The organism is Burkholderia sp. LS-044 (assembly GCF_004803625.1).
In the GTDB taxonomy this organism is placed as follows: Bacteria; Pseudomonadota; Gammaproteobacteria; order Burkholderiales; family Burkholderiaceae; genus Burkholderia; species Burkholderia cepacia.
The window spans coordinates 113,823-227,624 of record NZ_SSWO01000001.1; the positions used below are offsets into that span (position 1 = coordinate 113,823).

Consider the following 113,802-nt stretch of genomic DNA (forward strand, 5'->3'; position numbering starts at 1 on the left):
CAGGAACGCGGCACACAGAACGGCAAACAGAACGGGGATCGGCACGATGCGTACTCGCTGACGGTCGGCCACGCGAAATCGTCGCCGCAGGGCGTTCATCGTATGAATACGTCATCCGGTTGTCAAAAAACCTGCGCTGCGCAGCGTCCTGCGCCCCCGCGCCGCCACGCCGTTTCGCCTGTCCCGCCCGCCCCGTGCGGCATCCGCGGCAATCGTCCCGCCCGCCGCGGAATGTGACGCAAAGGTTGCAGCCGGTCCGCCCCTTTCCGTTCTCTTTCGGTTCGCGCCCCGGCGTAATGAAATCGATACCGCAGCGCAATCGGCGCGAAACCACTCCGTCCCCATATCTTCATACGGGACTGTTCCAATGCGCGTGCTCTCTCACGAGCTCCGCGCCGAACTGACACGGCGACGGGGCCGCTCTCCACCATCGAAGACCTTACCTGGAGTTTCCCGATGTTCCGTCAAGCCTTGCTCGTCACCGCCTGCGCAGCCGCGGCGCTGGCGCTGTTCGCCTGCGGCGGCAGCGACGATCCCACGTCGACGCCTGCCGTGTCGTCGCAGGATGCGCTGCAGACCGCCACGCCGATCAAGCATGTCGTCGTGATCTATGGCGAAAACATCTCGTTCGACCACTACTTCGGCACCTACCCGAACGCGACGAACCCGTCGGGCGAACCGGCGTTCACCGCGAAGGCCGGCACGCCGACGCCGAACGGGCTGACGGGCACGCTGCTCACCGCGAACCCGAACTTCACGAACACGGCCAACGGCACCGACGCGGCGAACCCGTTCCGTCTCGACCGCACGCAGGCCGCAACCGCCGACCAGAACCACGCGTACACGGCCGAACAGCAGGCCGAGGACAACGGCCTCGCCGACCTGTTCCCGAAGTACACCGGCAAGGGCTCGTCCGGCGGCGCCGGCGCGTTCGGCACGAAGGGCCAGGTGATGGGCTACTTCGACGGCAACACCGTGACCGCGCTGTGGAATTACGCCCAGCGCTTCGCGATGAGCGACAACACGTTCACGACGGTCTACGGCCCGTCGACGCCCGGCGCGCTGAACGTGGTGTCCGGCCAGACCAACGGGATGCAGATCGTCAAGACGTCGAAGCAGCCGTCGACGCTCGCGTCCAGCTCGTACTACATCAATGACGGCGCGGGCGGCCTCACGATGATCAACGACGTCGACCCGGGCTTCGACGTGTGCTCGAGCACGACCGACCAGGCGATGATGACGGGCAAGAACATCGGCGACCTGCTGAACGGCGCGAAGATCACGTGGGGCGGCTTCATGGGCGGCTTCAACCTGTCGACGACGAACGGCAACGGCACGACGGGCTGCGCGCGCAGCACGGTCGCGACCGCCGTGAACGCCGCGACGGCCGACTACATCCCGCACCACAACTGGTTCCAGTACTACGCGTCGACCGCGAACCCGCAGCACACGCGCCCGAGCTCGGTCGCGGCGATCGGCTCGAGCTTCCAGACCGACGGCAAGACCGCCGAACCCGCGAACCACCAGTACGACACGGACGACTTCTTCGCCGCCGTGAAGGCCGGCAACTTCCCGTCGGTCAGCTACCTGAAGGCCCCGGCCGCACAGGATGCGCACGCAGGCTATTCGGATCCGCTCGACGAGCAGGCGTTCGTGACGAAGGTCGTCAACTTCCTGCAGCAGCAGCCGGACTGGCAGAACACGGCCGTGATCGTCACCTATGACGACTCGGACGGCTGGTACGACCACGTGTATACGGCGCCGACGCACGCGTCGTCCGATCCGGTCGACCAGGTCAACGGCAACGGCAAGTGCGGCACGGGCGGCACCACCGGCGTGAACGGCGCGACCGTGAACGGCCGCTGCGGCCCGGGCGTGCGCATTCCGCTGATCGTGATCTCGCCGTACGCAAAGCAGAACTACGTCGACCACACGATGCTCGACCAGTCGTCCGTCGTGCGCTTCATCGAGGACAACTGGCTGGGCGGCCAGCGCATCGGCGGCGGTTCGTTCGATGCGACGGCGGGCGACCTGCGCGCGCTGTTCGACTTCACGTCGAAGCCGAACACGACGCCGCTGTACCTCGACCCGACGCTCGGCACCGCATTGAGCGCGGCACCGGCGATCTGACCGGTATTGCATGACCGCATGGCCGGCGCCTCACGCGCCGGCCGTTTCCGTTTGTTCCGTTCAACGCGCCGCTTCGTGCGGCGCCCGATTTCCGACCGACAGCATGACAGCTCGCCCCGCGTTCCCGTCTCCCGACGCCTCCGGCACCGCCGCGCCGCGCGCCCCTTCCCGCCTTCTGCGCCGCGCGGCATTCGCGATCGGCGCCGCCGTGCTCGGCTACGGCGCGTTCGCGATCGCGTTTCCCGCGCAGGTACCGGCGGCGATCGGCACCGTCGTCGCCGACTGGACGGGTGCGAACCCGCATCCGGTCGTGCTGCAGCGGCCCGCCGCGCAGCCGCTGTCGGCGGTCGCGCAGCTCGGGCGCGCGTTGTTCGCCGACCCGTCGCTGTCCGCGTCGGGCAAGCAGTCGTGCGCGTCGTGCCACAGCCCCGATCACGCGTACGGCCCGCCGAACGCGCTCGACGTGCAGCCGGGCGGCCTCGCGATGACGCAGCAGGGTTATCGCCCGCCGCCGTCATTGATGTACCTGTACCGCCAGCCGAACTTCAGCATCGGCCCCGACGCCGGTGAAAACGACGCCGCTCCGAGCGTCGCGCAGCAGGCCGCTTCGGCCGCCGGCGTGGTGAAGGCGCAGAAGGTGGCCGGCACGTCGGCCGCGCCGCAACTCGTGCCGCAGGGCGGGATGTTCTGGGATGGCCGCGCCGATACGCTGCAGCAGCAGGCGTTCGGCCCGCTGCTGAATCCGGTCGAGATGGCGAACGCGAGCGTCGACGACGTCGCGCGCAAGCTCGCGCAGTCGTCGCACCGCGCGCAGTTCGAGAAACTGTTCGGCGCGCGCGTGTTCGACAGCCCGCAGCTCGCGGTGTCGGAAGCGATGTTCGCGATCGCGCGCTACCAGGTGGAGGATCCGTCGTTCCACCCGTACAGCAGCAAGTACGATCGCTGGCTCGAAGGCCGCGCGCGTCTCTCGCAGGCCGAACTGCGCGGGCTGCGGCTGTTCAACAACCCGGACAAGGCGAATTGCGCGGGCTGCCACCTGTCGAAGCCCGGCAAGGACGGATTGCCGCCGATGTTTACCGACTACCAGTACGAGGCGCTCGGTGTGCCGCGCAACCAGCAGCTCGCGCAGAACCGCAACCCGGCGTTCCACGATCTCGGCGTGTGCGGGCCGTTCCGCGACGACCTGAAGGACCAGACGCAGTATTGCGGGATGTTCCTCACGCCGACGCTGCGCAACTCGGCGACACGCCATGTGTTCTTCCACAACGGCGTGTTCCACACGCTCGACCAGGTGATGGCGTTCTACAACGAGCGCAGCATCTCGCCGCAGAAGTTCTATTCGCGCGGCGCGGACGGCAAGGTCGACGAGTACGACGACATTCCGCCGAAATACCGCGCGAACGTCGACGTGACCGATGCGCCGTTCGATCGCAAGCCGGGCGACAAGCCCGCGATGACGGCGCAGGACATCAGGGATATCGAAGCGTTTCTGGGAACGTTGAACGACGCGCCGGCGCGCTGAGCGGCCGGCTATCGGTTGCCGTGCGCGCCGTGTTCGTCAGCGGCGCGCACGGATGCACAGGAAGGCCGGCGCCAGCGACAGCTCCGCATGGAGCCGCTCCGATACGGCCTTCATCTCGGGTAGCGGTGTCGGTTCGACGAAACGGTCGAGATGCCAGCCGGCGTCGGCGAGCGCATTCAGGATGTCGGCGAGCGGCCGGCGCCAGGCCTCGACGTAGGGTTTCGGTTCGCCGAAGCCCGACCAATGGAAGCCGAAACGGCTCGTATCGAAGTACGTGCCATCCCCGCGCGTGCGCTCGTCCATCCAGTCGCGCATCGGATGCGCCATCGAGAACACCAGCGTCGCGCCCGGCCGCGCGACACGTCTGAATTCGCGCAGCGTCGGCGTCAGATCGCGCACGTAGTCGAACGCGAGCGAGCACAGGATCTTGTCGAAAGCATGATCGGGCAGCCAGTCGAGCGGCGCCGCGAGATCGCCTTCCGCGACGTCGACCGCGAGCCCCGCGCAACGCGCCTTCGCGAGCGCGACCATCTCGGGCGTGATGTCGAACGCGTGGACGGTCGCACCGTGGCGCGCGAGGTGCTCGCTGCAGATGCCGGGCCCGCAGCCGGCGTCGAGCACTGTCAGGCCGTCGACGTCGCCGAGCAGCGCCATCGTAGCCGGCCGCTCGTAAAGCGCGTTGTGTGCCTTGGTCGGCGCGATGTCCGCGTAGCGTTGCGCGAAGCTCGCGTAAACGCGGCGGGCGGACGGTTCGTTCGGGTCGGTCATGCGGCATCCGTCGGTGGAGACTGGGCAGGCCGATTCTGCCCGATCCGACGGCGGCTGGCGACCTGTCCTCGCGCCGGCGTCAGGACAGGCTGTCGAGCAGCCGATACCACGCGATCCCGGCCGCGATATAGAAGCGCTGCAACCCGTGCAACGGGATCGGGCGGATCGGCGTGACCCGGAACGGCAGCGGCAGTTGCGCATCGCCCGACAGATGCGCGGCCAGGTGCTTGCCGAGCGTCGTCGCCATCGCGATGCCGCGGCCGTTGTAGCCGAGCGCGATCGTCACGCCCGGCGCGGGCTCGTGCACGTGCGGCAGGAAATCCGCGGTGATCGCGACGCGCCCCGCCCAGCGGTATTCGAACCGGACGCCCTTCAGTTGCGGATACAGCAGCGTCGTCGCGCGTTCGAGGTGGCGCCAGTCGCTCGGCGCGCGCGGGTCGGCGAACGGGCCGCGGCCGCCCATCAGCAGGCGCCCGGCCGCGTCACGGCGGAAGTACAGCAGCAGACGCCGCGCATCCGACGCAACCTCGCCGCCGGCGAGGATGTCGCGGCCAAGCGCCGGCGCGAGCGGTTCCGTCGCGACGATGAAACTGTTCGCGGCGATCACCGACTGGCGCAAGCCGGGCCACAGCCCGTCCGTGTAGCCGTTGGTCGCGATCACGACGCGTTCGGCCGACAGCGTCGCGCCGCCGGACGTCGCGATCCGCCAGCGGCCGTCGGCGCGCGTCAGCCCGACGGCGCGGGTCGACCCATGCACGACCGCCCCGCTCGCCTGCGCGGCGCGCACGAGGCCGCGCGTATAACCGAGCGGCTGCACGCTGCCGGCGCGGCGATCGATCCAGCCGCCCGCATACGCCGGCGTGCCGAGCCGACGCGCGACTTCGTCGCGGCCAAGCACGTCGACCGGCGCGCCGCGCGCGGCCCATTGCTGCGCCCGACGTGCGACCGTGTCGAGCATCGCGGCGGTCGGCGCCGGCTGGATCCAGCCGGCGCGACGCGCATCGCAGTCGATTCCGTACCGCGCGATCAGGTCGAACACCGTGTCGGCCGCGCCGCCGACGATGCCGACAAGCTGTTCGCCGGCCTCGTCGCCGAACCGGCGTACCAGTTCGTCGGGGTCGTATTTCAGCCCGGGAATCACCTGCCCGCCGTTGCGGCCCGATGCGCCCCAGCCCGGCTGCGCGCCGTCGATCACGCGGACGTCGACACCGCGTTCGGCCAGATGAAGTGCGGTCGACAGGCCCGTGAAGCCCGCGCCGACGATCGCCACGTCGCACGACACGGACGCGTCGAGCGCGGGCGTATCGGGCGCCGGCGCGGCGGTTGCCGCCCACAGCGAATCCGGCCACTGCGCGTCGGGCCGTCCGGGTGCCGCGTTCGTTGCGCTCATGTTCGATCCGGGTGGTCGGCGCCGTCCGACGCCAGCAGGCGGCGCAGGAATTCCTGCGTGCGGGGATGGGTCGGCTGCGTGAGCACGTCGCGCGCCGGTCCGCTTTCGCAGATCGTGCCGTCGTGCAGGAAGCACACGCGATCGGCCACCTCGCGTGCGAATGCCATTTCGTGCGTGACGACCACCATGGTCATCCCGTCGCGGGCGAGCCCGCGCATCACGCCGAGCACTTCGCCGACGAGCTCGGGGTCGAGCGCCGACGTCGGCTCGTCGAACAGGATCGCCTGCGGCGCCATCGCGAGCGCGCGTGCGATCGCGACGCGCTGCTGCTGGCCGCCCGACAGTTCCGACGGATACGCGTTCATCCGGTGCGAAAGCCCGACCTTGTCGAGCAGCGCACGCGCCTGCTCGCGTGCCTGCGCGGCCGGCATGCGCCGCACGTGCACGGGCCCTTCCATCACGTTCTCGAGCGCCGTGCGGTGCGCGAACAGGTTGAAGCGCTGGAACACCATGCCGACCCGCATCCGCAGTTCGTGGATCCGCTTCGAATGCGCGTCGACCTTCACGCCGTCGATCGTGATCGACCCTTCGTCGTAGGTCTCGAAGCCGTTGATACAGCGCAGCACGGTCGACTTGCCGGAACCGGACGGCCCGATCAGGCACACGACTTCACCCGCCTGCACGTCGAGGCTCACGCCCTTCAGCACCGCGTGCTGCTGAAACCGTTTATGGATGGAATCGATCCGGATCATGCGCCTCTCCTCAGTGCGAGCCGCTTGCCGAGCCGGTTCACGCCGAACATCAGCGGCAGGCCGAGCGCGAGATACAGCAGCGCGACGAGCGTGTAGACGCTCATGTTCTGGAACGTCGACGACGCGATCAGCTGGCCGGCGCGCGTGATCTCGGCGACCGTGATCGTCGACGCGACCGACGAATCCTTCAGCAACATCACCAGCGTGTTGCCGTACGGCGGCAGCGCGATGCGGAACGCCTGCGGCAGCACCACGCGCCGCATGATCATCGGCCCGCGCATGCCGATCGCGTGCGCGGCCTCGATCTGGCCGCGGTCGATCGCCTCGATGCCCGCGCGGAAGTTCTCGGCCTGATACGCCGAATACGCGATGCCGAGACCGAGCACGCCAGCCTGGAATGCCGACAGCTGCACGCCGAGATCAGGCAGCACGAAGTACATGTAAAACAGCTGCACGATGATCGGCAGCCCGCGGATCACGTTGACGATCGTGCTGCCGGCCGTCGAGACGGCACGATTGCGCGACACCTTCAGCAGCGCAAGGATCAGCCCGAGCACCGAGCTGAGCACGAACGCGCATGCGGTGATCTCGATCGTGACCACTGCGCCCTTCAGCAGGATCGGCAGGAAATCGATCGCATTCTGGAAAAACATGAGGCCTCCTATGCGACGGCCGGACGGCCCGCCGCCGGGAATGCCCGCGACGCGCGGGCGATGCCGGTCGGGAATCGAATGCCGACGCTCAGCTCATGTGCCACTTCTGCAGGATCTGCTGCAGCGTGCCGTCGCTCTTCATCTTGCGGATCGCGCCGTTGAGCTGTTCGAGCGTCGCAGTGTCACCCTTGCGCACGATGAAGCACACCTGCCCCTTCACGACGCTCTGGTATTCCGGCACGAGCCGCACCTGGCGATTGACGCCGTGTTCGATCTGGTACGCGACGATCGGCTGGTCGGCGAAGCCGGCCTTGATGCGCCCGAGCGCGACGTCGCGCATGATGTCGGCGATCGAATCGTAGGTCCGGACTTCCTTGAAGATGCCCTTCTTGTTGAGCGCATCGACGAACGCCGTGCCGACCTGCGCGCCGACCACCTGGTCCTTGAAATCGTCCATCGACGTATAGCGGCCCGGGTCGTCGGCCTTCACGATCAGGCCTTCGCCGAATGAGTAGACGGTGTCGGAAAAATCGACGACCTGCTGGCGCGCCGGCGTCTTCAGCATCGCGGCCGAGATGATGTCGATCTTCTGCGTGGTGAGCGACGGGATCAGCGCCGAGAACACGGTCTGCTGCACGTCGACGCGAAACCCGGCCGACTTCCCGGCTGCCGTGATCGCATCGACCATCATCCCCTGGATCGAATTGCTCTTGACGTCGAGAAACGTGAACGGCACGCCGGTGGCCGTCGCGCCGACCTTCAGCGTCGGCTCGGCCGCAACGGCACCCGCCGATGCCGTGGAGAGGGCGATACAGGTGGCAAAACCGGCGGCCAGTGCGCCGAACCGCTTGATGAACGGAACCATGGTGACTCCTTCTCGAATAATCCGGGCGCCGGCCGGTCGCTGATCGACACTGCGACGATGGTCCGATCTTAAAACGAATCAAAAACATCGCAAATAGATTTTTGCGTATCGATATTCGATACGCTATGATGCGATATCGAATCGATTCCGCTCCTCGCCATGGAAACGTCGCCCGACCAAGCAAACGATCTGCTGTTCAACCAGTCGCTGGAAAAAGGGCTGAACGTGCTGCGCGCGTTCAGCGCGAAACGGCGCACGATGACGCTGGCGGAGGTGGCCGACGCGGCGGGGATGACGAAAAGCTCCGCACAGCGGATGGTCTATACGCTCGAGAAGCTCGGCTACATCCGCAAGCATCCGGTCACGCGGCGTTACCAGCTCACGCCGCACGTGATGCGGATCGGCTTCAACTATCTCGCCGCCGATACGTTGATCGACGTCGCGAATCCGTTCCTGTCCGAGCTCACGAACCTGACCGGCGAAACCACCAACCTCACCGAGCCAGACGAGGACGAAATGGTGTACGTCGCGCGTTTCGTGTCGACCAAGTTCGTGCCGATTCACATGCCGATCGGCAGCCGCATCCCGATGTATTGCACCGGCAGCGGCCGCGCGTTCCTGAGCGCGCTGCCGCCGGACGACGCACGCGCGCGGCTCGACGGCATGGCGCGCACGCCGCATACGCCGCGCACGGTCACGGCACTCGACGATCTCGTCGCGCTGCTCGACAGCGCGCGGCGGGAAGGCTACGCGACCAACCAGGAAGAACTATTCATCGGGGACATGTCGATCGCGGCGCCCGTGCTCGGCAGCCAGGGGCAGCCGGTCGCGGCCGTGCACGTGGTCGCGCCGACGAGCCGCTGGACGTTCGACGACGCGCGCCGCAAGCTCGCGCCGGCGGTAATCGACTGCGCGCGCGGGATCAGCAATTCGATCCGGACGCTCGAGTAGGGTTCGTGAGGCGGGAGACCGTGCGCCCCGGCGGTGCGCAACGGCGTTTGATCGCTACTGCGGCTTCGGCGAAGCCTCGCTCCGATAAGTCCGGTTCGGATGCAACACGAGCTGCTTCGCGACAGCGTCCAGTTCCTTGCCGTGATACAGATCGAGGCACTTCAGGAAGTCGAACTTCACGTCCCCGACTTCCGATTCGACAACCGGATTCCGATAGTCTCGCGCCAGATACTTCGCGACCAGCGCGTGAATGACATCCGGCGCACGTTCCATGTCGTCGTAGGTCCAGTCGCGCAACGCGCTGATGCTGCTGCCGATGTCCTTGCTCACGCCGGCCTCCTGCTTGTAAGCGGTAGCCAGGCACTCCGCGAGCATCCTGTCCTTGAAGTTCTGGAGGTAAGTCCGTGAGCCGGCCTCGGGCGATGTTTGTGCGCCGTCCTTCGCCACGACCATCGCGGGTTGAAACGCGATGCACGCCAACACGGCAGCGATCCGGACTCCCCTCATGACAGGCTCCAAAAGTTTGCGCGATCGGAACGATACCGCGCGCCCGGTTCGTTGAAGTAACCATGGTCGCGCCCCGGATGCTCGCGTCCGTCGCCCTCCGCGGCCGGACCTCGAGGATCGGATCAAACCCCGACGGGGAAAAGTATTGCCGACAGTCGCCGACAGCCTCTTCGTCCCCCCCCCCTCGTTTTCCCCGATCCCGTTCATCTTGACTCCGCCGCACCGATCGACAAAACTTCGCACATCGCAAGTGTGATCACAGATCGCAGATCAAACCCAGGAGAACCCCGCCTTGCCGCCTCGTATCGTCCCGCCCGCACTGAAAGCCATCGAACAGGAAACGATGGCCGACAAGGTCTACCAGCAACTGCGCGAAGCGCTGATGAGCGGCCGCTTCGCGCCCGGCCAGGCGCTGAGCCTGCGCAGCGTCGCCGAGGCAGTCGGCTCGTCGACGATGCCGGTGCGTGCCGCGCTCACGCGGTTGCGCGCCGAGCGCGCGCTGGTCGACGGCCCGAACCGGGCGCTCGTCGTTCCGCCGATGACGCTCGACATGCTCGACGAACTGCGCGACGTGCGGATCGCCCTCGAAGGCTGTATCGCCGAGCGCGCGTGCGCCCGGATGACCGACGCGCAGATCGCGGTCGTGCGCAAGACCTGCGAAACGATGCAGGCACACGTCGAGGCCGGCCGCTCGCGCGCCTACCTGCAAAGCAATTTCGCGTTCCACAGCGCGATCTACGCGCACGGCGCCAGCGAAAACACGCTCGCGATCGTCGAGAACCTGTGGATGCGCGTCGGCCCGTTCCTCAACATGGTCGCGCTCGACATTCCGCACATGCGGCGCTCGATGGATGCGCACCGTGCAATCGTCGATGCACTCGAGCGACGCGACGGCGCGGGCGTGCGGGCCGGCATCGCGCTCGACATCGGCGGCGCCGCGCACGATCTCGCCGAGACGCTGCGGGCCGAACAGACGCCGCGGACCGTGAACGCGAAACCGTAGCCGCCGCCCGCCTCGACCCGCCGAATCGCGAGCGGCCGCAATCCGACTACACCAACGATGGAGACAACCCGGCATGACAGCTTCCGACCTGCTGAAACCCTATGACGGCCTGCGCGTCCTCGTGACGGGCGGCGCGTCGGGCATCGGTCTCGAAATCGCCGACGCGTTCGCCGAATGCGGCGCGCGCGTGCACGTGTGCGACGCCTCGCAAGCCGCGATCGCGGCGCTCGCCGACCGGCCGCCGCGCGCCGCGGCCGGCGCGATCAGCGCGACGCTGGCCGATGTATCCGACCCGGCCGCCGTCGAGCGCGTGTTCGCCGACGTGTCGACCGGGCTCGGCGGCCTCGACGTGCTGGTCAACAACGCGGGTATCGCCGGCCCGACCGGCGGCATCGACGAAATCGACCCCATGCAGTGGGAACAAACCGTCGCGATCAACCTGAACGCGCAATTCCAGTTCGCGCGCCGCGCGGTGCCGCTGCTGCGCGAGTCGAAACACGGCGGCGCGATCATTGCACTGTCGTCGGTCGCCGGCCGGCTCGGCTATGCGTTCCGCACGCCGTATGCGGCCACCAAATGGGCGGTGGTCGGCCTCGTGAAGAGCCTCGCGATCGAACTCGGGCCGCTCGGCATCCGCGTGAACGCGATCCAGCCCGGCATCGTGCGCGGCCCGCGGATGCGCCGCGTGATCGAGGCGCGCGCGCAGCAGCTCGGCATCGGCTACGACGACATGGAGAAGCGCTATCTCGAGAAGATCTCGCTGCGGCGCATGACCGATCCGGCCGAGATCGCCGCGACCGCGCTGTTCCTGTGCTCGCCGGGCGGGCATGGCATCACCGGCCAGGCGATCTCCGTCTGCGGCAACGTCGAAGTGCTCTGACGCGTCCTGCATCGTTCATCGAAAGGAATCCATCCGTGGCAAACGCTCGCAAAGTCATCATCACCTGTGCGCCGACCGGCGCGATCCATACGCCGTCGATGTCGCCGTACCTGCCTGTCACGCCGCACGAAATCGAAACGGCCGCGGTCGCGGCCGCACGGGCCGGCGCGGCGATCCTGCACCTGCACGCACGCAACCCGTCCGACGGCAAGCCGACACAGGATCCAGCCGTGTTCGCCGAATTCCTGCCGCGCATCAAGGCGCAGACCGACGCGGTGATCAACCTCACGTCGGGCGGCAGCCCGCACATGACGGTCGACGAACGGCTGCAGCCCGCGCTGCATTTCCAGCCCGAGGTCGCGTCGTTGAACATGGGCTCGATGAACTTCGGGCTGTACCCGATGCTCGAGCGCTTCCGCGAGCTGAAGCATCCGTGGGAGCGCGAACATCTCGAGAAAAGCCGCGATCTCGTGTTCAAGAATACGTTCGCGGACATCGAGACGATCCTCACGCGCTGCGGCGCGAACGGCACGCGGTTCGAATTCGAGTGCTACGACATCTCGCATCTGTACAACCTCGCGCACTTCGTCGATCGCGGGCTCGCGAAACCGCCGTTCTTCGTGCAAAGCGTGTTCGGCCTGCTCGGCGGGATCGGCGCGCACCCGGAAGACCTGATGCACATGCGCCGGACGGCCGACCGCCTGTTCGGCAGCGATTACGTGTGGTCGATCCTCGGCGCGGGACGCAACCAGATTCCGCTCGCGACGATCGGCGCCGCGCAAGGCGCGAACGTGCGCGTCGGGCTCGAGGATTCGCTGTGGATCGCGCCCGGCAAGCTCGCGGAATCGAGCGCCGCGCAAGTCCTGAAAATGCGTCAGGTGCTCGAAGGCCTGTCGCTCGAGATCGCAACGCCGGCCGAGGCGCGCGCGATGCTCGCGCTCAAGGGCGGCGACGCCGTGAATTTCTGATCGCCGGGTCGCCCCCCAACACCCGCATCCGCAAGCGCAGTGACAAGGCGCCGGCCCGAACCGGCCGGCGCCAGGACGCCCTTCATCGCCCCGCTCCGTTCGAGCGCCGCCGGCGCGGCTCCGTCGACTGCCCATCCGCTGCCTGCCGCGCAGCGGCATTTGCCGAACGCGGCGCGCCGTGCTTGCCGTGCGCGCCGGTTCGCCCTTACCGGAGTCGTCCGCATGTCCACTCATCCCGCTCAGGCCCTGTCGTCCACCGCGACCGACGCGAACGCGTCGCTGAACCGGCTGCTGTTCCGCAAACTCATGCCGCTGCTGATCGCCGCGTATGTGATCAGCTTTCTCGACCGCACCAACATCGCGTTCGCCAAACATTCGATGGGCGTCGATCTCGGCATCTCATCGGCCGCGTACGGGCTCGGCGCGGGGCTGTTCTTTCTCACCTACGCGCTCTTCGAGATCCCGAGCAACCTGATCATGCATCGCGTCGGCGCGCGCTTCTGGATCACGCGGATCATGATCACGTGGGGCGCGCTGTCGATCGCGATGGCGTTCGTCCGCGGCGAGACATCTTTCTACGTGATGCGCCTGCTGCTCGGCGTGGCCGAAGCCGGCCTGTTTCCCGGCGTGATGCTGTATCTGACGTACTGGTTCGGCCGGGAGGAACGTGCGCGCGCCACCGGCTATTTCCTGCTCGGCGTGTGCATTGCGAATATCGTCGGCGGGCCGCTGGCCGGTGCGCTGATCGAACTCGACGGCACGCTCGGTTTCCACGGCTGGCAATGGTTGTTCGTCGTCGAAGGCATTCCGGCGATCCTGCTCGCGTTCGTCGTGTGGACACGCTTGCCGGACCGTCCGAGCGCCGCGCCGTGGCTCGCCCCGGAAACCGGCCGCGCGCTCGAGCGCAAGCTGGCCGCCGAACAGGACGCGGGCGTCGTCGCGCACGGCGGCCACGCGTTCGGCGCCGCATTGCGCGACCCGCAGATCTGGCTCGCGATCTTCGTGTACTTCTGCCACCAGTTGACCATCTACACGGTGATCTTCTTCCTGCCGGGGATCATCGGCGCGTCGGGACGTCTGTCGCCGGTCGCGGTCGGGTTGCTGACGTCGCTGCCCTGGCTCGCCGCCGCGCTCGGGGCCGGGACGCTGCCGCGCTTCGCACGCGAGTCGCGTCATTCGCGGCGGATGCTGTGCGCAGGGCTCGCAATCATGGCGGCCGGGATGGTCGGCGCCGCGCATGCGTCACCGTTGGCGGGCCTGCTCTGCGTGTGCGTGTCCGCGTCGATGTTCTTCGTCGTGCAGTCGATCGTGTTCACGTTTCCGGCGTCGCGGCTCGCCGGCAGTGCGCTGGCCGGCGGGCTCGGGCTCGTGAATACGTGCGGGTTGCTCGGCGGCTTCGTCGGGCCCACCGTCGTCGGCGCGATCGAACAGGCGACCGGCAATGCAAAGAACGGGCTGACGCTGCTGGCGGCCGCGCTCGTCGTCGCGGCATTCGCGAGCCTCGCGTTGCGTCACGGGCACGAGCGCGCCGACGTGCGATCGCGCGGCTGAAAGGCAGGCTGGAACCAGACCGGCGTGAGACGGGCTGCGCCCCGCCCGCCTCACGCGGTCAGAACAGATACATCCCCGCGACGAACACGACGCCCGAGAACAGCAGCGTCGTCACGCAGTACCCCATGATGTCGCGCACCCCGAGCCCGGCAATCGCCAGCGCGGGCAGCGCCCAGAACGGCTGCGCCATGTTGGTCCAGGCCTCGCCGTACGCGATCGCCATCGCCGCCTTGCCGAGATCGGCCCCGAGCGCCTGAGCCGCCGGCATCACGAACGGGCCCTGCACGACCCAGTGGCCGCCGCCCGACGGCACCGCGAAATTGATCACGGCGGAACTCAGGAACGCGAGCAGCGGGAACGTATGCACGTTCGCGATATCGACGAACCACTTCGTGATCACGCCCGCGAGCCCCGAATGATCCATCAGTGCCTGGATGCCCGCGTAGAACGGGAACTGGATCATGATCCCCGACGCGCCGCGCGCCGCGCCGGCCACCGCGCGCGCATAGGCCATCGGCGTACGGTGCAGCAGGATGCCGGCCGCGAGGAACGCGAGGTTCACGGTGTCGATGTCGAGTGCGAAGCCCTTCTGCATGAACTTCAGCACGAGGAACGCCGCACACAGCGCCGCGACGAACACCGACAACGCACGGCTCTCCTCCATCCGCTCCGCGAACGTCGCGTCGGGCCCGAGCTGGCGCTCGACGCTCGGCGGTTCGGCCAGCAACGCCGGATCGACGCTGACCACGTCGCCCGGCTTCGGCATCATCAGGCGCGCGAGGAACGGCAGCATCACGATCAGGCCGATCGTGATGAACGCGTTGTAGCCAGTGAAGATCGTCTGCGAAACGGGAATCAGCCCGATGGTCTTTTCCATCGGGTTGCCCTTCGTGGCCGCGACGAGCGGGACCGAACCCGACAATCCGCCGTGCCAGCTCAGGAAGCCCATGTACGCGGACGCGACGAGCAGCCGGTAATCGCTGCCGGCCACGCGACGCGCCACTTCGCGCGCGAGCATCGCGCCGAGCACGAGGCCGAAGCCCCAGTTGATCGCGCACGCGAGCGCGCCGACGAACGCGACGAGCATCACGCCCTGCCCCGGCGTGCGCGCGGTGCTCGCGAGCGCGACGAGCATGCGCTTCACGGGCGGCGAACTCGCGAGTGCGTGACCGGTGACGAGAATCATCACCATCTGCATCGAGAACGCGAGCAGGTTCCAGAAACCCGAACCCCACATCGTCGTGAGTTGCGCGGGCGTATTCGGTGTGAGGCCGAACGCGAGCGCGAACGTGACGATCGTCAGCAGGATCGCGAAAATCAACGGGTCGGGCAACACGCGGTGAACCACCTGCGTGAAAAAGCGGGAAATGCGCTGGATCAACTTGAGCTCCTCGTTTCCTGATAGGGACGTCCGCGCGTGTCGTTGTGGGTGGATGCGCGGAAACGCGCGGATTCTTGCATAGAACCGGCGGGCGCGCTTTGGAATGCGGGGGGGCCGCGATCGCGCGGTCGTATCGACAGGAAAACGGGGATAAATGACAGGCAGCCCTTACGTTGCTTCGCAGCCTCGATCAACGCACCGCGTTCGTCACGCCTCCCAGCGCCCGCGCTCCATCGCCTCGACCATCATGCCGAGTGTGAGCGACCGGCCGCCCAGGATTTCGCGCGCCTTGTTGCTGAACGGCGATCTGACGACCGTGGCAAGGAACGAACCGATGCCGAGCTTCGCCGACGGGTAGTAATCGTGGATGTCGAACATGGACAAGTCGACGTCAAACGTCACGGCCCATCGCCGGACGAACGCATCGATGTGCTCCGGCTCCATGTCGAGATCGTGATAGAGGTCAGTGTCCCGCATCAGTTCGATCCGATCGACTGGAAGCTTGCCGATATCGGTCGCAATGAACGCTTCGAGGTTTTTCCAGGCGTCAGCCATACAAACGATCCTCGGGCTTCACGATGCTGTTGTACGTGCCGATCGTGCGATAAGTGATCAGCGATATATCCGTTGCCAGGAGTACCCAACCTGCTCCTGGAATGGCGCGCCCGACAAAAGCGCCGATATTCCGCGTGAACTTGATCCGCAACATGACAAGACTCGTGAACGACGTAACGGTTGGCAAAATCCGATGCTTCAGTTCGTACGGCAGCAAGCGACGAGAAACCACCGACGCGATCGAGGTGCCCTTGACGGCGTTTGCGAACTTGCCGCGCGTGCGGATAAAGCGCTGGCCCAGCAACACCATCGCGATACCGATCGCGTCATCTACACCCGCCGCCTTGCCAGTCTCTTCGATGAAGATCAGGAAAAGCAACGCTTCGCGCCTCAAGCCGTCATGAACGCCGTACTTGTACGAATTCGACATTTTCCCTCAGATCGTTTGAATTTGAATGAGCGGAAAACGCTATCGTGAATGACTCGGGAAGGACAACGGACCCAGGGAAGCAATGACTGTTGCACGCGTGCATCCGGGCGCAGGTGATCGACGGGATGCCGTTCCTCTAAAGCGGCCCCACGCTTGGCGCCTCCGATCGTATCGGCTTCATCGTCCTGCGTGGATCACCGCGACAACAGCTTGCTTTGGAACGGATACAAATCGTCAACTTTCGGTGATTTGTTGGCGACAAAAAAGGCAAACGTCGTTCGCCTCCTGGCTGCGTGGACGCATTAACGCATCGCCACCGCACGCTCCTTGACCACCTCCATCGCCTTCGCCCGCCCCTCACTCCACCGTTGCGCCACCCGATACGCGACGAGCGACCCGGTCACGGCAAGCAGCATCGGCACGAGACTGTCGTGATCCGCGCGCGTGAACTCGAGCAGCAGCACGACCGCCGTGATCGGCATCTGCATCGACGCGGCGAGAAACGCGGTCGCGCCGACGAGCGCGCAAGCGCCGATCGACGCACCCGGCCACACGAGGCTCCACAGCCCGCCGAGCACGACGCCGAGCAGCGCACCGTTCGCAAGGCCCGGTGTCAGCAGGCCGCCTTCCGCGCCGGCCCGCAGGCTGCCGGCCTCGATCAGCACCTTCAGCACGAGCAGCGCGGCGGCGAGGCCGATCGTCAGCGTGCCGTCGAAACCCAGCGACGCCGGGCCCTTGCCGTTGCCGAGCAGTTGCGGAAACCGGATCGCGAGCACGCCGATCACCGCGAAGTTGATCAGCGCAAGCACGGGCAGCCGCCCGTCTTTCGGCGCGTTCGCCCGGGCGCGCGTCGTGAGCCGCACGAAGCCGTATGCGGCGAAGCCGAACAGCGGCCCGCAGACGATCGACCATGCCACCAGCGGCGTGGTCAGCACGAACGGCGGCACCGTGTACTGGTGTTCGTTGCCGAGGCCGATCCACGCGACGGCCGCCGCGATCGCCGACGTCGCGACCGCCACGACCAGCGCACGCAGTTCGAACGTGCCGAGCAGCACTTCGAGCACGAAGATCGCGCCGCCGAGCGGCACGTTATAGACGGCCGCGAGGCCCGCGCCCGCACCGCACGCGACCATCAGCCGGCAATCGTCGGGGGTGAGCCCCGAACGATGCGCAAGCTGCCCCGCCAGCAGCGATCCGATCTCGCGCGGGGCGACTTCGCGGCCGAGCGGCGATCCGAGCGCGACGGTGACGATCTGCAGCAGCGCGTGAATCGTCGTGCTGACGACCGGCATCCGCGGATCGGCCGCGCGCACCGCGCGGCGGATGCTGACGAGCGGCCGGCCATACCGGTACAGCGCCCACCAGCCGCCGCCGGCGACGATCCCGCAGACGATCAGCACCGCGAGCCGGCGCAGCGGATCGGCGCCGGTCACGCCGGTGAGGAAGCTCTCGGTGCCGATCACGTGCGCGATGCTGTAGCCGAACGCAACGTGCTGGATCGCATGCAGCAGCAGCGCGAGCAGCATGCCGCCGAGGCCCGCGCCGACGCCGGTCAGGATCGTGACGACGGCCATGCGCGCGAACGGGCTGGCGGCCGGCGAAGGGAATGCGGGAGCGGACGGGAGATCGGGGCGCATGGGGTTCGCGAATGGGATCGAAAAAGACGGCGCGCCACTCGCGCCGTCGTCAGGACCGCATCGTAGGCCGGCGACAATCATGAGACAAACGTATTTTTCGAATCGACTCATGCATTCGATGAATACACGAAGACCAGCGGGTCAAGGCAGCCCGAAGTTCACCGCCCGCTTCAATCCGGATACCGGATACGTGATGCGTTCCGGTTCACGCCGCAGGATCGCCTTCCCGTTGCGGCGTATTCGTGAAAACGGCCGCGTGCTTCGAGTCGGCAGGTCGCGCGATCCCGTTGACGAGCCTGGAATGCGTGCACACGCCCGCCTTTGAACGCGAGTGATGCCGGTCGCGGGCGCAGACGCAGGCGAGCCGTTCTCCGCGCGCCAGTCGCACCGACCCACCGCCGTGCCACGCCCCGCTCATGTTGCACCGACGCGACAGCACGCCCGCGACGGAGGGATACCGCCCGCGTGCGACCGTGCAAAAACCACCACCGTCACGCGCGCACCGCGCGTCGTGTCAGTTTTGTGAACGACTCTTGCCTGATCCGGAAAGGTGCGCTCGCGGCCCCCGGCGGCCTTGCGCGCGGGTTGCGTTCCTATACTTGCGCCGAACTTTCGTTCCCCTTCCACACGCAGGAGCCTCACTTGAAAAAAACCCTCGTCGCCGGCGCATGCACCGCCACGCTGTTCGCCCCGCTCGCTCACGCACAGAGCTCGGTCACGCTGTACGGCCTGATCGATGCCGGCATCGTCTATACCAACAACGCCAACGGTGCGTCGCTGTGGCGCCTGAACAGCGGCACCGTCAACGGCAGCCGCCTCGGGTTTCGCGGCACCGAGGATCTCGGCGGCGGCCTGAAGGCGCTGTTCGTGCTCGAGAACGGCTTCAACGTGAACAACGGCGGGCTCGGGCAGGACGGCAAGCTGTTCGGCCGCCACGCGTACGTCGGCCTGAGCCAGAGCGGCTATGGCACGCTGACGCTCGGCCGCCAGTACGACACGATGGTCGATTTCGTCGCACCGCTGTCCGCCACGGCCGGCGACCTCGGCGACACGAGCTTCGCGCATCCGTTCGACAACGACAACCTGAACCACTCGCTGCGCATCAACAACGCGGTCAAGTACACGAGCGAGACGTATGCGGGCTTCAAGGTCGGCGCGATGTACGCGTTCTCGAACGCGACCAGCTTCGGCGCGAACCGCGCATACAGCGTCGCGGCGAGCTACACGAACGGCCCGCTGAAGCTGGCCGGCGCGTACCTGCAGATGAACGGCACGAAGGGCTCGACGAGCGCGAGCCCGGGCGCGACCGACGCGGCCGAAGCGAAGAGCCTGAACCAAGGCGGCTGGTCGATCGGCTCGGACCGCATGCGTTCGTACGGCGGCGGCATCAGCTACGGGTTCGGCCCGGCCACCGTCGGCTTCGTCTATACGCGCTCGCAGTACGACAACACGGGCTCGTTCGGCTCGACCGGCCAGGTCGCGTTCAACAACTACGACGTGAACGTGCGCTATGCGGTAACGCCGGCCGTCAGCCTCGGCGCGGCCTACGTGTACACGGACGCCAGCGTGTCGAACCCCGACAGCAGGCACGGCACCGATCCGAAGTGGCACCAGGTCGACCTGCAGGCCGTCTACAAGCTGTCGCGCCGCACGGACGTCTACGCCGAAGCGATGTATCAGCACGCATCGGGCCGCGGCTACCGGGCGTTCATCGACGGCTCGGGCGGCGCATCGAGCACCGCGAACCAGATCGTCGGCACGATCGGCATGCGCACGCGCTTCTGATCGACGCGATGCATCGCCGCCCGTCGGTCACGCACCTGCGTTCGCATGCGGGTTCGTTCGCGGCGGGCGGCGCATCAATGTTGTTCCATCTGGAAGGCAGCCTGCCTGGAATCGGGGTTTTTACGCGCGCGGGCGCTGCGTAGACTGCCAGCGAAGGTCGGGGGCGCGCATCGCGCGTCGCGCCGGCCGCCCACCCCGTACCCAGGAGAACCTCGTGAAATCGCTCGTCGTTACCGCCGCCGCTGCCGTCCTGCTCGCTGCACCGGCCCTGTCGTTCGCCCAGTCGGCAAAGTCGCCCGTCACGCGCGCGCAAGTGCTGCAGGAGCTGAGCGACCTCGAATCGGTCGGCTACAACCCGGCGCGCGGCGAATCCATCAACTATCCGGACGACATCCTGGCGGCACAGGAGCGGCTCCACGAAAAGCGCCTCGCGCAACAGAAGGCCGCGCGCGCCGCATACGGCCCGGCCGGCGAGCCGGCAACGGAATCGGGCACGGCGGCAAAGCCCGCGCTGTAACGTCATGACGATGCGCCGCGCCCACGGGGACGATGTACCGTGGGCGCGGCGAGTCGCGTTGACGAGGTTGGCGAAATTCGCGTGAAGAGAAAGAAGCCGGCTGAAGAGAAGAAGCCGGCGATACGCCGATACGCGTCGGCCGCTCAGGCGGCCTGCGGTTCGCGGTCGATCGCGTTCAGCATCTCGACGTCGCGCGCGATCATCCCCGGCACCTGGGCACGCAGCATCTCGACCCACGTCCGCACCTTCGCATCGACGAAGCGGCGCGACGGATACAGCGCGTACACGTTCATCTTCTGCAGGATGTGCGCGGGCAGCACGCGCACGAGCGTGCCGTCGCGCAGCGCGTCGATCGCCGAGTAAAGCGGCAGCATGCCGATCCCGATGCCGTCGCGAATCGCGAGCGCGAGCGATTCGGCCGTATTGGTCTGCACCGGCCCCGCGACGTGGATCTGCTCGACGCCTTCGGGCCCTTCGAGCACCCATTCGTGCGTCGGGAACGCCGGCGTGCACAGCGTCAGGCACGCGTGCGCGGCGAGATCCTGCGGACGGGCCGGCGCGCCGTGGCGCTTCACGTAGTCGGGCGACGCGCACAGGATGCTGAAGGTCGAGCCGAGCAGGTGCGACACGAGTTCCGAATCGGGAAGCGACGATGCAGTCACGACAGCCATGTCGCTCGTCCCGTCGAACAGGTCGGGCATGCGCTGCGACAGCGACAGCTCGATCGACACGTCCGGAAACTGCGCGTGATAGCGCGTCAGCGCGGGCAATACATAGTGATGGCCGACGCTCGCGAAGCTGTGCATGCGCAGCACGCCGGCCGGCCGTTCGTGCGCGCAGCTCGCCTCTTCTTCCGCGCGGTCGACGTCGGCGAGGATCTGGCGGCAGCGCCGCAGATAGCTTTCGCCGGCCGACGTGAGCGCGAGACGGCGCGTCGAACGATTCATCAGACGAGTACGCAGGCGCGCCTCGAGCTCCGACACCGCGCGCGACATCGCGCCCGTCGTCGAATTCAGCGATTGCGCGGCGGCAGTGAAACTGCCCGTCTCGACGACACGCGAAAACACCCGCATGTTTTGTAGGGTATCCATTCCTGTGAGCAACCTGTAGCGGAGCCGCTATTTTCCTCTACTGGATGCGACAGATTGTTGCTCCGGCTGCAACTATCGTTTCCCCGCAGCTGCGTTAATGCACGGGCGCCGCGCTCCTACAATCGGCGCCTCACCAGTCGAACGGACCCGTTCGGACGTGCCGTGGCACCGTGCCCGGCCCCGTACCGGCCCCCTCTTTTCATGAAGCCACAACCTGCGATCGAGCGACCTTCCATCGAACCGGCACGATGGAGGACATGGCTTGATCCACTCGGCGACGCGGCACGCGACTGGGCCGCGAGCGACGGGCTGATCTGGCTGCACCTCGCGAAAACCGTGTTCGCGGCGCTGCTCGCGATGGGCATCGCGATGCGCCTGGAGATGTCGCAGCCGCGCACCGCGATGACGACCGTGTTCGTGCTGATGCAGCCGCTGTCGGGAATGGTGTTCGCGAAGAGTTTCTACCGCGTGCTCGGCACGGCGGCCGGTCTCGTCGCCGCGCTCGCGCTCGGCGGGCTGTTCGCGCAGCAGCCCGAGCTGTACATGGCCGGCATCACGCTGTGGATCGGCAGCTGCATCGCGCTCGCGGTGCGCAACCGCCACTTCCGCTGGTACGGCTTCGTACTCGCCGGCTATACGGCCGCGCTGATCGGCCTGCCGGCCGTGATGACGCCGCAGACGCTGTTCCAGTCCGCGCTCACGCGTGCCGCGGAAGTCGCGCTCGGCATCGCCTGCTCGGGCGCGGTCAGCGCGCTGATCCTGCCGCTCAGCTCCGCGAAGGCGCTGATGCGCTCGCTGGGCACCCGCCATGCGACGTTCGCGGCGTTCACGGCCGGCGCACTCGCGGGCGACGTCGCGCGCGCCGATTTCGAGCGGCGCTTCGCGGATTTCGTCGACGACATCGTCGGCTTCGAGGCCAATCGCGCGTTCGCGTCGTTCGAGGATCCGCACATTCGCGCGCGCAGCCGCCGGCTCGCGCGGCTGAACAGCGAGTTCATGAACGCGTGCACGCGGCTGCATGCGCTGCACCAGCTCGTCAAGCGGCTGCGCGCGAACGGCTCGGACGCGGTGCTCGATGCGCTCGCGCCGCATGTCGATGCGCTCGCGCAGCGTTTCGCCGCGCTGCGCGACGAGCGGCAGCGCGGCATCGCGCCGGCCGCCGGTGCGCTGGTCGATCTGCGCCGCTTCCACAGCGCGTTGCCGAAAGCCGCGCGCGCCTCGCGGCGAAACATCGAGGAACATGCGCCCGGCGGCCTGCTCGACTTCGATACCGCGATCGAGCTGCTGTACCGCTTCATCGGCGAATACCTCGGCTACGCCGACACCTATGCATCGCTCGACCAGGACGACCATGCGTTCGAGCGCTCGGTCACGCATTACGCGGTGAAGACCAATACGTTCTTCGTCGGCTTCGCGTTCCTGCGCACGGTCGTCGCCGTCGGTGCGATGAGCGTGTTCTGGATCGCCTCAGAATGGCCGAGCGGCCCGCTTGCCGTGACCGCCACCGCGATCGCGTGCGCGCTCAGCTCGACGTCGCCGCGCGCGCCGAAATTCGTGGCGCAGATGAGCGTCGGCGCGACATTCGCGACCGCCGTCGGCTACCTGTTCCTGTGCTACGTGTATCCGAACATCGAAGGCTTTCCGCTGCTGTGCGCGGCGCTCGCGCCGGTGCTCGGCGTCGGCGCGTTTCTCGCGATGCGGCCGGGATTGTCCGGTTACGGGATCGGCTTCGCGGTGTTCTTCTGCCTGCTCGCGGGGCCGGACAACGTGATCGCGTATACGCCCGAGGTGCTGATCAACAACGGCCTGGCCGTCGTCATCGCGATGCTCGTGTGCTCGCTCGTGTTCGCGGTCGTGTTCCCGACTCACATGCCGTGGCTCACGGGCCGCATCGCACACGACCTGCGCCGCCAGGTCACGCTGGCGTGCGAAGGCGCGCCGGACGGCCTCGCGCAGCGCTTCCAGTCGAGTACCCACGACCTGATGGCGCAACTGCGCACGCTGCTCGTGCGGCGCACGCGGCAGCATCGCGACGCGCTGCGCTGGATGCTGTCGACGCTCGAAGTCGGCCACGCGGTGATCGACCTGCGCGACGAAATGAACGCGTTCCGCGCGTCGAAACCGCCGCAGACGCTGCGCTGGACCGGCTCGATCGACGCGGTGCTGCACGAACTGCCGCGCTTCTTCGACGATCCGACGCCCGGCCATCACGCACGCACGCTGAAATCGGTGAATCTTGCGATCCGCGCCGCGCAGCACACGCTGCAGGCGTGGTATGCGGTGCCCGACGAGCGGCACCGCATGCAGCGCATCGTCGGCTGCCTGCACTTCATGCGCAGCGCGCTGCTGGACAAGGATGCGCCGTTCAACCGGCATCGCCATTGATCCCATCGATGCCATCGACGCCCTTGACGATCGGTGCGTGCGCAACGGGATCCTTGTTCCGGATGGAAATATGCTCTACAGGCGCGGTGATTAATCTTTAAGCAGTGCGAGCCTATAGTTTCCTCACTGCCAGCGAGACTGGCACTCACCCAGGAGAAACCGAAATGAAGCCGCTGCACCTCGCCCTCGTTGCCCTGTCGCTCACCGCTGCTGTCGCTCACGCACAGCCGGCACCGGCAGACGACGCACAGCAACAGGCGAACCGCGTCGAAGCCGTGAAGGCCGCCGGCCGCGTCGATCGTGCGCAATCGAAGCAGGACGACCCGAACGCCTGCGTCGGCCCCGTCAGCTTCTGCAACATCTACTTCGGCAGTTGAGCATGACGCCGCGTCGTCACGGCCAGGCCCGCACCGCCCGCATGAACTGCGCGGGCGAGCGGCGGCCCGGCCGATCGCGGCCCGGCCGATCGCCGCATCGCCGCTCCATCCCACGCCGCTTCGATTGAAGCGGCGCATGCCGTTTCAGGCGCCGCGCCCCGGCCGCCAGCCCACCTCGCGCAACGCATCCAGCAAGCGCGCCTGCCCCAGCCCTTCGACCCGCGCACCGCGCGACTCGACGTCGCCGCCCGCGACGAGCGCGTTCACGATCGCTTCCTCCACAGCTTCCGCCGCCGCGACGAACAGCGCGGAAATATGGTCGTTGTTGACCATCTTCACGCCGGTGGTCGGCGTCCCCTTGCTGCCGTAGTTCGCCGCCGGCAGGCCGTCGTTGCCCGTTGCGAACGCAAGGAAGATGTCGCCGCTCGAATCCTCCGTGCCGCCGCCGACCCGCGCGAGCCCGACACTGGCACGTTGCGCGAGCCGCGTGCATTGATGAGGCAGCAACGGCGCGTCGGTCGCGATCGTCACGACGATCGAGCCCATCCCGGCCTCGCCTTGCGCGTCCGGCGCGCGGAACGGCGAAGGCACGTGCCGCAGCACTTCGCCGACCGGGTAGCCGGCCACGCGCAGCATCTCGCGCACGCCGTAGTTCGCCTGGACGAGCGCGCCGACGGTCCAGCCGCCCGCGTCGGCCGCGAGCACGCGCGACGCGGTGCCGATGCCGCCCTTGAACTCGTGGCAGATCATGCCCGTGCCGCCGCCCACGCCGCCTTCGGCAACCGGGCCCGTCTGCGCGGCGGCCAGCGCGCGCTGCACGTGCGCGGCGCTCACGTGCTGCCCCCAGATGTCGTTCAGCAGGCCGTCGTAGGTTTCCATCACGACCGGCATGCACCAGTACACGCGGCCCGCCGCCGCTTCGCGTTCGTTCGCGACGAGTGCATCGCGCACCGCGCCGACGCTGTGCGTGTTCGTATAGGCGATCGGCGTGGTGAGCAGGCCGGCTTCGCGGATCCATTCGAGCCCCGTTGCATCGCCGTTGCCGTTCAGCACGTGCACGCCCGCGAAACAGGGCGAATCGTGCACGGCGCCCGCGCGCGGCTCGATGACGGTGACGCCGGTGCGGATCGATGCGTCGCCGTTCTCCTCGTTCAGCGTGCAATGTCCGACCCGCACGCCCGGAACGTCCGTGATCGCGTTGAAGCGGCCCGGCGTGCCGAGTCCGATGCGGATGCCGAGATCCCTCGTGCGCATGATGCAATTCCTCCCGTCTTTCAATGGTTCGGTGTTTCGGTGTTTCGGTGTTTCGGTGTTTCGGTGTTTCGGTGTTTCGGTACGGCAAGGCTTCGATCCGTCGCTCAGAGCGCGCGGAACGCTTCGCTGTGGCGTGCCCAGACCGCGTACATCGCGAGCGCGGCAATCAGCAGCCCGGCGATGATGATGAGGTCGGTCGGTTTCGTGGCTGTGGCCAGCGTCGTGTAGAGCGTGTACGCGGCGCCCGCCACCGCGACGAGCGGCGTCACGGGCCACAACGGCATCCGGTAATGATGCTCGACGTCGCGGCGCACGAACCGGCTCGCGAGCGCGGCCAGCCCGACGACCAGGTAGATCAGCAGCAGCAGGTCGACCGTGAACGCGGTCAGCTCGTCGAGGCTCGACACGAACACGAGCCCCGCCGACGGCACCGCGAGCGCGAGGGTCGCGAGCCACGGCGATTCGAGACGCGGGTGGATCGTCGAGAAGGCGCGGTTGCAGGTGCGCGACCAGAGCGCGTGCCGGCCGCTGCTGTACAGCAGCCGGCCCATCGTGATCACGATCGCGATGATCGCGTTGAACACCGACAGGAAGATCCCGCCGCTGACCACGCGTGACACGGCCGGGTTGCTGAGCGAACGTACGACATAGCCGATCGGGTCGGCACTCTTCGTCAGCTCGGTCAGCGACGGCGCGCCGAGCACGATCGCGGTGAGCGGAATCAGTTCGACGACGAGGATCACGAGCAGCGAGTAGATCACTGCCTTCGCGACATTGCGGTTGCCGCCGCGCAGGTCTTCCGCGAGATACGCGGCCGATCCGAAGCCGTTGTAGCAGAAGATCGCCGTGCCGATCGCCGGAACGATCGCGGCCAGCGTCGCGGGCACGAGCGCGTTGCCGCTCGCGACGACCGGCGCGACCAGCGCGTCGGCGCCGCGATGCGGGGAACCGAAGCCGAGGCCCGCGATCAGCATCAGCACGCCGATCTCGACCACCAGGAACGCGCCCGTGATCCACGCGTTCGTCTTGATGTTCAGCATGCCGAGCAGGTAGCTGAGCAGCACGATCGTCAACGCGACCGACTGGTTGCTGAAGTGCGTGCCGAGTGCACTGTTCAGGTAAGGCGCGGCGCCGCTCGCGAGCACGGCCGGGATGAACACGCTGACGGACAGCACCGTGATGAAGGTCAGGTAGCCGGGCAGCGTGCCGAACACGCGCTTGGCCATCACGTACTCGCCGCCCGCGCTGCGGTGCGCGGCGCTGAGTTCCGCGTAGCAGAGCGCGAACGCGAGCGCGAGCACGCCGCCGAGCAGGAACGACAGCACGGCGCCGCTGCCGGCCTGCTGGATCGCGAACGGCGCGATCACGAAGATCGAGCTCGCGGGCGTCACGCCCGATACGGTGATCATCACCGCGTCGCGCACACTGAGCGTCTGCGACAGCGCGCGCGGCGCGTCCTCCGTTGCAGGCGCCGCTTGCAGCGTGCCCGTCGATTCCGACATCATCGCCATCTCGTTCTCCTGTGCTGCACTTTTTTGAACGCCCATACTCGGGCCCGACTGATTGCGTGGCAGTCTAGGAAGCCAATTTCAGGACCGCTATTCCCCCTTCGTGTTACGCCCTTCCGGTGGTGGTATGGATCGTCTCTTTTCCGAAATCGCGATGCACCAGGCGCTCGGCCGCGCAATCGATCACCTCGGCCAGCCGCGCTTCTGGCGCTTCCTGGTGCTGCTGCTCAATGAAATGGCGCCGTTCGACAATGCGCTCGCGACCGCGATCGGCCCCGACGGGGTGCCGCTCGTGCTCGAGGAATACGACACGGGCGGCACCGATGCCGCGTCGCCCGTGCCGCTCTACCTGAACGGCGTGTATCTGCTCGACCCGTTCCTGCAGGCCGCGCACGACGGGCTCGCCGACGGCTGTTACCGGCTCGAGGAAGTCGCACCCGACCTGTTCCGGCAGAGCGAGTATTTCCTCAGCTATTTCCGCGATGCGGTGGGCGACGACGAGATCCAGATCCTCGTGCGGCCGAGCGCCGACATGCTGCTGTCGCTGTCGCTCGGCGCGGGCACGCGTTTCGACGTCGAGCCGCTCGGCAAGCTGACGGCCGCGATGCCGTGGGTGCTCGCGGCGATCCGGCAGCACTGGCGGCTGGTGGGCGACGCCGCACGCGCGACGCCCGACGCCGATCTCGGCGCGCGGGTCGAGCAGGCACTCGCCCGCTTCGGCGCGGGCGTGCTGACCGATCGCGAGATGTCGATCGCGAGAATGGTGCTGCGCGGCAACTCGTCGAAGGCGATCGCCGAGCGGCTCGCGATTTCGCCGGAAACGGTGAAGGTGCACCGGCGGCACCTGTACGCGAAGCTCGGGATTTCATCGCAGCCCGAGCTGTTCTCGCGCTTCATCCAGGCGCTGGGGGAAGACGCGGCCGGATGACCTTCCCGATCCGGACGGATGGCAACCGGCGGTCTTCACGTTCCTGCCGGAACTCGGCGCCACGGCCGGGAATGCCGACGGCACAGCATCCGACATGCGAGATTCAATGGAACGAACGGTTCTTATTCGTATGCGTTGCCGCGGCGGCGCTGAGTTGCCTGCTGTTGCTGTTGCGACCGAAGGACAGGCAGGCGGCGAACGTCGAGCCGCCACCGGCTGCGCGATAGCCGGCACGCGAACGCCGCGCGATGCCGCTCACCCGGCTTTCGGGCAGCGGCATGCGCATGCGCGGCTCACCGCTACCGCCACTTCGCGCCGAGTTGCGCGAGCCCGGCGTTCCGGAGATCGTCCGGCAACATCACCACGCGGAACTCGCAGTCGGCATTCAACATCAGGAACCACGGCTCCGCGAGCGCGGGGATCTGCGACGGGTCATCCACGTTGACGATCGCGACCGCCCCGCGACCGCCGCCCTGCTCCGTGAAATACACGGCCTCCGGCTTGACCGCTTCGAGTATTCGCGAGATCACGTCGCCGACGCTGCCGTCCCGCACCAGCGTGTTGAACGGCTCGTGAGGGATTCGTATGTTGAGAAGCATGCGCATGACCATCCTCCTTGGGCGTCACCCGGCCTGGGCTCTTCAAGCATAGGTGCTGCGTGATGCCGCGCCAGTGGCGCCGAAAACGGTTGCCGGCACGCCTTCACATTCCGACGATTCGACGACACCGCATCGCGCGAACGGCATGCGCTCGCGCGATGCAGGCCCCGTCGAATCGGCCGCTCATGCCCCCGTCATTCGGAGACCGTATCGGCCGCCAGCTCCGTCGGCGCGATCGCCAGATGCAACGCCCGCTGCGGTCGCAGCGTCACGTTCAGCACCGCGCGCGGCGGCGCCATGCCGGGCGGCACCGACAGCACATAGCGCTGCAGGACCATGGCGGCCACGACTGTCATCTCCGTCATCGCCAGATGCTGCCCGAGGCACACGCGCGGGCCCGTGCCGAACGGCATCCAGGCACCGCGCGGCAGCGCCGGCGCATCGGCGCCGAAGCGTTCGGGGCGGAACGTATCGGGCTCGGGGAACCATCGAGGATCGCGCTGCATCAGTTGCAGCGGCAGCATGAACAGCGTGCGCGCGGGAAACTGCCACGCGCCCAGCGCGATCGGCCGCGCTGCGCGACGGCTGATCAGGATCGGCGCGGACGGGTACAGGCGCAGCGTTTCGTCGAGCGTCTGCGACAGGTAACGCAACGACGCGCGCGTCTCGGCCGACGGCGCACGACCGCCCAGCACGCGGGACACCTCGTCGCGCGCGGCGGCTTGCGCGGCCGGATTCGCGGCCATGCACCATGCCCACCAGGTCAGCGCCCCGGCGGTCGTCTCGTGGCCGGCCAGGAACGCCGTCACACATTCGTCGTGCACGGCCCGCAGCGGCCATTTCCGCGCATCGGCCCGATGCAGCCGCAACAGGCGTGACAGCAGATCGTCGGGCCAGGTACGCTCGGGCCGGTCGAGGCGCGCATGCAGCTGCCGGTCGATCAGCCCTTTCAGCACCGCCATCGCGCGTGCCGTGCGGCGCTTCCACGGCACCCAGCTCGGCGTGTTCACCGGCTGGTAAAACGCCGCGTTCGCCGCGGCGCTCACCACGCGCACCGCCTCTTCGGCCGCGCGCGCATCGTCGCCGATCGTATCGGAGAACATCGTGCGCATGATCACGTCCATCGCCAGCGACGTCAGCGCGCTTTCGATCGGCCACTCCGGATCATGCGCGGGCCATTGCGCGAGGGCATGACCGGCCGTCGCCGCGATCGCCGGAACGAACGCCTGAACCGGCTTCGGCATGAAGCCGGGCTGCAGCGCCTGCCGCTTGTCGCGCCATGCATCGCCCTCGGCGACCAGCACGCTTTGGCCGTGGACCTCCGCGAAGACGCGGATGGCGCGCTCCCAGCGCCCGAGCGCATCGTGGTGCGTGACCAGCAGCTCGCGCACGAGCGCCGGATCGGTCACGACCACGGCATGCTCGGGCCACACGCGCAAGTGCACGACATCGCCGTAGGTGCGCTGCCAGTCGCCAAGCGCGCCGATCAGGTCGCGCGACATCGTGCGCAGCAACCCCCAACCCGTCAGGCCGGCGGGCGGCCCCGGCGGCCATACGCCGGGCGGGTGAAGCACGGGCGCCGGCGCAGCAGTGCCCGCGTGGAATGGACATGGGGAAGAGGATCGTGTGTTCATGTGCCGGATTCTCCGCATCGGCGCGCCGGCGGTCTTGAACGCAAACGACATCGACACGCGTTGACCCCGTCCCTATACTGCGGCGTCATGTTCTCCGGCCCGCCATCGATTCCGCCGTCATGCCCCGATCCGCTTGCCCGCGCCCCTCGCGTCGCAGGCGGCGGGCGGCTGCCGCATACGCGGCTGCATCCCGCGCCTGCCGCGCTGCAGGGCGCGGTGGTCGCGATCGTTCTGTGCGACACGCGCGGCGTCGCGTCGAGCGACGCGCAACGGCTTTCGCATTTTCCGGCCACGCCGCTCGTCTGCGTGTCGTGGTACAGGGATCTCGACGTGGGCTTCATCGAACCCGCCCCCGACGGTCCGCGATGGCGCCCCTTCGGCGCGGCGGCGACGCTGTCGGGCAGCCATTCGGCCCCCACCGTCGCGTGGGCGCCGACGGGCGGGCTGATCGGCATGATCTGTTTCACCGCCGATGCCGCGCGGACGTTGTTCGGCATCGCGCTGCCCGACGTCCACGACCGCGTGCTCGACGCACACGCGTGCCTCGGCCGCGACTGGCACCCGCTGCTCGATGCACTGCTCGGCGCGGATGGCGACGCGGACGTGCTGGCGGCGATCGATCGCCATCTCGCGCCTCGCTGGCAGGCGCTGCGGCCCGCGACGCCGCTGGCTTCGCTTCGCAACGCGGGGCGCAGCTGGGTCGAGCGTCTCGCGCTACAAGCGCGCGAGTGGCGCGGCACGCACAGCCCGCGCCAGGTCGAACGGCGCATCAAGACCTACAGCGGCCGATCGCTGCGCGAATGGCAGGCACTCGTCAGGACGGAAAGCGCGTTCTTCGCGGCGCGCGACCGGTTCGAAGCCGGCGCCGCGTTCAACTGGGCGACGCTCGCGCTCGACGAAGGATTCGCCGACCAGGCGCACCTGAGCCGCGAGGTCAAGCGCATCACGGGATTCTCGCCGAGCGAATTCACGCAGCGCTTCATCGACGACGAATCGTTCTGGATGTACCGGCTGTGGGTGTGACGCACGGCGGCTTCACGGCCCCGGCCGCGCGAATGAGCCATACATTCCAAGAGTAGAATGTTGGGCATTAACGGGCGCCATGCCTGCCACGCCCGGTCAACCCGCCACCCGCATCATTCCAGGAGCCCGTGATTGAACCCGTCGCCGCCCGCCGAACGCAAAGGGGTCGCCCTTTATGCGCGGATTGCCAGCCTGCTTCGCGGACGAATCCATCAAGGCGAATGGAAGCGCGGCGACCAGTTGCCGCCGATTCCCGAGCTGTGCGCGTTCTATCAGGCGGGCACGATCACGGTGCGCCAGGCGCTGGCCGAACTGAGCGCCGAAGGGCTCGTGAGCAGTGCCCGCGGGCGCGGCACGTTCGTCACGGCCGACGTCGTCTCTCCCCCGGATAACCCGGCGCTGCGCGCCGCGATCAACGATCCGCTGCAACTCGCACCCGGCCAGACCCTGCGCGTGCTGCTGCGCGAAGCCGTGACCGCGCTGCCCGCCGCGTTGCAGACGGGCCAACCCATGCGCGCCGCCTACATGCGGATCCGCACGCTTCAGCTGCACGACGGCGCGCCTTACGGTGTGATGGACAGCTATGTCGCGCGGGAAACCTACGACCGGTTTCCGAAGGGCAGCGACGCGCGGCGCAAGGTCGGTTATCTCGTCCGTCAATACAACCGTCTTCCGCTCGCGAAGGCCCGCCAGGAAATCACGGCCGCCTATGCGGACCAGGAGACGGCCGACCTGCTCGCGTCGGACGGTGCCGACTTCAGCATGGCCGACATGCTGATTCGCATGCGCCGCTGGTGGACCGACGGCGACGGCTGCATCGTCCATGCGGGGCTCTACCTGTATCGCGCCGACCGTTTCGTGCTCGACATCACGCACGATCTCGACGGCAACGACCGGAGCGCCGACTTGATCCCGTCACCGCGCGCCGGTACCCGGAAAGGCGCGCGCAAGCCGGCGGCCTGACCCGCCGGCCCCGACTGCCCTTCAAGCCGCCGCGTCGCCCTCGCCGTCGCACATCGCCCCGTAGACCCAATGCCGCAGATCGCGGCGAATCCGGTATGTCGTCGACGGCAGAAGCTGCGTCATGAATACCACGATCAGGTCCTCGGCCGGATCGATCCAGAAAGCCGTGCTGGCGCCACCGCCCCAGAAATAATCGCCGACGCTGCCTGGCTGCATCGTCGCGGCAAGGTCCTGCGTCACGGCGAAGCCGAGCCCGAACCCGAGCCCCGGATACACGGCCTCGCTGAACGTGGAGCGCGACATCCGGTCGAGCGTCCGGCCGCCCGGCAGATGGTTGATCGTCATCAGTTCGACGGTCTTCGGGCTCAGGATCCGGTGCCCGTCGATCGAACCGCGGTTCAGCAGCATCCGGCAGAAGCGCAGGTAATCGCCGGCCGTCGACACGAGCCCGCTGCCGCCCGAAGCCAGCGCCGGCGGCCGGCGAAACGCGCTGGATGCCGGGTCGTCCTGCAGCACGAGAGCGCCATCCGGGCCCGGGCAATAACACGCGCACAGGCGCTCGGCCTGCGCGTCCGGCACGAAGAAACCGGTGTCGGGCATGCCGATGGGATCGAACAGCGCATGCTTCAGGTAGTCGGCAAACGGCTGCCCGGAGATCTTCTCGACGAGATAGCCGAGCACGTGCGTCGCGACCGAATAATTCCACGCTTCGCCCGGCGAGTAGTCGAGCGGCAGCCCGGCCAGATCCGCGATCATGCCGTCGAGACCGCCCGGGTTGCCCGGTTCGCCGATCGCGAGTTCGCGGTACGCGGCATCGACGTTCGTCCTGGCCTGGAAGAAATACGACAACCCCGCCGTGTGGCGCAGCAGATCCACCATCAGCATCTCGCGCGCGACCGGCCGGGTCTGGAACCCGCCGAGGCTCCGTGCGCCGGCCACGGCGACGCCCAGGTCCTTCCACGCCGGGATCACGCTCGACACGGGATCGTCGAGCGCCACCCGCCCCTGCTCGACCAGCGTCATGAACGCGACGCTCGTGATCGGCTTGGTCATCGAATAGATGCGGAAAATCGCGTCCTCGCGCATCGGCTTCGCGCGCTCGACGTCCATGGAACCGACGACGTTCACGTGCGCCAGCTCGCCACGGCGATGGATCATCGTCACCGCCCCCGGCAAGCGCCCGGACGCCACGTACCGTTCGTTCAGCTGCATGTCGAGCGCCTTCAGCCGCTGCGACGACAAACCCGGATATGCCACCTTGGTCATGCCCCTGCTCCTCTTTCCACTTCGGTCTCGACGCGCCGGAACCCGCGCCCGCCTCGCTTCAGGCAGCGCGCTTGCCCGATCCAAACATTCTAAAAATAGAACTATATCATTTTAAAGAATGTCCGAACCGGCGTGACGCGTCGGCAACATGCGGCGCTCGTCGTATGGGCCGGTTGCCCGATTCGGGACGCGCGGGCATGATGTCGCGAACCCTGGCGGCTGCCTTGCGAACCGTTCCCCCCGTCGCATCGCCAATGCGCCGGCCGGGCTGCGTTTCGCACACGGCTGCCTCTTCCCACCTCAGCCCGCTTATGTCACTCCGCGCCTTCAGAACGCTGGTCGCCATCGCCCGATACCGGACTTTCGCGCGCGCCGGCGAAGCCATCGGCCTCACGCAATCGGCGGTGAGCCTGCAGATCAAGACGCTCGAAAGCGAATACAACGTGCAGTTGTTCGATCGCTCGCGCCGGCAGCCGGTGCTCACCGAGGCCGGCAACATCCTGCTCGCGCAGGCCGAGCAGGTGCTCGCGATGGTCGACCGGATTCCCGATGCGCTCAGCGACGAGAAGAAGCTCGTCGGCCGCCTGCGGATCGGCGCGATCCAGACCGCGCTGTCGGGCCCGCTGCCCGACGCGCTGCTCGCGCTGCGCGCAGCGCACCCGGGGCTGCGCGTACACGTGTCGGCCGGCATGTCGGCCGAACTGGCGAACCGTGTCGCGGCCGGCGAACTCGATGCGGCGATCACGACACGCCCCGTGCGCCCGCATCCGGCGGAACTCACGTGGACCACGCTGTACGAGGATCGCTTCTGGCTGCTCGCGCCGCCGGACCAGGCGGAACGCGACGAGGGCACGCTGCTCGGCGCGCTGCCGTTCATCCGCTTCGATGCGCAGGCGTGGGCCGGCCGCATGATCGCCGCCGAACTGCGCCGCATCGGCGTGCGGGTGCGCGAGGAGATGGTGCTGGACAGCGCGGAAACGATCGCGCGCATGGTCGCGCGAGGGCTCGGCGCGGCGATCGTCGCACTCCCCGATTCGACGCTCGCGCGCCTGCCGCCCGTCACGCGCTTGCCGTTCGGTCAGCCGCAGATGGGGCGCGCGGTCGTCCTGCTCGAACACCTGTCGCGTCCGGCCGAACGTTTCGCACGTGCGCTGGCGGCCGAAGTCACCGCGTCATCGATGAGAATTTCTCATTGAACACCCGATAATTAACCATTATTCCTGTTGTTTGCGCGTGTTAACTTGGCGGCATCGTCACTCTTTCGCTTGCGTGTCGCCATGTTGCCCGCCGGATGGATGCCCGCCTCGTTCCGCCGTTTTGCGCGCCTGCCGCTCACGGCGGCCTGCACGGTCATCCCGCCTCGCGTAAAGGCGCCCCGATGATCGGCCCGATCCTGCTCGCGCTGGCGCCGGTCGCGCTGCTGGTCGCGTGCGGCCACGGCCTGCGGCGCACGGGCTTCATCGCCGACGCCTTCTGGCCGCAGGCCGAGCGGCTGTGCTACTACGTGCTGCTGCCCGCGCTGTTCGCGGACGGCCTCGCGAACGCGCGGCTGCAGTCACTGTCCGTATTACCGCTCGCGGCGGCGCTGGTCGGTTCGACCGCACTCGCCGCGGCGCTTCTCCTGCTGGTTCGCCCGTTCGTGCGGGTCGACGGCGCCGGCTTCACGTCGGTGTTCCAGGGGGCCGTGCGCTTCAACAACTATGTCGGCACAGCACTCGCGGCCGGGTTGTTCGGCGCAAAAGGCATTGCGCTCGCGGCCGTGTGCGTCGCGGCAATCGTCCCGACCGTCAACCTGATGTGCGTGCTCGTATTCGCGCGCTACGGCGACACGCGGCTCGGCGCGGCGGCCCTCGTGCGCCAGATCCTGTCGAATCCGCTCGTCGTCGCGTGCGCGCTCGGGATCGCGATGCAGGCCGGCGGCGTCACGTTCCCGGCGGCCGTCGAGCCGGCCGTGCGCGCGCTCGGCGTCGCGTCGATGCCGCTCGGCCTGCTGTGCGTGGGCGCGGCACTGAAATTCGATGCGGCGCGTGCGTGGCTGCAGCCGGTCTGCGTCGCGTCGGCGTTCAAGTTCATGGCGATGCCGCTCATCACGCTCGCCGCCGGCCGCCTGTTCGGGCTCGGCGATGCGGCGCTGACGGTCGCGCTGCTGTTCCAGGCGCTGCCGACGTCGTCGGCGTCGTACATCATGGCGCGCCAGCTCGGCGGCGACGCGCCGCTGATGGCCGGCATCACCGCGTTCCAGACGATCGCGGCGGCGCTCGCGATGCCCGTCGTGCTGACCGCGCTCGCGTCGGCACCCGCGTTTCGCTGACGACGCAACGACCGCCCATTTCCCCCTGAATCCAGCCTGCACGCGGGCCATCGCGCGATTCGGCATAACCGGCCGCGCGTGCTCGTTCGCGCGTTGCCGCAGGCGCTCACCGAGAAACCCCGTCACATGAATGCTCCCGCCCCGCCCGCCGCCATCGCCGCCACCCGGCCGCACGCGGCCGTCTACGTAAAGCTCACGCTCGTCGCGCTGTTCTGGGGCGGGACGTTCATCGCGGGCCGGATCCTCGCCGCGACGATGTCCGCGACCTCGGCGGCCACCGGCCGCTTCGCGATCGCCGCGCTGATGCTGGTCGCGCTGACGTGGAAGATCGAAGGCGGGCTGCCGAAGCTGAGCGGCCGCCAGGTCGTGACGACCTTCGGCCTCGGCGCGACCGGCATCTTCCTGTACAACGTGTGTTTTTTCGCGGCGCTCGCGCGGATGCCGGCGGGCCGCACCGCGCTGTTCGTCGCGTTGAACCCGGTCGCCACCGCCGTGCTGCTGTCGATCGTCGTGCGCGGGGAACGCCTGTCGCTGTCGCGCTGGGCCGGCATCGCCGTCGCGCTGTTCGGCGCGCTGGTCGTGATCAGCCGCGGCGAATTGCTGCGGGTGCTGACCGACCTCGGCAACACGTTCGGTGCCGGCGAACGCTTCATGCTGTGCGCGGTGCTGAGCTGGGCCGCCTACACCGTGATCGGCCGGCGCGCGCTCGACGGGCTGTCGCCGCTGGCGGCGACGACGTATGCGGCGCTGTGGGGCCTCGCGCTGCTGGTCGTCGCGCACCTGTTCGGCTCGCCCGCTGGCAGCGGCACGGCGCTGACGTGGCAGGCCATCGCGTCGATGCTCTATCTCGGCGCGATCGGCACGGTGGTCGCGTTCGTCTGGTATTCGCAGGGCATCCGCGAACTCGGGCCGGCCCGCGCGGCCGTGTTCACCAACCTGGTGCCCGTGTTCGGCGTGCTGCTGTCGGTCGCGCTGCTCGGCGAGCCGTTGTCGCCGTCGATGCTGGCGGGCGGTGCGCTCGTGATCGCGGGCGTCGCGCTGACCAATCGCGCGAAACGCTGATCCATGGGCGTGCGCGACGCGCACTCGGGGACGGATGCCGAATACCGGAGCGGCGCGCGGCGGCGATCACGCCCCGGTTCCGTGACGCAGACGGGCGGCCGCTACCGATATGCCCCCCGATACGCCCCCGATGTTCTCGCAGCCCCGCCAAAAACCGCCTATCGTGAATGGAGCGCTCCGTTTGCCGCCATTCGACCCTGCGTCGCTCGCACCGGCGGCGACGGCCCCGCGCTCCGGCACCATTCACCGCGATCCGGCGCACGCTCGCCCGTGCACGATCGCGGCCGCCCACCGGATTACAGGAGGCCCTCATGAAAGCCGCGCTGCTCGTCAGCTCCGCCCTGCTCGCCATTGCATCCGCATCGGCGTCGGCTCAAGGCTCTATCACGAAAGTCGAAAACGGTTCGCTCGTCGCCGCGAACGGGATGACCGTCTACACGTTCGACAAGGACAAGGCCAACGCCGGCACCAGCGCGTGCACGGGCCAGTGCGAATCCTTCTGGCCGCCCTACAAGGCCAGCGCGACCGACGTTCCGGTCGGGCCCTACACGATCGTCAAGCGCGACGACGGAAGCCCGCAATGGGCATACAAGGGCAAGCCGCTGTACTTCTTCTCGAAGGACATGAAACAGGGCGACCGCAACGGCGACAACTTCAAGGACATGTGGCACGTGGTCGCGCCGTAAGCGTCGTCCCGCCGTCTTCCGCGCCCGCCTCGAGGACGTAAAAAAGCCCGCCCGGATTGTCGATCCGGGCGGGCCTGCTCGCGATCGCGCCGGCCGCGTTGCATCGTCCGCCCGCAGGCGGGCGATTCATGCGGCCGGGTAGCGCATCAGCGGTTCGACGGGAAGCTGAACACCGTCCCTTCGCGCACGCCGGCCGACGGCCAGCGCTGCGTGATCGTCTTGCGCTTCGTGTAAAAGCGCACGGCGTCCGGGCCATACGCATGCAGGTCGCCGAACAGCGAGCGCTTCCAGCCGCCGAACGAGTGATAGGCAACCGGCACCGGCAGCGGCACGTTGATGCCGACCATGCCGATCTGGATGTTGTCGCTGAAGTAGCGCGCGGCCTCGCCGTCGCGCGTGAACAGGCACGTGCCGTTGCCGTACTCGTGCGCGTCGATCAGCGCCATCGCCTCGTCGAGCGACTTCAGGCGGATCACGCCGAGCACGGGCCCGAAGATCTCGTGCTGGTAGATCGGCATGCCGGGCTTCACGTTGTCGAACAGGCACGGGCCGAGGTAGTAACCGCCGTCGTGGCCGTCGACCTTCACGCCGCGGCCGTCGACGACGAGCGTCGCGCCCGCCGCCACGCCCGCGTCGACGAAGCCCGTCACCTTCTCGAAATGCTGCTGCGTGACGAGCGGGCCCATGTCGACGCCCGCGCCGTTGCCCGGGCCGACCTTCATCTTCTCGATCTCGGCCTTCAGGCCCGCCACCACCTTGTCGCCCGTCTCGTCGCCGATCGCGACGACCAGCGGAATCGCCATGCAGCGTTCGCCGCACGAACCGTACGCGGCGCCCATCAGCGCGTTCACCGCGTTGCCGATGTCGGCGTCCGGCATCACGACCGCGAAGTTCTTCGCGCCGCCGAGCGCCTGCACGCGCTTGCCGTGCGCGCAGCCGGTCGAATAGATGTATTCGGCGATCGGCGTCGAGCCGACGAAGCTCACGGCCTTCACGCGCGGGTCGGTCAGCAGCGTGTCGACCGCTTCCTTGTCGCCGTTCACGACGTTCAGCACGCCCGGCGGCAGGCCCGCTTCGAGCGCGAGCTCGGCCATGCGCAGCGTCGACGACGGCGTGCGCTCGGACGGCTTCAGCACGAACGTGTTGCCGCACGCGACGGCCATCGGCCACATCCACAGCGGCACCATCACCGGGAAGTTGAACGGCGTGATGCCGGCCGCGACGCCGAGCGCCTGGAACTCGCTCCACGAATCGATCGCGGGGCCGACGTTCTTGCTGTGCTCGCCCTTCAGCAGCTCGGGCACGTAGGTCGCGTATTCGACGTTCTCGATCCCGCGCTGCAGTTCGCCCATCGCATCGGCGAGCACCTTGCCGTGCTCGGCCGTGATCAGCGCGCACAGCTCGTCGGCGTGTTCCTCGAGCAGCGTCTTGAAGCGGCTCATCACGCGTGCGCGCTTCAGCGGCGGCGTGTTGCGCCAGGCCGGGAACGCGGCCTGCGCGGACGCGATCGCGGCTTCGACGGTCAGCTTGTCGGCGAGCGCGACGCTCTTGTGCGATTCGCCGGTCGCCGGGTCGAACACCGGCTGGACGCGGCTGCCGCCGTCGACGCGCTTGCCGTCGATCAGGTGGCCGACGGTGGAGGTCACATTGCTGTCGTGTTTCATCGTTGAGGCTCTTTCGTGAATTCGGTTCTCGGTCGGTGCGCGCCGCGGCTCAGTCCACTTCGTTCAGTGCATCGGACAGCGCGTTGACCAGGTTGTCGATCTCGCGCTTCTCCGAGATGAACGGGGGCGCCAGCTGGATCGTGTCGCCGCCGTAGCGCACGTAGAAGCCCTTCGCCCAGCAGCGCATCGCGATCTCGTACGGGCGCCGTGCCGGCTCGCCCGGCAGGGCCGCGATCGTCAGGCCGGCAGCCAGCCCGTAGTTGCGGATGTCCGCGATATGGCGCTGGCCCTTCAGCCCGTGCACGGCCGCCTCGAAATGCGGCGCGAGATCGCGCACGCGGGCCACCGCGTCTTCCTTCACCAGCAGGTCGAGCGCCGCGACACCGGCCGCGCACGCGACCGGATGCGCCGAATACGTGTAGCCGTGCGGGAACTCGAGCATGTACTCGGGGCCGCCCGCGGCCATGAACGTGTCGTAGATTTCCTTCGTCGCGACCACGCCGCCGAGCGGCTGCGCGCCGTTCGTCACCTGCTTCGCGAAGTTCAGGATGTCCGGCACCACGCCGAATGCGTCGGCGCCCGTCATCGCGCCGGCACGGCCGAAGCCCGTGATGACTTCGTCGAAAATCAGCAGGATGTCGTGCGCGGTACAGATGTCGCGCAGGCGCTTCAAATAGCCCTTCGGCGGCACGACCACGCCCGCCGAACCGGAGAACGGCTCGACGATCACGGCCGCGATGTTCGACGCGTCGTGCAGCGCGATCAGGTCGAGCAGGCGGTCGGCCAGCTCGGCGCCGTGCTCGGGCATCCCGCGCGAGAACTTGTTTTCGGCGAGTTGCGTGTGCGGCAGGAAGTCGGCGTCGAGGCCTTGGCCGAACAGCTTGCGGTTCGGCCCGATCCCGCCGACCGAGATACCGCCGAAGTTCACGCCGTGATAACCCTTCTCGCGGCCGATCAGGCGCGTCTTCGTGCCCTTGCCCTTCGCGCGCCAGTACGCGCGGGCCAGCTTCAGCGAGGTGTCGGCCGCTTCCGAGCCCGACCCCGTGAAGAACACGTAGTCGAGGCCGGCCGGCGTCAGTTCCTTGATCTTGTTGGCGAGCTCGAACGATTTCGGATGGCCGAACTGGAACGCCGGCGCGTAGTCGAGCTGCGCGACCTGGCGGCTCACGGCTTCGACGATTTCCGTGCGGCCGTGGCCGAGGCCCGTGCACCAGAGGCCCGACAGGCCGTCGAAGATCTTGCGGCCTTCGGCGTCCGTGTAATACGCGCCCTTGCCCGACACGATCATGCGCGGGTCGGCCTTGAACTGGCGGTTGGCCGTGAACGGCATCCAGTGCGCGTCGAGCCACGCGGCGTCGGTGCGGATGGTCGTGTCGTCCTGCTGCGCGGCGGTGGTGATGTCGGTCATGTCGGTCGGCGCGGCGCGCCCCTCCTTCTTGTGATGATGTTGCGCATTGTCGGGAGGCCAATTAGTCTCTTCAATATCGCAATATCAATGTTCACTTGCGCAACTATGCAAGCAAAGAAACCGAAGAGCCGCGCGCTGCTCGGGCAGCTCAGCGACATGGATCTCCGCCTGCTGCGGGTCTTCAAGGGCGTCGTGCAGTGCGGCGGGATGGCGGCGGCCGAACTGGAACTGAATATCGGCATCTCGACGATCAGCCGGCACGTGAAGGACCTGGAAACGCGCGTCGGCCTCGTGCTGTGCCGGCGCGGCCGCGCGGGCTTCACGCTGACGCCCGAGGGACAGACCGTATACGAGGAGACGCTGCGGCTGCTCGCGTCGATGGAGGCATTTAGAAGCAGGATAGACGGCATTCACGACCGGATGGGCGGCGAATTGCACGTCGCGGTGTTCGACAAGACGGCCACCAACGCGAACGCTCGCCTCGGCGACGCAATCCGCCAGTTCGCCGACGAAGCGCCCGACGTCGCGCTGAACCTGCATGTCGCGTCGATCAACGAGGTCGAGCGCGGGATCATCGACGGCAGCTACCAGGTCGGGATCATTCCCGCGCACCGCAACTCCGGCAGCCTCGTGTATACGGAGCTGTTCGACGAACGGATGCTGCTGTACTGCGGCCGCCAGCATCCGCTTTACGACGCGCCGCACGGCAAGCTCACGTGGACGACGATCCGCAACCACGCATTCGCGGGGCTCGGCTTCCATTCGCCGAACATGGAACTGAGCCACCGCGCGAAGCTCACGCGCAGCGCGACCGCGTCGGATCAGGAGTCGATCGCGACGCTGATCCTGTCCGGTCGTTATCTCGGCTTCCTGCCCGACCATTACGCGGAAAGCTTCGAAAACAAGGGGCTGATGCAGCCGATCGCGCCGCACCGGTTCAATTACCGGTGCCGGTTCGTGAGCCTGCTGCGGCGCTCGCCGCGGCCGTCGCGGGCCGCGCTGCTGTTCCAGTCGTGTCTGGAAGCCGCGCACGCGGCAACGGCACGGCCGGCGGCGTAGGCGACTCACGCAAAGGATCGGGCTCCCGGCCGCCCGTCGTGCGGCGGCGTGCCGGCAATGAAGGGACCGACAAGCGCGGCGGCGGCACCAGCGCCCCGCCCGGTCGCCCCGGTCACACGCCGTCGAACCGGTCGCGCGCGCGGTCGGCTTGCGCTTGCGCGCGGCTGCGCTTCACGAAATGCGTCGCGACGAGCGCCGCGCCAAAACCGGACATCGCGCCGACGCCGAGCGCCCAGCGCGGGCCGAGATGGTTCGCGACCCAGCCGGCCACCGGCGCGCCGATCGGCGTGCCGCCGAGCGCGACCGCGAGGCGCAGCGCCATCACGCGGCCGCGCATCGCCGGCTCGGTGGACAACTGCATCAGGCTGTTGGTCGAGTTCATGAAGGTGATCGCGGCGATCCCGGTCAGCACCAGCGCGGCGGCGAACAGCCAATAGCCCGGCGCCAGCGCGGCGAGCGTGCAGCCGAGCCCGAACAGCGCCGCGCCGAACCACAGATGCCGGAAGCGCGGCTGCTCGCGGCGCGCGGCGAGCAGCGCACCCGACACCGTGCCGACCGCCATCATCGACGACAGCACGCCGAACCCGCGCGCATCGACGTGGAACACGCTGGCCGCCATCGTCGAGATGAACAGCTGGAAATTGAGCCCGAACGTGCCGATCAGGAACAGCATCACGAGGATCGCCTTCAGGTCGTCGCGCCGCCACACGTAGCGGAACCCGTCGAGCAGGCCGCCGCGCGAGCGGCCCGCCCGCAGGTTCGCGCGCAGTTCGTCCTCGCGGAGCAGCAACAACGACACCAGCACCGCGAAGAAGCTGAGCCCGTTGGCGACAAACGCCCAGCCCGTGCCGACCGACGCGATCATGAAACCCGCCGCCGCCGGGCCGATCATCCGCGCGGCGTTGAACGACGTCGAATTGAGCGCGACCGCGTTCGCGAGTTCGCGATCGCCGACCAGTTCCGCGACGAAGGTCTGCCGCACGGGCGCGTCGAACGCCGCCGCGCAGCCGAACAGGAACGCGAACACGTAGACATGCTCGAGCCGCGCGACACCCGTGACCGTCAGCGCGCCGAGCACCAGCGCCAGCACGCCCATCAGCGCCTGCGTCACCATCAGCAGCTTGCGCTGGTCGAAGCGGTCGGCCGCGTAGCCGGTCCACGGCAACAGCAGCAACTGCGGCCCGAACTGCAACGCCATCACCGTGCCGACGGCCGATGCGTCGTGATGCGTGAGCTGCGTGAGAACCAGCCAGTCCTGCGCGGTGCGCTGGACCCACGTACCGATGTTCGACACCAGCGAACCGATCGCCCACACACGATAGTTGAAACTGCGAAGCGAACGGAACACGCCCGCCGCCGGCACGCTCATGGCCGCTCCCGGTCGGGCTCGTTGCCGCCGTGCAGCTCGCCGAAGTGCCACGCGAGAAACAGGCCGAGCGCGAGGATGCCGAGACCGAACGCCGCTGCATCGGCCGTGACCCGGAGGTCGAAATCACCCACTCGGCACACCAGCACATAAGCCATCACGAGGTTCGCGACGCCCCACACGACATTCACGGTGGACGACGACAACCCGCGCCCGGGCGGATTCGCGAACGGGGTCTGGAACGGCTCGCCGCGCAACCCGCTGACGAGATGCGGCACGACGTTCGCGAGAAACGCGCCGCCGAAGAAATACGCGACGAGATGCGGGAGGTTCATGTTCGGGTTGTCCTTTCGGCAAGCGGGTCGATGCGGTTCAAGGGCGCGGCGTTTCCTGGAATTCGGCGAGCCGCTGCAGCAGCTTCACGGCGGACGCGAGCTCGGCCTGCTCGGCCGCCGACAGTTGCGCATGCAGCGCGCGGAACAGCCAGTCATCCTTGGCCGCGCGGTTCGCCTGCAGCACCTTGCGGAAACCGGGCGTGACCGCGATCAGCGTCTGCCGGCCGTCGGACGGATCGGGCTCGCCGCTGACGGCGCCCAGCGTCTCGAGCGTCGCGACCGTCACGCGCATCGACTGCGGGCGCACGCTTTCGGCGCGCGCCAGGGCCGATACGGTCGCGGGGCCGTCGCGGTCGAGCCGCAACAGCACCGACTTCTGCGATGACGTGAGGTCGTTCGGGTGGATCTGCTCCCGCATCCGCCGCATCAGCTTGCCGACCGAGATGCGGAGTTCGCCGGCGAGACCGGCCAGTGGGAGCGCGCCGGAGGGAGGTAATGGCGGGTTCATGAATTCAAGATAGCAGGTATACAGTCAAACTGTACAGTTTAGCTGCATATTTCACCTTGTAAGGATCGTCCCTTCGCGTGCGCTCGAGCCGATGCGAAACGTCGCATTCGGCCGCGCAAGCCGGCTCTGCGATAATGCGGGCTCCCCATTTCCGCTCCGCTTCCCGCCATGACGCAGCCGTCCGCTCCGCTCTCCACCGACCTGCCGCCGATCTCGTGCCTGCCCGGCGACGCGCTGCCGTGGCTGCCGATGAGCGCCGACCTGCCCGGGCTCGCAATCAAGTACCTGCACATCAACGCGGCCGAGGACACGCTCACCGCGCTGCTGAAGATGCCGGCCGGCGGCACGCTGCCGCGCCATCGCCACGACGGCGAGGTATTCGTCCATACGCTGCAGGGTGCGTGGCGCTACCTCGAATACGACTGGATTGCGCGCGCCGGCTCGACGGTGCTCGAACCGGCCGGCTCGGTGCATACGCCGGAAACGCTCGGCGCGCCGGGCGAGGACGTGATCACGCTGAACGTGATGCGCGGCGATCTGGTGCTGCTCGACGACGAAGGCCGCGAAACCGCGCGCGAGAACTGCCGCGTCGCGCTGCTGCGCCAGCGCAAGCATGCGCGCACGGCGCCGGACGACGCCGCGCCGTTCGTCACACGGTAAGACAGGCGGCATCGCCGGGTCGCGATCCGTGCGGTGCGGGCTCGCGCTGATGTGCGGATGGCAGCCGGCGCCCTTCGCCAACGTCCCCGGCCTGCCCGCGCGTTACCGAAACCGCCGGAAAAACCGCCGGACATCGTCGGCCAGCAGATCCGGCTCCTCCATCGCGGCAAAATGGCCGCCACTCGGCATGTCGGTCCACTGCACGACGTCGAACACCCGTTCGAGCCAGCTGCGCGGCGGGCGGCCGATTTCCTTCGGAAAACGCGCAAACCCGACGGGCACCGCCACGCGCTGCCCGGCCGCGAAGCGCATGGGCTGCAGCCGGTTTTCCCAATACATCTGCATCGACGAGCCGATGCAGCCGGTGAACCAGTACAACGAGATGCCGGTCAGCAGCGTGTCGTGCGAAAACCGCCGCGCCAGGTCGCCGTCGCAATCGCTCCACGCGCGGAATTTCTCGGCGATCCACGCGGCCAGCCCGGCCGGCGAATCGTTGAGCGCGACGGCGAGCGTCTGCGGCTTCGTCATGTGGACGTGCGCGTATCCGCCTTCCAGCGCGGCCCACTCGCCGCGCTGCGTCACGAACGCCCGTTCCTCGTCGGTCAGCGGCAAGGCCGCGTCGGTCGGCGGCTCGTAGCTGCCGGGCAGGAAGTTCAGATGAATGCCGTCCACCACGTCGGCATGCCGCGCGCCGAGCGCAATCGACACGCCTGCGCCGAGATCGCCGCCTTGCGCGCCGAAGCGGCGATATCCGAGACCGGACATCAGTGCCGCCCAGCGGTCCGCGACCTGAAACGCCGACATGCCGGGTGCCGCGGGCGCCGGCGAGAACAGGAAGCCGGGCAGCGACGGCACGACGACGTCGAACGCGTCGTCCGGATCGCCGCCGAACGCCGCCGGGTCGCAGAGGCGATCGATCAGCGCGTCGAATTCGAAGACGGAGCCGGGCCAGCCGTGCGTGATGACGAGCGGATAAGGCTTCGGCCCGACGCCGCGTCGATGGATGAAATGCACGCGCTGCCCGCCTGCGTCTGCGACGAACTGCGGCAGCCGGTTCAGCGCACGCTCCGCCGCACGCCAGTCGAAACGTTCGGCCCAGTACGCGGTCAGTTCGCGCAACCAGGCGCCGTCGACGCCCTGCTGCCACGGCTCCGCGGGTGTCAGCGTCGGTGCGCGCGTGGCGCGCAGGCGCCGGCGCAGGTCATCGAGCGCGTGATCGGGAATCGCAATGTCGAACGGGGCGGTGTGCATCGGGTCTCCTCGCGAAGCGGGTCGACGAGATTCTGCGCGATTTTTCCGGCGCGCGCAGAGCAGCTCGGGCACACGCGTCAGCCCGCCTCCCGCCCATCCGACCGCGCGTCGCGCCGCACCGCCTGCGGCGGCACGCCGAACCCGCGCACGAACGCCTCGCGCATGTGCCGCCGGTCGCGAAAGCCGTTTTCCTTCGCAATCACGTCGAGCGAATGGCGGCTCTGCTCGATCATCAGCCGCGCGGACTCCAGCCGCAGCCGCTCGATCGCCTTCGCGGGCGACTGCCCCGTCTCGAGCGTGAACACGCGGCTGAACTGGCGCGGGCTCAGGTGCACCGCTTCGGCGAGATCCTCGACGGTCAGCGCGCGGCCGAGATGCTGCCGCGCGTAGTTCAGCGCGTTCTGGATCCGGTCGGATTTCGGCGCGAGATCCAGCATTTCCGAATGCTGCGACTGGCCGCCGGCCCGCCGCTGGTGCATCACGAGCTTGTGCGCGACCGACCGGGCGACATCCGCGCCCAGGTCCTTTTCCACCATCGCGAGCGCGAGGTCGAGGCCGGCCGTCATCCCGGCCGACGTCCAGATCGGGCCGTCGACGATGTAGATCCGGTCTTCCTCGACGCGAATCTGCGGGTAGTCCCGCTGCAGGTCGCGGCCGAACGCCCAGTGCGTCGTCGCGCGGCGCTGCGCGAGCAGCCCGGCCTCGGCCAGCACGAACGCGCCCGTGCAGATGCCGGCGATCCGCCGCGCGCGCGCGTTGGCGCGGCGCAGGAACGCGACGACGCCGGGCGGCGCCGGCGACGCGACCGGATCGTTGACGCCCGCGACGATCCACGTATCGACGGCAAGCTGCCCGCGCAGTGCGTGCGTGGCGACCGGCAACCCGAGCGACGAGCGCACGTCGCCACCGTCGACCGAATAGTTGCCCATCACGTAGAACGGCTCGCTCATGCCCATGTTCGCGTACTCGAACACCGATTGCGCGGCGAGCGCCATGATCTGGAAGCCGTCGCTGATCAGAAAGCCGATGCGGTGCATGTGCGTTCTCCCTTCCCCGGCCAGTGAGTTGGCCCGATGTCCTGAATCATACCCATCTACGTCATTTGTGTCACAGCGATTCACGGCCAGAATGGCTTCACGCCATCCGGCCAATCCCATCGAAACGGAGCACATCATGACGCAAGCACATCGCGGTACCGCCCTCATTACCGGCGCCTCGTCGGGCATCGGCGCCGTCTACGCGGACCGCCTCGCGCGCCGCGGTTACGACCTGATCCTGGTCGCGCGCAACCGCGACCGGCTGGCCGCCCTCGCCGATCGCATCACGAACGACACGCAGCGCAGCGTCGAGATCGTCGACGCCGACCTCAACGACCGCGCGGCCCTCGCCGCCGTCGAGGCGAAGCTGAAGCAGGATGCGAGCATCACGCTGCTCGTGAACAATGCGGGCGTCGGCACGCACGCGCCGCTGCTCGACAGCGACGTCGACGCGATGACCCGGATGATCGACCTGAACGTGACGTCGCTCACGCGCCTCACCTATGCGGCGGTGCCCGGCTTCGTCGCCCGCGGCCGCGGTGCGGTGATCAATATTTCGTCGATCGTCGCGATCTCGCCGGAAACGCTGAACGGCGTGTACGGCGGCACGAAGGCGTTCGTGCTCGCGTTCAGCCAGTCGCTGCATCACGAACTCGCCGACAAGGGCGTGCAGGTGCAGGCCGTGCTGCCCGGCGCGACCGCCACCGATTTCTGGCAGACGGGCGGCCTGCCGCTCGAGCATCTGCCGAAGGAAATCGTGATGTCGGCGTCCGACCTCGTCGACGCGGCGCTGATCGGCTTCGAGCGCGGCGAACTCGTGACGATTCCGTCGCTGCATGCGGGTGACGAATGGGCCGCCTACGAGGCCGCGCGCCGCACGATGGCCCCGCACCTGTCGGCCGATACGCCCGCGCCGCGCTACGCGACGGCACGCTGACCGTCCGACGTCCCGCAGGTCGAAGGCAGCAAGCGCGTCGCCCTCCGGGACGCGCCGCGGAACCCGGTGACATGCAGCGCATCGCCGACGATCATCCCGGGTTCCGCGGCACGTTTCCCGGCGCGTGCCGATCGGTGGATTCGTCTGCCGAAACATGCACCGGATTCTTTCCCGATCGACGCAAATCGCGCATACCGACAGACAATTCCGGTTCGCTTGCCACGCATTCCACGCAACAGTAAGCTCTGCGATTGCAGTCCCCAAGCGGCCTCGTCCGACCGGCATTCGTCCGATCACGAGGGCAATCGTCCGTTGCAAACTCGACCATGCGGGTCCGTATGTTCATCACCGAGACCGGCGACGCGCCGGCCTCCGCGCGCGGTTCGGCCGACCTTCAGCCCGCGCTCCCGCCCGTGCCGGAACTGGCCACCGTCTGTCGTGTCGCGCGGGCGCATTTCGGTGCCGCCGGCGCGTTCATTGCGCACGCGGATGCCGATGCGCCACGCGTGCTCGCCGTCGACGGCGCGCTGCCCGATCCCCTTTTCGCCGATGGCTTGCCACCCCGGGTCGAGCCGGATCCGGCCGCCGATGCGCGGCTCGTGCCGGACGACACGAACGCGAATGCGAACGGGCAATGCGGCGGCGGCCCGCCTCACGCGCCGCGGATCGTCGCGGCCTGCGAACTGGCCGCGCCCGATGGCGCGACACTGGGCATGCTGTGCGTCGTCGACGATGCGCAACGCACGCTCGACGCCACGCAACGCACGCTGCTCCGCGACCTCGCCATGCTGGCGGCAAGCGCGCTTTGCCGCGCGATCGAAGCCGCCGCGTTGCGCGAACGGCTCGGCGTCGTCGAGGAACACAGCACGCTGACCACGCTCGCGCTCACCGAAAGCGGCACCGGTGTGTGGGATCGCAACGTGGAAACCGGCGAGATCCATTACTCGCCGGCCTGGAAGGCGTTGCTCGGCTACGCGCCGCACGAGCTCGGCACCCGGATCGAGGATGCATACGAACGGCTGCATCCGGACGATGTCGACGACGTGAAAGCCGCGATGCTCGCGCACTTCGAGCGCCGCACCGACCGCTACGCGGTCGAGCACCGCATCCGTTGCAAGGACGGCACCTACAAATGGATCTGCAGCCGCGGCAAGGTGATCACCCGCGACGCCTACGGCCGCGCGCTCCGGATGGTCGGCACGACCACCGACATCACCGCGCTGCGCGAGCTCGCCACGCGGTTGCGCGACTCGGCCGCGCTCGTCACGGATCTCACCGACCAGGTTCCCGGGCTCGTGTTCCAGCTGCGGCAAACGGCCGACGGGCACCGCTTCTTTACCTACGCGAGCGCGGGTGTCAGCGACATCTATGAACTGACGCCCGAGCAGGTCGCCCACAGTGCGGAGGCGGTCGAGACGCGGATTCATCCGGCCGACCTGGTCGCCTATCGGCTGTCGCTGCACGACTCGTCGGTGCGGCTGACCCCGTGGCGCCTCGAATATCGCGTGCTGCTGCCCGGCCAGGGCCTGCGCTGGCGCGAAGGCGATGCACGCCCGCAGCGCACGGCCGACGGCGGCACCGTGTGGCACGGCTTCATCACCGACGCGACCGACCGCAAGCACATCGAGGCCGAGCTGCATCGGATGGCCACGACCGATCACCTGACGCAACTGTCGAACCGCCACGCGTTCATGCGGCAAAGCGAAGCCGCGCTGCGCAACGTGCGCACGACCGGCCTGGCCGCCGCGGTGCTGATGCTCGATCTCGATCACTTCAAGGCGCTGAACGACCGCTGGGGCCACCCGGTCGGCGATCGCGCACTCCGGCATTTCGCGCGGCTGCTGCTCGCGGAAACCGGGCCCGACGGGATCGTCGGCCGGGTCGGCGGCGAGGAATTCGCGGTCGTGCTGCCGAAGGCGGATCTCGACACCGCGCTGGCATTCGCGCAGCGCGTGCAGCAACGCGCGATAGAGGCGCGGCTGATGCACGAGGACCAGCAGGTCACGCTGACCGTCAGCATCGGCATCGACGCGATGCGGGCGTCGGACTTCGGCGCGTACCAGCCGCTGTCACGCGCCGACAAGGCGCTCTATCTCGCGAAGGAGCGCGGCCGCAACCGGATCGAGGTGTATCGGGCGTAGCCGGGGCGACGGCGCAACGTCGCGCCGGGCGACATCCGCGCCGCGTCCGCCGCCCGGTTTCCCGGCCCCCGTTGCGCGATCGGTTCGAAACCGATCGTGTAGACTTGCGCCCCTTGCTCTCCTCACCACGACTTGCCATGGACAATGCCAAACGAACCGCGCGAATCGCGACAGGTCTGCTCGTCGTCGCGCTCGTCGAGTTGCTGGCGCTTCTGATCGGCTACGTGTTCGCCAGTTCGATGGACGATCCGTACGCCGGCGTTCGCGTGCTGATTACCGCACTGTTCTGGGCGGCGGGCCTCTCGGCCATCGGCGTCATCGCGGCGATCGCCTGCCTGTCGATCGACCTGCGGGCACGCGGTGGCGTGATCTACGGGGCGCTGGTGCTGCACGGCCTGCTCGTCCTACCCGGGCTGTTTCTGTCCTTCCACTGAATCGCACCGCAGCCGCCGGCGTCACGCCGCCTCCGCACGCGGCACCGCCCGCACCCCCAGCAGCATCGCGACCGCGCACGCGGCCAACAGCGCGGCGATCATCAGCATCGCCGGATCCATGCTGCCGGTTCGCGTGCGGATCAGCCCGACGAGCCAGGGGGTGATCATGCCGCTCGACACGCCGATGCTGCTGATCAGCGCGATCCCGCCGGCCGCGCCCGCGCCGGAGAAATACGCGGACGGCACGGCCCAGAACACCGGATGCGCGGCGAAGATCAGCATCGCCGCGACCGACAGCAGCGCCATCATCGCGACGATGCTCGGCAGGTGCAGCGTCAGCAGCGCAAGCGCCACCGCGCCGCCGAACGCGCATGCCGCGAAGTGCCTGCGCCGCTCGCGCTTGCGGTCGGAACGCCGCGCGATCGCGATCAGGCCGGCCGCGCCGATCGCATTCGGCACGACCGACAGCAGGCTGATCTGCACGACGTCGTGGATGCCGAATTCGCGGATCATCAGCGGCATCCAGAACAGCAGCATCAGAAGCGCGGTGGTCAGCGAGAAATAGATGAACGCGAACAGGTACGTGCGCGGTTCGGCCAGCACCTGCCGCAGCGAATGCGGCGCCGGCGTATCGACACCGGCGGCACCGACAGCACCGGCGCGGTCGGCGGCCAGGTCGGCCGCAAGCCGCTGGCGATCGGCGTCGGACAGCCAGCGCGCCTGCTCGGGGCGATCGCACAGCCAGAACCACGCGATCACGCCGAGCAGGATCGCGGGCGCGCCCTCGATCGCGAACATCCATTGCCAGCCGTGCAGCCCGAGCACGCCCGACATCCCGCGCATCAGCCAGCCCGACAGCAGCCCGCCGACCATCCCCGCCACCGCGACGCCCGCGTAGAAGATCGACAGCACCGACGCACGCCGCCGCGCCGGATACCAGTACGTCAGGTAGAACACCACGCCCGGGAAGAACCCGGCCTCGAACAGCCCGAGCAGGAAGCGCAGCACGTAGAAATGCTTCGCGCTGTCGACGGTGATCATCGCGACCGACACCGCGCCCCACAGGCACATGATCCGCGCGAACGTGCGGCGCGCACCGAAGCGGCGCAGCAAGGCGTTGCTCGGCACCTCGAACAGCACGTAACCGACGAAGAACAGCACGGCGCCGAGGCTGTACATCGCGTCGGTCAGGCCGAGATCCTGCCGCATCTGCAACTGCGCGAAGCCGATGTTGCTGCGATCGAGGATCGACACGATGTAGCAGATGAACAGGAACGGCACGATCCGCATGCCGATGCGCCGGTACAGCGCGTCGTCGTCCGGTGCAGCGGCGCCGGACGCGACGGCACGCGCGGCATCGGCTTGAAGAGGGGCTGACATCGATCGTCTCCTCGATGGATTCGGGTGCGGGGCGAACAGGGGGCGCCGGTCGCCGCCGCCCGCGCGCGGCGACCGGCCGTTGCGCGTTCAGTCGCGCGGCGCGGCTTCGCCCTTCACGCCGAGCATCAGCGCGACGCCGCTCGCCACCAGCAACGCGGCCAGCAGATACACGGCGAGATCCATGCTGCCGGTGCGCGTGCGGATCATCCCGATCACCCACGGGCTGACGATGCCGCTCGTGATCCCGATGCTGCTGATCAGCGCGATCCCGGCCGCGGCCGCGTTGCCCGACAGGTAGCGGGTCGGCACGGCCCAGAAGATCGGCAGCGCGGCGAAGATCAGCGTCGCCGCGATCGACAGGCACGCGAGCATCGCCGCGAAGCTGTGCAGGTGCAGCGTCAACGCGGCGAGCGCGATCCCGCCGCCGATCGTGCAGCACGCGAAGTGCTTGCGGCGCTCGCCGGTCCGGTCCGAACGGCGCGCGATCAGGACCAGCCCCACTGCGCCGACCGCGTTCGGCACGACCGTGTACAGGCTCACGGCCACGACGTCGGTCACGCCGAAATCGCGGATCATCAGCGGCATCCAGAAGTTGAGCGTCAGCGACGCGCAGGTCAGCGAGAAATAGATGAACGCGAACAGGTACACGCGCGGATTGGCGAGCGCGGCCACGAGGCTGCGCCCGTCGTGCGCGTGGCCGTGGCCGCGGCCGTCGGCGCACAGCGCGGCGACCCGCGCCTTTTCATCGGCCGTGAGCCACGCGGCATCCTGCGGCCGGTCGACCAGGAACGTGAACGCGGCGAACGCGAGCAGGATCGCCGGCGCGCCTTCGATCGCGAACATCCACTGCCAGCCGTGCAGGCCGAGCACGCCGCCCATGTCGCGCATGATCCAGCCCGACATCAGGCCGCCGAGCACCCCCGCCACCGCGACGCCCGCGAAGAACACCGAGATCGCGGCCGCGCGCCGGTTCGCGGGGAACCAGTAAGTGAGGTACAGCACGATGCCGGGAAAGAAGCCGGCTTCGAACACGCCGAGCAGGAACCGCAGCACATAGAAATGCGACGGCTGCGACACGAACATCATCCCGGTCGACGCGATGCCCCACAGCAGCATGATCCGCGTGAAGGTGCGGCGCGCGCCGAAACGCGCGAGCAGCATGTTGCTCGGCACTTCGCAGAACACGTAGCCGACGTAGAACACCGCGGCGCCGAGGCCATACATCGCGTCGCTGAAGCCGAGATCGTGCTTCATCTGCAACTGCGCGAAGCCGATGTTGATGCGGTCGAGGAACGATACGACGTAACAGAGGAACAGGAACGGCACGATCCGCCATGCGATCTTGCGGAACAGCAGCGCGTCGTCCGTGGCGGCGGATGCGGAAGCCGAAGCGCTCGCGTGCGCGAGCGTCGCTTCGGCATGAAGCGATTGGGGCATGTCTCTCTCCAAACAGGCTGCGCGATTCGGGCGCGCAGCCGTCTCCCAGGGCGTACGTGCGCCCTGCTTTCTAGTGAGCTCGGATCACGGCGGACGGCAAGACGGCGGAATGCCGCGGCCGGTCGCCGCTTCAGAAAAAAGGCGGAGCGCCCTGTCGGACACCCCGCCTGTGCAAGCCGCTCAGTCCTGCAGCGCGGCCCACATTTCCTTGTCGCGCTGCGCGGTCCAGATGCGCGGATGCGTGATGCCGCTCGCTTCGTCGAACGCACGCGACACGTCGAACGGCAGGCAGTGCTCGTAGATGAACACGTGGCCGAACTTCGGGTCCATCGCTTCGCGCGTGAGCGCCATCGACGCCTTCAGGTCGAGCTTCTGCTCGACGGCCTTGCGGCCCTGCGCGAGCAGCGTCGTGACGAAATCCTTCGTGTAGTCGAGGCCCTTGTTCACTTCGGCCGGGTTCAGCAGCGCGGGGCCACGGCCCGGCACCAGCTTCTCGGCGTTCAGCGCGCGCAGCGCCTCGAGCGTGGCCGGCCACTGTTCGAGCTGCGCATCGCCGCAGTAGCACGCGGCGTCGTATTCGACGAGGTCGCCCGAGAACAGCACTTTCTGCGACGGGATCCAGACGATCGTGTCGCCCTTCGTGTGGCCCGAGCCGACATGCATGATCTTCACCTCGAGCTTGCCGAGGAACAGCGTGATCTCGCGTTCGAACACGAGCGTCGGCCAGGTCAGGCCGGGCACCGTCTCGACACCGGCGAACAGGCGCGGGAAGCGCTCGATCTCCGACTTCATGTCGGCCTCGCCGCGCTCGACGATCATCTCGTACGTGCCGCGGCTCGCGATCACGTGCTGCGCGCCTTCGTCGAAATACGCGGACGCGCCGAGCACGCGCACCGCGTGGTAGTGCGACAGCACGACGTGCTTGATCGGCTTGTCGGTCACGCTGCGGATCTTCGCGATCAGGTCCTGCGCCATTGCGGGCGTCGCGGTCGTGTCGACGATCAGCACGCTGTCGTCGCCGATGATCACGCCCGAGTTCGGATCGCCTTCGGCGGTGTACGCGTACGCGTTCTCGGACAGCTTCGTCCAGGTGACTTTCTTCTCTTCCAGATCGGCTTGGGAGGCGAATGCTTTGGCCATGTTGCGTTCCGTGGCTGCGAGCCATGTGTTGAGGGGAGTGAGCGGATCATCTTCTCGCGCCGAATATTTGTCAATGACAAAGTCGCTTGCTATTGTCTAATACGGGTAAACCTGCGGGCTGGCGCGATAAATGGCGTCGGATACCATGCGGGGTTTCGTCAACGGAAGAATCATCGCGTGCAGAACCACGAAGTCAGCGCAGACGATGCGCCGCCCAAGGCGCAGCGCGGGATCCAGAGTGTCGAGGTCGGCGGCCGGCTGCTCGACGCGCTCGCGCGCCGGCGCAAGCCGCTCGGACTGTCCGAGCTGGCCGCGGCGGCCGACCTGTCGACCGCGCAGGCGCACACCTATCTCGTCAGCCTGACCCGGCTCGCGCTCGTGAAGCGCGACGCGCTCACCGGCAACTACGAGCCGGGCCCGTTGTCGCTGCGGCTCGGGCTGATGTCGATCGAGCGCCAGCCGGCCTATCGCGCGACGCTGCCGCACGCGGCGCGACTCGCGGAAGCGGTCGGCCTGAGCGTCGCGCTGTCGGTGCCGGGCGCGCTCGGGCCGACGATCGTGCGCATCGAGCACGGCGGTTATCCGCTGCACGTGAACCTGCATGTCGGTTCGGTGATGTCGCTCGACACGACGGCCACCGGCCGCGTGTTCCGCGCGTTCGGCGACCCCGCGCAACTCCGCGCGATGGCCGCCAGCCAGGCCGGCGCGGCCGACACGCTTGCGGGCGGCGAGCAGCCCGTGCCGGACACCGGCGTGCCGCAGGCCGAGCTCGACGCGATCCGCGTACGCGGGATCGAGCGCGGCGTCGACCTGCCGAGCCCCGGCGTCAGCGCGATGTGCGTGCCGGTGTTCGACGCGGCGGGTGCGCTGCAGCTCGCGTTGACGGTGATCGGTTCGACAGGCTCGATCGACGTCGCGTGGGATGGCCCGATCGCGGCGGCACTGCGCGACGCGGCACGGCAGGCGAGCGCATCGCTCGGCGCGGCGCACGATGCCCCGTCGCCCGCACCCGGCGCAGCCCCGGCCGCTCCGCGCGTGCCGCCCGCGCTGGCCGACGATGCGAAGGCGCAGCGCGGGATCAACGCGCTCGACAGCACCGGCGAGCTGCTGCTCGCGCTGGTGTCGGCGGGCCGCGCGCTGCCGCTGCGCGATCTCGCGGCGGCGGCCGGCATGCCGGCCGCGAAGGCTTTTCCGCATCTCGTCAGCCTGCAGAAGATCGGCCTGCTGAGCCGCGACGACGCCGGCTGCTTCGGCGGCGGCCCGCTCGGGCAGGCGCTCGGCCTGATCGCGATGCAGCGCGTGTCGCCGACGCGCGACGCGGAAGCCGAGATCGTCGCGCTGGCCGGCGCGACCGACATGAGCGTGGCGGCCGCGACGCTCGGGCCGCTCGGCCCGACGGTGATCCGCCTCGAGGAATCGGCGCGGCCGCAGCACGTGAGCCTTCAGGTCGGCACCGTGATGTCGCTCGTCAATACGGCGATCGGCCGGATCTTCGCGGCCGGCATGTCCGACGACGTGCTGGCCGACCTGCTCGCCGACGAGCCCGTGCGCCTCGCGGGCCGCATCGCCCCGCCGACCGACGACGCATTCCGGGCGCGGCTCGCGACGATCCGCGCGGACGCGCTCGATTTCGCGTTCGACGCACCGGTGCCGGGCATCGGGACGGTCGCCGCGCCCGTGTTCGATCACACCGGCAGCATCCGGCTCGTGATCGCGATCATCGGTTCGTCGCGCGGCTTCCCGCGCGGGCCGGACAGCGATCTCGCGCAGGCGTTGCTCGCCGCGACGCGGCGGCTGTCGTGGCGGTTCGGGTGGATCGGCCCGTAAGCCGACGCCCGCTCCCGCTATCCTCCGCAGCGCCCGAATCCCCCTCTCTTGTTCGATGCGAGGCCGTGCCGGCACGGCCTCGTCGCGCCGGCACGGCCGCGCCAAGGCACCCGATATTCATGTTGCGAAGCAGCAACACAAATTGTCAGTAATTCTCATATAACGAAATCGCCTTTCACAAGGCGGAGGCGTTTCGCTATGATTAGGGTTATCCCTAACTCGCCACCTATATGGGGCTTCGTCATGCAAACGTCTAATGTCTCCGACCGTTCCACCGAATCCGCTGGCTGGCTCGCACGTGTGGGCGAGCTGATTGCAGAAGCTTGGGCACTCCACCTCGAGACCTGCGAAGTCATCGCTGAAGCACACGCACGCCTGCCGCGCTGAGCGATACGACCGGCCAACAGCCGGCCGCACGATGCCGTCCTGATCCGCTTGCCCGGATGCGCGCCACAAGGCTGCGGCACCCGGCAACGCCTGGGGGCGGCAAACAATGTGGAAACCGGCACTAGTTGCCCCGGTTGAATGCGCTCCCGGTGCCGGGAGCGTGTCGAGGTCGCTTTGAAGCCGATGCCGGCGGCAATCCGCGTCGACGCGGTATCGAATCGGCTTCGGCGCGGTTCTGTCTGACGGTTGCCCGGGCGGGCAGCCGTTATCCAGCCAGCACGTGGGTAGTCCGGACCATCGCGGACGGAAGATTCATCCGCGTTGCCGGCCGCGGTACCGAACCGCGCCGCGCGCCTTGTCCTCCGCCCGATCGCCGGCTTTCTCCGCGCATACGCGCAGCCACAAGCGCCGTCGTTTCAACGACGGCCGCATCTCACCCCTGCCTTCCTCACACCTGAATCGACGGCACGTCCTTCATGCAGCGCAGTGCAAACATCGAGCGGCTGTGACGGATGCTCGAAATCTTGTACAGCTTTTCGCGCAGGAAGCGCTCGTAGCCGGCCGTGCCGTCCACCGCGACCTTGATCCAGTAGTCGTACTCGCCCGACACCAGATACGCCTCGAGCACCTCGGGCAGCGCGGCGAGCTCCTCGCCGAAGCGGGCGAGCGCGTCGTCCTCGTGGCGATCGAGCGTGACTTCGAGGATCACGATGTCCGCATAACCCAGCTTCCGCTGGTTGACGAGCGCGACATAACCGTCGATGTAGCCGTCCACCTCGAGTTGCCGTGTGCGGTTCCAGCACGCGGTGGTCGACATGCCGATCTGTTCGGCCAGTTCGGCGTTCGACAGGCGCGCATTTTTCTGCAGTGCACCCAGGATCTTGCGGTCCTGGCTGTCGAGCGTTTTCGGCGAGCGTTCACGTGTGGCCATGGCAGGAAGAATCTTCTACTGAAAAGCGCGATTCTATCTGAACGACATTCCGGATTTGTGTCGGTTTGTGTGGAAATGCGGAAGCCTTTTAATCCGGCCCCTTGATATATTTTCCCCATGCCTGTTGTCCGGCACGCTCCCCGCGACAACCCCTTCGCAGCGGGACGCACGGCCGCAATCACGAGTTGCGGTGCCGGCCAGCAGGCATGCGATTCCCCGCCGCCCGCGCGCCTATCCGGCCGCGCGGCTTCGGCGCCCGTGTTCCTGTTCCTGCCCTACCCGTCATGTCGTTCAGGCTTTACCTCTCGTTTCTCGCTGCTTCCGCCGTTCTCGTCTACGCTCCCGGCCCCGTCAACCTCCTCACCATGAACCACGCACTGCGCGCCGGCTGGCGCCGCGCGCTGCCGTGCGTCTGGGGCGGCACGCTCGCCGTGCTGCTGCAACTCGCGCTGACCGCGCTGTGCCTGAATTCGCTCGTGCATCTCGACGAGCGCGCGCTGACCGTGCTGCGCTGGGCCGGCGCAGCCTACCTCGTCTGGCTCGGCTGCAAGCAATGGCTCAGCCGCACGCCGGCCGGCGCGTCCGCTACGGCCGGGCCCGCCGGGACGGCAACGCCGGAGGCCGACTCGCACCGCGCGCTGTTCTGGCGCGGCCTCGCGACCTCGGGGCTGAATCCGAAAACGCTGCTGTTCTTCCCGTCGTTCTTCCCGCAGTTCATCGTCCCGGACGCCGACTGGAGCCTGAACCAGCAGTTCCTGCTGCTCTCGGCGACCTTCGCGGTGCTGTTCGCGGGCGGCGTCGCGTCGATGGCGCTGTTCTCGCACCGGCTGAGCCGCGCACTGCAGCGGCCCGCGCGGATGCGCGCGATGAACCGCGTCACGGGCGGGCTGCTCGTCGGGATGGGCGCGATCATGGCCGGCTGGAACTGAACGGCCGCCGCTGCGCGGGTTGTCGCCACCGCCGCCGGGCCCCGCGAAAAAGCAGCCGATCGCGGAATGCTTTAGGGTAGCGCCTGGTTCGTTGGACATGCCCGGCCTGCCGGGCGACTGAATGAAGCACGTCACTACCCGCCTGCGGCGCCTGTTCGCGCCGATCGGCCTGCATTGGTATCTCGCCCTTCTCCTCGCGCTCGATGCACTGATGGTGCTGCGCCCGGTCGTCGACAACGCGAAGCTCGGCCGCCACGGTGCGTGGCTCGCCGATGCGCTGAACCTCGTCGACAACGCGGGGCTCGTCGTGCTGCCGCAGGTCGTGATCGCGGCCGGCCTCGCGACCATGGCCATCGGCATCTTGCTGCGCGCGCGCGTCGCGTGGGTGCTGTCGATCCTGCTGCTGGTCGCGGCCGCCGCGCTCAGCGCGCTCGGCGGCTATCCGAGCCACGGCGTGTTCGCCTACACGGCCGTGCTGGTCGTCGCGCTGCTTTATTACTGGCGGCATTTCGACCGCGCGAGCATCGCCGCGAGCAGCCTGTTCGCGTTGCTGAGCATCGTGTCGCTGCTGATCTACGCCACCTTCGGCGTGCTGTACCTCGGCGACGAATTCACGCCGCCCGTCCACGACCTCGCCACCGCCGTCTATTTCTCGATCGTGTCGATGTCGACGGTCGGCTACGGCGACATCGTTCCGCACGCGCCGACCGCGCGCCTGTTCACCGCCTCGGTGATCGTGCTCGGCATCACGGTGTTCGCGACGTCGATCAGCGCGGTCGTCGGCCCCGTGATCGGCGGCAATCTGAAACGGATCGTCAAGGGAGGCATTTCGAACGTGATCCGCAAGCATCATTTCCTGATCGTCGGCGCGACGCCCGTCGCGCATGCGGTACACGACGGACTGCGCAAGCGCGGTTACGCGGTGACCGTCGTCGTGCCGGCCGGCGTCGAGCACAACTACGCGGCGGCGACCGACCTGATCGTCGGCGACGCGACCGACCATGCGGTGCTCGAAAGCGCCGGCGCGGCGACCGCGCGCGCGGTGCTCGCGCTGCGCTCCGACGACGCCGAGAACGCGTTCATCATCCTCGCGATCCGCGAGATCGCGCCGTCGGTGCGCACGGTCGCGCTCGTGAACCAGCAGCGCAATCTCGAACGGCTGCGCCTCTTGAAGCCCGACATGGTGTTTTCGCCGCAGCAGCTCGCGGGCGAACTGCTCGCGAGCACGCTCAACGACGAACCGGTCGACAAGTCGATGATCTCGCACCTGCTGTTCGGCACGGCCGATGCCGCATGACCTGTCGGGCCCGTGACCGCATGGCCTCGTGACCGCGTGACCGCATGACCCGCGGCGGCCGGCATGCGCCCGGTACAATCGCGCGATGTCCGAATTGCTCACTTACGGCGGCCTGTTCGCCGTGTCGATGGTCGCCGCGACCCTGTTCCCGCTCCAGTCCGAAGCCGTGCTCGCCGGCCTGCTGCTTGCCGGGCGCGAACCCGTATGGGCGCTGGTGCTCGTCGCGAGCGTCGGCAACGTCGCCGGCTCCGCGATCAACTGGGCGCTCGGGCGCGGCATCGAGCACTTCCGCGCGCGCCGCTGGTTTCCCGTCAAGCCCGCCGCGCTCGCACGCGCCGAGCGCTGGTATGCGCGTTATGGCCGCTGGTCGCTGCTGCTCAGCTGGGCGCCCGTGATTGGCGATCCGCTGACGATGATCGCCGGCGTGCTGCGCGAGCCGCTGCCGAGCTTTCTCGCGATCGTGACGATCGCGAAGGTCGGCCGTTACCTGGCCGTCGCGTGGCTCGTCACGCACTGACACCCGCGCTCCCGCCGCACCTGCCGGCGTCGCCATCGACGACGCGCCGCTAAAGAATTCGCCGCTGCTGCCGTATTAAGGTCGATCAGCGGTGACGCGTGCGTTCCGCCCCTCTCCCTCCCCACTCAGGACGTTTCATGAGATTGACCCAATTGGGCCGGGTGAGCGTCGGCGCGCGTCTTGCCGCGCTGGCGTGCGCGCTCGTCGCCCTGCTGTTTACCGTGTTCGCATGGACGCTCGCCCATTTCGCCGGCCGGCAACTCGCCGAAGAGGCGCACCTGCGGATCGCCGACAACGAGCAGTCGATCCGCGCGATGGTCGACCTGTTCGACAAGGCGCTGACCGCCGAAGCCGATCGCTCGATGTCGCTGTTCTCGAGCTTTCTGCCGGCCGAGTTCTCGATCGACCCGGCGCGCACCGTCGACATCGGCGGCGTCGCCGCGCCAACGCTCCTCGCGGGCGGCCAGCCGCTCGACCTCGACTATTCGATTCCCGACCAGTTCCTGAAGAAAAGCGGCGCGATCGCGACGATCTTCGCGCGCGACGGCGACGATTTCGTGCGCATCACGACATCGCTGAAGAAGCAGGACGGCGCGCGCGCCGTCGGCACGAAGCTCGACCGTGCGGGCCCCGCGTACGCCCCGCTCGTCGCCGGACGCGTGTACACCGGCCTCGCGAAGCTGTTCGGGCGGCCGTACATCACGCAATACAAGCCGGTGACCGATGCGACCGGCCGCGTGATCGGCGCGCTGTTCGTCGGCCTCGACATCGGCGCCGAACTCAAGCTCGTCGAGGACGGCATCCGCTCGCTGAAGATCGGCAGCAACGGCTACTACTTCGTGCTCGACGCATCGCAGGGCCCGTCGCGCGGCACCTTCGTCGTGCATCCCGATGCGGCCGGCGCGCCTGCCGACGATACGCGCGCGCCCTACGCGCAGATGCTCGCGGCCGGCGCGGGACAGCTCGCGTACACGTCGATCGACCCGGCCGCGCACGACAGCGGGCCCACCGCGAAATTCGTGTCGTTCACGACGATTCCGCAGTGGCAGTGGCTCGTCGGTGGCATTGCGCTCGACGACGAACTGCTCGCCGGCATGCGCGCCACCCGCAACCGCTTCCTGATGATCGGCGCGTTGCTCGTCGCGGCGTTCGCGACGCTGTTCGTCATCGTGGTCCGCCGTGTCGTGAGCCGGCCGCTCGATGCGGCGGCACGGGCTTCCGAGCGTTATGCGGCGGGCGATCTCAGCGTGCGCATCCGCGATGACGCAGCCATGCGCGGCCACGCGGGCCACGCCGGCAATGACGAGATCGGCCGGCTCGTACAGGCCGTCGACGGGATCGGCGACGGCCTCGCCCGGATCGTCGAGCAGGTGCGCAACAGCTCGGCCGACATCGCGCGCGGCACGGTCGACATCGCGGCCGGCAGCGGCGACATGGCCGCGCGGATCGCGACGCAGGCGAGCAGCGTCGAACAGACAGCCGCCAGCATGGAGCAGATCACCGCCGCCGTGCAGCAGAGCGCCGAGCACGCGGCGCAGGCCAACGCGCTGGTCGCCCACGCGTCGGCCGCCGCGACGAACGGCGACGCCGCGGTGCAGCGCGTGGTCGCGACGATGGACGACATCGGCCGCGCAACACGCCGGATCGCCGAGATCACGGGCACGATCGAGGGCATCGCGTTCCAGACCAACATCCTGGCGCTGAACGCGGCCGTCGAGGCCGCGCGCGCGGGCGAACACGGCAAGGGCTTCGCGGTGGTCGCGGCCGAGGTGCGCACGCTCGCGCAGCGCAGCGCGGCTGCCGTGAAGGAGATCGACGCGCTGAGCGCCGAATCGTCGACGACCGTCGAACAGGGTTACCGGATCGCGGACGCCGCGCGCGGCACGATGCGCGACATCGTCGCGCGCGTCGACCAGGTCAGCACGCTGATCGGCGAGATCAGCGCCGCGTCGCGCGAACAATCGACCGGCATCGAACAGGTGAACCTGGCCGTCACGCAGATCGGCGACGCGACGCAGCGGAATGCCTCGCTGATCTCGGACGCCGAACGCGCGGCCGTCGCGCTGCGCGACCAGGCCGCGCAGTTGGCGGACGCGGTCAGCGTGTTCCGCCTCGAGCGGGACGCGTGACCGGAGACGGACGATCGGCCAGGGCCGGGCGGCTCGCCTACTTCTTGTCGCCCGCCAGGTCGATCGCCTTGTCCGAGCCGACCGCGTTGCGCAGCTGGAATTTCTGGATCTTGCCGGTCGACGTCTTCGGCAGCTCGCCGAAGCGCACGACCTTCGGCACCTTGAAGCCCGCGAGCAACTGCCGGCAATGCGCGACGATCTCCGCTTCGGTCGCGCTCGCGCCTTCGCGCAGCTCGACGAACGCGCACGGCACCTCGCCCCATTTCGGGTCGGGCATCGCGACGACGGCGGCGACCGCCACGGCCGGATGCCGGTACAGCGCATCCTCGACCTCGATGCTCGAGATGTTCTCGCCGCCCGAGATGATGATGTCCTTCTTGCGATCCTTGATCCGGATATAGCCGTCCGGCGTCAGCACCGCAAGATCGCCGGTATGGAACCAGCCGCCGTGGAACGCGTCGTCGGTCGCCTTCGGGTTCTTCAGGTAGCCCTTCATGCAGATGTTGCCGCGGAACATGATCTCGCCGAGCGTCTCGCCGTCGGCCGGCACCGGCGCCATCGTGTCGGGATCGAGCACCGTCGCGCCCGCTTCCAGGTGGTAGCGCACGCCCTGGCGCGCATTGAGCCGCGCACGCTCCTCATCGGGCAGTTCCTCCCAATGCGCCTGCTTCGCGCACACGGTCGCCGGGCCGTAGACCTCGGTCAGCCCGTACACGTGCAGCAGGTCGAAGCCGATCTCCTTCATCTTCGCGATCACGGCCGGCGCGGGCGCCGCGCCCGCCACCATCGCGTGCACCGTGTGGTCGATGCCGGCGCGGAATTCGGCCGGCGCGTTCGCGATCGCGCTCTGCACGATCGGCGCGCCGCAGTAGTGCGTGATGCGTTCGCGGCGAATCAGGTCGAACACCGTCTTCGCGTCGAACTTGCGCAGGCAGACGTTCACGCCCGCGCGCGCCGCGACGGCCCACGGGAAGCACCAGCCGTTGCAGTGGAACATCGGCAGCGTCCACAGGTAGACGGCATGCTTCGGCATGTCCCATTCGAGGATGTTGCTGATCGCCGCGAGATACGCGCCGCGATGGTGGTAGACGACGCCCTTCGGGTCGCCGGTCGTGCCGGACGTGTAGTTCAGCGCGATCGCGTCCCATTCGTCGGCGGGCGGGGTCCACGCGTAGTCGGCGTCGCCGCTTGCCACGAGCGCCTCGTAGTCGGTCGCGCCCGCGAAGCGGGCGGGGTCCGCCGGCATCGCATCGGCCACGCTGACGATCTTCAGGCCCGGCACCTCGAGCGCCGCGCGATGCGCGAATTCCGCATACTCGGTGTCGACGATCAGCACCTTCGCCTCGCCATGGCGCAGCATGAACAGCACCGACGACACGTCGAGCCGCGTGTTGATCGTGTTCAGCACGGCGCCGGCCATCGGCACGCCGAAGTGCGCCTCGACCATCGCCGGGATGTTCGGCAGCATCGCCGCGACCGTGTCGCCGCGGCCGACGCCGAGCCGCGCGAGCGCGCTCGCCAGCTGCTTCGCGCGCGTGTAGGTCTCGCCCCAGGTGCGCCGCACGTCGCCGTGCACGATCGCGAGGCGCTCGCCGTAGACTTCGGCCGTCCTGACCAGGAAGTCGATCGGGGTGAGCGGCACGTAATTGGCGTCGCGGCGGCCGAGTCCGGCCTCGAACATCTGCGTCATGATCCTGTCTCCCGTGTTCTGTCGACCGGGGCGCTTCCACCCCGGATCGTTTTGATGTGGTTCAATTGCCGACAGCCTAACGGGCGCTATTGTGAGCCGTCTGTCATCGAAACGACAGAGTGCCTTTCCCGCGCTGCGCGTTATCCCTATCCTCGCAAACCCGCACCCATGCACGACCCTCTCGCCGCACCGCCCGACGCGCCCGCCCACCCGGCCGACGCCCTTTCCGCACCGGGCCCGCTGCCGGCGCTGTCCACGCTGTTCGGCCAGTGCGCGTGGTTCCGCACGCTCGCGCCCGAACACCAGGCGCTCGTGCTCGCGCAATCGCGCGTCGAGCAGTGCGAGGCCGGCGACGTGATCGCCCATCGGCTCGCGCCGTCCGAATACTGGATCGGCGTGCATCGCGGGCTGCTGAAGCTCGCGATCTTCAACGCGTCCGGGCGCGGCTGCACGTTCTCCGGCGTGCCGTCGGGCGGCTGGTTCGGCGAAGGCAGCGTGATCAAGCGCGAGCTGCGCAAGTACGAGGTCGTCGCGATCCAGCGCTCGACCGTGCTGTTCGTGCCGGTCGACACGTTCCACGCGCTGCTCGACACGAGCCTGCCGTTCACGCGCTTCGTGATTCATCAGTTGAACAACCGGATGGGCGAATTCATCGCGTCGATCCAGAACAGCCGGCTGCTGGACGTCGACGCACGCGTCGCGCAGTCGCTCGCGCAGCTGTTCAATCCCGACCTGTACCCGGACACCGGCCCGTCGCTGTCGATCTCGCAGGAGGAACTGGGGATGCTCGTCGGCGTGTCGCGGCAGCGGATCAACCAGGCGCTGCAGCAGCTCGAGAAACTCGGCGTGCTGCGGCTCGCGTACAACCAGATCGACGTCGTCGACCTCGGTGCGCTCGCGCGTGTCGGGATGGAGCAGATTTGAGCACGGGCCCATGAGCGGAACCGCCGCAGGCGCAGCCGGCCCGTCCGGTATCGCGACCGTTTTGCGGCCGGCGCGCCGCGCGGCGTTTCCTCTGCCGAATCGGCGCCGGGCCGCCCCGCCGCAACCTGACAATTCCGCCAGTTTCGTGACAGTAACCCGTTCCACGCCGACGCCTATCATGCGGGTTCCCTTCACCGATGCCTGATCACCGCCTGTCCCGCTGCCTCCATGTGGATCGTCAATCTTGCGCTCAGGCGCCCCTACACGTTCATCGTCATGGCCATCATGATCGTGCTGGCCACCCCGCTTGCGCTGATGCGCACGCCGGTCGACGTGCTGCCCGCGATCAACATCCCCGTGATCAGCGTCATCTGGAATTACAGCGGCTTCTCCGCGACGGAGATGACGAACCGCATCACGTCCGTGCATGAACGGATCCTGACGACGACCGTCAACAACATCCAGCACGTCGAATCGACGTCGCTGCCCGGCATCGCGGTCGTGAAGGTGTTCCTGCAACCGGGCGCGAACGTGCAGACGGCGATCGCGCAGACGGTCTCGTCCGCGCAGGCGATCGTGCGGCAGATGCCGCAGGGCGCGACACCGCCGCTCGTGATCACCTATTCGGCCTCGAGCATTCCGGTGATCCAGCTCGGGCTGTCGAGCAAGACGCTCAGCGAACAGTCGCTCGCCGACATCGCGCTCAACTTCCTGCGCCCGCAGCTGATCACGGTGCCGGGCGTGCAGATCCCGTTCCCGTACGGCGGCCGCACGCGCGTGGTCGCGATCGACCTCGATCCGCAGGCGCTGCTCGCGAAGGGGCTCACCCCCGCCGACATCGTCAACGCGGTCAACGCGCAGAACCTCGTGCTGCCGACCGGCACCGCGAAGATGGGCCAGACCGAATACCGGATCGACACCAACGCATCGGCCGATACGGTCGCCGACATCAACAACCTGCCGGTCCAGACCGTCAACGGCGCGACGACCTATCTGCGCGAGGTCGCATCGGTACGCGACGGTTTCGCGCCGCAGACCAACGTCGTGCGCCAGAACGGCCAGCGCGGCGTGCTCATCTCGATCCTGAAAAGCGGCGACGCGTCGACGCTCAAGGTCGTGTCGGACCTGAAGGCGCTGCTGCCGAAGGTGATCCCGACACTGCCCGAAGGGCTCACGATCACGCCGCTGTTCGACCAGTCGGTGTTCGTCGACGCGGCCGTCCAGGGCGTGATCCACGAAGCGCTGATCGCCGCCGTGCTGACCGCGATGATGATCCTGCTGTTCCTCGGCAACTGGCGCAGCACGCTGATCATCGCGATCTCGATTCCGCTGTCGATCTTCACGTCGCTGATCGCGCTGTCCGCGCTCGGCGAGACCATCAACATCATGACGCTCGGCGGGCTCGCGCTCGCGGTCGGGATCCTGGTCGACGATGCGACGGTGACGATCGAGAACATCGAGCGGCACCTGCACCTCGGCACGAACCTGCATGACGCGATCCTCGAAGGCGCCGGCGAGATCGCGGTGCCCGCGTTCGTGTCGACGCTGTGCATCTGCATCGTGTTCGTGCCGATGTTCTTCCTCACGGGCGTCGCGCGTTTCCTGTTCGTGCCGCTCGCGGAAGCCGTCGTGTTCGCGATGCTCGCGTCGTACGTGCTGTCGCGCACGCTGGTGCCGACGCTCGCGATGCTGCTGTTCCGCCCGCAGCAGGCGAGCGCCGGCCCGGATCGTTCGACGTCGCGCTTCGCACGCATCCATCACGCGTTCAACGAAGCGTTCGAGCGGCTGCGCGCGTGGTACATCGTGCTGCTCAGCATCCTGCTGGTACGCCGCCGCTTCTACGCGACGTGCTTCCTCGGCTTCTGCGTGCTGTCGACCGGCCTCGTGTTCGTGCTCGGCCGCGACTTCTTCCCGAACGCCGATTCGGGCAACATCCGCCTGCACATGCGCGCGCCGACCGGTTACCGGATCGAGGAAACCGCGCGCCTCGCCGACCAGGTCGAGCGCGTGATCCGCGAAACCGTGCCGCCCGACGAGCTCGGCGCGATCGTCGACAACCTCGGCCTGCCGGTGAGCGGCATCAACCTGTCGTACAGCAACGCCGGCACGATCGGCACGCTCGACGGCGAGCTGCTGATCGCGCTGAAGCCCGGCCACCGCGCGACCCAGCACTACGTGCAGGCACTGCGCACGGTGCTGCCCGAGCGCTTCCCGGGCGTCGAGTTCTTCTTCCAGCCGTCGGACATCATCACGCAGATCCTCAACTTCGGCCAACCGGCCGCGATCGACCTGCAGGTGCTCGGCAACGATCTCGCGAGTAACATGACTATCGCGAGCAGCCTGATGAAAAAGTTCAGGCAAATCCCCGGCGCCGTCGACGTGCACGTGCTGCAACGCAACGACGAGCCGACCCTGCTGGCCGACATGGACCGTACGCGCATGCAGCAGCTCAATCTCTCCGCGCAGAACGTCGCGCAGAACATGCTGATCTCCCTGTCCGGCAGCTCGCAGACGACGCCGTCGTTCTGGATCAACCCGCGCACCGGCGTCCAGTACCCGCTGCAGATCCAGACCCCGCAATACAACATCTCGTCGGTCGACGACCTGCTCGGCACGCCGATCTCGGCGAGCGGCCGCACGGGCATGCCGCTGCAACTGCTCGGCAACCTCGTGCAGGTGCGCAGCACCGCGAACCCGGCCGTGATCACGCACTACAACATCCGCCCGGCGATCGACGTGTACGTGAGCGTCGAGGGCCGCGACCTCGGCGCGGTCGCGGGCGAGATCGACCGCATCGTGTCGGACGCGCGCGCGACGCTGCCGCGCGGCACCGAGCTGACGATGCGCGGCCAGATCGAGACGATGCGCACGTCGTACCTCGGCCTCGGTGCGGGCGTCGCGATGGCGATCGTGCTCGTCTACCTGCTGATCGTCGTCAATTTCCAGTCGTGGCTCGACCCGCTGATCATCATCAGCGCGATGCCGGCCGCGCTCGCCGGCATCGTGTGGATGCTGTTCATCACCGGCACGCACCTGAGCGTGCCCGCGCTGACGGGCGCGATCATGACGGTGGGCGTCGCGACCGCGAACAGCATCCTGGTCGTGTCGTTCGCGCGCCAGCGTCTCGAAGCCGGCGCGCCGCCGCTCACGGCCGCGCTGGAGGCCGGCGCGACGCGGATCCGGCCGGTGCTGATGACGGCGCTCGCGATGATCATCGGGATGGTGCCGATGGCGCTCGGTCTCGGCGAAGGCGCCGAGCAGAACGCGCCGCTGGGCCGCGCGGTGATCGGCGGGCTGCTGTTCGCGACCGTTTCGACGCTGCTGTTCGTGCCGCTCGTGTTCGGCGGCGTGCATGCGCGGCTGGCCCGCCGGCGCGCGCGCCAGGCCGGACACTGACTTTCGTCCCCTTTCGTCCCACTACCCGGTTGAATTGGTTGAATTCATGGAAGAGAAACATCACAGCGCCGTCGGCATCCAGGTGGACGAACACGGCATGCACCTGCCGACACGCACGTCGGTGTCGCGACGCGGACGCATCGTCCTGATCGTGATCGGCGTGCTGCTGGCCGCCGGCGCCGCGCGCACGATCGTCGTCAACGTGCTGAACCGCAACCGGCTCGACACGGTCGCCGAGCAGAACACGCGCCAGTACGTGACCGTCGCGCATCCGGTCGATGCGGCCACCGGCGGCAAGCTGTCGCTGCCCGGCACGCTGCGCGGCTTCGTCGAGGCGCCGATCTATGCACGCGCGAGCGGCTACGTGCTGCGCTGGCAGGCCGACATCGGCGCGCACGTGAAGCAGGGCCAGGTGCTCGCCGAACTCGACACGCCCGAGCTGAACCAGGAACTCGCGCAGGCCACCGCGCAGCGCCAGCAGGCGCAAGCCGCGCTCGCGCTCGCGAAGACGTCGTTCGACCGCGCGCAGCAGTTGCGCCAGCGCGATGCCGTCTCGCAGCAGGAACTCGACGACCGGCAAGGCGCGTTCAACCAGGGCACCGCGAACCTCGCCGCGGCCGACGCGAACATGCGCCGCCTCACCGAGCTGAAAGGCTTCCAGCGGATCGTCGCGCCGATCGACGGGATCGTCACGCAGCGCAACGTCGACGTCGGCGATCTCGTCAGCTCCGGCAATGCGGGCCGTTCGCTGTTCACGGTCGTGCAGGCCGACCGGCTGCGCCTCTACGTGCAGGTGCCGCAGGCGTACGCGCAGCAGGTGAAGGTCGGCCAGCACGTGAGCGTCGCACAGGCCGAGCTGCCGGGCCGGACGTTCGACGGGACGATCACGCGCACGTCCGAGGCGATCGACGTCGCGACGCGCTCGCTGCAGATCGAGATCACGCTGCCGAACCCGGACGGGCGGCTGCTGCCCGGCGCCTACGTGCAGGCCACGTTGCCGATGACGCCGGTCGGCCGCCTGCAGGTGCCGGCCAATACGTTGCTGTTCCGCGCCGAAGGCCCGACGGTCGCGACGGTCGATGCGAACGGCCAGGTGCGCCTGAAACAGGTGACGGTCGTGCGCACGATCGGGCAGACGCTCGAAGTCGACGGCCCGCTCACGCCGAACGACCGTCTCGTCACGAACCCGAGCGACGCGCTCGCCAACGGCGATCAGGTGATCGTCTCGGCGCCGGCCGCGAAACCGGCATCGAGCGCCGCGGAGGCGAAGTCGTGATCGCGATGCGCATCCGCCGGCGGCCCGCCGCCGTCTCCGCCACCGCCGTTGCGCTCGCCGCCGCCCTCGCCGGCTGCACGGTCGGCCCCGACTACCGGCGGCCCGACGTCGCCACGCCGGCCGCGTGGCGGCTCGATCCGGCCGATGCGTACTGGCACCCGGCCGCGCCGGCCCGCGCGCCGCTCGACCCGGCATGGTGGACCGCGTTCGGCGATCCGCAGCTCGATGCGCTGGAAGCCGAAGCGCTGCGCAACAACCAGAACCTGAAGGCCGTCGCCGCGCGCTACGACCAGGCGAAGGCGACACTCGCGTCGGTCGCCTCGGCGCAGTATCCGGCCGTCGGCCTGAACGCGAGCGGCCAGCGCTTCAAGATCTCGGCAGACCGGCCGCAGACCAACTACGCGACGCAGAGCGCGTCGACCGTGCAGAACGACGTCCAGGTCGGCGCGAGCGTCAGCTACGAGCTCGACCTGTTCGGCCGCGTGCGGCGCAGCGTCGAATCGGCGCAGGCCACCACCGAACAGGCGCGCGACGATTTCGCGAACGCGCGCCTGGTGCTGACCGCCGATCTCGCGTCGAGCTATTTCGCGCTGCGCGAATTCGACACCGAGATCGACGTCGTCAAGCGCTCGATCGACCTGCAGCAGAAGGCGCTCGACTACGTGAGCGCGCGGCACGACCTCGGCGCGGTGTCGGGCCTCGACCTGCTGCAGCAGCGCGCGCAGCTCGACGCGACGCGCACCCAGGCGCAGTTGCTGCTCCAGCAGCGCGTGCAGGTCGAAGCCGCGATCGCGACACTGGTCGGCACGCCGGCCCCCACCTTCTCGATCGCGCCGCGCGTCGTGCCGATCAACGCGCCCGCGCTGCCGACCGGCCTGCCGAGCGACGTGCTGCAGCGGCGCCCCGACGTCGCGTCGGCCGAGCGCGCGATGGTCGCCGCGAATGCGCAGATCGGCGTCGCGCGCGCCGCGTATTTCCCGCGCATCACGCTGTCGCCCGACATCGGCTGGGACGCGACGCGCTTCGCCGGCCTGTTCACCGTCCCGGCGTTGCTGTGGTCGGTCGGCGGGTCGCTCAGCCAGCCGCTGTTCGAAGGCGGCAAGCTGAAAGCCGGCGTCGATTTCGCGCAGGCCGGCTATGTCGCCGCGCAGGCCAATTACCGGCAGACCGTGCTCACCGCGTTCCAGGAGGTGCAGAATGCGGTCACCGGGTTGTCGGTGCTCGCGGAGGCCGCGCAGCAGGCCTCCGCGGCCGTCGACGACGCGCGCAAGCTCGTGTCGCTCGCGCAGGATCGCTACGCGGGCGGCCTGACGCCGTTCATCGACGTGCTGACGGCCGAGCAGCAGTTGCTGACGAGCGAACGGCAGGCCGTGCAGATCCAGGGCCAGCGCGCGGCGCTCGTCGTGTTTCTCGCGAAGGCGCTCGGCGGCGGCTGGGACGGCCAGGCAGCAAGCGGCCCGGCGCCGGCCGAGGTCGCCGCAGCCCCGGCACCGGCGCCCCCGGGCCCTTAACCGGATTACGCGGACAACGGATTCGAACATGAAAGTCCTGATCGTCGAAGACGAACCGAAAGTCGTCGAGTACCTGAAGAGCGGCCTGACCGAGGAAGGCTGGGTCGTCGATACCGCGCTCGACGGCGAGGACGGCGCGTGGAAAGCCGTCGAATTCGACTACGACGTCGTCGTGCTCGACGTGATGCTGCCGAAGCTCGACGGCTTCGGCGTGCTGCGCGCGTTGCGCGCGCAGAAGCAGACGCCCGTCATCATGCTGACCGCGCGCGACCGCGTCGACGACCGCGTGCGGGGCTTGCGCGGCGGCGCCGACGACTACCTGACCAAGCCGTTCTCGTTCCTCGAGCTGATCGAACGGCTGCGCGCGCTGACGCGCCGCGCGCGCGTGCAGGAATCGACGCTGATCTCGATCGGCGACCTGCGGGTCGACCTGATCGGCCGCCGCGCGACCCGCGACGGCACGCGGCTCGACCTGACCGCGCAGGAATTCCAGCTGCTCGGCGTGCTCGCGCGGCGCAGCGGCGAGGTGCTGTCGAAGACGACCATCGCCGAACTCGTGTGGGACGTGAACTTCGACAGCAACGCGAACGTCGTCGAGACGGCGATCAAGCGCCTGCGTGCGAAGCTCGACGGCCCGTTCGCGGACAAGCTGCTGCATACGATCCGCGGGATGGGCTACGTGCTCGAGGCGCGCGAGGACGGCGATACCGAGAGGCCGGCATGAAACGCTCGATCGTCCTGCGGCTATCGGCGATGTTCGGCATCGTGTCGCTGCTCGTGTTCACGCTGGTGGGCTGCGGGCTGTTCGTGATGATGGAGCGCCAGCTGTTCGCCGAGCTGCGCGCGACGCTCGATACGCGCACCAAGGTCGCCGAGATGATCGTGTCGCACGCGCTCACGTCCGAACGCGGGCGCCTCATGCAGGAAAAGCTCGCCGATCTCGAACCGCCCGACGGCTCGACGCGCTACCAGGTCGACAGCACGAATCCGGATTTCCGGTTCGGCAAGCCCGTCGACGGCGTGCCCGTCGGCGCGCCGTTCGGCGCATTCCAGCGCTACGCGCTGAACGACAGCAGCTACGACGTGATGACGAAGACCGTCACGGTGGCCGGCAACGGCGAGCGGCCGACACTGAGGCTGATCGTCGCCAGCTCGTGCGAGCGCACGCAGCGGATGCTGCGCCGCTTCGGCTGGACGCTCGCCGGGCTGATCGCGATCGCGACGATCATCACGCTGCTGCTGAGCCGCGCGGTGGCCCGCTTCGGGCTCGCGCCGCTCGACCGGCTGTCGCAGGATGCATCGGCCATCAGCCTCGCGAACCGCCGCCAGCGGCTGCACACCGACGCGCTGCCGGCCGAGCTGCGCGACCTCGCCACGTCGTTCAACGGCGCGCTCGATCGCATCCAGCAGACCTACGCGCGGCTCGAGGCGTTCAACGCGGACGTCGCGCACGAACTGCGCACGCCGATCAGCATCCTGATCGGCCAGACCCAGGTCGCGCTGACCAGCCGCGACCGCACGGTCGAGCGGATGCGGCAGACGCTGCAGTCGAACCTCGAGGAATTCGAACGGCTGCGCGTGATCATCAACGACATGCTGTTCCTGTCGCGCAGCGACCGCGGCGAACGGGCAACCGACCTGAAGGACGTGTCGCTCGCCGACGAGGTGCGGCGCATGCTCGATTTCCTCGAGATCCCGCTCGACGAGGCGCAGTTGCACGCCGAACTGCACGGCGACGCGCGCGCGGCCGTCGATCCGTCGCTGTTCCGTCGTGCGATGACGAACCTGCTGATCAATGCGATCCAGCATTCGTCGCCCGGCGCGACGTTGCACGTGACGATCACGCGCCGCGACACGCTCGTCGAGATGGCCGTGTCGAACCCCGGCGAGCCGATCGATCCGGTGCAGCGCTCGCATGTGTTCGAACGCTTCTACCGGCTCGAGGAAGCCCGCGCGAACAGCAAGGAGAACCACGGGCTCGGGCTGTCGATCGTCAAGGCCGTCGCCGAGATGCACGGCGGCAGCGTATTCGTCGCGTGTTCGGGCGGCGTCAACACGTTCGGCTTCTCGGTGTCGACGGAACCCTGCGCGGGCGGACCGCTGCGCGCGGGAGATGCAACCGATGCAACCGGCGTGGTCGACTCCACCGATTCGCGGCCGGCGCACGCGCCGCGGGCGCTGCACTGACGGCGGCTGCGCCTGTCGACGTCCGGCCGCCTCCGATCGGCGCTTGCCGGCCACGAACGCGGCGCGGGACGCATTACGCGCGCGGCTTGCCGCCCTGCTCGCGCCACGCCCGCGGCGACATCGCAAACCGCTCGCGAAACACGCGACTGAAATGCGACATGTCGTTGAATCCCCAGCGCAATGCGACGTCCGACACGCGCAGCGACGCGCATTGCGGATTCGCGAGATCCTGCGCGCACCGTTCGAGCCGCAGGTTCCACACGTGACGCATCAGCGACGTCTCCTCGGCCTCGAAGAGCTTGTTGATGTACCGCGACGAAATCCCGATCGAGCGCTCGATCATCATCGGGTTCAGCTCCGGATCGTGCAGGTGCTCGAGCACATGCCGCTTCACACGCGTCAGTGTCAACGCCTTCATCCTCGATTGCGCGAGGTCGTTGCGTTGCATGCCCCCGAGCGTCATCGCGATCAGCGTGATCGCGGTATCCGACAACTGCCGCATCTCGTCCTCGGTCACACTGCGGATCTGCGACGACATCTGCTCGAGAAACGCACGCATGACGCTGCCGACGCCGTCCCCGGTTTGCGTCGGGCACGCCGTGCGGTGCTCCATCCCGACGACGAGCTGGTTCAGCGTCGCACGGGGAATGCTGACGACGATCTCGCGCCACGACTGGCCGAACTGCAGGTGGTGAGGCCGGGTCGCGTCGTAGATCGCGAAATCCCCGGGATGCAGCGTGACGATCTTGCCGTCCTGTTCGACCGACTGGCTGCCCTCGAGCATCAAGACCCCGAAATACTTGTCCTCATACTCGCTGCGCGCCTGGCGATAACGCCGGATCACGGCCTGCTCGCTCGCGTGGATTTCCGAGATTCGCATCTTTTCGCACTTGCGCTGCCGCACCCGGCCGAAGAAATCGGCTTTCTGCACGGCCGCGATCTGCACGTCCGCGAACAGGCGCAGAATCGTCTCGCGCCAGAATTCGATACGCTGGCTGACCGAGCCGTCGATCGGCACCTCGATGGCCGCGTTCGTCCGTTCGTCCAGCGGGCTGCCGGACGCCGGACCGGGTGCGTCGCCGCGTGCGGCGCGCGGGAGAGGACGCATCGTCATGGTCGTGCCCCACATGGGTTAGCAAACACGCAGCCGACAGCGTGCCCGTTCAAAAGCGCATTGTCCAATCGATGACCGCGTACGCCGCATGGCCGGTCGAACCGGCACGCGGCGCGGCGGCGGCATGCTACCGCTCCGGACATGTCATGCGCACGTCGTCCGACGCCAGTCGGACGACTGTTCATACGCATACGCAACGCGGTAGAGCGTCGCCTCGTCGAAACGGCGCCCGACCAGTTGCAGCCCGATCGGCAGATCGTCGGCTACCCCGCACGGCAGCGACATTGCCGGATGCCCGGACACGTCGAACGGCGCGGTATTCGCGAGCATCTCGAACGCCCGCGTCAGCGACTCGGACATCGCGCAACCGGGCTCCGGCAGCTTCGACGCGCGCATCGGTACGGTCGGCATCAGCAATACGTCATACGACTGCAGCGCCGCGTCGTAAGCCGATCGCAAGCGTCGCGCGAGGTTCTGGCACTTCGCGTAGTAACGCCCGCGATACCGGCTCGTGAAATATTCGCCCAGCAGCATCGTCACCTTCACGGTATCCGGCAACTCGTCGGCGCGCTCGCGCCAGCCCGCGTGATGATCGATCATGCCGGTCACGTACAGGCCTCCCCAGTTGAAACCGTGGCTGTTGCCCTTCATCATCTGCTGCGTCGCGCCCTCGGCCGCAATCGGCAGCCAGATCGCGGTGCCGGCCGCATGCAGCGGCACCGACACTTCGTCGACGCGCGCGCCCAGCTTGCGCAACCGGAGCGCGGCGGCCCGCACGGCCTCGTCGACCACCTTCTCCGAATTGGCGAGCCCGAACGCCTCGCGCAGGATGCCGATCCGCAATCCCGCGATGCCGTCGCGGATCACGCCGAGATAGTCGGCGCGCGGCGGCAACGTCCGTTGGCGCGGATCGAGCCCGTCGTCGCCCGCGATCACGTCGAGCAGCAGCGCGTTGTCGAGCACGTTGCCCGTCATCGGCCCCAGATGATCGACGGTTGCCTCGATCGGCATCGCGCCGGTGTACGGCACGAGCCCGTGCGTCGGCTTCATCCCGTAGATGCCGCAATAGGCGGACGGGATCCGCACCGAGCCGCCCTGGTCGCCGCCGAGCGCCATGTCGACCTCGCCGCTCGCGACCAGCGCGCCGCTGCCCGACGACGAGCCGCCGGACGAGTGCCCTGCCTTGCGCGGATTGTGCACCGGCCCCGACGCGCTCGTGTGCGAGCCGCCGGAAAAGCAGTAGTACTCGCAGGTCGACTTGCCGGCGATCGTGCCGCCGGCGTCGAGCACCCGCGTGACGACGGTCGCATCGACATCGGGCACGTAGCCCTCGAACGTGGTCGAGCCATTGCGCATCGGCACGCCGGCGACGCAGATGTTGTCTTTCACGACCACCGTCCTGCCGCGCAGCTTGCCGTCGGCGGCGCCGTGGATCGTGCTCTTGCGCGCCCACGCGCCGTAACGGTTCTCGTCGCCCTCCGGGCGGTAGCCGGGCGTGCGCGGATACGCGACGACGGGCAGATAGTCGGGCAGCGCGTCGATCGCATCGTAGGCGTCGAAGTTCGCCTGCAAGGCATCGTCGTATTCGGCGAGTTGCCGGGAATCGAGATGAAAGCCGAAGCCGGCTGCCATATCGGACAGTTGTTCGCGGGTCGGGCGTTTGATGGCCATCGACGTTCTCCAGTTCGGTAAGCGGCACCGCCGGCCCCGGCGGTGCCGGCAGGATTCAGCGGGCGATGGCGACGGCGTCGCGCATCATCCCGGTGCGCGGATGGCAGTTCACGTATTCGTAGACCTGATGCTTCGCGTCGAAGACGGAAACCTCGTGATACAGCCGCAGTTTCGACAGCCCGGTGACGACGCGGAAGAACGTGACGAAGATCCGCAGGTGCGTCGGATGGGATTCGGCCCATCGCTCGAGGCGGTCGAGCGAGCGCCAGTGGCCGATGTTGTAGCTCTCGTCGAGCACGTTGCCGTCGAGATCGATCGAGCGCACGTAGCGGTTGCTGTAGCAGCCGACCTCCGTGCCGTTGTCGCGCAGGAAGTCCATTCCGCTGCGCAGCGTCGGCTCGATCTCCTCGAGATACAGTCGGCGCTCGTCGTGCTCGGCCGCGCGCCAGTCCTGGCCGGAGCGAATCAGCGCGATGTTGTCGTGCGCCAGCACGACCACGCGGCCACCGCGGGCCGGATCGCCCTCGACGATGCGCAACTCGCCGTCCGCCCGCATCCAGTCCGTCTGCGAGATCGGGAACCGGTCGCGCATCGATCCCCAGTAGCCGTGCTCCTCGATCTCGCCGCTGACGCCGTCCATGATCGCGCCGACGCCGGGGAAATCGTTCGTGAATGCGTAGAGCGTCTCGAACTGCTCGGCGCGCGGCGCGACGATTTCCCGGAAGTAGCCGATGCCGTCCGCGAGGCGTGCGTCGGAGGCCCACCATTCGACGAGTGCGGGCGACGCAATCCAGCGCGCATACGCGGCCGGATCGCGCCAGTAGCCGACGGCGATCAGGTTCTCGTAACCCTGGTCGTCGGTGTGTTGCGTCAGATCGAAGTTGTTCGGGCCGTCCTGCGCACCGAAATCGGCGACGATCCCGCGCAAAGCGGCCAGTGCCGCCGCGCGCTTGTCGGCGCCGCCGTATTGCACGCCGAAATAGCCCATCACGACCTGGCTCAGGTCTTCGGCGGCCCGGGCGACGTACATCGGGAACGGCGGCTGGTAGTCATCGGCGACGCGGCGCGACAGCGTCCGCGGGCAGACCAGGTGTTTGTCGATGGCGGATTCCATGCATGACCTCTCTGGAAAGGGAATCGGGTGTCGGGGTATCGACGTGGGGAAGGAGCGACATGCACCGGCCTTATCCCGGCGCATGCGGGTGGTCAGAAGATGTGCGCGTAACGCAGGCCGGCGAGCACACTGTTCTTCGGACCGTTGCGCACGCTCAGGTCGGTGCCGAGCTGGATTTGCACCTGGTCGGCCTTCGTCACGAACTTCGCCGCGGTGATCCGCAGGCGCGTCGTGCGCAGCGCGTCGTTGTTGTCCGTGCCGTCGACGCTCGTTTCACCGCCCCAGAGCTGCGTGACGCCGATCCCGAGCGACGTGCCCGGATCGGGCATGTAACGCACCATCGCCTGTGCGCTGTAGCTCATCCGCTGATGCAGCGTCGCGCCGCTCGCGCCGTACGACGTGTTGTTGCCGTACCAGATCGCGTCGCCGACGAGATCGAGTGCCCACTGCGGCGAAAAGTGCTTGACGTAGGCTGCCTGGAAATCGAGCGACCAGCGGTTGGCGCCGAGATTGAGACCGCGGTTCTGGTCATAGCTCCCGGTCGGCGCGTAGACGTAGACCGTCGCGGCGGCGACGTCCTTCGCTTCGTTCAGGCGGAATTTCAACGGTGCGGTCAGGATCACGTCGCCGACACCGTTCGTACTGCCAAGCGCGCCGGCGTTGCCGAAGCTGCTGATGTGACCGAACGGCAGCAACACCTGCGGATCGATCGTGAGCCTGTCGGTGAGCTGGAACACATGCAGCAGGCGGGCGATGCCGACATTCGACTGCAGGTCGAAATCCGACGTCCGGTGGCCGTTCGCGTAGTAGGCGTTCGTCGCGGAATAGTTGTAGTACAGCACGCCGATCGTCGCGCCGACCGGATACTGCTCATAGTCGCCGGGATCGACCTCGACCGCGCCCGCGTAATGCGATGCGACGGCGATCAGCGACAAACCGATCCAGCGCGCGATCCGCTTCAGTTTCATTCTGTTGACGTTGTCCATCATGCTCCTCACCTGGTTGCGCAGACACCGCCACGCTCGACGCACGACGAACGGGAACCGTCGCCGGATGGTGGAATCGCGGGATGCTGGCCGACTGTTGTTCCGCCGTTACATCGGGGATGCCGGCGATTCGCGACATCGAACGGCCGTCGCTTGAGGATGAGAATAGGAAGGCAAAATCCGCAGTTCTGTTTTCCGGCGGAACAAGAAATTGGCTGTGGCGGACCTGCGCCTCCGATGTCATGCAGCGGTCGCAAAACGTGCGCCGCTGCCGCTGTTTTCGTGCCGGGCGCTCGCCAATTGCCGCCCATCTCCGCTCATCCGCGCGCATCGGCCCCATGCCGCGCCACGGGGCCGTCTCAGCACAGTTTCCGATCCGTGCCGGCAAAGAACCGCGCTTTTTCTCTTCTTACCCTGCTCGTCGAGCGTGACCGACACCACGCGTCCACGCCCCGCCACGGCAATACCAACGCGATGGCGGCGGTCAACCCGAACCACGACAAGGAACCCCACGATGAGCGCGATCCCTTCCGCGGAAACAGCCTCGACGCCCGGCGAACGTGCCTGGGCGCTGTTTCGCGTGTTGAAAGAGAAGAACCTGATCCCCGACGGCTATATCGAAGGCCTGACCGAGCTGATGTCCACGACCTGGGATCCGGCCAACGGCGCGCGCATCGTCGCGCGTGCGTGGGTCGACCCGGCGTTTCGCGAACTGCTGCTGAAGGACGGCACGGCCGCGTGCGCGCAGTTCGGCTACACCGGCCCGCAGGGCGAGTACATCGTCGCGCTCGAAGACACGCCCACGCTGAAGAACGTGATCGTCTGCAGCCTGTGCTCATGCACGAACTGGCCGGTGCTCGGGCTGCCGCCCGAGTGGTACAAGGGCTTCGAATATCGTGCGCGGCTCGTCCGCGAGGGCCGCACGGTGCTGCGCGAGCTCGGCACCGACCTGCCCGACGACGTCGTCGTGAAGGTCTGGGATACGACCGCCGAAAGCCGCTATCTCGTGCTGCCCGTGCGGCCGGCCGGCAGCGAGCACATGACCGAGGAACAACTGCGCACGCTCGTCACGAAGGATGTGCTGATCGGCGTGGCGCTGCCGCGCGCGCGCTGACTCCCCCCGTTTCGCTCTCGACCTTCATCTCGGAGATCACATATGGACGGCTTTCACGACCTCGGCGGATTCCAGGGTTTCGGCCCGGTGCCGCACACGATCAACAGTCTCGGCTACAAGCCGGTCTTCAAGGAAGACTGGGAACATCTCGCGTACAGCCTGATGTTCGTCGGCGTGGACCAACTGAAAAAATTCAGCGTCGACGAGGTACGTCACGCGGTCGAACGCATCGACGTACGCCAGCATGTCGGCACGCGCTACTACGAGCGCTACGTGATCGCGACGGCGACATTGCTCGTCGAAACCGGCGTGCTCACGCAGGATGAACTCGACCGCGCGCTCGGTTCGCATTTCCGGCTCGCGAACCCGCCGACGTCCGGCGGCCGGGCGGCACCGCCCGACTCGACGCGGTTCGAGGTCGGCGAGCGTGTCGTCGTTCGCGACGAATACGTCAGCGGGCACATCCGCGCGCCGGGCTACGTTCGCGGCAAGGAAGGCGTCGTGCTGCACCGGACGACCGAATCGTGGCCCTTCCCGGACGCGATCGGCCACGGCGACACCGGCGCCGCCCGTCAGCCGACCTACCATGTCGAGTTCCGCGTGAAGGATCTGTGGGGCGACGCCGCCGACGACGGCTACGTCGTGGTCGACCTGTTCGAAGGCTACCTGGATCGCGCGTCCGGGCAGAGCGCATGACGACGCCGGGGAAGCAAGGCGCGCCGGCCGCCCCTGGCCCGAGGATTCCGGTCACCGTGCTGTCCGGCTTCCTCGGCGCCGGGAAAACGACGTTGCTGAACCACATCCTGCGCAATCGCGCGGGACTGAAGGTCGCCGTGATCGTCAACGACATGAGCGAAGTGAACATCGACGCCGACGATGTGCGGCGCAACGTCGAGCTGCATCGAGGCGAGGACGAACTGGTCGAGATGAGCAACGGCTGCATCTGCTGCACGCTGCGCGCCGATCTGCTGGAGCAGATCAGCACGCTCGCGCGGCAGCGCCGCTTCGACTATCTGCTGATCGAGTCGACCGGCATCTCGGAGCCGATGCCGGTCGCGGAGACGTTTGCGTTTCTCGATCGGGACAGTTTCAGCCTGAGCGAGCTGGCACGGCTGGACACGCTCGTCACGGTGGTCGACGGCGAGACGTTCGAGGACATGATCACGTCGGCCGAACCGGTCGCGCACGACGCGGCGCTCGCGAACGACGGCAATTCCGGTCCGCCGCGCAAGCTGTCGGACCTGCTTCTCGAGCAAGTCGAATACGCGAACGTGATCCTCGTGAGCCGTCTCGACCGGATCGGCCACGCGGGTTTCGACCGGCTGTGCGCGATTCTTGCGTCGCTGAATCCATCTGCGCGAATCCTGCCGATGCAGCACGGCAAGGTCGATCCGTCAGACGTGCTCGATACCCGGCGCTTCGATCTGCCGGCGCTCGTCGAATCGCCGGGATGGATGCAGCGCATGCAGATCGACGAACGTCCCTCGGAATCGGATGCGTACGGGATCGCGTCGTGGACCTATCGTGAACGTGCGCCGTTTCATCCGGCGCGCCTGCTCGCATGGCTGCGCCGCCCGTGGGACAACGGCCGGCTGCTTCGCTGCAAGGGTTATGTCTGGGCTGCGCACCGCTATCCCGAGATCGCCATGCTCGTGCAGACGGGCGGCGCGTTCCAGTGGGGTTACGTTGGGCGATGGTGGCGATTCATCCCGCAGTCGGACTGGCCGCACGACGACTATCGCCGCGATGGCGTGCTGAAAAAATGGGAGGAGCCTGCAGGGGATTGTCGGCAGGAAATCGTGTTCATCGGGCAGTCGGTCGATCACGACCGGTTGCGTCGCGAACTCGATGCGTGCCTGCTGACGGTCGAGGAAATCGACGCGGGCCCGGAGTCGTGGCTGTGGCTTCCGGAAGCCGACGCGTTCGACGCGCTCGCGGCGGCCGCTCGTCCGTGACGTGAGACTCGATGCCTTCGGTTGCAACGCCTGCGTCCAACGACTGTCGAGCACCGGTGAGCGCCGTGCCCGGTTCGGCGTTACCTGAATCCAGACAGCGCCGCCGAGGGCAGTTTTCTTCAATACCGGCACGCGCGGCTTCTTTAGTCTCGATGCGACTTTGACATTCGCATGGAGGCAATCAATGAGCATGCTGGTTTCGATGGCCGCGTTCGCGCTGGCGTCGTCGATCACCCCCGGTCCCGTCAACATCGTCGCGCTCAGCGCGGGCGCGCGCCACGGTCTCGGCGCAAGCCTGCGGTATGCGGCCGGCGCGACGCTCGGCTTCGTCGCGCTGTTCCTGCTGATCGGCCTCGGGCTGCACGCGGCGCTCGCGCGCTGGCCCGTGCTGACGACCGCCACGCAGTGGTCGGGGATCGCGTTCCTGCTGTACATGGCGCTGCGGCTCGCGCTCGACGACGGCCGGCTGTCGGCCGACCCGGACGTGGCCGGCCCGTCGGCGGCGTCCGGCGCTGCGATGCAGTGGCTCAATCCGAAGGCGTGGCTCGCGTGCGTGGCCGCGATGGGCGCGTACGCGGCCGACGGCGACCGCGCGCAGGTCTGGCAGTTCGCCGCGCTGTATCTCGTGATCTGTTTCGCGTCGATCGCTTGCTGGGGATATGCCGGCGCATCGCTGCGGCACCGGCTCGCGAACGCGCGGAGGATGCGCGTGTTCAACCGGCTGATGGCGCTGCTGCTCGCGGGCAGCGCGCTGTTTCTGCTGGACGTCTAGCCGGCCGGCTCGCGGGTCAGGCGCTTCGGCGTATCGACGGCGCGAGCGCACTCCGCGCTCTGCGCGCTGCCGTTCAGCTCGTCGCGCTGCGGTACTGGCCGGGCGTCGCGGCCGCGATCCGCCGGAACGCGCGCTGGAAATGGGCCTGGTCGGCAAAGCCCGCGTCGAGCGCGACGTCGGCGATCGGCCGGCCGCGGCGCAGCTCCGTGCGGCCGTACTGCACGCGGCGGTCGATCAGGAACGCATGCGGCGTCATGCCGTAGCGCGCGTTGAACGCGCGGATCAGGTACGACGGCGACAAATCGGCGGCCGCGCAGATCGCATCGAGCGTGACGCCCTCGCGGCAATGCGCGGCGATGTAGTCGGCCGCGCGCGCGAGCTTGGCGTTGTCGTCCCCGGCGCGCGGGCCGGGCAGCTCGCGGTCGAGCGCGCCGTGCAGCGCCGTGAAGAATTCGACCGCCGCGCTCTCCTTGCCGAGCGGATCGATGCCGGGCGCGACGAGCGTCCGGTAGAAGCCGCCAAATTGCGCGAACAGGTCGCGCCGCTCGGTCAACTTCGGCGAAAAGCCGTGAAAATCGCGGTTCGGATCGCGGCCCAGCGAATGCTGCAGCCGCGCGAGCCACGGCACGTCGACATAGACCATCCGGTACGCCCACGCGTCGGGGCCGTACGGATTGCACGCATGCACCTGTTCCGGATCGATGATCACCAGCACACCGCGCCCGACGTGCTCGTGCGTTGCGCCGTTCACGTAGGTGCTCGTGCCGCCGACGATCGCGCCCACCGAAAACGTGTCGTGCGTGTGCTTCGCGTAGCAGATCGAGCGGCCGTCGTCGACGGTGCGCGCCTCGATGAACGGCAGCGCGGCATCGCGCCAGAACGGCGACGGTACGACGGATCGGTTGGCGGTACGGCTCACGCGGCGGGCTCCCGGTTCGGACGGCGACCGCCCACCGTACAAGACTGTGCGGCGCCGCGCAACCGGAACGCCACGCTTCGATACGGGATTGCGCCGTTTCGCCTAAGCTTTGAATTCCGTCCGCCGCGGCGCCCGCGGCGGTTTTCGTTCACTCCTCTTCCGTCACGCTCATGCATATCGATCTGAAAGGCAAGACCGCGGTCGTCACCGCCTCCACCGCCGGCATCGGGCTCGCGATTGCCGAAGGGCTCGCGCGCGCCGGTGCGCGCGTCGTCGTCAACGGCCGCAGCGATGCGTCGGTGCAGTCCGCGCTCGCGCACCTGCGCGCGGCCGTCCCCGACGCGGGCTTCGACGGCATCGCGGCCGATCTCTCCGATGCCGCGGGTGTCGCCCGCATCACGCAGCACACGCCCGCGGCCGACATCCTCGTCAACAATGCGGGCATCTACGGCCTGAAGGCGTTCTTCGAGATCGACGACGCCGAGTGGGAACATTACTTCCAGATGAACGTGATGTCCGGCGTGCGGCTCGCACGGCATTACCTGAAGGGGATGATCGAACGCAATGCCGGCCGCATCGTGTTCATTTCGTCGGAATCGGGCCTGAACATCCCGGTCGACATGATTCATTACGGATTCACGAAAACCGCGCAGCTGTCGATCGCACGCGGCCTCGCGAAGCTCGCGGCCGGCACCAACGTGACCGTCAACTCAGTGCTGCCGGGGCCGACGATGTCGGACGGCGTGCGGGCGCTGCTGAAGGAAACAGCCGACGAAACCGGCCGCAGCGTGGAAGACGTGGCCGTGGAGTTCGTGCGCAACCATCGTTCGAGCTCGATCATCCAGCGGCCGGCGACGCCCGAGGAAGTCGCGAACCTGGTGGTCTACGTGTGCTCGCCGCAGGCTTCGGCGACGACGGGCGCCGCGTTGCGGGTGGACGGCGGCGTGGTCGACACGATCGCGTGACGGCGGGCGGGCACGGCCGCCGCGCTAGCGCGAAGCGGCCTTGCCCGGCTGGAGCGTGCCCTTGCGGTCGGCGTTCATGCACGAATCGAAGCCGTGTTGCGTGACGATGCCGGCCCTGTCGAACACGACGAAATATTCGCGGTGATCGTTGCCGTGCTCGATGAAGTAGTTGTAGCAGACGCCGCTGCCGTTGCGGACCATCCACACGCTGCGCGGGTTGCCGGCCGCGCGGACGACATCGGCGCGCGTCGCGCCGTGCCGCGACGCGGCCCGCGCGAGCGGCGTGCGTGAGTACGAAAATGGCAGCCACGAGTCGAACCACGCGCAGCCGTGCAACATCAGGCAGCTGGCGGCCAGGGACAGCGTCGCTGCGGGACGGGCCATCGAAATCAATCGCATGCTTGGGAAAATCTGCTGCGCCATGCCGGCGTGATCGAAAGCCCCATGCTACTCGACCTTTGGGTCCGGATCGAAAAGAAATGTAGAGATCTTTATACGAATCCCTGCATGTCATGCCCGCGCGCAAGCCCGGTCGTTGCAGCCCCCACATGCTTGCACGCGCATCGAATCTGCCGCGCCGATGCGTCAAATCGGCACAACGTCGCGCATCGTCACGCGATCCACTCGGCCCACAGCATCGTCAGCACCGTCATCAGCGCGGGGCCGACGAACAGCCCGATCAGGCCGAACGTCTCGGCGCCGCCGAGGATGCCGAACAGCACCAGCAGGAACGGCAGCCGCGCCGAGCTGCCGATCAGCACCGGCCGCACGAAATGCTCGGCCACGAACACGACGACGAAACCGAGCACGGCCACCACGACGGCCCACACCGTCGCACCCTGCACGAACAGCCAGAGCGCCGCGCCGCAGAACACGATCGGCGCGCAGAACGGCAACATCGCGGCAATCGCCGTGACGAGGCCGAGCAGCGCCGCATGCGGGACGCCGGCCAGCGCATACGCGATGCCGAGCAGCGCCCCCTCGCCGAGCCCGACGACGACGAGCCCCGTCACCGTGCCGTACACGGCCTTGACCATCCGGTCGATCAGTTCCGCGCCGTTGTGCCCGAACGCGCGCCGCGCGCCCTGCAGCAATGCGCCCGACAGCTTGTGGCCCGCGCGCAGGATCACGAACAGCGTGACGAGCATGAAGCCGAATTCGAGCAGCACATGCGCGAGCTTCGTGCCGAACTGCCGCCCGAACGCGAGGAATTTCTCGCTGTTGACGCCGTGCATCGCACTGGCCGGATGCAGCGGATGGCCGAGATTGGCCTGCCACCATTCGGTGATCTGAGCCGAACCGTAAGGCAGCCGGCTGACGACGTCCGGCAACGGAATGCCGCTGTCCTGGACCGACTTCAGCCACTCGCGCAGGTCGTGCGCCTGCCCGATCGCCTGGACGGCCGCGACCGCGATCGGCAGCACGACGAGCAGCGAGATCGCGGCCGTGATGACGGTCGCGATCAACGTCGGCCGGTCACGGAACAGCCGGTGCGATTCGAAGCATTTGAGCAGCGGCCACATCGCGATGGCGATCACGCAGGCCCATGCGATGGCGGGAATGAAGTCGCGGATGATCCACAGCGCGAGCACCAGCAGCGCCGCATACAGCACGACGCGGGCAACCTGCTGCGCGCGCGGCCGTGCGGCGGAGTCGTGAGACGACGGGACGTGTGCGCCCATGGCACCTCTGTCGAAATGAAAAATGGCGGTTCGCGCAGGCAACCGGCCTGCATGAACCGCCATTCTATCCATCGGCGCCGGATCGGCGACGCGCAAGATGCGCGCGCCGTGTCGTCAAGGCGGCTCAGGCCGCCTTGTCGGCGATCCGGTAGCGCTCGAGCCAGTGCGCGTACGGCGCGGGCAGCGTCCACGACGGACGCTCGACGCCGAGCTGCCTGGCCGCGTAGTACGGCCAGTGCGGATCGGCCAGGTGCGCGCGACCGACCATCACGAGATCGAGCTGCGCTTCGGCCACCACGCGGTTCGCCAGTTGCGGCGTGTCGATCCCCCATGCGGACGACACCGGCAGCCCGGCCTCGCGGCGCACGCGCTCGGCGATCGGCGCGAGGAACGCCGGGCCCCACGGAATCTGCGCGGCGGGCGTCGAGAAGCCGACCGACACGCTCAGCATGTCGAGCCCTTCCCGCTTCATCCGCTGCGTGAGCGCGATCGACTCGGCGAGCGTCTCTTCGTCGCGGCCGTCGTATTCGATCACGCCCAGGCGCGCGGTCAGCGGCAGGTGCTCGGGCCAGACCTTGCGCACGGCCGCGAGCGTGTCGACGAGGAAGCGGCCGCGATTCTCGGCCGAGCCGCCATATTCGTCGGTGCGGTGGTTCGAATGCACCGAGAAGAAGCTCTGGCCGAGATAACCGTGCGCAAAGTGCAATTCGAGCCATTCGAAGCCGAGATCGCGCGCACGCTTCGCCGATGCGACGAAATCGGCCTGCACGCGGGCGATGTCGTCGTGCGTCATTTCACGCGGCACTTTCGGCAGGTGCGCGCCGAACGGCACGGCCGACGGGGCGATGGTCTGCCAGCCGCGCGGATCGCCGTCGGCGATATGGTCGTCGCCTTCCCACGGGCGGTTCGCGCTCGCCTTGCGGCCCGCGTGCGCGATCTGGATGCCGGGCACCGCGCCGGCCGCCTTGATCGCCGCGACCGACGGCGCGAACGCTGCGGCCTGCGCATCGGTCCACAGCCCCGCGCAACCCGGCGTGATGCGCCCTTCCGGCGACACGGCCGTCGCCTCGGCGATCACGAGGCCCGCGCCGCCGCGCGCGATGCCGGCCAGATGCACGTGATGCCAGTCGTTGACGACGCCGTCCTCGGCGACGTACTGGCACATCGGCGGCACCGCGATGCGGTTGCGCAGCGTGACATCCTTGAGTTTGAACGGTTCGAACAGGGCAGACATCCACGGCTCCTTTGCTTGGTTCTGCAAAACGACGGGAAACGCGCCGTGCGGTGCGCACGACGGAACGATTCGGGCCGTCGCCGGACGGCTTGCGCCCGGCGACGGATACGGTGCGGCGCCGGCCCGGCCGGCGCCATCGGCTCAACGGCGGCCGAGTTGCGCGAGCAGCGCCTCGGCGGCGGGCGCCGACGACGCGGGGTTCTGCCCCGTGATCAGCAGCCCGTCGGTGACGATATGCGGCGCCCAGTCGGCGCTGCGTTCGAATTGCGCGCCGTTGGTCTTCAGCATGTCCTCGACGAGGAACGGCACGACTTCCGTCAGTTCGACGGCCGCTTCCTCGCTGTTGGTGAAGCCCGTCACGCGCTTGCCGCGCACGACCGATTCGCCGGTCTGCGGATTCTTCACGTGACGCAGCACGCCCGGCGCGTGGCAGACCGCCGCCACCGGCTTGCCGGCCGCCAGCGCGCGCTCGATCAGGCCGATCGAATGCAGATCCTCGGCGAGATCCCACAGCGGGCCGTGGCCGCCCGGGTAGAACACGGCGTCGTAATCGTCCACGGACACGTCGGCCAGCTTGCGCGTCGACGCCAGTTCGGCCTTGGCCGCCGCATCGGCTTCGAAGCGGCGCGTCGCGTCGGTCTGGGCGGCCGGATCGCTGCTTTTCGGGTCGAGCGGCGGCTGGCCGCCCTTCGGCGACACGAGCGTCAGCTCGACGCCCGCATCCTTGAACACGTAGTACGGCGCGGTCAGTTCCTCGAGCCAGAAGCCGGTCTTCTTGCCGGTGTCGCCGAGCGTGTCGTGCGAGGTCAGGACAACCAGAATCTTCATGATCGGACACTCCTTCGAAAAGTTAACGGGAACGGGGCCGCATGATCCAGAAAACCGGCCGGCGCGGCGCGCCGCCTGTCCGTTAGTCAGCTGTGACGCGTCATCGTGCGACCCGCGTATCCGAATGCGGCATGCGCCTATTAGACCAGTCGTCTAGAACATTCGAAAATAAAACGACGGCGTCTCGCCGCGCTACCAGCACCACGGCGCGAGATGGCATTTTCGCGCCTTGCTTGCCTGCGCCACGGACGTCGCCGCATTCACGAGGACGGATGATAGTCGTGGATTAGACCGGTCGTCTAGTAGTCGGACAATCATCCCTGCCATCGTCATGGCCTTTCTCGAGGGGCCGATCCGTGGGTGTCCGCAGGTACTCGCGCCTCGCCTTCACCGCGCCGGCTGGTCGCGCAACGGACCGTCGGTGTCGCCCGCCTCGATTGTCGGCGCCTCGAGCCGGTGCTCGCGCACGCCGTCGCCAAGCAGGCGCAGCATCAGTTCCGCGAGCGAGCGCCCCGACGCGTGGCCGGTCGGCTGTACGACCGCCGTCACGCGATACGGGTGCGCGAGGCCCGGCGGCACGCCGTCGTAGACGATCAGCGACATGTCCTCGCCCAGGCGCAGCCCGCTGTCCACGAGCGCCCGAAACGCGCCGCCGCCCGCGATATTGTTGTCGACCAGCAGCGCCGTCGGCCGCTCGGCGCGCGCGAGCAGCGCCCGCACCGCCTGCAACCCGCCGTCGTGCGTGAACGGGCACTCGACGAGCAGCGCCGGATCCGGCTCGATGCCGGCTTCGCGCAGTGCCGACAGATAACCTGCACGGCGCTGCGCGGCGAAATTCAGGGCAAGCGGCGCGCTGATCATCGCAATGCGCCGGTGCCCGAAACCCGTCAGCCGGCGCACCGCGTCCCGCGCGCCCGCTTCGTTGTCGAAGTCGAACCACGCGTACGGCTCGGCCATCCGGGTCCGGCCGTAGGCCACGTACGGAAACGCGCTCGCCTGCAGGTACGCGATGCGCGGATCGTCGACCAGCGTTCGCGCGACGATCAGGCCGTCGACGAGTTTGCCTTCGACGATGCGCCGATAGGTGTCCAGTTCCGCGTTCGGCCGCGCCGACGCGATGATGAAATCGAGATTGCGTTCCGCGAGCCGCTCGGTGATGCCCGCGACGACCTCGCCGAAACGCGGATCGCCGAGATCGCCCGCGCCGAACGGATAAACGATCCCGATCATGTCGGCCCGACCCGTCGCCAGCCGGCGCGCGGTCGGGTCCGCCACATAGCCCATTTCCCGCGCGGCCTTCGCCACGCGTTCGCGCGTCGCCTCGCTGACGTCGTCGTAGCCGTTCAGCGCACGGCTGACCGTCGTCCGCGACAGCCCGAGCGCGTCCGACAGCGCCTTCAGATTCACCTTCACCGTCACTCCTCGCATTCGCCGATCCGCCCGGCCGCCCGAACACAGGGATGCACCGGCCGGGTAATTATTTCCAATTGGTAACGATTACCGTCAATTAAATATCTTTTGCGTTCCAAACCGGTTTGAAATAGCATCCAAACCGGTTTGGACATCGATGCCCACTCAGCCGTTCACATTGACCTTTCCAGGAAACGACGACGAGATGACATACTTTCCCCTTTTCCGCCCGACGACGACCAAACGTTTGCTCCTCGCTGGCGGCGCACTTGCCGCCTTCGCGTCCGTCGCGCACGCGCAGTCCAGCGGCACGGGCGCGCCCATGCCCACGCCCCATACGCAGCAGGCCTACGATCCCGAAGGCAACTTCACGATGCGCTGGACGCGTGCGGACATCCGCCAGATCGTCGCGCAGTCGCACACCGCCGGCGCCGACAAGAACTCGCTGCCGCAAGCGCTGACGATGCCGGACATCCCGCAGGATTTCCCGCTGATCAACTCGAACGTGTGGGTATGGGACACGTGGCCGCTGGCCGACCTGCGCGCGAACCAGCTCAGCTACAAGGGCTGGGAGGTGATCTTCTCGCTCACCGCCGATCCGCACGCGGGCTACACGTTCGACGACCGTCACGTCCACGCCCGCATCGGCTTCTTCTATCGCCGCGCGGGCATCCCCGCGTCGCAGCGCCCCGCCAACGGCGGCTGGACCTGGGGCGGCCACCTGTTCCCGGACGGCGCGAGCGCCAGGGTATTCGGTACCGCACCGATGACCAACAACGCCGAATGGTCGGGCTCCGCGCGCCTCACGAACGGCAGCAACGTCAGCCTGTACTACACCGCGACGTCGTTCAACCGCTCGGCGCCCGGCGGCGCGGACATCACGCCGCCGCAGGCGATCATCACGCGCGCCGACGGCAACATCCACGCCGACGACAAGCACGTGTGGTTCACCGGCTTCGGCGATCACAAGGCGCTGCTGCAACCGGACGGCAACTACTACCAGACCGGCCAGCAGAACACCTACTTCTCGTTCCGCGATCCGTTCGTGTTCACTGATCCCGCGCACCCGGGCAAGACCTACATGGTCTTCGAAGGCAATACGGGCGGCCAGCGCGGCGCACGCACCTGCACCGAGGCCGATCTCGGCTACGCGCCGAACGATCCGTACAAGGAAGATCTCAACGCGGTGATGAATTCGGGCGCAGTGTATCAAAAGGCCAATGTCGGCCTGGCGGTCGCGACGAACCCGCAATTGACCGAATGGAAGTTCCTGCCGCCGATCCTGTCGGCGAACTGCGTCGACGACCAGACCGAGCGCCCGCAGATCTACCTGAAGGACGGCAAGTACTACCTGTTCACGATCAGCCACCGCACGACGATGGCGGCCGGCGTCGACGGCCCGGACGGCGTGTACGGTTTCGTCGGCAACGGCATCCGCAGCGACTTCCTGCCGCTGAACGGCGGCAGCGGCCTCGTGCTCGGCAACCCGACCGACTTCTCCGCGCCGGCCGGTGCACCGTATTCGCAGGATCCCAACCAGAACCCGCGCGAATTCCAGTCGTATTCGCACTACGTGATGCCGGGCGGCCTCGTCGAGTCGTTCATCGATGCGATCGGCCCGCGTCGCGGCGGCACGCTCGCGCCGACGGTGAAGGTCGGTATCAACGGAACGTCGACGGCGGTCGATCGCACGTATGGCCGCGGCGGGCTCGGCGGCTACGGCGACATTCCGGCGAACCTGCCCGCGACGGGCGACGGCCACAACCCGTGAAGCCGGGATAACCAACAATAACGATCATCGATAAAGGCACGGGGTTAGGGAGGCGCATATCGCGCGTGTCGCGTGCGCGCCTCCACCTTTTTCCTTCCATCCATTGCGCGCACCGCCGTCGAAAGCGGCAGGCGCCCTTCTTTCCCGCCTTGCACGGCGAAGCACGACACCCCGAATGATATCGACGTCTTTTCGCTTTTCCGCCCGGATCGCCCGGTTGCTGCTCGCCTGCGTGGCCTGTACCCAGGTCGCTGCCGCGCCTTGCCACGCGCCGGCTGACGACGGCACCCCGCAATGGCGACCCGCGCTCCATTACACGCCGCAGCGCAACTGGATGAACGATCCGAACGGGCTCGTCTACGACAACGGACGCTATCACCTGTTCTACCAATACAATCCGCTCGGCAACGACTGGGGCAACATGTCGTGGGGCCACGCGACGAGCACCGATCTCGTCCACTGGCGCGAGCAGCCGGTCGCGATGCGCGCGAACGCGACGGAGGAAATCTTCTCCGGCTCGATCGTCGCCGACACCCTCAATACGTCCGGCCTGGGCACGCCCGGCCACCCGCCGCTCGTCGCGCTTTATACGAGCGTGTACAAGGCGGGCTCCGGCCACGCGCAGGGCATTCAGGCGCAGTCGCTCGCGTACAGCCTCGATCACGGCACGACGTGGCAACCTTACGCACGCAATCCGGTGCTGACGCTCGACCCGGAATCGAAGCAATTTCGCGATCCGAAAGTGTCGTGGTATGCGCCGGGCGGCTACTGGCTGATGACGACGGTCGTCGCCGATGCGCACGTCGTGAAGCTCTATCGCTCGGACGACCTGATCCACTGGAATTTCCTGAGCGATTTCACGCGGCCGGGCGTGCCGCACGACGGCGCGCTGTGGGAAATGCCCGACCTCGTGCCGCTGCCGCTCGACGGCGACCCCGCACAAACACGGTGGGTCATGATCGTCAACGTCAACCCGTGGTCGATCGCCGGCGGCTCGGGCTCGATGTATTTCGTCGGCCACTTCGACGGCCGCACGTTTACGCCGGATCGCGTCGCCCCCGCCGGTTCCGATCCCGCGCAATTCCACTGGGTCGACCACGGCGCGGATTTCTACGCAGCCGGCACCTTCTCGGGCGCGCCCGGCTCACGGCCGGTCGCGATCGCGTGGATGAGCAACTGGGATTACGCGGCGAAAGTGCCGACCGCGCCGTGGCGCGGCGCGATGACCCTGCCGCGTGAACTCTCGCTGAAAACGATCGACGGCGAACCGACGCTCGTCGTCGCGCCGGCCACCGCGTTCGACGCATGGGCGGACGGGCGACCCGCCGTACACGAAGGCGACCTCACGGTCGACTCCGCGACACGCGCGCTGTCGCCCGCGACGCGCGGCGCCGTCCAGCGCATCACGGTCACGCTCGAGCCGCGGCACGCGGCGCGTGCCGGCCTGATCGTCCGGCGCTCGGCGGACGGCTCGGTCGGCACCCGGATCGTGTACGACACCGTGAAGCGCACGCTGACGCTCGACCGCTCCCGCTCCGGCGAAGCGAATTTCGCCGGCACGTTCAGCGGCGAGCACATCGTGGACCTGCCGCTCGAGCACGGGCGGCTGCGGCTCGAGATCGTCGTCGATCGCGGCTCGGTCGAAGTGTTCGCGAACGGCGGCCGCGTGGCGCTCACCGACCTGATCTTCCCGCCGCCCGACGCGGACCGCGTCGCCGTATTCGCCGAGCACGGCCGCGCGACGTTCTCCGGGCTCACGGTGACGCAGCTCGAAGCCGGCGGCGACAGGCACGGCGCCTGTGCGGCGCGATAGATGCAATCCGTCCGCCGATGACGGGGGCTGTCCGCCCGGCGCAACGCCGGGCGGTTGCAGCCCCCGCCGGGGCCTCGCCGATCAGAGCAAGCCCATCCCGCCCGACGCGATGATCTCCGCGCCGACGATGAACGCGGATTCCGGCGCGCTGAGGTGCAGCACCGTCGACGCGATCTCGTCCGGCGTGCCGAACCGGCCGATCGGAACGAGGCCCTTGATCTTGTCGGCCGTCTCGTCGAGCGTGGCCGCGTCGAACCCGAGCTTGCCGTAGAGCGGCGTCTGCACGGGCCCCGGGCTCACGACGTTCACGCGCACGCCGTGCGGCAGCAGTTCCGTCGACAGCGTCTTCGCGAACGAATTGACGGCCGCCTTGCTCGCCGCGTACACCGACGAGCCGGGCATCCCGATGTGCGCGTTGATCGAGCCGTTGATCACGATCGACGCGCCACGGTTCAGCAGCGGCACCAGCGACTGGATCTGGAAATACGCGCCCTTCACGTTGGTGTTGAACACGAGATCCCACATGGCCTCGTCGCTGTCGGCGAACGGCGCGAGTTTCGCGACGCCCGCGTTGATGAACACGGCGTCGAGCCGCGCGCCCGCCGACGCGATCGCATCGGCCAGCGCGCGGGCCGACGCGACGCTGCCGGCCTCGTTGCGGATCGCGAGCGCATCCGCGCCGAGCGTCTGCCGCGCGGCCTCGAGCGTCTGCGCATCGCGCCCGGTGATGATGACCCGCGCGCCTTCGGCCGCGAATGCCCTGGCGGCCGCCAGGCCGATGCCGCTGTTGCCGCCCGTGACGAGGACCGTCTTTCCTTCGAAGCGTTGCATGATGTTCTCCTGTGAACCGGTGAGTTGACCGTGGACACAGGATGCGCGCCGCGCCCGGCCTTGCCGTACGACGGGCGCGACGAACACGTTCGAAATCGTCGAACGTGTTTGCGCGGGCGGGTTCGGTCGCGTTGTTCCGCGCCGCGTCAGCCGGTCACGTCGATGCCGTCGAGCAGCCGCTGCGCGAGCCTCGGTTCGCGCAATTGCTCGAGCCACCATTGCAGCGCCCGGCCGTCCCGGTCGCCGTGCCACGCGACATACAGCCGGTTCGGCTCGCGCGGATCGGCCGTCTGTCTTTCCACGAGCTCGCCGCGCGCGAGCAGCGACGCCACGCGCCGGCGCGGCACCCAGCCGACGCCGAGCCCGTCGCGCTGCGCGAGGATCTTCGCGCGCATCGACGGCACCGCCAGCACGGCCTGCCCGCCGAGCAGGCCATACGCGCGGCCGGCCGCGCGCCGCGACGAATCGGCGACGACGACCGCCCGGTGCGCGCCGATCGCATCTCGCGTCAGTGCGCCGCTCACGGCGGCCAGCGGATGGCGCGGCGATACCGCGAACACCCACTCGATCGCCCCCAGCTCGAACCACTTGAAGCCGGGAATCGCCGGCGGCTCGTTGGTCGCGCCGACCACCAGGTCCGCACGGCCGTCGCGCAGCGCTTCCCAGGTACCGCCGAGCACTTCGTGCGTGAAACGCAACGACACGCCCGAATCGAGCGCATCGAACGCGTGGACGACGGGCAACAGCGTGTCGAACTCCAGCACCTCGTCGCTGACGATCCACAGCCGGTCTTCCCAGCCGCTCGCGACCTGCCGCACGCGCTGCGTCAGCCGCGCGACGTCCAGCGCCAGCCGCGCCGCCTCGTCGGTCAGCAGCTGTCCGGCCGGCGTGAGCTGCAGCCGGTAGCCGCGCCGGTCGAACAGCAGCGCGTCGAAGCGCGTTTCGAGCTGGCGCGCCGCGTGCGATACCGTCGACGGCGCCTTGCCGAGCCGCGCGGCCGCCCGCGACAGGCTGCCGGTGGCGCGGATCGCGTCGAGCAGCGCAAGTTCGTCTTCGGACAGCATGGGATCGCTCCGGTGTGGGGTTGTCGTGGATCGTAAGGCAGCGGCGGGCCAAGGTCCAATCGGGCGATGCGGGCCGGTCGTGCCGATCGTGCCGGTCACGCGCGTGTCCCGCCCGGCCGGTTCGGCCGGCCTCCGCGCGATTCCTTGCGCTCCGGCGGCCGGTACAGGCATTCCGTCACGCCGCCACGCAACCCGCACCATGCCGCCGCGACCGGCTTCCGGTATGCTGGTCGACTCGAAATCATGGCAACTGAGGTAACCACTGCGATGGACATCGCGATCCGCATCGAAGGCCGTCACGACCTGACGGGGCAGATCTTCCGGCAACTGCGCACCGCGATCGTCGACGGGCGCCTCGCGGGCGGCGCGCGGCTGCCGTCGACGCGCGACCTCGCGAAACAGCTCGGCGTTTCGCGCAAGACGACGCTCGACGCGTTCGAGCGCCTGGTGGCCGAGGGCTACCTGAATACCCGCGCGGGCGACGGCACGTTCGTCGCCGACGGCCTCGCGCGCGTGCCGCACGCCGCGTCCATGTCGGCGCCGTCGCTCGTCGACGGCACGCCGCGCGTCGACGCGGTCGATGCCCGCGCGCTGTGGAACGACCTGCCCGACGCGCTCGCGATGCCCATACAGCACGATGCGCCCGGCTTCGACTTCCGCGGCGGCGTGACCGACAAGACGCTGTTCCCGTTCGACGCGTGGCGGCGCTGCCTGCATCATGCGCTGCGCCAGCAGATGCGCGGCCCCGCCCAGTATCACGACCCGGCCGGCGATCCGCAGCTGCGCGGGGCGATCGCGCGTTACGTCGCGTTCAGCCGCGCGGTCGCGTGCGGCTGGGACGACGTGCTCGTCACACAAGGCGCGCAACAGGCGCTCGACCTGATCGCCCGCGTCGTCGTGCGGCCCGGCGATGTGGTCGCGGTCGAGGATCCCGGCTATCCGCCCGCGCGTGCCGCGTTCGCGTCGCTCGGTGCGACGGTGATCGGCGTGCCGGTCGACGCGCACGGCCTGGTCACGGAACGGTTGCCCGACGACGCGCGCCTCGTCTACGTGACGCCGTCGCATCAGTTCCCGCTCGGAATGCCGATGACGCTGGACCGGCGCGTCGCGCTGCTCGAATGGGCGCAGCGCCGCCGCGCCGTCATCATCGAGGACGATTACGACGGCGAGTTCCGCTTCGAGGGCCGCCCGGTGGAGTCGCTGAAGAGCCTCGACCGCACGGGCCTCGTCGCGTATGTCGGCACCTTCTCGAAGACGATCTTTCCGGAACTGCGGATCGGCTACGCGATTCCGCCGCGCGCGCTGCGCGGCGCGCTGGCCAAGGCGAAGCAGATCGTCGACTGGCACACCTGCACGCTGACGCAGGCGGCGCTCGCCCGCTTCATGCTCGAAGGCGACTTCGCACGGCACCTGAAGCGCGTGCAGAAGCACTACGACGCGCGTCGCAAGATGCTGATCGCGCATCTGCGCGGCGAACTCGCGCCGTGGTTCGACGCGATCGTGCCGACCGCCGGCATCCATCTCGCCGCCCGCCTGAAGCCGGGGCTCGACGAGGCGGCACTCGTCCGCGCCGCCCGCGCGCAGGACATCGGCCTGTACGGCATCTCGGCATTCCACGTCGGCGTGCCGGTCAGTGCGGGGCTGCTGTTCGGCTATGGCGGGATCGACGCGCTGCGCATCGACACGGCGCTTGCGAAGCTCGCCGGCCTGCTGGGTTCGGGCAGCATCGGCGGCACGGCACTGGTTACCTGAATTTTTCAGAAATTGGCCATTCAAGCAGGCCAGCTTGCGCCCTAAAGTGGGTCCTGTCGCGCCACCGTGCGCTCCAACCGAAAAAGGACCTGCCATGCAACCTCGCCTGAACTTCTATACCGCCAGCCCGAACGCCATCAAGGTGATGCGCAACGCCGAGGACTTCATCGCGAAAAGCTCGATCGAGAAGCCGCTCGCCGAACTCGTCCGCCTGCGCGCGTCGCAGATCAACGGCTGCGCGTTCTGCGTCGACATGCACACGACCGACGCACGCAAGGACGGCGAAACCGACCGCCGTCTCGCGACCGTCGTCGTGTGGCGCGAAACGCCGTTCTTCACCGAGCGCGAACGCGCGGCGCTGGAATGGACCGAGGCGTTGACGCTGGTGGCCGACAACCACGTGCCCGACGCCGTCTGGGAGGCCGTGAAGCCGCATTTCACCGACGAGGAACTGTTCGACCTGTCGATGCTGATCGCGACGATCAACACGTGGAACCGCTTCGCGATCGCGTTCCGCAAGATGCCCGAGTAAGGGGACGACGATGACGTACGCCACGCTCCGTCGCGCCGCCCTCGGCGCATGGCTCGCGGCCGCGCTGCTGCCGGCCGCCGCCCATGCGCACGACACCGGCGACAACGTGCACACGATCATGCAGCAGGCCGTGCCCGAAGCGCCCGGCAAGCTCGCGGTCGTCGCGACCGTCGACTATGCGCCCGGCCAGGCGTCAGAAGCCCACCGGCACCTCGGCTCGGTGTTCGCGGTCGTGTCGAAAGGCGAAGTGCTGTCGCAGGTGAACGGCGGCCCGCTGCACCGCTACCGCGCCGGCGAAGGCTGGTACGAGGCGCCCGGCTCGCGCCACCAGGTGTCGCGCAACGCGAGCGCGACCGAACCCGCGCAGATCGTCGTGTTCGGGCTGACCGGCGAACACGTGCCGCTGACGTCGCCGATCGATCAGTAAGCGCTTGCGGAGGCGCGTGCCGTTGTCGACGCACGTGCCCCCGCTGCGCGACCGGGTTCGCCGCCGTTTCCCTTCCCGGGCCCCGCCGCTCCCCGCCGGTTTTCCCTCGCCGTTTCCGCATTAGCCGCTCCCTACACTCCACTACCCGCTTGCCGCACCGCGCCGCGCCACATCCCGGCCCGCCCGCGCCCCCGTTCGACGCTCGCCTGATCTCGATCAACCCGGTCGAAAACCCTTCCTTGAAATTAACTAACTCATCAATTAGCGTCGATTTCATGAACGCGAAATCCACCGTCGCCAGGCCGCGCGGGCGCCGCCCGTCGGTCGACGATTTCGACCTGCGCGACCACATGCTCGACGTCGCGATGCAGCTGTTCGCCGAGCGCGGCATCGCCGCGACGACCGTCGCGCAGATCGCCGCCGCCGCAGGCGTCACGTCGGCGATGGTCCACTACTACTTCACGAATCGCGAGCGGTTGCTCGACGCGATCGTCGAGGAACGGCTCGCACAGGCGATCGCGTTCGTGTGGCGACCGACCGAGCCGCGGATCGACGACGATCCGTTCGCGCTCGTCGGCGAACTCGTCGACCGCTTCTTCGACGTCACGCACCGCATGCCGTGGCTGCCGTCGATCTGGCTGCGCGAGATCGTCCACGAAGGCGGGCTGCTGCGCGAACGGATGGTCCGGCGCATTCCGCTCGATCATGTCGGGCGCTTCGCCGAACGCATCCGCGGCGCGCAGCAGGCCGGCACGCTGAACCCCGCGCTCGAACCCGCGTTCCTGTTCCATTCGATCGTCGCGCTGGTGATGCTGCCGCTCGCGACCGCGAAACTGTGGCAAAGCGCGCGCGGCATGCCGCCGATCGACCGCGACGTGCTGCACCGGCACGTCCGCGCGTTGCTCGGTTCCGGAATGCAGCCGCCCGCCCCCGCGCGTCGCGCACGGGCCCGCTCGCCACGGAGGCCGTCATGAAGCCGCCCCGCGCACTGCCGCTGGCGACGGTTGCCGCGGTCGCCGCAATCGCCGTGCTCGCCGGCTGCGGACGCCCGGCCGACAACGGCACGACCTACCAGGGCTACGTCGAAGGCGAATTCGTGTACCTGTCGTCGTCGCAATCGGGCACGCTGACGCAGCTGCCGGTCGCGCGCGGCCAGACCCTCGCCGCCGGCGCGCCGGCCTTCTCGCTCGAGGCCGTCAGCGAAACCGCCGCGCTGTTGCAGGCGCAGCACCAGCTCGCGGCCGCCCGCGCGCAGCTTGCCGACCTGCGAACGGGCAAGCGCCCGCCGGAAATCGCGGTCACGCAGGCGCAGCTCGCCCAGGCCACCGCGCAGGCCGCGCGGGCCGCCGCGCAACTGGCGCGCGACGAACGCCAGTACGCGGCCGGCGGCCTGTCGAAGCAGCAGCTCGACGATTCGCGCACGTCCGCGCAAACCACCGCCGCGCAGATGCGCGAACTGCAGAAACAGGTCGACGTCGCGCGCCTGCCGGGCCGCGCGCAGCAGGTCGCCGCGCAGGCCGCGCAGGTCGACGCCGCGCAGGCGGCCGTGGCCGAAGCGCAGTGGAAGCTCGACCAGAAGCGCGTCGCCGCCCCCGCCGCCGGGCGCGTGTACGACACGCTGTACCGTGTCGGCGAATGGGTGCAGGCCGGCAATCCGGTCGTGCAGATGCTGCCGCCGCAAAACCTGAAGGTGCGCTTCTTCGTGCCCGAGGCCGCCATCGCATCGCTCACACCGGGGCGCACCGTCGCGATCCACTGCGACGGCTGTGCGGCCGACGTGCCCGCGCACATCACCTACGTGTCGAGCGAGGCCGAATACACGCCGCCCGTGATCTATAGCAACGAGAGCCGGACCAAGCTCGTGTTCATGATCGAGGCGCGCCCGGCCGTGGCCGACGCGCCGAAGCTGCATCCGGGCCAGCCCGTCGCCGTGAGGGTGCCGTGAACGCGTCCTCCGCCCCGTACGCGATCGACGTCGATCGTCTGAACAAGCATTTCGGCGACAAGCACGTCGTGAAGGACGTGTCGCTGCGCGTCGCGCGCGGCGAGATCTTCGGCTTTCTCGGGCCGAACGGCAGCGGCAAGACCACGTCGATCCGGATGATGTGCGGGTTGCTCACGCCCGACTCGGGCAGCGGCACCTGCCTCGGCTACGACATCGTGCGCGACAGCGCGCAGATCAAGCGGCGCGTCGGCTACATGACGCAGCGCTTCTCGTACTGGGAAGACCTGTCGATCCGCGAGAACCTCGATTTCGTCGCGCGCGTGTACGGGATGCCCGACCGCAAGGCGGCCGTCGCGCGCGCACTCGACGGGCTCGGCCTCGCGAGCCGCGCCGATCAGCTCACGGGCGCGCTGTCGGGCGGCTGGAAGCAGCGCCTCGCGCTGGCCGCCTGCATGCTGCACGAGCCGGCCCTGCTGCTGCTCGACGAGCCCACGGCCGGCGTCGACCCGGCCGCGCGCCGCGACTTCTGGGAAGAACTGCACCGGCTGGCCGCCCAGGGAATTTCGGTGCTCGTCAGCACGCACTACATGGACGAAGCCGAACGCTGCCACAAGCTCGCGTACATCGCGTACGGCGAGCTGCTCGCGCAGGGCACGTCGGCGGAGATCGTCGCGTCGCAGGGGCTCGCGACCCGCGCGATCACCGGCGGCCACCTGGCCGAACTGTCCGCGCGACTGCGCACGATGCCGGGCGTCGACCAGACGGTCGTGTTCGGTTCGGCGCTGCACGTGAGCGGCCGCGATCGCGCGCGGCTCGACGCGACGCTCGCGCAGGTCGCGGCGCAGGCCGGCGGGCCCGCCGCGCTGCAGGTCGCGCCGATCGACACCGGCCTCGAGGACGTGTTCATCTACATGATGGGCCGCGCATCCGCGCCGCCCGGCGGAGCGTCGTCATGAACGCGTGGGCGCGCTTGCGCGATGCGTTCTCGGTCGCACGCTGGTGGAGCATCGTGCTGAAGGAATTCCTGCAGTTGCGCCGCGACCGCGTGACGTTCGCGATGATCGTCGGCGTGCCGATCATCCAGCTCTCGCTGTTCGGCTTCGCGATCAACACCGATCCGAAGCACCTGCCGACCGCGGTGATCGTCGCCGACGCGAGCCCGTTCGCGCGGAGCTTCGTCGCCGCGATGCGCAACTCCGCGTACTTCGACATCGTCGAGACGCTGCCCGACGAAGCGGCCGGCCAGCGTGCGCTCGCGCGCGGCGACGTGCTGTTCGTATTGAACGTGCCGGCCGATTTCTCGCGCCGGCTGCTGCGCGGCGAACGTCCGTCGCTGCTCGTCGAGGCGGACGCGACCGATCCCGTCGCGACCGCGTCGGCGATCGGCGCGCTCGCCGGCCTCGTGCAGCCGGTCGCGGACAAGGACCTGACCGGCCCGCTCGCGCACCTGAACGGCCGTCCGGCCGCCTTCGACGTCGTGCTGCACCGGCTCTACAACCCCGAGGGCATCACGCAGTACAACGTCGTGCCGGGCCTGATGGGCGTGATCCTGACGATGACGATGGTGATGATGACGGGCCTCGCGATCACGCGCGAACGCGAGCGCGGCACGATGGAGAACCTGCTCGCGACGCCCGTGCGACCGCTCGAGGTGATGACGGGCAAGATCGTCCCGTACGTGCTGATCGGGCTGATCCAGGTGTCGATCATTCTCGCGGCCGCCCGCTTCGTGTTCGAGGTGCCGTTCGTCGGCGGCGCGTTCGCGATCTACCTGTCCGCGCTGCTGTTCATTGCCGCGAACCTGACCGTCGGCATCACGCTGTCGTCGCTCGCGCAGAACCAGTTGCAGGCGATGCAGCTCGCGGTGTTCTACTTCCTGCCGAACATCCTGCTGTCGGGCTTCATGTTCCCGTTCGCCGGGATGCCGAAGTGGGCGCAGTTCATCGGCAACCTGCTGCCGCTCACCTACTTCAACCGCCTCGTGCGCGGCATCCTGCTGAAAGGGAACGGCTGGAACGACCTGTGGCCATCCGTGTGGCCGGTCGCGCTGTTCACGGTCGTCGTGATGGGCATCGCGTTGCGCTTCTACCGGCGCACGCTCGACTAGGCACCGCACGATGAAGCCGGCTTCGCGTCGCCCCCTCCACGCCACCCGCTGCTGCACGCTGGCCGCTGCCGCGCTGCTCGTCGCCGGATGCGCGGTCGGGCCGGATTTCCACGCGCCGGATGCGCCCGCCACGCAGCGCTACACGCGCGGCGAACCGCCGGCGACGACGGCTGCCGCCGGCCCGGCAGGCGATGGTCAGACGTTCGCATCGGCCGAACACACTCCGCAGCACTGGTGGACGCAGTTCGGCTCCGAACCGCTGAACCGGCTCGTCGATACCGCGTGGCGCAACAGCCCGACGCTTGCCGAAGCCCGCGCGCGGCTCGACGAAGCGCGCCAGAACCATGCGGCCGAAGCCGGCGCGACGATGTTGCCGAAAGTCGATGCGAGCCTGTCCGCGACGCGCGAGCAGGTCGACACGACCGCGTTCGGCCTGCCGGCCAGCGTGCCGAGCCCGGGGCCGTTCACACTTTATGACGCGTCGGTGAGCGTGTCGTACGTGCTCGACGTGTTCGGCGGCAACCGGCGCGCGCTCGAGGCGCTGCGCGCGCAGGTCGACTACCAGGCCTATACGCTCGAGGCCGCGCGCCTGACGCTCGCGGGTAACGTCGTCGCCACCGCGATCCTGCGCGCGTCGCTCGCGCAGCAGGTCGCGCTCACGCGGCAGCTGATCGACGCGCAGACGCGGCAGCTGCGCATCGTCGAAGCGCGTTTCGCTGCCGGTGGCGTATCGCAGGCCGATGTGCATGCGCAGCGCGCGTTGCTCGCGCAGACGCAGGCGTCGCTGCCGCCGCTCGCGACCCGCCTCGCGCAGTCCGGCCACCGGCTCGCGATCCTGCTCGGCGCGCCGCCCGCCGACGCGATGCTGCCCGACCTCACGCTGGATGCGCTCGCGCTGCCTCGCACGCTGCCCGTCGCGCTGCCGTCGACGCTCGCACGCGAACGGCCCGACATCCGCGCCGCCGAAGCCATGCTGCACCAGGCGAGCGCGAACGTCGGCGTGGCCACCGCGAACCTGTATCCGCGCTTTTCGGTTTCGGCGGGGATCGGCTCGGAGCGCACGCGTATCGCGGACATCGTGAGCGGGCTCAACGTGTGGAACGTCGGCCTCGGCCTGACGCAACCGCTCTTTCACGGCGGCGAACTGCGCGCGAAGAAACGGGCGGCCGAAGCGGCGTACGACGCCGCGTTCGCGAGTTACCGGGAAACCGTGCTCGAGGCGCTGCAGCAGGTGGCCGATGCGATGCGCGCGGTCGAGCACGACGCTGCCGCATGGCAGGCTCGGGACACGGCGGCACGGGAAGCGGCGGCCAGCGATACGATTGCCGGCGACCGTTACGCGGCGGGCGGGATCAGCACGTTCGACCTGCTCGATGCACAGCGGCAGGCACTGCAGACGGCGCTCGACCGTACGCGCGCACAGGCCGACCGGCTTGCCGATACGGCGGCGCTGTTTCAGGCGCTCGCGGGAAGCTGGACGAACGACGCGGCGGAGTGAGTGCGCGGTGCAGGGTCAATGCGGCGATCGAAGCGAAGCGATCGCGCGACGCGGGTTTGACCCAGCGATGGAAACTGAGCGACCGGATGCGGGCTTGACGCAGCGATAGAAGCGGAATGATCTCGCGGTGCGGGCTTGACGCAGCGATCGCGGCGCGACATTCGCCCAAATCGCGCGGACATGAAAAAACCGGCCCGAAGGCCGGTTTTCATACCGCATGTCGCAAGCGGCGCTCGCGCGCCGCGCGACATCAGAAGCGGTGGATCATGCCGACGCCGACGCCGATCTGGTTCTGCTTCGAACCTGCGCCCACGCCGTCGCCGATCGACGTCGTTGCAGCGATGATCTTGCCGCCGTTCAGCGTGTTGCCGCTCGCGTGCTGGTACGCCTCAACCGCGTACAGGCCCGTGCGCTTCGACAGGCTGTAATACTGCGACACCGTGACCTGGTGGTACTTGGCCGAGCTCGTGATGCCGTTCGACTGCGTTGCCGCCGTGTACGAGTAGCCTGCCGCGAAGTCCCACTGAGCGACCGGCTTCCAGTGCAGCACGGCGCCAGCCGTGTTGAAGATCGCCGTGTTCTTGAAACCCGAACCCGTGCCCGGAATGTATTGAACATTCGAGTACGACGCCGAAATGTCCCACGCCGGCGAGAACTGGTAGCCAGCCGTGACGGCCAGTCGCTGTTGCGACTGCGCGAACTGGTAGCCATTGTTGATCGACGAAACTGCCGGCTCGACACCGTTGGTGCCGGCTGCGTTCAGGCCGTTCTGCACCGTCGAGTTCGCGCCCCACGCGCCGCCGCCGAGCGTCGAGTTGTTGACTCGCTGGTAGCCGACCGCGATGCCTGCCGGGCCGTTCAGGTACTGGATCGCCGCGCTCCACGTCGAGCCGCGGTTCGTCGCGCCTGCGACGCCGCCGAACGAGTACGAACCGCCGACCGTGAAGCCGTAGAACTTCGGCGACATGTAGACGAGCGAGTTGTTCGCGCGGTAGCTGGTATCCAGCGAATCGATATCGCCCGGGTGCGCGCCGTAGTAACCGGTCAGCCAGGTCGTCGGGCTGTACGGCGACAGCAGCGTGTAGTACGCGGTGTACTGGCGGCCGGCCGTCAGCGTACCGTACGTATTGTTGGTCAGGCCAACCCACGCCTGACGCGTGAAGATGCCGTTGGTCCATTGCGACGAACCGTTAGCCGTGTTGACGCCGGCTTCCAACTGGAAAATCGCCTTCGTGCCGCCGCCGAGATCTTCGCTGCCCTTCAGGCCGAAGCGGCTGCCTGCCCACACGCCGGTGGACATCTGCACCTTCGAGTGACCACCCGTGGTCGCGCCGACTGCCGACGAGTTGTTTTGGTATGCGATACCGTTATCGACGATACCGTACAGGGTCACGCTGCTCTGTGCGTGGGCGGCGGTAGCGGCTGCAAGGCCCGCTGCCGTCATGGCGAAAGCGACGCGCTTTTTCATTGATTCTCCGTCCTCAAAGAATGATTTCTTTTCTGGTGTGGTTTTATGACTGACACATGTGCGAGTACATGCCGACGCGATTCTGACGGATTACCAATCATTTCCCAACATGTGCAGTCGGTCATCGTATGATCGACGCAACGCACGGGTTCACCAAGCAGTTACATAACACCTGAAAACGCTTACGCGGCGGGCTTTTCCGGCATTTCCCGGTGAAAACCCTAGCTTTACATTTTTACGGGTGCAACACGACCGTCGGATGTTGTCAGATGCCTTCGGCGAAATACATCTTACAAATGCGCGACCGCGGCTGACGCCACGATTCACGCCGCCGCGAAGGATCGCTGACGTTCATGACACCCACGTTTCGCGAAACGAAATGATGAAAACGTTTTTAGACGATGCGGGAGAACCGGCCCGGCGAACGCGGGCCGAGGGGCGATACCGGCACCTGTCGCGCCGGCATCGTTCGGTGGGTGTCAGCGTGTGACCGGCTGCGCGAGATGCGCGCTCACGGCATCGGAGAGCGCGGTCATGCGCGCGCGAATCGCCGTGTTCGAGCCGACCAGCGTGAGCGACGACGCCATGATCCGGTAGACGCGCTTTCTCGGCACCTTGGCCGGCTTCGCCGGATCGAGCCACGCGTCATGACCGGCCAGCAGTTCGAGCGTTTCGAGGCCGATCATGATCGGCCACAGGCATGCCAGCCGCAGCCGCACGAAGCGGCGCGGGATCGCAACGGTATACAGGCATGCGTCGCGATACTGGTCCAGCGTCACGCGCAGCAGGTCGACCAGCACGCCGCGCGCGCGCGCCGACGCATCGGGCAACATCAGGTCGGCGACGCTCAGCCCGTGCGCGCCCAGCACATCGTCGGGCAGGTAGCAGCGGCCGATGCGCAGGTCCTTCGCGCAGTCGCGCAGGATGTTGGTCATCTGCAGCGCCTTGCCGAAGCGGATGCCCTTCTCGACCATGTCCGGCAGGTTCCAGCCGCGCGCGGCCGGCGTGTGCATGCCCGTCATGTCGGTCCAGAACTCGCCCACGCAGCCGGCGACGAGATAGGTGTAGCGGTCGAGTTCGTCGCGCGTCCGAAGCGACGCGACCCGCCCCGATTGCTCGTCGGGGAACGTGCGCAGGTCGAATACCATCCCCGCCGTCAGCGTCGCGACGACCTTGCGGATCGATGCGCGATCGGCGTCCGGCTGCGCGCGCAGCAGCGCGAGCATCGGCTCCATCGAGCCGAGCAGCACGTGCTCGTGCGAATCGGTCTGCATCCGCGTCACGTCCTCGAGCGCACGCGACAGCGCGACGCCGTCGCCGAGCTGCTCGACCTCGTCGCGCAGCTCGGTCAGCAATGCCGCCCGGCGATCGGGCGCGACGAGCGCCGTATCGGCGATCGTGTCGGCGGCGCGCGCGAGCAGGTACGCGAGGCCGACCGGGTCGCGCATGCCGTCGGGCAGCACGCGCAGCGTCAGGTAGAAGGAGCGGGAAACGTTCTTCAGCAGGTCGCCGAGCAGGTAGGCGGAATCGGTTCGAGTCGTCATGGGTCGGGAAAAATCGGCCGGCGCGGGCCCCGGACGCACACGGGCGCCGGGCGCCCGCGCCGGCCCGCAAGTCGCCGCATCGTCGCGCCAGGCGGGCGTCCGGCCCGGCACGGCGATGCAAAATTCCCGCAAGTTTAGTGCATCCGGCGCACGGCCTGCCCGGGACGGCCGGAATGCGTCGCCCGTCGGGCCGCCGTCAACCGCCCCGCCGCGCATATCGCGCCCCGAAAACAAGAAACGGAAAGGCCGAAGTAATACATATGTAATTATTCGGTGCGACGATCGCGTCCCATCCGACTCCGTGCGACACGGCACGACAGCCGCACCGCCGGAGCGACCGCCCCTTTCCGACTCTCGTTTCGAAGGTTCACCGACATGCTCTTCAAGCGCCCGACCTCCCTGCGCTACGTCCCGTTCGCCTGTGCCGCCGCATTCCTGCTCGCCGCGTGCGGCGGCGACGACGACGTCGCGTCCGATCCCACCCAGCCGATTTCCGCGAAGATCCAGGTGGTCGGCCATCGCGGCGCGAGCGCGCTGCGCCCCGAACACACGCTGGCGTCGTACCGCAAGGCGATCGAGGACGGCGCGGACGTGATCGAGCCCGATCTCGTGTCGACGCGCGACGGCGTGCTCGTCGCGCGCCACGAGAACGAGATCTCGGGCACGACGAACGTGTCCGCGCTGCCGCAGTTCGCGAGCCGCAAGGCGACCAAGACGATCGACGGCGCGCAGCTGACGGGCTGGTTCACCGAGGATTTCACGCTCGCCGAGCTGAAGACGCTGCGCGCCCGCGAGCGCATTCCGCAGGTCCGCCCCGCGAACACCGCGTACAACGACCAGTTCGAGATTCCGACGTTCGACGAAATCGTCGCGCTCGCGAAGCAGTTGTCCGCACAGACCGGCCGCACGATCCACCTGTATCCGGAAACCAAGCACCCGACCTACTTCCAGTCGATCGGCCTGCCGCTCGAGGACCGCCTCGTCGATGCCCTGCTGAAGGATGCGTACACGGCCCGCACCGCGACCGTCTACATCCAGTCGTTCGAGGTCGCGAACCTGAAGGCGATCCGCAACCGGATCAAGTCGAGCCAGCCGAACTGGAAGCTCGTGCAGCTGATGGACGAAGCCGGCCAGCGCCCGTACGACTTCGTGAAGGCGAACGACAAGCGCACCTACGGCGACCTGTCGACGCGCGACGGCATGCGCGAGGTCGCGACCTATGCGAACGGCGTCGGCCCGTACAAGACGTCGATCATCGCGGTCGCCGCGGACGGCACGCTGCAGCAGCCGACACCGTACGTGCGCTACGCGCACGAGGCCGGCCTCGTCGTGCATCCGTACACGTTCCGCCCGGAGAACAACTTCCTGCCCGCGTCGCTGAAGGACGGCGGCACGCCGGCCACGCGCAACACGGCAGGCTCGGTGCGCGAGATCCAGGCGTACCTGCGCGCGGGCATCGACGGCTTCTTCACCGACGATCCTGCCGTCGGCCGCACGGCCGTCGATACGTTCAAGCGCTGACACGCGCGTCGACCGGGCGCGGCGCGCGGCGCGCGCGTTGCGCCCGGTTGCATCGCATCGGTCAGATCACGTTGAAGTGGTGCGTGCCGTCCCGCTTCAACTGGTCGACCAGCCCGTATTCCCAATCGAGATACGCCTGCATCGCGGCCGCCGCGTTGTCGGTGCCTTCGTACGGGCGCCGGTAGCGGTCGACGCGCGGCGAGGCGAGATGCGTCTCGCCGCTTTCGAGCGGCAGCCCGGCGTCGATCCACGCGGCCGTGCCGCCGGTGAGCACCCGGATCTCGGCCGAAGCCGGCAGCAGCGCACGCGCGTCGTCCGCCGCAAACCGCGCGAGCAGGCTCGACCCGCACGTGAACACATAACGCTTCGCGGCCGGAATCGCCGCGAGCGCGTCGCGCAGCTTCGCACGCACGGCGAACCACGCGCCCGGGATATGGCGCTTCACGTAGTTCGCGCTGGCCGTCACGTCGACGATCGCCAGCTCGCCGGGCGCCGCCTCCTTCAGCCAGCCCGCAAGCGTCGCGGGCGATACCTCCGTCACGGCCGGCGTCGCCGGCACGTCGCGCGGCGGCTGGCCGCGCTCGCCGAAAGCGGCCGCGCCGGCCGGCTCGACGACACGCACGTCCCAGCCCATCTGCGCGAGCCACGACGCGGTCATGTCGGCACGCACGCCGTCGTCGTCGGCGAGCACGATCCGCGCGCCGCGCACGGCTGCGTGATGGTCGGTCTCCTGCACGAGCTGGCCGCCCGGCGTGCTCAGGAAACCGGGCAGATGGCCGGCTTCGTATTCCTCCGGCGTGCGCACGTCGAAGCGGTACAGCGTGCGGCCCGGTTCGTCGAGCGCGGCGACGTCGGCGAGCGCGATGCGCGGCACGCCCGCGCGTTCGGCCACCGCGCGCGCAGCGCGGCGCGCTTCGTCGCGCTGCGTCGCGTCGATGTCGTCCGGAAAGCGCCGCGCGGCACCCCGCTCGAGCGTCTGGCCCGCGAGCGTCCAGCCGATCGTACCGTTGCGCAGCGCCGCGACCGGATTCGGCAGCCCCGCGTTGACGAGCGACTGCGTGCCGATGATGCTGCGCGTGCGTCCCGCGCAGTTGACGACGACCTGCGTCGCCGGATTCGGCGCAAGCGCGCGCACGCGCAGCACGAGTTCCGCGCCGGGTACGCTCGTCGAGGTCGGGATGTTCATCGTCTGGTATTCGTCGAAACGGCGCGCGTCGACGATCACGACATCGGCCTGCGCGTCGATCAGCGCCTGCACCTCCTGCGCGGACAGCGACGGCGTATGCCGCTCGGCCTCGACCCATTCGCCGAACGACTTGCTCGGCACGTTCACGTCGATGAACAGTTCGCCGCCCGCCGCGAGCCAGCCCGCGAGGCCGCCGTCGAGCAGCCGCACGTCGGTGTAGCCGAGTTGCGCGAGCTTCTCGGCCGCGCGCGGCGCGAGATCCTCGCCGCCGGCTTCGCCGAATACGACGATCGGCGTGTCGCGGCGCGGAATCCGCGTCCACGCGTCGAGTTCGAGTTTCGACAGCGGAAAGTTGGCGGCCCACAGCGGGTGGCCCTGCGCGTATGGATCTTCCTCGCGCACGTCGATCAGTGCGATCTCGTCGCGGGCAAGCAGGCGCGCGCGCACATCCTGGTACGACGCGACGGGAAAACGGGAAGTGGAATCGGCGGAGTGCGTCACGATGTCTCTGTATTGAATGCGTTGAAGTCGGTGAAGAAAGCGGAACGGATCAATCTTGAGCCCGCCGGCGCGTGCGGGCAACCGGCCGCATCGGCGGGCGTTGCATCAGGCGTTCGAATAGCCCGACACGAAGGGTTTCACGGTGCCGTCGTCCAGGTACACCGCGCGCTCGACCTTGCCGATGTTCGCGCCGTACACGTGGATGCTGATCGATACCTGATCGGCGAACGCGTTGGTCACGCGATGGACGTCGCCGATGCGCGGCGACACGGCCTCGATCTCGCCCGGCGCCAGCCGCACGGCTTCGCCGGACGGCACGGGCCGGCCCGCCGCGTCGAACCGGTACGGCTGCGAGAATTCGCCGCCGCGCAGCATCCCGATCAGCCCCCACACCGTGTGATTGTGGATCGGCGTCGTCTGGCCGGGGCCCCACACGAAGCTGACGACCGAGAACCGCTCGTCCGGGTCGAGATGCAGCAGGTATTGCCGATAGCGCGCGGGGTCGGGCTGCGCGAACGCGTCGGGCAACCAGTCGTCGTGTTCGACGAGCGCGGCGAGCAGCGCACCGCCCTCGTCGAGGATGCGCGCCTCGTCCGCGCCGGACGCGAGCAGCGCGCCCAGACCGTCGACGAACGGACGCAGCGGCGTCTGATGCAACGAAAGCGTACTCATCGGCTGGCTCCTCGAATATGATGCCGAATATGATGGATCGTCATGATGCACCTGAAAGACCATGCAGAACAAACATGAAAATTAGCGATATCGACGCTTTTGCAGCGGTGGTCCGCTGCCAGACCCTGAGCCAGGCCGCGGCCGAGCTCGGGATGACGCAGCCCGCGATCACGCGGCGCGTCCAGAATCTCGAGGAAGCGCTCGGCGTGACCCTGCTCGATCGCAACACGAAGCCGCCGCGCCCGACCGACATCGGCCGGCAGGTCTTCGAGCAGTGTCGCGCGATCCTGCGCGAAGTCGATGCGCTGCGCGAGCTGACGGCCGGCGAGCAGCCGCCCGCCGGCGAGTTCCGGATCGGGCTCACGCAGGGCCTCGGCGAACTGATGCTGCCCGCGCTGATATCCGAACTGGCCGCGCAGTGGCCCGCGCTCGCGACGCAGGTCACGACCGCGTGGGGCGGCATGCTCGTCGAGCGCGTCGCCCGCCGCGAACTCGATGCGGCGCTCGTGTTCCTCGCGCGCGAGATGGTGCTGCCGGCACAGGTCGACGGCGAACGGCTGCTGGCCACGCGGCTCGTCGCGGTCGGCCGCAAGGGTGACTGGCCGCGCCGCAGCTACCGGCTCGCCGATTGCCACGCTCATGGCTGGGTGCTCAATCCCGACGGTTGCGGCTTTCGTGCGGGCCTGCGGCGCGCGCTCGACGCGCAGGGCCTGCCGATGCCGGTCACGCTCGACACCTACGGCCGCGACTTGCAACTGCAGAGCGTCGCGAACGGTTTCGGCATCGGGCTGATGCCGCTGCCGCTCGTCGAAGGCAGCCCGCTGCGCGACGCGCTCGACATCGTGCCGCTCGCCGATTTCAAGCCGCACATCGATCTGTGGTTGCTGCGCCGGCACGATGCGGCCCGCTTCGGCGCGCCGCTCGCGGCCGTCGCCGCGCATGCGCGTGCGGCATTCGCGCTGCCCGAGCAGGCGCACGACCAGGCTGCGTGACCCTATCGGGCGGCGGCAGCATCGCGCCGCCCGATCGATGCTCGCGCCAGCCCTGCTCCGCTCACGCATCGCTGCGGCCGCGCCCGGTCTCGTTGACCGACGCTCCGCCCGTTTCCGTCTCGCCGCCCGCTTCACCCTTCGTCTTGCCCTTCGCTTCGACCCGGCTCGCCGCGTCGAGCACCGCACGCCCCGCCGCCACCGCGATCGCGTCGTCCTGCGGCGTATGCACGCGGCTGCACAGCACGTCGCGATAGTGGCGTTCGAGTGGATTGGCGCGGCTCAGCCCGTGATTGCCCGACAGCTTCAGCGCCTGCTCGACCGCACGGATCGCGTGCTCGGTCACGGTGCGCTTGACCAGTCCGCTCGTCGTGACCGGCGGCGCGTGACCCGCGTCGGTGCGCGCGACGTGATCGTCGAGCAGCACGCGGTTCGCGTGCAGCCAGCCCTCGATTTCGCCGACCGCTTCCTGCACGCGCGGCAGCGTCGCGAGCGGTGCGCCCAGCCCGCTCGGCGCACGCGTCGTCGCGAATTCGACCACCCAGTCGCGCGACGCGCGCGCCACCGCGTCGTACAGGCTGCCGAGCAGCGCGACCATCCACGCCTGCTGGTCGGCCTGCGCGTCGGCATCCGCGTGGGTCGCGGCCGACACGGCCCATGCGTCCGGTGCGCGCACGTCGACCGCGTGATCGGCCGGCAGCCGGACGTCGTCGAACACGACCTCGTGGCTGCCCGACGCACGCAGGCCGAGGTGATTCCAGCTTTCGATCACGCGGATGCGATCGCCATCCGCATCGCGGTCGCGCGGCACGAGAAACACGCCGACGCGCGGCGCCGGTTCGTCGGTGCGCGCCCACACGGCCAGCCAGCGCAGCGCCGGAATCCCGGTGCTGTACAGCTTGTGGCCGGACAGCCGCCAGCCGTCGCCGTCGCGCCGGGCAACGGTTTCCGGCAGGCCGCCGCGCGACGGCGAACCGAGCGCGGGCTCGACCCGCAGCGCGTTGATCAGCGCACCGTGCGTGACCGCGCTGTCGAACACCGCGCGCCGCACCTGTGCGGGCCAGCGGTTGTCGGCCCGGCCGAGCGCGCGATGTTGCAGATAGGTCATCGTCAGCACCAGCGCGGTGGCCGGATCGGCCCGCGCGACGGCGGCGACGATCCGGCTCGCCTGCGCGAGCGTCGCACCGGCGCCGCCATGCTCGCGCGGCACGACTTGCGCGATCAGCCCCGCGCGATGCAGCCGCGCGAAGTTCTCGTGCGGAAAGCGGCCATCGACGTCGTTGCGCGCCGCATCGGCGGCAAGTTCCGGCGCGAGGCGCTCGAGCAGCGCGGCGACGCGTGCGTCGTCGGCATCGTCGGTGGGCAGGAGGCGCAGCGCGGGCGGCTGCGGCGACGGCGAGGAAGCGGCAAGGCTGGCGGACATCGAAACGGATTCCCTGGGTAATACGGACAGGCGGCAAGCGCGACGGAGATCGGCAACCGCGGCAATCGATCGCCACGCGGCGCGGTATCCCGTGAACCGGGCGATCCGCAACGCGTGCCCCCGGATTCGCCGGCGCCCGCGCGCCCGATCGTTCGTGAGCCCACAGCGTATGCGCAGCGCACACGCGCCCAAACCATGCAAATCTGATATTCAAATCGGGATTGATTATTTCCATTCCGCATGATCGCGGCGTTAACCTGCGCTCCATTCCTGCCCGGCCGCGCGCCGGGACATCCCCGCACCGGAGACCCAGATGAGCGTCGAATTCATCGGCATGATCCAGAGCCAGAAGCAGTCGGAAATCCACCCGCCGTCCGGCCCCGTGGTCGATCCCGGCTACGTGCGCGACTTTGCCCGCGCCCACGAGACGGCCGGCTTCGACCGGATCCTCGTGCCGCATCACTCGACCGGCCCGTCGGCGACGCTGACGATCGCATTCGCGGCGGCCGCGACCGAGCGCATCCACTTCATGCTCGCGCATCGCCCGGGCTTCACCGCGCCGACGCTCGCCGCGCGGCAGATCGCGACACTCGACCAGTTCAGCCGCGGCCGGCTCGCCGTGCACTTCATCTCCGGCGGCTCGGACAGCGAGCAGCAGCGCGACGGCGATTTCCTCGACCATGACGCACGTTATGCGCGCACCGACGAATACCTCGGCATCCTGCGGCGGATCTGGACCGAAGCGCAGCCGTTCGATCACGACGGCGCGCATTACCGGTTCAAACAGGGGTTTTCGGAAGTGAAGCCGTTCCAGCAGCCGCATGTGCCGATCTATTTCGGCGGCGCATCGGAAGCCGCGCTCGCCGTGGCCGGCAAGCACGCGGACGTCTACGCGCTGTGGGGCGAATCGCTCGACCAGGTGCGCGACCTGACGACCCGGGTGCGCGCCGAAGCCGCGAAGCACGGCCGGCAGGTGCGTTTCTCCGTGTCGTTCCGCCCGATCCTCGCCGCGACCGAGGACGAAGCGTGGGCGCGTGCGCATCGCATCCTCGACGAAACACGCCGGCTGCGCGAAGCGGCCGGGCTCGGCGCCGGCGGCCCGCAGCAAAGCGAAGGCGCGCGCCGCCTGCTGGCCGCGGCCGAACGCGGCTCGCGCGTCGACAAGCGGCTGTGGACCGAGATCGCCAGCCTCACCGGCGCGCGTTCGAATTCGACGGCGCTGGTCGGCACGCCCGAACAGGTCGCCGATGCGCTGCTCGACTACTACGACCTCGGCGTCACGACGTTCCTGATCCGCGGCTTCGATCCGCTGGAAGACGCGATCGACTACGGCCGCGAACTGATTCCGCGCGTGCGCGGCGCCGTCGCCGCACGCGACGCGGCGCGCCGCGCGGCCTGACGCAACCCGGGAGACCCTTACGATGTCCGCCGTTCCGTCCACACTCGAACGCACTGCGTCGGGCCTCGCGCTCGCCGCGTCGCCGCGCCAGCATTTCTGGTTCGATCCGCCCGCGCCGCGCATCGACGTCGCCGCCGAGCGCCGTCACCGTCAGGAGCGGCTCGCGGCCGCGTTCCGCCTGTTCGCTCGCTTCGGCTTCGCACAGGGGCTCGCCGGCCACATCACCGCACGCGACCCCGAGCTGCCCGACCACTTCTGGGTGAATCCGCTCGGCGTGCATTTCTCGCAGATCAAGGTGTCGGACCTGCTGCTCGTCAACGCGCGCGGCGAAACCGCGATCGGTTCCCGACCGCTGAACAAGGCCGCGTTCGCGATCCATGCGGCCATCCACGACGCGCATCCGCACATCGTCGCCGCCGCGCATACGCATTCGACGTATGGCAAGGCGTGGTCGACGCTCGGCCGCCCGCTCGACCCGCTCACGCAGGACGCGTGCGTGTTCTAT

Annotated in this window: 100 protein-coding genes (2 of these 100 running past the window's edge); 53 read left to right on the plus strand and 47 right to left on the minus strand. The window is 68.4% G+C overall.

Features of this window, described 5'->3' with window-relative positions; all coding sequences use genetic code 11:
• On the minus strand, positions 1–99 hold the 5' end (the start) of the coding sequence (locus E9536_RS00525) for an EamA family transporter (RefSeq protein ID WP_060195834.1). 813 nt of this gene lie to the left of the window's left edge; only the first 99 of its 912 coding nucleotides appear in the window; the start codon lies at positions 97–99; its stop codon lies off the left edge, out of view.
• A gap of 357 nt (positions 100–456) precedes the next feature.
• Here E9536_RS00525 and E9536_RS00530 point away from each other — a divergent pair, with 357 nt between their 5' ends.
• Positions 457–2,130 carry an alkaline phosphatase family protein gene (locus E9536_RS00530; protein WP_136469074.1) on the plus strand — a complete coding sequence of 558 codons (1,674 nt, stop codon included), beginning with the start codon at positions 457–459 and terminating at the stop codon, positions 2,128–2,130.
• Positions 2,131–2,233: 103 nt separating this feature from the next.
• Positions 2,234–3,652, plus strand: coding sequence for a cytochrome c peroxidase (locus E9536_RS00535; RefSeq protein WP_060170960.1), 1,419 nt, complete (start codon positions 2,234–2,236; stop codon positions 3,650–3,652).
• A 36-nt stretch (positions 3,653–3,688) separates the two neighbouring features.
• Here E9536_RS00535 and E9536_RS00540 read toward each other — a convergent pair whose 3' ends face one another.
• The 5 genes from E9536_RS00540 to E9536_RS00560 all read right to left on the minus strand — a co-directional run bounded on the left by E9536_RS00540 (position 3,689) and on the right by E9536_RS00560 (position 8,080).
• Positions 3,689–4,420, minus strand: a complete 732-nt coding sequence (locus tag E9536_RS00540) for a class I SAM-dependent methyltransferase (RefSeq protein ID WP_059484953.1) — start codon at positions 4,418–4,420, stop codon at positions 3,689–3,691.
• 79 nt (positions 4,421–4,499) lie between these two features.
• Entirely contained in the window at positions 4,500–5,810 is a 1,311-nt protein-coding gene (locus E9536_RS00545; protein ID WP_136469075.1) for an FAD-binding oxidoreductase, read from the minus strand.
• Positions 5,807–6,562: an amino acid ABC transporter ATP-binding protein gene (locus E9536_RS00550; RefSeq protein WP_060061795.1), complete on the minus strand. Its 756-nt coding sequence runs from the start codon at positions 6,560–6,562 to the stop codon at positions 5,807–5,809. Before E9536_RS00550 ends, E9536_RS00545 begins: the two co-directional genes overlap by 4 nt.
• The gene (locus E9536_RS00555) at positions 6,559–7,215 is read right to left on the minus strand and encodes an amino acid ABC transporter permease (RefSeq protein WP_006482843.1); all 657 of its coding nucleotides are present in this window, start codon (positions 7,213–7,215) and stop codon (positions 6,559–6,561) included. The genes E9536_RS00550 and E9536_RS00555 overlap by 4 nt, the downstream gene beginning before the upstream one ends.
• 88 nt (positions 7,216–7,303) lie before the next feature.
• Complete coding sequence (locus E9536_RS00560) at positions 7,304–8,080, minus strand: ABC transporter substrate-binding protein (RefSeq protein ID WP_027791537.1); 777 nt, start codon at positions 8,078–8,080, stop codon at positions 7,304–7,306.
• Between the two features lie 159 nt (positions 8,081–8,239).
• On the opposite strand from E9536_RS00560, the gene E9536_RS00565 reads away from it, so the two are divergent.
• Positions 8,240–9,031: an IclR family transcriptional regulator gene (locus tag E9536_RS00565; RefSeq protein WP_059683455.1), complete on the plus strand. Its 792-nt coding sequence runs from the start codon at positions 8,240–8,242 to the stop codon at positions 9,029–9,031.
• Between the two features lie 54 nt (positions 9,032–9,085).
• On the opposite strand, the gene E9536_RS00570 is transcribed toward E9536_RS00565, so the two are convergent.
• Entirely contained in the window at positions 9,086–9,538 is a 453-nt protein-coding gene (locus E9536_RS00570; protein WP_136469076.1) for a type VI secretion system amidase immunity protein Tai4, read from the minus strand.
• Positions 9,539–9,830: 292 nt separating this feature from the next.
• Between E9536_RS00570 and E9536_RS00575 the strand changes: the two genes are divergently transcribed.
• The 4 genes from E9536_RS00575 to E9536_RS00590 all read left to right on the plus strand — a co-directional run bounded on the left by E9536_RS00575 (position 9,831) and on the right by E9536_RS00590 (position 13,940).
• Positions 9,831–10,541 carry a GntR family transcriptional regulator gene (locus E9536_RS00575; protein ID WP_124814788.1) on the plus strand — a complete coding sequence of 237 codons (711 nt, stop codon included), beginning with the start codon at positions 9,831–9,833 and terminating at the stop codon, positions 10,539–10,541.
• 73 nt (positions 10,542–10,614) lie between these two features.
• On the plus strand, positions 10,615–11,421 hold the full coding sequence (locus E9536_RS00580; protein WP_136469077.1) for an SDR family oxidoreductase: 807 nt from the start codon (positions 10,615–10,617) through the stop codon (positions 11,419–11,421).
• Between the two features lie 35 nt (positions 11,422–11,456).
• Positions 11,457–12,389, plus strand: a complete 933-nt coding sequence (locus E9536_RS00585; protein WP_021159186.1) for a 3-keto-5-aminohexanoate cleavage protein — start codon at positions 11,457–11,459, stop codon at positions 12,387–12,389.
• Between the two features lie 222 nt (positions 12,390–12,611).
• Positions 12,612–13,940, plus strand: a complete 1,329-nt coding sequence (locus E9536_RS00590; RefSeq protein WP_136469078.1) for an MFS transporter — start codon at positions 12,612–12,614, stop codon at positions 13,938–13,940.
• A gap of 58 nt (positions 13,941–13,998) precedes the next feature.
• Here the strand turns inward: E9536_RS00590 and E9536_RS00595 are convergent, their stop codons facing one another.
• The 4 genes from E9536_RS00595 to E9536_RS00610 form a co-directional block, all read right to left on the minus strand.
• Positions 13,999–15,321 carry a TIGR00366 family protein gene (locus E9536_RS00595; RefSeq protein WP_136469079.1) on the minus strand — a complete coding sequence of 441 codons (1,323 nt, stop codon included), beginning with the start codon at positions 15,319–15,321 and terminating at the stop codon, positions 13,999–14,001.
• 207 nt (positions 15,322–15,528) lie between these two features.
• A complete protein-coding gene (locus tag E9536_RS00600; protein WP_060314865.1) occupies positions 15,529–15,876 on the minus strand; it encodes a DUF1493 family protein in 348 nt (115 codons plus the stop codon).
• On the minus strand, positions 15,869–16,306 hold the full coding sequence (locus tag E9536_RS00605; RefSeq protein ID WP_136469080.1) for an STM2901 family protein: 438 nt from the start codon (positions 16,304–16,306) through the stop codon (positions 15,869–15,871). Before E9536_RS00605 ends, E9536_RS00600 begins: the two co-directional genes overlap by 8 nt.
• Positions 16,307–16,608: 302 nt before the next feature.
• Entirely contained in the window at positions 16,609–17,943 is a 1,335-nt protein-coding gene (locus E9536_RS00610; protein ID WP_136469081.1) for a chloride channel protein, read from the minus strand.
• 642 nt (positions 17,944–18,585) lie between these two features.
• Between E9536_RS00610 and E9536_RS00615 the strand changes: the two genes are divergently transcribed.
• Together E9536_RS00615 and E9536_RS00620 are read left to right on the plus strand one after the other, a co-directional pair.
• Positions 18,586–19,728 (plus strand): porin, encoded by a 1,143-nt coding sequence (locus E9536_RS00615; RefSeq protein ID WP_059694927.1) that lies wholly within the window; start codon positions 18,586–18,588, stop codon positions 19,726–19,728.
• A gap of 214 nt (positions 19,729–19,942) precedes the next feature.
• Positions 19,943–20,245, plus strand: a complete 303-nt coding sequence (locus E9536_RS00620; protein ID WP_027791526.1) for a DUF4148 domain-containing protein — start codon at positions 19,943–19,945, stop codon at positions 20,243–20,245.
• Positions 20,246–20,388: 143 nt separating this feature from the next.
• Here E9536_RS00620 and E9536_RS00625 read toward each other — a convergent pair whose 3' ends face one another.
• Complete coding sequence (locus tag E9536_RS00625; protein ID WP_027791525.1) at positions 20,389–21,336, minus strand: LysR family transcriptional regulator; 948 nt, start codon at positions 21,334–21,336, stop codon at positions 20,389–20,391.
• A 201-nt stretch (positions 21,337–21,537) separates the two neighbouring features.
• Here E9536_RS00625 and E9536_RS00630 point away from each other — a divergent pair, with 201 nt between their 5' ends.
• Positions 21,538–23,721, plus strand: a complete 2,184-nt coding sequence (locus E9536_RS00630; RefSeq protein ID WP_136469082.1) for an FUSC family protein — start codon at positions 21,538–21,540, stop codon at positions 23,719–23,721.
• A 164-nt stretch (positions 23,722–23,885) separates the two neighbouring features.
• Complete coding sequence (locus tag E9536_RS00635; protein WP_059694933.1) at positions 23,886–24,098, plus strand: hypothetical protein; 213 nt, start codon at positions 23,886–23,888, stop codon at positions 24,096–24,098.
• A 144-nt stretch (positions 24,099–24,242) separates the two neighbouring features.
• Here E9536_RS00635 and E9536_RS00640 read toward each other — a convergent pair whose 3' ends face one another.
• On the minus strand, positions 24,243–25,352 hold the full coding sequence (locus E9536_RS00640; protein WP_136469398.1) for a P1 family peptidase: 1,110 nt from the start codon (positions 25,350–25,352) through the stop codon (positions 24,243–24,245).
• A 104-nt stretch (positions 25,353–25,456) separates the two neighbouring features.
• Positions 25,457–26,863: an APC family permease gene (locus E9536_RS00645; RefSeq protein WP_027791521.1), complete on the minus strand. Its 1,407-nt coding sequence runs from the start codon at positions 26,861–26,863 to the stop codon at positions 25,457–25,459.
• Positions 26,864–26,987: 124 nt separating this feature from the next.
• On the opposite strand from E9536_RS00645, the gene E9536_RS00650 reads away from it, so the two are divergent.
• On the plus strand, positions 26,988–27,788 hold the full coding sequence (locus tag E9536_RS00650; RefSeq protein WP_060061806.1) for a helix-turn-helix transcriptional regulator: 801 nt from the start codon (positions 26,988–26,990) through the stop codon (positions 27,786–27,788).
• 103 nt (positions 27,789–27,891) lie between these two features.
• On the opposite strand, the gene E9536_RS41255 is transcribed toward E9536_RS00650, so the two are convergent.
• The 3 genes from E9536_RS41255 to E9536_RS00665 all read right to left on the minus strand — a co-directional run bounded on the left by E9536_RS41255 (position 27,892) and on the right by E9536_RS00665 (position 30,021).
• Complete coding sequence (locus E9536_RS41255; protein WP_060085225.1) at positions 27,892–28,074, minus strand: hypothetical protein; 183 nt, start codon at positions 28,072–28,074, stop codon at positions 27,892–27,894.
• 13 nt (positions 28,075–28,087) lie between these two features.
• Positions 28,088–28,393: a Panthothenate synthetase gene (locus E9536_RS00660; protein ID WP_021159202.1), complete on the minus strand. Its 306-nt coding sequence runs from the start codon at positions 28,391–28,393 to the stop codon at positions 28,088–28,090.
• 188 nt (positions 28,394–28,581) lie between these two features.
• Entirely contained in the window at positions 28,582–30,021 is a 1,440-nt protein-coding gene (locus E9536_RS00665) for a cytochrome P450 (RefSeq protein WP_136469083.1), read from the minus strand.
• Positions 30,022–30,108: 87 nt separating this feature from the next.
• Here E9536_RS00665 and E9536_RS00670 point away from each other — a divergent pair, with 87 nt between their 5' ends.
• Together E9536_RS00670 and E9536_RS00675 are read left to right on the plus strand one after the other, a co-directional pair.
• Positions 30,109–31,044, plus strand: a complete 936-nt coding sequence (locus E9536_RS00670; RefSeq protein WP_136469399.1) for an AraC family transcriptional regulator — start codon at positions 30,109–30,111, stop codon at positions 31,042–31,044.
• 132 nt (positions 31,045–31,176) lie between these two features.
• Positions 31,177–32,007, plus strand: a complete 831-nt coding sequence (locus E9536_RS00675; RefSeq protein WP_059694943.1) for a GntR family transcriptional regulator — start codon at positions 31,177–31,179, stop codon at positions 32,005–32,007.
• Positions 32,008–32,028: 21 nt separating this feature from the next.
• On the opposite strand, the gene E9536_RS00680 is transcribed toward E9536_RS00675, so the two are convergent.
• A complete protein-coding gene (locus E9536_RS00680; RefSeq protein ID WP_136469084.1) occupies positions 32,029–33,273 on the minus strand; it encodes a serine hydrolase domain-containing protein in 1,245 nt (414 codons plus the stop codon).
• Between the two features lie 311 nt (positions 33,274–33,584).
• Here E9536_RS00680 and E9536_RS00685 point away from each other — a divergent pair, with 311 nt between their 5' ends.
• The 4 genes from E9536_RS00685 (at position 33,585) to E9536_RS00700 (ending at position 37,332) form a co-directional block, all read left to right on the plus strand.
• On the plus strand, positions 33,585–34,469 hold the full coding sequence (locus tag E9536_RS00685) for a LysR substrate-binding domain-containing protein (RefSeq protein WP_136469085.1): 885 nt from the start codon (positions 33,585–33,587) through the stop codon (positions 34,467–34,469).
• A 182-nt stretch (positions 34,470–34,651) separates the two neighbouring features.
• Positions 34,652–35,584 (plus strand): AEC family transporter, encoded by a 933-nt coding sequence (locus tag E9536_RS00690; RefSeq protein WP_168799486.1) that lies wholly within the window; start codon positions 34,652–34,654, stop codon positions 35,582–35,584.
• Between the two features lie 126 nt (positions 35,585–35,710).
• Complete coding sequence (locus E9536_RS00695) at positions 35,711–36,646, plus strand: DMT family transporter (RefSeq protein WP_136469087.1); 936 nt, start codon at positions 35,711–35,713, stop codon at positions 36,644–36,646.
• Between the two features lie 311 nt (positions 36,647–36,957).
• Positions 36,958–37,332, plus strand: coding sequence for a hypothetical protein (locus E9536_RS00700; RefSeq protein ID WP_021159211.1), 375 nt, complete (start codon positions 36,958–36,960; stop codon positions 37,330–37,332).
• 146 nt (positions 37,333–37,478) lie between these two features.
• On the opposite strand, the gene E9536_RS00705 is transcribed toward E9536_RS00700, so the two are convergent.
• On the minus strand, positions 37,479–38,996 hold the full coding sequence (locus E9536_RS00705) for a CoA-acylating methylmalonate-semialdehyde dehydrogenase (RefSeq protein ID WP_021159212.1): 1,518 nt from the start codon (positions 38,994–38,996) through the stop codon (positions 37,479–37,481).
• A 49-nt stretch (positions 38,997–39,045) separates the two neighbouring features.
• Positions 39,046–40,404, minus strand: coding sequence for an aspartate aminotransferase family protein (locus tag E9536_RS00710; protein WP_027791512.1), 1,359 nt, complete (start codon positions 40,402–40,404; stop codon positions 39,046–39,048).
• Positions 40,405–40,509: 105 nt separating this feature from the next.
• On the opposite strand from E9536_RS00710, the gene E9536_RS00715 reads away from it, so the two are divergent.
• Positions 40,510–41,463, plus strand: coding sequence for a LysR family transcriptional regulator (locus E9536_RS00715; RefSeq protein ID WP_124814796.1), 954 nt, complete (start codon positions 40,510–40,512; stop codon positions 41,461–41,463).
• 112 nt (positions 41,464–41,575) lie between these two features.
• Here E9536_RS00715 and E9536_RS00720 read toward each other — a convergent pair whose 3' ends face one another.
• From E9536_RS00720 to E9536_RS00730, 3 genes are read right to left on the minus strand one after another with little or no spacing between them, the layout of a single operon-like run.
• The gene (locus E9536_RS00720) at positions 41,576–42,832 is read right to left on the minus strand and encodes an MFS transporter (protein ID WP_021159215.1); all 1,257 of its coding nucleotides are present in this window, start codon (positions 42,830–42,832) and stop codon (positions 41,576–41,578) included.
• Positions 42,829–43,164, minus strand: coding sequence for a hypothetical protein (locus tag E9536_RS00725; RefSeq protein ID WP_060170991.1), 336 nt, complete (start codon positions 43,162–43,164; stop codon positions 42,829–42,831). The genes E9536_RS00720 and E9536_RS00725 overlap by 4 nt, the downstream gene beginning before the upstream one ends.
• Before the next feature lie 37 nt (positions 43,165–43,201).
• On the minus strand, positions 43,202–43,672 hold the full coding sequence (locus E9536_RS00730; RefSeq protein ID WP_136469088.1) for a MarR family transcriptional regulator: 471 nt from the start codon (positions 43,670–43,672) through the stop codon (positions 43,202–43,204).
• Positions 43,673–43,840: 168 nt separating this feature from the next.
• On the opposite strand from E9536_RS00730, the gene E9536_RS00735 reads away from it, so the two are divergent.
• On the plus strand, positions 43,841–44,332 hold the full coding sequence (locus E9536_RS00735; RefSeq protein ID WP_124531325.1) for a 2,4'-dihydroxyacetophenone dioxygenase family protein: 492 nt from the start codon (positions 43,841–43,843) through the stop codon (positions 44,330–44,332).
• Positions 44,333–44,434: 102 nt separating this feature from the next.
• Here the strand turns inward: E9536_RS00735 and E9536_RS00740 are convergent, their stop codons facing one another.
• Positions 44,435–45,583, minus strand: coding sequence for an epoxide hydrolase family protein (locus tag E9536_RS00740; RefSeq protein WP_136469089.1), 1,149 nt, complete (start codon positions 45,581–45,583; stop codon positions 44,435–44,437).
• A 77-nt stretch (positions 45,584–45,660) separates the two neighbouring features.
• Positions 45,661–46,620 carry a GlxA family transcriptional regulator gene (locus E9536_RS00745; protein WP_136469090.1) on the minus strand — a complete coding sequence of 320 codons (960 nt, stop codon included), beginning with the start codon at positions 46,618–46,620 and terminating at the stop codon, positions 45,661–45,663.
• A gap of 136 nt (positions 46,621–46,756) precedes the next feature.
• On the opposite strand from E9536_RS00745, the gene E9536_RS00750 reads away from it, so the two are divergent.
• From E9536_RS00750 to E9536_RS00760, 3 genes are all read left to right on the plus strand, one after another.
• Positions 46,757–47,557 carry an SDR family oxidoreductase gene (locus tag E9536_RS00750; protein ID WP_060315280.1) on the plus strand — a complete coding sequence of 267 codons (801 nt, stop codon included), beginning with the start codon at positions 46,757–46,759 and terminating at the stop codon, positions 47,555–47,557.
• 338 nt (positions 47,558–47,895) lie between these two features.
• Positions 47,896–49,698, plus strand: a complete 1,803-nt coding sequence (locus E9536_RS00755; protein ID WP_136469400.1) for a sensor domain-containing diguanylate cyclase — start codon at positions 47,896–47,898, stop codon at positions 49,696–49,698.
• A 137-nt stretch (positions 49,699–49,835) separates the two neighbouring features.
• On the plus strand, positions 49,836–50,132 hold the full coding sequence (locus E9536_RS00760; protein WP_060171001.1) for a hypothetical protein: 297 nt from the start codon (positions 49,836–49,838) through the stop codon (positions 50,130–50,132).
• 21 nt (positions 50,133–50,153) lie between these two features.
• Here the strand turns inward: E9536_RS00760 and E9536_RS00765 are convergent, their stop codons facing one another.
• From E9536_RS00765 to E9536_RS00775, 3 genes are all read right to left on the minus strand, one after another.
• On the minus strand, positions 50,154–51,512 hold the full coding sequence (locus E9536_RS00765) for an MFS transporter (protein WP_136469091.1): 1,359 nt from the start codon (positions 51,510–51,512) through the stop codon (positions 50,154–50,156).
• Between the two features lie 87 nt (positions 51,513–51,599).
• Positions 51,600–52,949, minus strand: a complete 1,350-nt coding sequence (locus E9536_RS00770; RefSeq protein WP_059492292.1) for an MFS transporter — start codon at positions 52,947–52,949, stop codon at positions 51,600–51,602.
• A gap of 180 nt (positions 52,950–53,129) precedes the next feature.
• Positions 53,130–54,089: an MBL fold metallo-hydrolase gene (locus E9536_RS00775; protein WP_059683417.1), complete on the minus strand. Its 960-nt coding sequence runs from the start codon at positions 54,087–54,089 to the stop codon at positions 53,130–53,132.
• Between the two features lie 177 nt (positions 54,090–54,266).
• On the opposite strand from E9536_RS00775, the gene E9536_RS00780 reads away from it, so the two are divergent.
• Entirely contained in the window at positions 54,267–55,916 is a 1,650-nt protein-coding gene (locus tag E9536_RS00780) for an IclR family transcriptional regulator C-terminal domain-containing protein (RefSeq protein WP_136469092.1), read from the plus strand.
• An 835-nt stretch (positions 55,917–56,751) separates the two neighbouring features.
• Here E9536_RS00780 and E9536_RS00790 read toward each other — a convergent pair.
• Positions 56,752–57,234: an Lrp/AsnC family transcriptional regulator gene (locus E9536_RS00790; RefSeq protein ID WP_021159229.1), complete on the minus strand. Its 483-nt coding sequence runs from the start codon at positions 57,232–57,234 to the stop codon at positions 56,752–56,754.
• A gap of 284 nt (positions 57,235–57,518) precedes the next feature.
• Between E9536_RS00790 and E9536_RS00795 the strand changes: the two genes are divergently transcribed.
• From E9536_RS00795 to E9536_RS00810, 4 genes are all read left to right on the plus strand, one after another.
• Positions 57,519–58,163: a LysE family translocator gene (locus E9536_RS00795; protein ID WP_136469093.1), complete on the plus strand. Its 645-nt coding sequence runs from the start codon at positions 57,519–57,521 to the stop codon at positions 58,161–58,163.
• A 121-nt stretch (positions 58,164–58,284) separates the two neighbouring features.
• Positions 58,285–59,460, plus strand: coding sequence for a voltage-gated potassium channel protein (gene kch / locus E9536_RS00800; RefSeq protein WP_059694969.1), 1,176 nt, complete (start codon positions 58,285–58,287; stop codon positions 59,458–59,460).
• Positions 59,461–59,545: 85 nt separating this feature from the next.
• Positions 59,546–59,977 (plus strand): YqaA family protein, encoded by a 432-nt coding sequence (locus E9536_RS00805; protein ID WP_027791496.1) that lies wholly within the window; start codon positions 59,546–59,548, stop codon positions 59,975–59,977.
• A gap of 137 nt (positions 59,978–60,114) precedes the next feature.
• Positions 60,115–62,106 (plus strand): methyl-accepting chemotaxis protein, encoded by a 1,992-nt coding sequence (locus E9536_RS00810; protein ID WP_136469094.1) that lies wholly within the window; start codon positions 60,115–60,117, stop codon positions 62,104–62,106.
• A gap of 37 nt (positions 62,107–62,143) precedes the next feature.
• Here the strand turns inward: E9536_RS00810 and E9536_RS00815 are convergent, their stop codons facing one another.
• Positions 62,144–63,796, minus strand: coding sequence for an acyl-CoA synthetase (locus E9536_RS00815; RefSeq protein WP_059694975.1), 1,653 nt, complete (start codon positions 63,794–63,796; stop codon positions 62,144–62,146).
• Positions 63,797–63,964: 168 nt separating this feature from the next.
• Here E9536_RS00815 and E9536_RS00820 point away from each other — a divergent pair, with 168 nt between their 5' ends.
• The 6 genes from E9536_RS00820 to E9536_RS00845 all read left to right on the plus strand — a co-directional run bounded on the left by E9536_RS00820 (position 63,965) and on the right by E9536_RS00845 (position 73,090).
• A complete protein-coding gene (locus E9536_RS00820) occupies positions 63,965–64,720 on the plus strand; it encodes a Crp/Fnr family transcriptional regulator (RefSeq protein ID WP_059814227.1) in 756 nt (251 codons plus the stop codon).
• A gap of 228 nt (positions 64,721–64,948) precedes the next feature.
• Positions 64,949–68,116 (plus strand): efflux RND transporter permease subunit, encoded by a 3,168-nt coding sequence (locus E9536_RS00825; RefSeq protein ID WP_119338612.1) that lies wholly within the window; start codon positions 64,949–64,951, stop codon positions 68,114–68,116.
• A gap of 46 nt (positions 68,117–68,162) precedes the next feature.
• Positions 68,163–69,392 (plus strand): efflux RND transporter periplasmic adaptor subunit, encoded by a 1,230-nt coding sequence (locus E9536_RS00830; RefSeq protein WP_021159238.1) that lies wholly within the window; start codon positions 68,163–68,165, stop codon positions 69,390–69,392.
• A gap of 5 nt (positions 69,393–69,397) precedes the next feature.
• Positions 69,398–70,903 (plus strand): efflux transporter outer membrane subunit, encoded by a 1,506-nt coding sequence (locus tag E9536_RS00835; RefSeq protein WP_136469402.1) that lies wholly within the window; start codon positions 69,398–69,400, stop codon positions 70,901–70,903.
• Positions 70,904–70,931: 28 nt separating this feature from the next.
• Positions 70,932–71,627 carry a heavy metal response regulator transcription factor gene (locus E9536_RS00840; RefSeq protein WP_021159240.1) on the plus strand — a complete coding sequence of 232 codons (696 nt, stop codon included), beginning with the start codon at positions 70,932–70,934 and terminating at the stop codon, positions 71,625–71,627.
• Positions 71,624–73,090: a heavy metal sensor histidine kinase gene (locus E9536_RS00845; RefSeq protein ID WP_136469095.1), complete on the plus strand. Its 1,467-nt coding sequence runs from the start codon at positions 71,624–71,626 to the stop codon at positions 73,088–73,090. Before E9536_RS00840 ends, E9536_RS00845 begins: the two co-directional genes overlap by 4 nt.
• A 73-nt stretch (positions 73,091–73,163) precedes the next feature.
• Here the strand turns inward: E9536_RS00845 and E9536_RS00850 are convergent, their stop codons facing one another.
• From E9536_RS00850 to E9536_RS00865, 4 genes are all read right to left on the minus strand, one after another.
• Positions 73,164–74,204, minus strand: coding sequence for a helix-turn-helix domain-containing protein (locus E9536_RS00850; RefSeq protein ID WP_059695019.1), 1,041 nt, complete (start codon positions 74,202–74,204; stop codon positions 73,164–73,166).
• A gap of 144 nt (positions 74,205–74,348) precedes the next feature.
• Positions 74,349–75,875, minus strand: coding sequence for an amidase (locus tag E9536_RS00855; protein ID WP_136469096.1), 1,527 nt, complete (start codon positions 75,873–75,875; stop codon positions 74,349–74,351).
• A gap of 55 nt (positions 75,876–75,930) precedes the next feature.
• Complete coding sequence (locus E9536_RS00860; RefSeq protein ID WP_060195900.1) at positions 75,931–76,989, minus strand: phenylacetaldoxime dehydratase family protein; 1,059 nt, start codon at positions 76,987–76,989, stop codon at positions 75,931–75,933.
• A 92-nt stretch (positions 76,990–77,081) separates the two neighbouring features.
• Complete coding sequence (locus tag E9536_RS00865) at positions 77,082–77,978, minus strand: transporter (RefSeq protein ID WP_136469097.1); 897 nt, start codon at positions 77,976–77,978, stop codon at positions 77,082–77,084.
• A gap of 511 nt (positions 77,979–78,489) precedes the next feature.
• On the opposite strand from E9536_RS00865, the gene nthA reads away from it, so the two are divergent.
• From nthA to E9536_RS00885, 4 genes are all read left to right on the plus strand, one after another.
• Positions 78,490–79,089, plus strand: a complete 600-nt coding sequence (gene nthA / locus E9536_RS00870; protein WP_136469098.1) for a nitrile hydratase subunit alpha — start codon at positions 78,490–78,492, stop codon at positions 79,087–79,089.
• Positions 79,090–79,131: 42 nt separating this feature from the next.
• The gene (gene nthB / locus E9536_RS00875; protein ID WP_027791483.1) at positions 79,132–79,785 is read left to right on the plus strand and encodes a nitrile hydratase subunit beta; all 654 of its coding nucleotides are present in this window, start codon (positions 79,132–79,134) and stop codon (positions 79,783–79,785) included.
• Complete coding sequence (locus tag E9536_RS00880; protein ID WP_136469099.1) at positions 79,782–81,044, plus strand: GTP-binding protein; 1,263 nt, start codon at positions 79,782–79,784, stop codon at positions 81,042–81,044. Before nthB ends, E9536_RS00880 begins: the two co-directional genes overlap by 4 nt.
• A gap of 184 nt (positions 81,045–81,228) precedes the next feature.
• Entirely contained in the window at positions 81,229–81,816 is a 588-nt protein-coding gene (locus tag E9536_RS00885) for a LysE family translocator (RefSeq protein ID WP_012338243.1), read from the plus strand.
• 73 nt (positions 81,817–81,889) lie between these two features.
• On the opposite strand, the gene E9536_RS00890 is transcribed toward E9536_RS00885, so the two are convergent.
• Positions 81,890–82,735 (minus strand): AraC family transcriptional regulator, encoded by an 846-nt coding sequence (locus E9536_RS00890; protein WP_060085199.1) that lies wholly within the window; start codon positions 82,733–82,735, stop codon positions 81,890–81,892.
• A gap of 170 nt (positions 82,736–82,905) precedes the next feature.
• On the opposite strand from E9536_RS00890, the gene E9536_RS00895 reads away from it, so the two are divergent.
• The gene (locus E9536_RS00895; protein ID WP_059696233.1) at positions 82,906–83,700 is read left to right on the plus strand and encodes an SDR family NAD(P)-dependent oxidoreductase; all 795 of its coding nucleotides are present in this window, start codon (positions 82,906–82,908) and stop codon (positions 83,698–83,700) included.
• Positions 83,701–83,724: 24 nt separating this feature from the next.
• On the opposite strand, the gene E9536_RS00900 is transcribed toward E9536_RS00895, so the two are convergent.
• The 5 genes from E9536_RS00900 to E9536_RS00920 all read right to left on the minus strand — a co-directional run bounded on the left by E9536_RS00900 (position 83,725) and on the right by E9536_RS00920 (position 88,872).
• Positions 83,725–84,099, minus strand: coding sequence for a hypothetical protein (locus tag E9536_RS00900; RefSeq protein ID WP_049097651.1), 375 nt, complete (start codon positions 84,097–84,099; stop codon positions 83,725–83,727).
• A 212-nt stretch (positions 84,100–84,311) separates the two neighbouring features.
• Entirely contained in the window at positions 84,312–85,382 is a 1,071-nt protein-coding gene (locus E9536_RS00905; RefSeq protein WP_124531347.1) for an AI-2E family transporter, read from the minus strand.
• Between the two features lie 124 nt (positions 85,383–85,506).
• A complete protein-coding gene (locus E9536_RS00910; RefSeq protein WP_027791477.1) occupies positions 85,507–86,616 on the minus strand; it encodes an NADH:flavin oxidoreductase/NADH oxidase in 1,110 nt (369 codons plus the stop codon).
• Positions 86,617–86,757: 141 nt separating this feature from the next.
• Positions 86,758–87,444, minus strand: a complete 687-nt coding sequence (locus tag E9536_RS00915) for a type 1 glutamine amidotransferase domain-containing protein (RefSeq protein ID WP_136469100.1) — start codon at positions 87,442–87,444, stop codon at positions 86,758–86,760.
• Between the two features lie 387 nt (positions 87,445–87,831).
• Positions 87,832–88,872, minus strand: a complete 1,041-nt coding sequence (locus E9536_RS00920) for a substrate-binding domain-containing protein (protein WP_059696239.1) — start codon at positions 88,870–88,872, stop codon at positions 87,832–87,834.
• Between the two features lie 187 nt (positions 88,873–89,059).
• On the opposite strand from E9536_RS00920, the gene E9536_RS00925 reads away from it, so the two are divergent.
• Both E9536_RS00925 and E9536_RS00930 read left to right on the plus strand, forming a co-directional pair.
• Positions 89,060–90,625, plus strand: a complete 1,566-nt coding sequence (locus tag E9536_RS00925; protein WP_027791474.1) for a glycoside hydrolase family 68 protein — start codon at positions 89,060–89,062, stop codon at positions 90,623–90,625.
• Positions 90,626–90,800: 175 nt separating this feature from the next.
• Entirely contained in the window at positions 90,801–92,438 is a 1,638-nt protein-coding gene (locus E9536_RS00930) for a glycoside hydrolase family 32 protein (protein WP_136469101.1), read from the plus strand.
• A gap of 81 nt (positions 92,439–92,519) precedes the next feature.
• On the opposite strand, the gene E9536_RS00935 is transcribed toward E9536_RS00930, so the two are convergent.
• Entirely contained in the window at positions 92,520–93,269 is a 750-nt protein-coding gene (locus E9536_RS00935) for an SDR family oxidoreductase (RefSeq protein ID WP_027791472.1), read from the minus strand.
• 146 nt (positions 93,270–93,415) lie between these two features.
• Positions 93,416–94,333 carry a LysR family transcriptional regulator gene (locus E9536_RS00940; RefSeq protein WP_136469102.1) on the minus strand — a complete coding sequence of 306 codons (918 nt, stop codon included), beginning with the start codon at positions 94,331–94,333 and terminating at the stop codon, positions 93,416–93,418.
• 267 nt (positions 94,334–94,600) lie between these two features.
• Between E9536_RS00940 and E9536_RS00945 the strand changes: the two genes are divergently transcribed.
• From E9536_RS00945 to E9536_RS00980, 8 genes are all read left to right on the plus strand, one after another.
• The gene (locus E9536_RS00945; protein ID WP_124814810.1) at positions 94,601–96,085 is read left to right on the plus strand and encodes a PLP-dependent aminotransferase family protein; all 1,485 of its coding nucleotides are present in this window, start codon (positions 94,601–94,603) and stop codon (positions 96,083–96,085) included.
• A gap of 94 nt (positions 96,086–96,179) precedes the next feature.
• Positions 96,180–96,617, plus strand: coding sequence for a carboxymuconolactone decarboxylase family protein (locus E9536_RS00950; protein ID WP_021159255.1), 438 nt, complete (start codon positions 96,180–96,182; stop codon positions 96,615–96,617).
• A gap of 10 nt (positions 96,618–96,627) precedes the next feature.
• The gene (locus tag E9536_RS00955; protein ID WP_059696248.1) at positions 96,628–97,044 is read left to right on the plus strand and encodes a cupin domain-containing protein; all 417 of its coding nucleotides are present in this window, start codon (positions 96,628–96,630) and stop codon (positions 97,042–97,044) included.
• Between the two features lie 275 nt (positions 97,045–97,319).
• The gene (locus E9536_RS00960; protein WP_027791467.1) at positions 97,320–98,018 is read left to right on the plus strand and encodes a TetR/AcrR family transcriptional regulator; all 699 of its coding nucleotides are present in this window, start codon (positions 97,320–97,322) and stop codon (positions 98,016–98,018) included.
• A complete protein-coding gene (locus tag E9536_RS00965; RefSeq protein ID WP_136469103.1) occupies positions 98,015–98,989 on the plus strand; it encodes an HlyD family efflux transporter periplasmic adaptor subunit in 975 nt (324 codons plus the stop codon). The genes E9536_RS00960 and E9536_RS00965 overlap by 4 nt, the downstream gene beginning before the upstream one ends.
• On the plus strand, positions 98,986–99,945 hold the full coding sequence (locus E9536_RS00970; RefSeq protein WP_027791465.1) for an ABC transporter ATP-binding protein: 960 nt from the start codon (positions 98,986–98,988) through the stop codon (positions 99,943–99,945). Before E9536_RS00965 ends, E9536_RS00970 begins: the two co-directional genes overlap by 4 nt.
• Entirely contained in the window at positions 99,942–101,096 is a 1,155-nt protein-coding gene (locus E9536_RS00975; protein ID WP_059696254.1) for an ABC transporter permease, read from the plus strand. Before E9536_RS00970 ends, E9536_RS00975 begins: the two co-directional genes overlap by 4 nt.
• 10 nt (positions 101,097–101,106) lie before the next feature.
• Positions 101,107–102,594: an efflux transporter outer membrane subunit gene (locus tag E9536_RS00980; protein ID WP_136469104.1), complete on the plus strand. Its 1,488-nt coding sequence runs from the start codon at positions 101,107–101,109 to the stop codon at positions 102,592–102,594.
• A gap of 250 nt (positions 102,595–102,844) precedes the next feature.
• Here the strand turns inward: E9536_RS00980 and E9536_RS00985 are convergent, their stop codons facing one another.
• Together E9536_RS00985 and E9536_RS00990 are read right to left on the minus strand one after the other, a co-directional pair.
• Positions 102,845–104,062, minus strand: a complete 1,218-nt coding sequence (locus E9536_RS00985) for a porin (protein ID WP_027791462.1) — start codon at positions 104,060–104,062, stop codon at positions 102,845–102,847.
• A 479-nt stretch (positions 104,063–104,541) separates the two neighbouring features.
• On the minus strand, positions 104,542–105,606 hold the full coding sequence (locus E9536_RS00990) for a squalene/phytoene synthase family protein (RefSeq protein WP_136469105.1): 1,065 nt from the start codon (positions 105,604–105,606) through the stop codon (positions 104,542–104,544).
• Between the two features lie 375 nt (positions 105,607–105,981).
• Here E9536_RS00990 and E9536_RS00995 point away from each other — a divergent pair, with 375 nt between their 5' ends.
• The gene (locus E9536_RS00995; RefSeq protein ID WP_136469106.1) at positions 105,982–107,127 is read left to right on the plus strand and encodes a glycerophosphodiester phosphodiesterase; all 1,146 of its coding nucleotides are present in this window, start codon (positions 105,982–105,984) and stop codon (positions 107,125–107,127) included.
• 61 nt (positions 107,128–107,188) lie between these two features.
• Here E9536_RS00995 and E9536_RS01000 read toward each other — a convergent pair whose 3' ends face one another.
• The gene (locus E9536_RS01000) at positions 107,189–108,814 is read right to left on the minus strand and encodes a rhodanese-related sulfurtransferase (protein WP_136469107.1); all 1,626 of its coding nucleotides are present in this window, start codon (positions 108,812–108,814) and stop codon (positions 107,189–107,191) included.
• 105 nt (positions 108,815–108,919) lie between these two features.
• Positions 108,920–109,486, minus strand: a complete 567-nt coding sequence (locus tag E9536_RS01005) for a cysteine dioxygenase (RefSeq protein WP_027791458.1) — start codon at positions 109,484–109,486, stop codon at positions 108,920–108,922.
• A gap of 17 nt (positions 109,487–109,503) precedes the next feature.
• Here E9536_RS01005 and E9536_RS01010 point away from each other — a divergent pair, with 17 nt between their 5' ends.
• Positions 109,504–110,478: a LysR family transcriptional regulator gene (locus E9536_RS01010; RefSeq protein WP_027791457.1), complete on the plus strand. Its 975-nt coding sequence runs from the start codon at positions 109,504–109,506 to the stop codon at positions 110,476–110,478.
• A 61-nt stretch (positions 110,479–110,539) separates the two neighbouring features.
• On the opposite strand, the gene E9536_RS01015 is transcribed toward E9536_RS01010, so the two are convergent.
• Entirely contained in the window at positions 110,540–111,898 is a 1,359-nt protein-coding gene (locus tag E9536_RS01015) for an acyl-CoA dehydrogenase family protein (protein ID WP_136469108.1), read from the minus strand.
• 313 nt (positions 111,899–112,211) lie between these two features.
• Here E9536_RS01015 and E9536_RS01020 point away from each other — a divergent pair, with 313 nt between their 5' ends.
• Both E9536_RS01020 and E9536_RS01025 read left to right on the plus strand, forming a co-directional pair.
• The gene (locus E9536_RS01020) at positions 112,212–113,297 is read left to right on the plus strand and encodes an LLM class flavin-dependent oxidoreductase (protein ID WP_060085184.1); all 1,086 of its coding nucleotides are present in this window, start codon (positions 112,212–112,214) and stop codon (positions 113,295–113,297) included.
• A gap of 22 nt (positions 113,298–113,319) precedes the next feature.
• Positions 113,320–113,802 carry the 5' portion of a class II aldolase/adducin family protein gene (locus E9536_RS01025; RefSeq protein WP_027791454.1) on the plus strand. Its footprint extends 357 nt past the window's final position, so the window shows 483 of its 840 coding nt (coding positions 1–483); the start codon lies at positions 113,320–113,322; the stop codon falls past the right edge of the window.

Excerpts from the sequence above, each read along its gene's own strand:
- E9536_RS00795 (WP_136469093.1), top strand. The coding sequence starts at position 57,519 with ATGTCGTTCAGGCTTTACCTCTCGTTTCTCGCTGCTTCCGCCGTTCTC.
- E9536_RS00730 (WP_136469088.1), bottom strand. The coding sequence starts at position 43,672 with ATGAACCCGCCATTACCTCCCTCCGGCGCGCTCCCACTGGCCGGTCTC.
- E9536_RS00905 (WP_124531347.1), bottom strand. The coding sequence starts at position 85,382 with ATGGGCGCACACGTCCCGTCGTCTCACGACTCCGCCGCACGGCCGCGC.
- E9536_RS00885 (WP_012338243.1), top strand. The coding sequence starts at position 81,229 with ATGAGCATGCTGGTTTCGATGGCCGCGTTCGCGCTGGCGTCGTCGATC.
- E9536_RS00610 (WP_136469081.1), bottom strand. The coding sequence starts at position 17,943 with ATGCGCCCCGATCTCCCGTCCGCTCCCGCATTCCCTTCGCCGGCCGCC.
- E9536_RS00735 (WP_124531325.1), top strand. The coding sequence starts at position 43,841 with ATGACGCAGCCGTCCGCTCCGCTCTCCACCGACCTGCCGCCGATCTCG.
- E9536_RS00820 (WP_059814227.1), top strand. The coding sequence starts at position 63,965 with ATGCACGACCCTCTCGCCGCACCGCCCGACGCGCCCGCCCACCCGGCC.
- E9536_RS01015 (WP_136469108.1), bottom strand. The coding sequence starts at position 111,898 with ATGTCCGCCAGCCTTGCCGCTTCCTCGCCGTCGCCGCAGCCGCCCGCG.
- E9536_RS00955 (WP_059696248.1), top strand. The coding sequence starts at position 96,628 with ATGACGTACGCCACGCTCCGTCGCGCCGCCCTCGGCGCATGGCTCGCG.
- E9536_RS00755 (WP_136469400.1), top strand. The coding sequence starts at position 47,896 with ATGTTCATCACCGAGACCGGCGACGCGCCGGCCTCCGCGCGCGGTTCG.
- E9536_RS00550 (WP_060061795.1), bottom strand. The coding sequence starts at position 6,562 with ATGATCCGGATCGATTCCATCCATAAACGGTTTCAGCAGCACGCGGTG.
- E9536_RS00915 (WP_136469100.1), bottom strand. The coding sequence starts at position 87,444 with ATGAAGATTCTGGTTGTCCTGACCTCGCACGACACGCTCGGCGACACC.
- E9536_RS00945 (WP_124814810.1), top strand. The coding sequence starts at position 94,601 with ATGGACATCGCGATCCGCATCGAAGGCCGTCACGACCTGACGGGGCAG.
- E9536_RS00770 (WP_059492292.1), bottom strand. The coding sequence starts at position 52,949 with ATGCCCCAATCGCTTCATGCCGAAGCGACGCTCGCGCACGCGAGCGCT.
- E9536_RS01010 (WP_027791457.1), top strand. The coding sequence starts at position 109,504 with ATGATGCCGAATATGATGGATCGTCATGATGCACCTGAAAGACCATGC.
- E9536_RS00565 (WP_059683455.1), top strand. The coding sequence starts at position 8,240 with ATGGAAACGTCGCCCGACCAAGCAAACGATCTGCTGTTCAACCAGTCG.
- E9536_RS00555 (WP_006482843.1), bottom strand. The coding sequence starts at position 7,215 with ATGTTTTTCCAGAATGCGATCGATTTCCTGCCGATCCTGCTGAAGGGC.
- E9536_RS00540 (WP_059484953.1), bottom strand. The coding sequence starts at position 4,420 with ATGACCGACCCGAACGAACCGTCCGCCCGCCGCGTTTACGCGAGCTTC.
- E9536_RS00840 (WP_021159240.1), top strand. The coding sequence starts at position 70,932 with ATGAAAGTCCTGATCGTCGAAGACGAACCGAAAGTCGTCGAGTACCTG.
- E9536_RS00710 (WP_027791512.1), bottom strand. The coding sequence starts at position 40,404 with ATGACCGACATCACCACCGCCGCGCAGCAGGACGACACGACCATCCGC.
- E9536_RS00825 (WP_119338612.1), top strand. The coding sequence starts at position 64,949 with ATGTGGATCGTCAATCTTGCGCTCAGGCGCCCCTACACGTTCATCGTC.
- E9536_RS00765 (WP_136469091.1), bottom strand. The coding sequence starts at position 51,512 with ATGTCAGCCCCTCTTCAAGCCGATGCCGCGCGTGCCGTCGCGTCCGGC.
- E9536_RS00560 (WP_027791537.1), bottom strand. The coding sequence starts at position 8,080 with ATGGTTCCGTTCATCAAGCGGTTCGGCGCACTGGCCGCCGGTTTTGCC.
- E9536_RS00805 (WP_027791496.1), top strand. The coding sequence starts at position 59,546 with ATGTCCGAATTGCTCACTTACGGCGGCCTGTTCGCCGTGTCGATGGTC.
- E9536_RS00530 (WP_136469074.1), top strand. The coding sequence starts at position 457 with ATGTTCCGTCAAGCCTTGCTCGTCACCGCCTGCGCAGCCGCGGCGCTG.
- E9536_RS01020 (WP_060085184.1), top strand. The coding sequence starts at position 112,212 with ATGAGCGTCGAATTCATCGGCATGATCCAGAGCCAGAAGCAGTCGGAA.
- E9536_RS00670 (WP_136469399.1), top strand. The coding sequence starts at position 30,109 with ATGTTCTCCGGCCCGCCATCGATTCCGCCGTCATGCCCCGATCCGCTT.
- kch (WP_059694969.1), top strand. The coding sequence starts at position 58,285 with ATGAAGCACGTCACTACCCGCCTGCGGCGCCTGTTCGCGCCGATCGGC.
- E9536_RS00635 (WP_059694933.1), top strand. The coding sequence starts at position 23,886 with ATGAAGCCGCTGCACCTCGCCCTCGTTGCCCTGTCGCTCACCGCTGCT.
- E9536_RS00790 (WP_021159229.1), bottom strand. The coding sequence starts at position 57,234 with ATGGCCACACGTGAACGCTCGCCGAAAACGCTCGACAGCCAGGACCGC.
- E9536_RS00880 (WP_136469099.1), top strand. The coding sequence starts at position 79,782 with ATGACGACGCCGGGGAAGCAAGGCGCGCCGGCCGCCCCTGGCCCGAGG.
- E9536_RS00630 (WP_136469082.1), top strand. The coding sequence starts at position 21,538 with ATGAAGCCACAACCTGCGATCGAGCGACCTTCCATCGAACCGGCACGA.
- E9536_RS00925 (WP_027791474.1), top strand. The coding sequence starts at position 89,060 with ATGACATACTTTCCCCTTTTCCGCCCGACGACGACCAAACGTTTGCTC.
- E9536_RS41255 (WP_060085225.1), bottom strand. The coding sequence starts at position 28,074 with ATGCGCATGCCGCTGCCCGAAAGCCGGGTGAGCGGCATCGCGCGGCGT.
- E9536_RS00605 (WP_136469080.1), bottom strand. The coding sequence starts at position 16,306 with ATGTCGAATTCGTACAAGTACGGCGTTCATGACGGCTTGAGGCGCGAA.
- E9536_RS00980 (WP_136469104.1), top strand. The coding sequence starts at position 101,107 with ATGAAGCCGGCTTCGCGTCGCCCCCTCCACGCCACCCGCTGCTGCACG.
- E9536_RS00985 (WP_027791462.1), bottom strand. The coding sequence starts at position 104,062 with ATGAAAAAGCGCGTCGCTTTCGCCATGACGGCAGCGGGCCTTGCAGCC.
- E9536_RS00545 (WP_136469075.1), bottom strand. The coding sequence starts at position 5,810 with ATGAGCGCAACGAACGCGGCACCCGGACGGCCCGACGCGCAGTGGCCG.
- E9536_RS00695 (WP_136469087.1), top strand. The coding sequence starts at position 35,711 with ATGAATGCTCCCGCCCCGCCCGCCGCCATCGCCGCCACCCGGCCGCAC.
- E9536_RS00960 (WP_027791467.1), top strand. The coding sequence starts at position 97,320 with ATGAACGCGAAATCCACCGTCGCCAGGCCGCGCGGGCGCCGCCCGTCG.
- E9536_RS00855 (WP_136469096.1), bottom strand. The coding sequence starts at position 75,875 with ATGGCCATCAAACGCCCGACCCGCGAACAACTGTCCGATATGGCAGCC.
- E9536_RS00625 (WP_027791525.1), bottom strand. The coding sequence starts at position 21,336 with ATGGATACCCTACAAAACATGCGGGTGTTTTCGCGTGTCGTCGAGACG.
- E9536_RS01005 (WP_027791458.1), bottom strand. The coding sequence starts at position 109,486 with ATGAGTACGCTTTCGTTGCATCAGACGCCGCTGCGTCCGTTCGTCGAC.
- E9536_RS00665 (WP_136469083.1), bottom strand. The coding sequence starts at position 30,021 with ATGAACACACGATCCTCTTCCCCATGTCCATTCCACGCGGGCACTGCT.
- E9536_RS00940 (WP_136469102.1), bottom strand. The coding sequence starts at position 94,333 with ATGCTGTCCGAAGACGAACTTGCGCTGCTCGACGCGATCCGCGCCACC.
- E9536_RS00745 (WP_136469090.1), bottom strand. The coding sequence starts at position 46,620 with ATGCACCGCATCGGCTTTCTGATCAGCGACGGCTTCCAGATCATGGCG.
- E9536_RS00570 (WP_136469076.1), bottom strand. The coding sequence starts at position 9,538 with ATGAGGGGAGTCCGGATCGCTGCCGTGTTGGCGTGCATCGCGTTTCAA.
- E9536_RS00690 (WP_168799486.1), top strand. The coding sequence starts at position 34,652 with ATGATCGGCCCGATCCTGCTCGCGCTGGCGCCGGTCGCGCTGCTGGTC.
- E9536_RS00645 (WP_027791521.1), bottom strand. The coding sequence starts at position 26,863 with ATGGCGATGATGTCGGAATCGACGGGCACGCTGCAAGCGGCGCCTGCA.
- E9536_RS00865 (WP_136469097.1), bottom strand. The coding sequence starts at position 77,978 with ATGATGGACAACGTCAACAGAATGAAACTGAAGCGGATCGCGCGCTGG.
- E9536_RS00590 (WP_136469078.1), top strand. The coding sequence starts at position 12,612 with ATGTCCACTCATCCCGCTCAGGCCCTGTCGTCCACCGCGACCGACGCG.
- E9536_RS00740 (WP_136469089.1), bottom strand. The coding sequence starts at position 45,583 with ATGCACACCGCCCCGTTCGACATTGCGATTCCCGATCACGCGCTCGAT.
- E9536_RS00650 (WP_060061806.1), top strand. The coding sequence starts at position 26,988 with ATGGATCGTCTCTTTTCCGAAATCGCGATGCACCAGGCGCTCGGCCGC.
- E9536_RS00720 (WP_021159215.1), bottom strand. The coding sequence starts at position 42,832 with ATGAGCGTGCCGGCGGCGGGCGTGTTCCGTTCGCTTCGCAGTTTCAAC.
- E9536_RS00930 (WP_136469101.1), top strand. The coding sequence starts at position 90,801 with ATGATATCGACGTCTTTTCGCTTTTCCGCCCGGATCGCCCGGTTGCTG.
- E9536_RS00935 (WP_027791472.1), bottom strand. The coding sequence starts at position 93,269 with ATGCAACGCTTCGAAGGAAAGACGGTCCTCGTCACGGGCGGCAACAGC.
- E9536_RS00715 (WP_124814796.1), top strand. The coding sequence starts at position 40,510 with ATGCAAGCAAAGAAACCGAAGAGCCGCGCGCTGCTCGGGCAGCTCAGC.
- E9536_RS00995 (WP_136469106.1), top strand. The coding sequence starts at position 105,982 with ATGCTCTTCAAGCGCCCGACCTCCCTGCGCTACGTCCCGTTCGCCTGT.
- E9536_RS00810 (WP_136469094.1), top strand. The coding sequence starts at position 60,115 with ATGAGATTGACCCAATTGGGCCGGGTGAGCGTCGGCGCGCGTCTTGCC.
- E9536_RS00860 (WP_060195900.1), bottom strand. The coding sequence starts at position 76,989 with ATGGAATCCGCCATCGACAAACACCTGGTCTGCCCGCGGACGCTGTCG.
- E9536_RS00580 (WP_136469077.1), top strand. The coding sequence starts at position 10,615 with ATGACAGCTTCCGACCTGCTGAAACCCTATGACGGCCTGCGCGTCCTC.
- E9536_RS00600 (WP_060314865.1), bottom strand. The coding sequence starts at position 15,876 with ATGGCTGACGCCTGGAAAAACCTCGAAGCGTTCATTGCGACCGATATC.
- E9536_RS00535 (WP_060170960.1), top strand. The coding sequence starts at position 2,234 with ATGACAGCTCGCCCCGCGTTCCCGTCTCCCGACGCCTCCGGCACCGCC.
- E9536_RS00900 (WP_049097651.1), bottom strand. The coding sequence starts at position 84,099 with ATGCGATTGATTTCGATGGCCCGTCCCGCAGCGACGCTGTCCCTGGCC.
- E9536_RS00895 (WP_059696233.1), top strand. The coding sequence starts at position 82,906 with ATGCATATCGATCTGAAAGGCAAGACCGCGGTCGTCACCGCCTCCACC.
- E9536_RS00850 (WP_059695019.1), bottom strand. The coding sequence starts at position 74,204 with ATGACGATGCGTCCTCTCCCGCGCGCCGCACGCGGCGACGCACCCGGT.
- E9536_RS00680 (WP_136469084.1), bottom strand. The coding sequence starts at position 33,273 with ATGACCAAGGTGGCATATCCGGGTTTGTCGTCGCAGCGGCTGAAGGCG.
- nthA (WP_136469098.1), top strand. The coding sequence starts at position 78,490 with ATGAGCGCGATCCCTTCCGCGGAAACAGCCTCGACGCCCGGCGAACGT.
- nthB (WP_027791483.1), top strand. The coding sequence starts at position 79,132 with ATGGACGGCTTTCACGACCTCGGCGGATTCCAGGGTTTCGGCCCGGTG.
- E9536_RS00750 (WP_060315280.1), top strand. The coding sequence starts at position 46,757 with ATGACGCAAGCACATCGCGGTACCGCCCTCATTACCGGCGCCTCGTCG.
- E9536_RS00775 (WP_059683417.1), bottom strand. The coding sequence starts at position 54,089 with ATGGCCAAAGCATTCGCCTCCCAAGCCGATCTGGAAGAGAAGAAAGTC.
- E9536_RS00815 (WP_059694975.1), bottom strand. The coding sequence starts at position 63,796 with ATGACGCAGATGTTCGAGGCCGGACTCGGCCGCCGCGACGCCAATTAC.
- E9536_RS00685 (WP_136469085.1), top strand. The coding sequence starts at position 33,585 with ATGTCACTCCGCGCCTTCAGAACGCTGGTCGCCATCGCCCGATACCGG.
- E9536_RS00910 (WP_027791477.1), bottom strand. The coding sequence starts at position 86,616 with ATGTCTGCCCTGTTCGAACCGTTCAAACTCAAGGATGTCACGCTGCGC.
- E9536_RS00950 (WP_021159255.1), top strand. The coding sequence starts at position 96,180 with ATGCAACCTCGCCTGAACTTCTATACCGCCAGCCCGAACGCCATCAAG.
- E9536_RS00700 (WP_021159211.1), top strand. The coding sequence starts at position 36,958 with ATGAAAGCCGCGCTGCTCGTCAGCTCCGCCCTGCTCGCCATTGCATCC.
- E9536_RS00975 (WP_059696254.1), top strand. The coding sequence starts at position 99,942 with ATGAACGCGTGGGCGCGCTTGCGCGATGCGTTCTCGGTCGCACGCTGG.
- E9536_RS00705 (WP_021159212.1), bottom strand. The coding sequence starts at position 38,996 with ATGAAACACGACAGCAATGTGACCTCCACCGTCGGCCACCTGATCGAC.
- E9536_RS00845 (WP_136469095.1), top strand. The coding sequence starts at position 71,624 with ATGAAACGCTCGATCGTCCTGCGGCTATCGGCGATGTTCGGCATCGTG.
- E9536_RS00660 (WP_021159202.1), bottom strand. The coding sequence starts at position 28,393 with ATGCGCATGCTTCTCAACATACGAATCCCTCACGAGCCGTTCAACACG.
- E9536_RS00835 (WP_136469402.1), top strand. The coding sequence starts at position 69,398 with ATGCGCATCCGCCGGCGGCCCGCCGCCGTCTCCGCCACCGCCGTTGCG.
- E9536_RS00830 (WP_021159238.1), top strand. The coding sequence starts at position 68,163 with ATGGAAGAGAAACATCACAGCGCCGTCGGCATCCAGGTGGACGAACAC.
- E9536_RS00760 (WP_060171001.1), top strand. The coding sequence starts at position 49,836 with ATGGACAATGCCAAACGAACCGCGCGAATCGCGACAGGTCTGCTCGTC.
- E9536_RS00725 (WP_060170991.1), bottom strand. The coding sequence starts at position 43,164 with ATGAACCTCCCGCATCTCGTCGCGTATTTCTTCGGCGGCGCGTTTCTC.
- E9536_RS00920 (WP_059696239.1), bottom strand. The coding sequence starts at position 88,872 with ATGCGAGGAGTGACGGTGAAGGTGAATCTGAAGGCGCTGTCGGACGCG.
- E9536_RS00965 (WP_136469103.1), top strand. The coding sequence starts at position 98,015 with ATGAAGCCGCCCCGCGCACTGCCGCTGGCGACGGTTGCCGCGGTCGCC.
- E9536_RS00990 (WP_136469105.1), bottom strand. The coding sequence starts at position 105,606 with ATGACGACTCGAACCGATTCCGCCTACCTGCTCGGCGACCTGCTGAAG.
- E9536_RS00640 (WP_136469398.1), bottom strand. The coding sequence starts at position 25,352 with ATGCGCACGAGGGATCTCGGCATCCGCATCGGACTCGGCACGCCGGGC.